Consider the following 112,837-nt stretch of genomic DNA (forward strand, 5'->3'; position numbering starts at 1 on the left):
CTGCATCGGCGATGGCAAGTGGACGCTCGCCTCGCGCTGAGCACCGCACCGTCGTTGATCCTTTCTTGGAGCCTGTGATGTCCCGTCTGCCTTCGCTGTACATCTCCCATGGTTCGCCGATGACCGCGCTGCATCCCGGTCTGGTCGGCGAACGCCTCGCGGCGCTGGCCGCGCAGTTGCCGCGCCCGCGCGCCATCGTGATGGCCTCGGCGCACTGGCTGACCCACCAGCCGGCAGTGGGCGCACACGCGCAACCGCCCACCATCCACGATTTCGGCGGCTTCCCGCAGGCGCTGTTCGACCTGCAGTACCCGGCCCCGGGCGACCCGGCCCTGGCCGACGAGATCGCCGCGCGGCTGGCGGCGGCCGGGCTGCCGACCGCGCTGGACCCCAAACGCGGCCTCGACCACGGCGCCTGGGTGCCGCTGCGCTTCCTGTACCCGCAGGCCGACATTCCGGTGGTGCCGCTGGCGATCCAGCCGCTGCTGGGGCCGGCCCACCAGTTCGCGCTGGGCCGTGCGCTGGCACCGCTGCGCGAGCAGGGCGTGCTGGTGATCGGCTCCGGCAGCATCACCCACAACCTGCACGACTGGGGCAATTACCAGGACGGCAAGGAAGCGCCTTACGTGCGGCCCTTCATCGGCTGGGTCGAACAGCGCCTGCAGGAGGACGACACCGCCGCGCTGCTCGACTACCGTGCCCGCGCGCCACACGCAGCGCAGGCGCACCCCACCGACGAGCACCTGCAGCCGCTGCATGTGGCCATGGGCGCTGCCGGGAGTGACACGCTGGGTGCGCAGCGCATCGATGCGGGTATCGATGCGGGGTTCCTGGCGATGGACATCTACCGCTTCGACGGGACTGCGGCATGAGCACGCTGCACGCCGTGGCGCGCCCCGCCACCGGCCCGGCGCACGGGCTGGTGGTGCTGCTGCATGGCGTGGGCAGCAACGAGCGTTCGCTGCAGGCACTGGCGCACGGGCTGGATAAGCGCCTGCAGGTGGTGCTGCCGCGCGCGCCGCTGGCGTTCGGGGCGGATGCGTTCGGCTGGTTCACCGTGCAGTTCGGCGCGCAGGGGCCGGTGATCGACCCGGCGCAGGCCGAAGCCAGCCGTCTGCTGCTTATCGACTACGTGCGCGCGCTGCAGGCACAGCACGGCGTGGATGCCGCGCACACGCTGGTGGCCGGCTTCAGCCAGGGCGGCATCCTGAGTGCCAGCGTGGCGCTCACCGCGCCGCAGGTGGCACGCCGGTTCGCGATCCTGTCCGGGCGCATCCTGCCGGAGATCGCACCGCACGTTCCCGCCGACATCGCCACGCGTGGCGTGCGCGGGTTGATCCTGCACGGTGAGCAGGACAGCAAGCTGCCGTTCGCGCTGGCCACCGCCGCCGCGGCGCGTCTGCAGGCGCTGGGTGTGGATCACGCACTGCACGGCTACCCGGCCGACCACACGCTGACGGCTGCGATGCAGGCCGATTTCAACGCGTGGACCGCGCGCGAGCTGCTGTCCCGCCACTGAGCCGCAGCAGGCCCGGCGTTCGCGCAGGTGGATGGGTGTGGTAGTTTTTTTGCAGTTTCCGGCGCCTGGCTGCCCGCAGCCTCCCCCTCGCGCCGTCCACTGGAAAATGCATGCATACCATTGAAGTCGTCCTGGCGATGCTGGTGGCCGTGGTCGCCAGCGGCTACCTGGTCCGGGTGTTGCCGCTGTCGTTGCCGCTGCCGTTGGTGCAGATCGGCCTGGGCGCGGTCATTGCCGGGGTGTTCAACCGTGGCCACGCGCTGGAACCGGAGATGTTCTTCCTGCTGTTCCTGCCGCCGCTGCTGTTCCTGGACGGCTGGCGCATTCCCAAGCAGGGCCTGTTCCGCGACAAGGGCGTGATTCTGGAGCTGGCGTTCGGCCTGGTGGTGTTCACCGTGATCGGCGCCGGCTTCCTGATCCACTGGATGATTCCGGTGATGCCGCTGGCGGTGGCCTTCGCCCTGGCGGCGATCATCTCGCCCACCGACCCGGTGGCGGTCGGGTCGATCGCCGCGCGCGCGCCCATTCCAAAGCGGCTGATGCACATCCTGGAAGGCGAGTCGTTGTTGAACGATGCGTCCGGCCTGGTCTGCTTCCGCTTTGCCGTGGCCGCGGTGATGACCGGCAGCTTCTCGCTGGCCACCGCTTCGCTCACCTTCCTGTGGGTGGCGCTGGCCGGCGTGGCGATCGGCGCGGCCGTCACCCTGGGCGTGTCGACCTTCCAGCGCTGGCTGTGGCGGCGCTTCGGCGAGGAGCCCGGTGCAGCGCTGCTGGTCAACCTGCTGATTCCGTTCGCCGCCTACCTGCTGGCCGAAGAGGCCAACGCGTCGGGCATTCTGGCCGCGGTGGCCGCGGGCATCACCATGAGCTACGTCGAGCTCACCGGCCGGGTGTCGGGCAGCATGCGCGTGCAACGCGCGGCCGTGTGGGGAATGCTGCAGTTCAGCTTCAACGGCATCATGTTCGTGCTGCTGGGCGAACAGCTGCCGGGCATCGTCGAACGTGCGATCAAGACAGTCAGCGAGAGCGGCCACCACAGCGCGTGGTGGCTGCTGGTGTACGTGGTGGTGATCAACCTGGCGCTGGTGCTGCTGCGCCTGGCCTGGGTGTGGCTGTCGCTGCGCTGGAGCGTGCTGCGGGCGCGCCACCGCGGTGAAGCGCGGCCGGGCACGTCGTGGCGGATCGTGGTGGCCACCTCGGTGGCCGGCGTGCGCGGTGCGATCACCCTGGCCGGCGTGCTCACCCTGCCACTGTTCCTGCCCGATGGCAGCGCCTTCCCGGCGCGCGATCTGGTGATCTTCCTGGCGGCGGCGGTGATCCTGGTGTCGCTGGTGGGCGCCAGCGTGGCATTGCCGCGGTTGCTCAAGGGGCTGGAGCTGCCGGCCGATTCGGGCGAGCGCAAGGCCGAGGATCTGGCCCGGCGGCTGGCGTCCAAGGCGGCGCTGGCCGGGGTGGAGCGCATGCGCCAGCAGCTGGTGCAGAACCAGACCACCGAGAACGTGCAGCTCTACAACGACGCCGCCTCACGGGTGAGCCTGCTGTACCAGCGCAATCTTGAGAAGGACGACGGCCCGGATGCGGACCCGGAAAAGGTGCAGCGCATGGAGCAGGGCTACCGCCAGCTGCGTGGCGCCGGGCTGACCGCCGAGCGCGAGGAGCTGTTCCGGTTGACCCGGCGCGGCACCATTTCCGACGAGGTCTCGCGCAAGCTGATCCGCAACCTGGACCTGCTGGAAACCCGCCAACGCGATTGAACCGTGGCCCGTTCGACCGGTAGGGCCACCCCATGGGTGGCTGTCGCGATGCCGGGTACATGAGGTACGCCTGACCCGGAACACAGCCACCCATGGGGTGGCTCTACCCGGCGACCGGCCGCGAGGGGCCGGCCATCAACGCGGATCACGCGTCGGTTTTCTGATCCAGGTAATACGCCACCACGGTGCCCTTGATCTTGATGGTCATCGGGTTGCCACGGCGGTCGCGGGCCTTGCCGGCCTGCACGCGGATCCAGCCTTCGCTGACCGAATACTCTTCAACGTTGTCGCGCTCGACCTCGTTGAAACGGATGCCCACCCCGCGCTCCAGGGCGGCGGCATCGTGGAAGGGGCTGGTCGGGTTGATCGCCAGGTGATCGGGAGGGGTATCGCTCATGGGCATTCAGTTGTGATGGCCACCACGGCCATCTTCCAGGCGCACAGGATAAACCGCGGCGCGGCCCACGCCGAATTTCGCTTCCTGCCAACGCCGCTGCACGGCAGAATGCCCGCCTGCCTCAAGGAAATACCGGTCATGCCTGACAACAGCGATTATTTCGACTTCGAAGAAGACGAGCGCGATTTCGACGAAGACGACTTCGAGGCGCGGATCTGGAACCTGTTCGTGCTGATCAACCCGGGCGATGACGAGCTGGCGCTGCAGCAGTTCAACCGCTGGCGCGAGGCGCTGCTGGAAAGCGGCGAGGAGATCGACGAGGAAGCCGACTGGCTGCCGCCGCTGATGGCCGCCATTGCCTGGCAGTCGGGGTTCGAGGTGGACCGTGAGGACCCCGATGCGCTGGTGTCGGCGATCAATGAGCTGGCGGCGCGCTGGAACCTGCAGCTGGACTGGGGTGGCGACCTGGACGATGAGGATTTCGCGGCCGCCACCGATGCACCGGCGCTGATGGCCACCGCGCACGACCGCCTGCGCGAGCACAACTACGCGCTGTGGAGCGTGGATACGGGCAATGGCGGCCTGGCCGGCTGGATGGCGCTCAACCGCGACGATGACGCCATGCTGGCGCTGTGCTCGCTGCTGGGCGTGGAAGTGCGGCCGGGGTCGGACCCGTTCTGAGGGGTGCTGGTGTGCCGACCAACGGTCGACACCTACCCCTGGTATTGGCTTCGGGCGTTGGCGATGACGGCTTTGACCAGCGCGCGGTCGGTGTGCCGCGAGATGGCCTGTGCGCCGCGTTCGATCGCCTGAAGGCGCAGCGGGGCGGGGACGTCGTAATGCGCGCCGCTGGGGCGGTTCTGGAATGCCCGCCGGGGAATCCCGAGCTGCGCCGCCATGGCGTGCAGCTCGGGCAGGGTGTCGGCCATCAGATGCGCCCAGCGCTCGCCGCGCCAGGGGTGGACCGCATCGTCGATATAGACCGTCACCGGGTTGCCGTGGCTCAGGCCTGCGGCTTGTCGTCGCTGGCGGCCGGGGTGGCGTCGGCGGCGGCATCGGTGCCGGCCTCGTCTGCCACCGGGGCGTCTTCGCTGGCGTCGGCAGCGGTTTCGGCGGTTTCGGCGTCTTCGCCTTCTTCGCCTTCTTCGCCTTCCACGCCTTCAAACTCGGACACCAGCTGGGTCAGGTACTCGTCGGCGGTCTTGCCTTCGTCGGCGGCCAGGTCGTCGATCAGCTGCTGCAGCTGGCTCGAGTATTCCAGGTTGACCTTGCGGCCTTCCTTTTCCTGCACGTTGGACAGGTGCTTGAGCATGGCCAGCATCGGGATCGGGTTGTCGGCGTTGCCCATGGTCTGGCCGCCGATGGCCAGCAGCCATTCGGTGCCCTGCAGGCCGATCGCGGCCACGACCTGGCCCTCTTCGTTGGTCAGCACGGCGTGGTTCTGCACCTGCTGCTGGGCGTTGAGGCGGTTGATCGGGCGCTTGGGCTGCAGCTTCTTGCGCTTGTCGCGCTTGGCCTTGGACTGCTTGGACATGGTGGGATCTATCTGTACGTGGAAAGACCCCATTGTAATGGGGGTTGGCCGCAGACGTCGGCCATTGCGGTCATGCCCCCATCGAATGCGGCCCACCGCGGTAGGGTCGGGTCCCAACCGACTGCCGGTAGCCTGTCCGCGCCCGGGGACGCATGGCCTCCAACGACATGGCGTCTGGAAGCGGTCATTCCGTTGAAGGTCATGCCCCTATCGAACGCTGCCCATGCGCGTGCAGTCGGCTGGGGCGCGACCCTACCAGTGCGCGAGGCGTGCATCGTCTGGGCGTGCAGGCATCAACCGAACGTGGCGCGCACCGACCGGCCGTGCGGCCCTCCGACCGGCCCGCACGACTGACCGACCCCCGACCGGCCCCCGGTCAGGGCGTCGCCGCCGGGGCCTGTGCGGCGTGGATGTCGGCGTCGCCGGTGGTGGGTGACAACGCGACTTCCTGTCCGGCACCGGCCAGGGCCGCCGCTTCGGCCGCCTTGGTCATCACCACGATGCTGATGCGGCGGTTGATCGGGTTGTCCGGCTGGGCCTTGTCGAACAGCACCGAGGAGGACAGGCCGACCACCCGGGTCACCTTCTCTTCGGTCATGCCACCGTCCAGCAACGCACGCCGGGCGGCGTTGGCGCGGTCGGCGCTGAGCTCCCAGTTGCTGTAGCCGTGCACCGCGTTGTAAGCGGTGGTGTCGGTGTGGCCGGTGATGCTGATCCGGTTCGGCACGTGGTTGATGAACTGCGACAGCTCGCGCAGGATTTCGCGGGTGTACGGCTTGAGCGCTGCGCTGCCCATGTCGAACATCGGGCGGTTCTGCTTGTCCACGATCTGGATGCGCAGGCCTTCCGGGGTCAGGTCCAGCAGCAGCTGGTCCTTGAACGGCTCCAGCGCCTGGCTCTTGCTGATGGCCTCTTCCAGCTCCCGTTTCAGCGCTTCCAGTTGCTGCTGCTCGCGCTCGCGTTCGGTCTGCGGGATCGGCTTGGCGGTCTGCTGGGACTGGAACGGGTCGTTGCTGTTGCCGCGCGAGATGTCGGTGGCGCCGCCCAGTTTGATCATCGAGGTACTGGCCCCGCCCGGACCGGCCATGCCGGGCGCCGGGGTGGAGCTCTGCCCAACCAGCGGACTGGGGTTGCGGAAGTACTCGGAAATGGCCGCGCGCTCGGGCTTGGTGGTGGCCGCCATCAGCCACAGCACCAGGAAGAACGCCATCATCGCGGTGACGAAGTCGGCGTAGGCCACTTTCCAGGCGCCGCCATGGTGGGCAGCGTGGCCGGCCTTCTTGACCCGGCGGACGATGACGGTGGGTTTGTTCTCGGCCATGGGGGTGCCTTACTTGACCGTCTTGAGGTGCTGCTCGAAGGCGCTGAAGCCCGGGCGCACGTTCGAGGGCAGGGTCTTGCGGGCGAACTCCAGCGCGATCTTCGGGTTGTAGCCGCGCAGGCAGGCCAGCAGCGCGGTCTTCACCGACTCATAGATGCGGCTGTCCTGCTCGGCGCGCGCTTCCACCGCCGCGGCCAGCGGGCTGACGAAACCGTAGGCCAGCAGGATGCCCAGGAAGGTACCGACCAGCGCGCCGGCGACGTGCGCGCCCACTTCGGTGATTTCCCCGCCGATCGAGCCCATGGTGATCACGATGCCCAGCACCGCGGCCACGATGCCGAAACCGGGCAGGCCGTCGGACACCTTGTTGAGCACCGCCGAGGGCTGCATCGCTTCGGCATGGTGCTTTTCCAGCTCCAGCTCCAGCAGCGGCTCCAGCTCGTGCGGCTCGATGTTGCTGCCGATCATCAGGCGCAGGCAGTCGGTGATGAAGTCCACCAGGTGGTGGTCGGCCTGCACCTTGGGGTAGTTGGCGAAGATGCTGCTTTCGGCCGGGCGCTCCACATGGTCTTCCAGCGCCATGAAGCCTTCGCGGCGGGCCTTGTTGAGCAGTTCGTAGAGCAGGCTCAGGACGTCGATATAGTCCTGCTGCTTGTAGGCCGGGCCCTTGAACACGCCCACGGTGGCTTTCAGGGTCTGCTTGACGGTCTTGAACGGGGTGCCGACCAGGAACGCGCCCAGTGCCGCGCCGCCGATGATGACCAGCTCATAGGGCTGCCATAAGGCAGCCAGCTTGCCGTGCGCGCCGATGTAGCCGCCGAGCACGCTGATGATGACGATGAGGAATCCAACGATGATGAGCATGGGGCCGGCGCGGAGTAGGGGATACCTCCATGTCGGCCCCGTTCCCGGTTTTCTGAAGGGGACCGTTCGCTCAATGTCACACTTTTGCAGATTCAGCCGGCCGGTTGCGCCTCGGCCCCGCCGCGCTGCAGCAGATCCGGATACGCCTGTCCGTTCGGGGTGAACGACAGCGAGACCGAGTTCAGGCAGTGCCGCTCGTGGGTCGGCGGCGGGCCATCGGGGAACACATGGCCGAGATGGCTGTCACACCGCGCGCAGACGATTTCCGTGCGGACCATGCCGTGGCTGATGTCGCGGATCTCGCGCACGTGGGCCGGGTCGAACGGGGCGAAGAAGCTGGGCCAGCCAGTGCCGGAGTCGAATTTGGTGCTGGACCGGAACAACGGCAGTCCACACAGGCGGCAGCCATAGACGCCGTCCTGCTTGTTGTCCAGGAACACGCCGCAGAACGGCGCTTCAGTGCCGTGCTGAAGCAGCACGCGGCGTTCGTCGGCGCTGAGGCCGGCCACCAGGGCGTCGCGCTGGGCGTCGCTGGGGGAGAGAGATCGAAGGCGGTCATCGGCGGTTCCTCGCGGGGGTGGGTTCAAGATTGGGCCGGGATGGCGGGCTTCAAGCCGACGCCCCGGCGATCCAGGCGCGTTCATGGTGCTGATACCTGCGTGGGTGCAAGGTGCAGTAACCCACCCCGCCGGAGCCTGCCATGTCCCGCCTCGTCCGCTTTGCCACCGCGCTGGGCCTGATGCTGCCGGCCATCGGCATGGCCCAGATCGGTCCGCCGCCCAATCCCACCGCGACCCGCCCGGTGGTGGTGGCGCCGCCGGCGCCGCTGCCCACTCCGGTGCGCCCGGCGCCGGTGGACAGCCTGTCCGGGCAGATGGCGCCGGTGAAATCCAACAGCCAGGTCCAGCAGCAACTGCGCAGCCATCCCATCGAGGCGCGGGGCACCGGCCCGACGCAACCGATCCAGGGCCCCACCCTGCAGCCCAAGGTGTATGACCGCCACGGGCGGATCATTCCCGGCGCCAAACAGGTGGGGCCGAACCGGGTGCTCGATACCCGCACCGGCAAGTACTACGACGCCATTCCCAGTGGCGATGGGCAGCAGATTCGACCGTAAGCGGCGTGCACTGGTGCAGCGCATGAACGGTGCACAAACCACGCCGCACAGTCAGCTGCATCAACGCGCCATCTCACCGCTTTTTCGCCTGTGTTTAACCGTTTTCGCGCGACCCTTTGCGTGCGCCGGAACGCGGCGTATTCCGAAGGGTTTTCCAGAAGAGTGCAATCATGACCAACCAGCAGAACCAGAAAGGCGGCAAGATGCCGCAGGAACAGCAGGGCAGTCAGCAACAGCACCAGAAGGCCGGACAGCAGAACCAGCAACAGTGGGACCAGCAGAGCCAGAAGGGCAAGCAGCCGGACCAGCGTCACCCCGATTCCAAACAACAGCGCTGACGCGCGGGATTGCATGACCACAGGCGGTGCGCGCAAGCGCGCCGCCTTCTGCATTCAATGCCCCGGTTCAATCCGGGATCGGCAGGGTCAGCGTTTCCTTCACCTCTTCCATCACGATGTAGCTCTTGGATTCGCGCACGTGCGGCAGGGTCAGCAGGGTGCTGCCGAGCAGCTTGCGGTACGACGCCATCTCGCTGATGCGCGCCTTGAGCAGGTAGTCGAAATCGCCCGACACCAGGTGGCACTCCAGCACATTGGGCAGCTTCAGGGCCGCGCGGCGGAATTCCTCGAAGATGTCGCCGGACTTGTAGGCCAGGCTGATCTCCACGAACACCAGCAGGCTGGCCTTTAGGTAGTGCGGGTCGAGCTTGGCGTAGTAGCCGGTGATGGCCCCATCGCGTTCCAGCCGCCGCACCCGTTCGGTGCAGGGCGTGGTCGACAGACCCACCCGTTCGCCCAGTTCGGTAAAGGAAATGCGGCCTTCGTCCTGCAGGATGCGCAGGATCTTGCGGTCGATCTTGTCCAGTTCGCGGGGGCGCACGGCCATCGGCGTCATCCAGGCATGGGGGTTGGCGCGACAATATCCTGTCATCGCTCCTAAAAACAGGGCAAAAGCTTGGTTTGGCCGGAATATACTTCCGCAATTATGGTCCCGGCACGCTCCAGTGCAGGGAATGATCGGGTCGGAGAAGCTACATGCGCGTTCTAGTCCTTGGCAGCGGCGTCATCGGCACCACCAGTGCCTGGTACCTGCGGCAGGCCGGGTTTGAAGTCACGGTCGTGGACCGCCAGCCCGGTCCGGCGCTGGAAACCAGTTTCGCCAACGCCGGCCAGCTGTCGTTCGGCTACACCTCGCCGTGGGCCGCGCCGGGCGTGCCGCTCAAGGCGGTCAAGTGGCTGTTCTCCGAACATGCGCCGCTGGCCATCCGCCCCGGCCTGGACTGGCGCCAGTACCTGTGGCTGGCGCAGATGCTGCGCAATTGCACCCATGAGCGTTATGCCATCAACAAGGCGCGCATGGTGCGCATGTCCGAGTACAGCCGCGACTGCCTGAACGAGCTGCGCCAGCAGACCGGTATCGAATTCGAAGGCCGCGACCTGGGCACCACCCAGTTGTTCCGCACCCAGCAGCAGCTGGACGCCTCGGCGCAGGACATCGAAGTGCTGGCCCAGTACGGGGTGCCCTACAAGGTGCTGGACCGCGACGGCATCATCGCCCACGAGCCGGCCCTGGCCGGGGTCGCCGACAAACTGGTCGGCGCGCTGTGGCTGCCGCGCGACCAGACCGGCGACTGCCAGCTGTTCACCCGGCGCCTGGCGCAGATGTGCGTGGACGCCGGCGTCGAGTTCCGCTTCGACCAGGACATCGCCGGCCTGCAGACCGACGGCGACCGCATCACCGGCGTGCGCATCGACGGCACGCTGGAAACCGCCGACCGCTACGTGGTCGCGCTGGGCAGCTATTCGCCGTCGCTGGTGGATCCGCTCGGCCTGCGCCTGCCGGTCTACCCGCTCAAGGGCTACTCGCTGACCCTGCCGATCACCAATCCGGCCATGGCTCCCACCTCGACCATCCTGGACGAGAGCTACAAGGTGGCGGTGACCCGGTTCGATGACCGCATCCGCGTGGGCGGGATGGCTGAAGTGGGCGGGTTCGACCTGTCGCTGTCGCCGCGCCGCCGCGCCACCCTGGAAAAAGTGGTGGGCGACCTGTACCCGGACGGCGGCGACCTGTCGCGTGCCGAGTTCTGGACCGGCCTGCGCCCGGCCACGCCCGATGGCACCCCGGTGATCGGCGCCACCCCGTACCGCAACCTGTTCCTCAACACCGGCCACGGCACGCTGGGGTGGACCATGGCCTGCGGTTCGGGCCGTTACCTGGCCGACCTGATGAGCGCGCGCCAGCCGCAGATCAGTACCGAAGGCCTGGATATTTTCCGCTACGGCCACACGGCCGCATCCGTTGTTCATAGTGAGCCCAAAGCATGCGCCCAGCCCGCGCGTTGATTGACCTGGACGCGTTGCGCGCCAATTTCCAGCTTGCCCGTGAACTGGGCGGCGGTCGCAAGACCCTGGCGGCCATCAAGGCCGATGCCTACGGCCACGGTGCGGTTGCCTGCGCACGCGCGCTGCAGGGCCAGGCCGACGCGTTCGGCGTGGCCTGCATCGAAGAGGCGCTGGAACTGCGCCAGGCCGGCATCAGCACGCCGATCGTGCTGCTGGAAGGCTTCTTCGACGCCGACGAGCTGCCGCTGATCGTGCAGCACGACCTGTGGTTCGCCGTGGGCGCGCCGTGGCAGGTGGAGGCGGTGCTGGCCTTCCAGACCACCGCCCTGCTGAAGATCTGGTTGAAGCTGGACAGCGGCATGCACCGCCTGGGGCTGTCGCCGGCCGACTTCCGCGCCGCGCACGCCCGCCTGAGCGCGCTGCCGCAGGTGGCGCCGATGGTGCTCATGAGCCACATGGCCCGCGCCGACGAGCTGGACAGCCTGCGCACCCGCGAGCAGGCCGACCTGTTCGCCGCCACCATCGACGGCCTGGCCGGTGAGACCAGCCTGTGCAATTCGCCGGCCCTGCTGGGCTGGCCGGACGTCCGCAGCGATTGGGTGCGCCCGGGGCTGATGCTGTACGGCGCCAACCCGCTGCCCACCCATTCGGTGCTCACCGAGCGGCTGCGCCCGGTCATGACCATGCAGTCGAAAGTCTTCGCCGTGCGTGAGATCGGCATCGGCGAACCCGTGGGTTATGGCGCGCGGTTCGTCGCGCAGCGGCCCACCCGGGTGGGCGTGGTCGCCCTGGGGTATGCCGATGGCTACCCGCAGTTCGCCCCGAATGGCACCCCGGTGCAGATCGACGGGCAGCCCGGCACGCTGATCGGCCGGGTTTCGATGGACATGCTGACGGTGGACCTGACCGACCTGCCCGACGCCGGAGTAGGCAGCACGGTGACCCTGTGGGGTGAGTCACCGCGGCTGGATGTGCTGGCGCCGCTGTGCGGGGTCAGCGCCTATCAGCTGCCGTGCGCGGTCAAGCGGGTACCGCACCAGCATCTGGGCGCCTGAGGGGGCGCCACGCTCGGCGTGGCCCCACCGTCAGCGGCTGGCGGTGGCGTCGCTGCGCAGGTCGCGGCGGACCCAGTCATCCACCAGCCGCTTCTCATAGCGCAGCGGGTCGGTATCGCGTTGCAGGCCGATGTTGTGCAGGTAGCCGCTGTCGGACAGCTTGCGCTCGCCCTGCGCCAGCACCTGCCCCTGGGCATCGGTGAGGGTGAAGGTCAGCGCGATGCGCGGCGGGTAGACGTCGCGCAGGATGCGGATATCGTTGCCGCGCGGCCCGTGCCACGGCTCGTAGTCACCGGCGCGTTTGATGTCGGTCAGGGTCACATCCAGCGTCTGCCCCGGCTGCAGCTGCTTGCCGGCGCTGGTCTGGACGTAGGTAGCCAGCTGCTGGACCCAGTTGCCGCGCTGGGCTTCGAAGCGGTTGGTGCTTTGCCGGATCTCGGTGAACTGGGCCGGGTCGGTCCACGACACCTTGACCGGGCCATCGCCGCTCAGGGCGCGGGGCGCCTGGGGGTCGGTCACGGTACGGGGCCCTGCGGCGTTCGCACTGCCGATCACCAACAGGCAGGTCAACAGACCGGCCACCAACGGTTTGCGGTTCATGACGACTCCTCGATCACGATCACAGACGGGATCAGGTTTTCAGTGTGATCCTGATCACCCGGTGGGACAATCGCCAATTGCGTCAGCCGCTGCGGCGGTTGCCGCCAATTCACCTACGTCGTCGGCCACGTCAATCCCACCCATGGCGCTTGACGCTACGAATACGCCCTCTGGAAGATGCTGTGTCCCTCTGTTTCGCCAGTTGCCCCCTTGACGCCCTTGCCCAGCCTGCCTACTTCCACTCTTGAACGCCCCTCTTTCATGACAGTTGCGTCCCACGCGGGGATGTACCGGAGCGTGCTGGAGCAGATGAACGCCGGCTTCTGCGTGATCGAAGTGCTGTTCGACGACAACAAGGCGGTGGATTACCGCTTCCTTGAGGTCAACGACGCCTTCGAGCGCAACACCGGGCTGGCCAACGCGCGCGGGCAGCGCATGACCGCGCTGCAGCCGGACCACGAGCCGGACTGGTTCCGCATCTACGGCCAGGTGGCCCTGACCGGCCAATCCCAGCAGTTCGAACTGGAAGCGCGTGCGCTGGGCCGCTGGTATTCGGTGGAAGCGGTGCGGGTGGGCGAGCCGGGCGACCACCAGGTGGCCGTGGTGTTCTTCGACGTCAGCAGCCGCAAGCAGATCGAAGTGGAACTGGCTGAAAGCGAGGCGCGCTTCAGTGCGCTTGCCGATGGCCTGCCCATGCCGGTGTGGGTGCTGGACGAAGCGGGCCATGCGCGCTTCGTCAACAGCGCTTTCAGCGAGTTCTTCGGCGGCGACGAACAGCGCGTGCCCGAGAACGTCTGGCGGGGCCTGGTCCATCCCGATGATGCGTCCGTATTCGATTACGAGCTGCAGGAAGCACTGAAGGCGCAGCGGTCGATGCATGCGCTGGTGCGTGGCCTGCGTGCCGATGGCCAATGGCGCTGGCTGGAAATGAATGCCCGCCCGCGGTTCTCGCGCATGGGCCACTTCATCGGCCTGGCCGGCAGCAGCCCGGACGTGACCGAACGCCGCGAAATCGAGATGGCGCGCGAAGAGCTGCTGCAGTCCGAGCGTGCTGCGCGCAGTGCCGCCGAAAACATGGCGCGGCTCAAGGACGAGTTCCTGGCCACGCTGTCGCACGAACTGCGCACCCCGCTGACCACCATCCTGGGCTGGAGCGAACTGCTGCTGCAGCGCGTGGACGCTACCAGCCCGCTGTACAAGGGCCTGGGCGTGATCGCCAACAGCGCGATGGCGCAGAAGCGCCTGATCTCGGACATGCTCGACCTGAGCAGCATGCTGCTGGGCAAGGTGCAGCTGGAAGTGGAAGTGCTGGACCTGCGCGCGCAGCTGACCGAAGCCATGCGGGCCCAGGAGCTGGTGGCCGAAGGCAAGGCACTGCACATGACCCTGGCGCTGCCTGACGAGCCCACGCTGGTGCTGGGCGACGCCACGCGGCTGCAGCAGGTGCTGTGGAACCTGTTGTCCAACGCGATCAAGTTCACCCCCGCCGAAGGCACCGTGGCCGTCACCCTGGCGAGCGATGGCGGCCACTGGTCGATCAGCGTGGCCGACACCGGCGACGGCATCGCCCCCGAATTCCTGCGCCACCTGTTCAGCCGTTTCCGCCAGGCCGATGGCACCACCACCCGCCGCCATGGCGGTCTCGGGCTGGGCCTGGCGATTGCGCAGCAGCTGGTGGAGCTGCATGGCGGCACCGTGGCGGCCACCAGCGAGGGTGCCGGCCACGGCGCCACGTTCACCGTGCGCCTGCCGCGCTACCAGCCGCAGGCCGACGGCCGCCCGCTGCGCGAGGTGTTCAGTGGCCCCATAGGGGAACAGGTGATCGAGCCGTTCCCGCTCAAGGGCCTGCACCTGCTGGCGGTGGAAGACCAGCCCGAAGTGCTCGAATACCTGCGCCGGCTGTTGGAGGAGCAGGGCGCCGAAGTCACCGCGGCCGCCTCGGCGGGCGAGGCACTGGCCCTGCTGGACCGGGGCGGGCATGAAGGCATCGACGTGCTGCTGACCGACATCGGCATGCCTGGCATGGACGGTTACGGCCTGGTACGGACGCTACGCGAGGACATCGGCGTGGAAGCGCAGGTGCTGCCGGCGGTGGCGGTCACCGCGCTGGCCCGTGCCGACGACCGCAAGCGGGCGCTCGCCTCCGGGTTCCAGGAGCATGTGGCCAAGCCGTATTCGGTGGCCCAGCTGGTCTCGGCCGTGCGCAGCGTACTGGCCGAGCAGCGCCGGTAACCCCGCACACGTACCCCACAGGAGTCCCCATGTCCCGTTACGCCCCGACCATCCATACCGATCCGGCCCGGATCGCGGCGCTGGAAGCCCTGCTGCCGCAGCTGCGCGGCCAGACCCACGTCGAGATCACCCTGGACGACGGCACCCGCCTGCTGGGCACCGTCGCGGTGCAGCCCACCCTGCAGCAGTATCGCGATGCCGAGGAGAACGAGGGCAGCAATGGCCAGCTGCGGCTCGACGACCTGGATACCCCGGTGCAGCAGCACCTGGTGTGGCTCGACCGGATCGCCAGCATCCGCCAGCTGCCCCCGGTCGAGTAACCCCGCGCCGGGCAGACCGGCGTGATTGGGCTGAACCAGTCGCCATGCGCGTCAGCGCCCGCACGGCGACGTAAAGCGCAGGGCCGGCACGAAGCGGCAGCGCCTGCGCTTATCCCCGCATCAGTGCACGAACACCTCGGGCTCGGCCTCGAAACGCCGTGCATACGCGCGTTCGTCGGCCACCCGCGAGACCTCGTCGTCGGCCATGTCCGGCGCGCCATACACCGCGTACGCCACCGTGCCGTCGGCCTGCTTGCCGACCTGGTGCAGGCGGTAGCGTGAGTGACCGCCGCCGGTGTCCTGGGGGTAGTGCACCGGGGGCTGGGCGCCCTCGATGTCCATCTCGCTGTTGTCGACCACGCCACCGACAAACAATGCACGCATGAGCCATCTCCATCGCAAATGAGCCTCCACCCTGACGGTTTGGATGTTGCCGGGGCATCAACATGGCGTTGAATAAACGCAAATCGGGCCCGGGCGGAGGCGATCGGGGCGAACCGGTAGAATGGCGGTCTCTTTTCAAGATGTGCCCCCTCTCGATGGCTGCCCAGCACGACGCTCCCCTGGAAACCCTGTTCCTGCCGTTCGCCAGTGGCGTGCTGTCCTGGCCCGCCGGCCCGGTGCTGTTCCTGCGCGCCCGCGACGGCTGGCCCCTGCGTGAGCATGCCCAGCCGACCCAGCTGGTCTGCGAGCAGAGCTTCCGGCCGTTCGCCGATGCGCTGGAAGCCAGCGGCTGGACCGTCCGCGACGAGCAGCAGCTGGCCGACGACAGCACCCGCTACGCAGTGGTGCTGGTGCTGCCGCCGCGCCAGCGTGAGGAAGCCAAGGCGCTGTTTGCCCGCGCCGTGGCGCTGGCCGCCCCGGGCGGGGTGGTGGTGGCCTGCCAGCACAACAACGAAGGCGCCCGCTCCGGCGAAGGCGACCTGCAGCAGCTGACCGGCCTGGGCGGCAAGCTCACCAAGAACCACTGCCGCGCCTACTGGACCGCGCCGCTCGATGGCCAGCACGACGCCGCGCTGGCCAAGCGCTGGGCCACCCTCGACGCGCCCCGCGCGATTCTGGGCGGCCGCTTCCAGAGCCGCCCGGGCATCTTCGCCTGGGACCGCATCGACCCGGCCTCGGCGCTGCTGGTGGAGCAGCTGCCGGCCGACCTGGCCGGGCGCGGTGCCGACCTGGGCGCCGGTTTTGGTTACCTGTCCGCCGAAGTGCTGGCCCGTTGCCCCGGCGTGACCGGGCTGGACCTGTATGAGGCCGAAGGCCGCGCGCTGGCGCTGGCCCGCACCAACCTGGACGCGCTCGGCGCGCCGGCCGCGCTGGCCTATCACTGGCAGGACGTGACCGCCGGGATCGAGGCGCAGTACGACTTCATCGTGACCAACCCGCCGTTCCACACGCCCTCGCGTGCCGATCGCCCCGACATCGGCCAGCGCTTCATCGCCGTGGCCGCGCAGGCGCTGCGCCCGGGCGGGCGGATGTGGCTGGTGGCCAACCGTCACCTGCCGTACGAGCAGATCCTCAACGAAAGCTTCGGCCAGGTCCGCGTGGCCGCCGAGCGCGACGGCTTCAAGCTGATCCAGGCCACCAAGGCCAGCAAGACCGCCACGCCGGTCCGGGCGCCGCGGGAACGTGAGCCGTCGTGGGGCCGCGGAGGCCGCGCGTGAAGCTGGTCAAGCTTCTGGCCAACCTGGGCTATGGCAGCCGCAAGCAGGTGCAGGGGATGTTCCGCGACGGCCTGGTCACCGATGCCGACGGCGAGGTGCTGTATACCGATGACGTGGTCGCGCACGAGGCGATCCGGGTCGAGGGCGAACCGCTGGACCCGCCGCAGGGCCTGACCCTGATGCTGCACAAGCCGCGCGACTACACCTGTTCGACCAAGGACAAGGGCCGCTTGATCTACGACCTGCTGCCGCCGCGTTTCCGCGAACGTTCGCCGCTGTTGTCGTCGGTGGGCCGGCTGGATCGTGACACCAGCGGCATGCTGCTGATGACCGACGACGGCGCGCTGCTGCACCGCATCGTCTCGCCCAAGTCGCGCCTGGACAAGGCCTATGAGGTCACCCTGGCCGAAGACCTGCGTGGCGATGAAACCGCGCGTTTTGCCAGCGGCACGCTGCTGCTGGAATCGGATGACAAGCCGCTGCTGCCGGCCGAACTGCACGTGCAGTCGCCGCGCCAGGCGCAGCTGGTGCTGCACGAAGGCCGTTACCACCAGGCGCGGCGCATGTTCGCGGCGGTGGGCAACCACGTCGCGGCGCTGCACCGCAGCCGCATCGGCGGGCTGACCCTGGGCGACCTTGGCGAAGGGCAGTGGCGCATCCTGGATGCCGCCGATCTTGAAACGCTCTTCAACGTGCCATGACCGCGATCGCCGCGCTGCCGTTCCTGCCGGACGCCGTCATCTTCGACATGGACGGCCTGATGATCGACAGCGAGCGGGTGTCGATCGCCTGCTGGGCGCAGGCGGCGCACGAGCTGGCGCTGCCGCTCGCCGATGACTTGTGGTTGCGCTTCGTCGGCCTGGGCGACCGCGACTGCGAGCGCCTGTTGCTGCAGCACATCGATGCGGGGCAGGTGGCGGCGTTGTTCGCGCGCTGCCATGACCTGTACGAAGCGCGCACGCAGGAAGGCCTGCCGCTGCGGCCGGGCATCCTGGACCTGCTGCAGCTGCTGCACGACCACGGCATCGCGCGCGCGGTGGCCACCTCGACCCGCCAGCCCCGCGCGTCGCGCAAGCTGGCCGCGGCTGGCCTGCTGCCGTTCTTCGAGGTGGTGGTGACCAGCAGCGACGTGGCCCACCCCAAGCCGGCCCCGGACATCTACCTGCTGGCCGCGCAGAAGCTGGGCAAGGACCCGGCGCGCTGCCTGGCACTGGAAGACTCGCCGGCCGGCATCCGTGCCGCGGTGGGCGCGGGCATGACCGCAATCCAGGTACCCGACCTGGTGCACCCCGACGACGACCTGCGCGCCCTGGGCCACCGCATCGTCGACTCGCTGGCAGACGCGCACACCCTGCTGCTGCCGCATCTGCAGTAGATCGGGGTTCCCACCGGCGAGCAGCGTCTCCGGCCAGGGTCCTGCCCACCATCGGCCGGGACACGGCACGTAGACCCGGTAGGGTCGGTTCCCAAACGACCGCCGAAACCGCTGATCGGCGCGACGAACGCATGACCGCCGCCGAAGACCGCCTCGGCCTCACGCTCGCAAACCTCCCTCTTCGGCCAAGGTCATGCCCACCATCGGTCGGGACACGGCACGTGCGGTCGTCTGGGGAGCGACCCTACCAGCGATGGCCCACCAGCACGTTGGTCGACGACGTTGGCGGCCCGCCACATCTGCCATCCGCACGTCGCGCGGACCCCGGTAGGGTCGGTTCCCAAACGACCGCCGACACCGCTGACCGGCGCGACGAACGCATGACCGCCGCCGAAGACCGCATCACCTGGCTGCCAGCAGCTCCGTCTCCCCACAAACACTCACCGCGCCCCATCCGGGCAAAAAAAAACCCGGCGCGCTGGCCGGGTTTTTCTGTCACTGCATCAACCAGGCATCACACCCGGCCGAACACCAGCGCTGCGTTGGTGCCGCCGAAGCCGAAGCTGTTGGACATCACCGTGTTCAACTGCGCATCCTGGCTTTCGCGCACGATCGGGAAGCCTTCCACCAGCGGGTCCAGCTCGCCGATGTTGGCCGAGCCGGCGATGAAGCCGTCGCGCATCATCAGCAGGCAGTAGATCGCTTCGTGCACGCTGGCTGCGCCCAGCGAATGGCCCGACAGCGCCTTGGTCGACGACAGCGGCGGCACGTCCTGGCCGAACACTTCGCGCACGGCCTTCAGCTCGGTCACATCGCCCAGCGGGGTGGAGGTGCCGTGCGTGTTGAGGTAGTCGATCGGACCACTCAGGTTGGCCATGGCCATGTTCATGCAGCGCACCGCGCCTTCACCGGACGGGGCGACCATGTCGGCACCGTCGGAGGTGACGCCGTAGCCCACCAGTTCGGCATAGATGCGCGCGCCACGTGCCACGGCGTGGTCGTAATCTTCCAGCACCAGCATGCCGCCGCCACCGGCGATGACGAAGCCGTCGCGGTCCTTGTCGTACGGGCGCGAGGCGCTGGCCGGGGTGTCGTTGAAGCGGGTGGACAGCGCGCCCATGGCGTCGAACATGACGCTCATCGACCAGTGCAGGTCTTCACCGCCGCCGGCGAACATCACGTCCTGTGCGCCATGGCGGATCAGGTCGGCCGCCGCGCCGATGCAGTGCGCCGAGGTGGCGCAGGCAGCCGACAGCGAGTAGCTCAGGCCCTTGATCTGGAAGGCGGTGGCCAGGCAGGCCGACACGGTGGAGCACATCGTGCGCGGCACCATGTACGGGCCCACCTTGCGCACGCCACGGGCGCGCAGGATGTCGGCCGATTCGACCTGCCACTGGCTGGAGCCGCCGCCGGAGCCGGCGATCAGGCCGGTACGCGGATTGGCGACCTGCGCCTCGTCCAGGCCGGCATCGGCGATCGCATCGCGCATGGCGATGTAGGCGTACGCCGAGGCATCGCTCATGAAGCGCTTGACCTTGCGGTCGATCTGCGCATCCAGGTCCAGTTCGATGTTGCCACCGACGTGGCTGCGCAGGCCGGCTTCGGCATGGTCGTGCAGGTGGCGGATGCCGGCGCGGCCTTCACGCAGTGCGCTGGAGACCGTGTCCAGATCGTTGCCCAGGCACGAGGTGATGCCCATTCCGGTAATGACGACGCGACGCATCAGAAGTTCTCGGTGGAAGTGAACAGACCTACGCGGAGGTCTTTGGCGGAGTAGATTTCACGGCCGTCCACCAGCATGCGGGCGTCGGCCTGGGCCATCACCAGCTTGCGGTTGATGACGCGGGTAATGTCGATTTCGTAGCTGACCAGCTTGGCCTCGGGCAGTACCTGGCCGGTGAACTTCACTTCACCGCAGCCCAGGGCGCGGCCACGGCCGGGCGCGCCCAGCCAGGTGAGGTAGAAGCCGGTGAGCTGCCACATGGCATCCAGGCCGAGGCAGCCGGGCATGACCGGGTCGCCGATGAAGTGGCAGCCGAAGAACCACAGGTCCGGGCGGATATCCAGTTCGGCGCGTACCAGTCCCTTGCCGTGGGGGCCGCCGTCGTCGCGGATGTCGGTGATGCGATCGAACATCAGCATCGGATCGTTGGGCAGGCGACCGCTGCCCGGGCCGAACAGTTCACCGCGGGCGCTGGCCAGCAGTTGTTCGCGCGAGAACGCGTGGAGACGAGTCATGGAAAGCGCAATCCTGAAGAAGCCATCGGGTAAAGCCGGCCATGGGCAGGCTGTGTTGCTGGAACCAAGTGCGCAAGAGTGCAGAGGAAAAGTGATTCAATCAAACGTTTTAACCGTACGCCGGCGTAGTGTTTTCAGCTTGAAAAACGCATGTTGTTGTTATGAAAAGACCATACTCAGGCGTGTGGCTGTAATCTTGTTCATCTACGCATCTGCTTCCAGGTCCGAGTCTTCCCGCCGTGTCTGTTCTGCGCAAAATCATCCATGTGGACATGGACGCGTTCTACGCGTCGGTGGAGCAGCGCGACGATCCGTCGCTGCGCGGCAAGCCGGTGGTGGTGGCGTGGAAGGGGGCACGCTCGGTGGTGTGCGCGGCGTCGTACGAGGCGCGGGTGTTCGGGATCCGCTCGGCGATGCCGGCGCTGCGTGCGGAGCGGTTGTGTCCGGATGCGGTGTTCGTGCCGCCGGATTTTGTGCGCTACAAGGCGGTGTCGCGGCAGGTGCGGGAGATTTTCCTGCGGCATACGGATCTGGTGGAGCCGTTGTCGTTGGATGAGGCGTATCTGGATGTGACGGTGCACAAGGGGGGGATGACGGTGGCGACGGAGATCGCGGCGATCATCCGTGGGGAGATCCGTGAGGAGACGTTGTTGACGGCGTCGGCGGGGATCGCGCCGAACAAGTTCCTGGCGAAAATCGCATCGGACTGGCGCAAGCCGGACGGTCAGTTCGTGGTGCCGCCGCATCGGGTGGAGCAGTTTCTGACGCCGCTGCCGGTGAACCGGGTGCCGGGGGTGGGGAAGGTGATGGCGGGGAAGCTGGCAGAGTTGGGGATCGTGACGGTGGGCGATCTGCGGTCATTGCCGCTGGAGGTGTTGGAGGGGCGCTTCGGGACGTTTGGTGCGCGGTTGTTCAATCGGGCGCGGGGGATCGATGAGCGGGCGGTGGAGCCGGACCAGCCGGTGCAGTCGATTTCGTCGGAAGATACGTTCGCGGAGGATCTGCCGTTGGAGGCGCTGGAGGCGGCGATCGTGGAGTTGGCGGGGAAGACGTGGCGGGCGACGCGGAAGACGGAGCGGGTGGGGCACACGGTGGTGCTGAAGTTGAAGACGTCGCAGTTCCGGATCATTACGCGGAGTTTTACGCCGGAGTCGCCGCCGGAATCGGGTGAGGAGTTGCGCGATATCGCGCTGGCGTTGCGGGCGCGGGTGGATCTGCCGGCAGAGACGCGGTATCGGTTGGTGGGGGTGGGGTTGGGCGGGTTCCGCGAGCGCGAGGCGGTGAGCCAGCCTGGGCTGTTTGATCATCTGGATGGCGAGTGATTTTCGCTTGTGGCGAAGAGCTAAAAGCTGAAGGCGAACAGCGATAAGCGAACAGCTGAGAGCCAGTGCGTTGGTGCGTGCTTGATGAGGGTCCGGGTGGCGCGGGTGGGTTGGCGGGACACGCCGTAAATCCATCCCTGGAGGCTCGTGGGCGCCATCCATGGCGCCCAACGGTCCCGCCAACCCACCCGCACCACCCCCTGATACTCGGTCGGCGCGTTGGGGCGGGCAACGGCGTCATCTGCGCAACGCGCGACGCTTATCGTGCACGTCATGCTTATCGTGCTTGGAAATTTCTGCTCGGTAGGGTCGCATCCCAATCGACTGCCGATACTCCGTCATCGTCCTGTTGTGGCATGACAATAATCAACGTTGCGCATTTTCTTTGATGCGTTACATCGCTTTTCTCTGTCGCGTGTCACACCATCACGGCCACTGCATTTCCCCCTTCGCGACCTTCGCACTGATCTCCAACGAACCCACACCTTGCAGGGTCGGGTAACGCTTTTTCATCGCGGCGATCAAGGCGTCCGCGTTCTTGCTGCGCGCGGTTTCTTCATCAAAGGCGCGGATGTAATCGGCGGTGAAGGTGAGGGCGGTGGCGTCGAGTGCGGCACCGCGGGCGTAGTGGCCGGGGATGACGCGGGCGGGCTTGAGGGCCGCGAGGGTGGTGAGGGTGGTCAGCCAGTCGGTGTGCGATTGGGGGCTTTGGGTGTCGGCCATCCAGACGTGTTCGCCGGCGACCACCGGGATGCCGCCGACGAGGGTGCGGAGGTTGGGTATCCAGAGCACGGTGCGGTCGGGGGTGGGGCCGTGGAGGCCGATGAGGGTCATCGGCTGGCCCTCGAGGGTGAGGGTGTCGCCCTGGAGGACGTCGGGGATGACGATGCGGCTGGGTTTGTCGGCGCCCATCTGCGGGCCCCAGTAGGCGAGTTTGCCGGCCTGGGTGGCGGTGATGTGGGCGACAGTGGGGGCGGTGGCGACGATGCGGGCGTGGGGGAAGGCGTCCTGCAGGGCTGGCCAGGCCGAAGTAATAATCGGGGTCGCCGTGGCTGATGTAGATGGTGGTCAGCTGCTTGCCGGACGCACGGATGCGCTGCACCAGCTGGGCGGCGTCGGACGCGGCGAACTGGGCGTCGACGAGGATCGCGTCGTGCTGGCCGGTGATCAGGGTGGAGGCTACGGAGAACAGGGCGGTGTCGCCGGGGTGGTATGGCTGCACCTGCAGCGCGTGGGCATCGGCGGTGGCCGCGGCGGCGTGGCTGATGGCCGGTGCGGTCACGCCGAGCGCGGTACCGAGCGTCAACGCCAGGGCCAAGGTGGTGCGGGAGAAGGTCGGCATATCAAGAATTCCTGTGCAGAACGGCCCCGGCATGACACCGGGGCCAGACGGCCCCGACATGACACTGGGACCGGTAGAGCCGACCGTTGGTCGGCTGCTCCAGATCGGCGGCTCGGTCAGTACGCAACCGTGGCGATCTGCCGCACGTACTGCGGGGTTTCAATCTCGCTGACGAAGGCGTCGGCGTAGTCGGGGTAGCTGATCCGGCTGTGGCCGTCATCGCCGACCAAGAAATTCGTCGCCTGGGTGCGGAAGCCACCGCGCTGCGGGCCGGGGCCGATCTCGGCGGCGGGCGAGTAGAAGGTCCAGTCCAGGTCGTCGACGGCCTGCAGCTGCTTGAGGGTGTCGCGCGCGGCCAGGGCGACCGGCTTGTAGGCATCCGGGAAGCCTTCGGTATCCACCAGCTGCACGCCGGGGGCGACTTCCAGGCTGCCGGCGCCGCCGACCATGATGAAGCGGGGCACGCCGGCCTGGCGCGCGGCCTTGACCAGCGCGGCGCTGGTGGTGGTCACGGTGCTGGGGGCATCACCCGGGCGCGGGCCGAAGGCGCTGGCCAGCACGTCGTGGCCGGCGATCACCGCAGCCAGGGCGTCGGTGTCGTCCAGCGCGGCGACGGCCAGCTGGGCGCCGTCCAGTTCGGCTGGCAGGTCGGTTTCACGGCGCACGATGGCGGTGACCTGGTGGCCGCGGGCGAGAGCCTGGCGGGCGATTTCACGGCCGATGTTGCCGGTGGCACCAACGAGGGCGATTTTCATGGGGGCAGGTCCGTTGAGGAAGGAAGGCCAGCGTATGCGCCTGGAATCGAACGAAAAACCGCGTATAACGGGCTAATTTGTTGCACGGATCGATCAAATGGACCGCATGACGGCGATGAACGTGTTCGTGGAGGTGGTCGAGCGCGGCAGCCTGACCGCGGCAGCCGACGCGTTGGACATGTCGCGGGCGATGGTGACCCGCTACCTGGCCGAGGTGGAGCGCTGGCTGGGCGCGCGGTTGCTGCACCGGACCACGCGCCGGATCAGCCTGACCGGCCCGGGCGAGGCGGCGCTGCTGCGGTTCCGGCAGATGCTGGCGATCGGCGATGAACTGCACGGCGAACTGGCCACCGACAACCCCGAGCCGCACGGGTTGATCCGGGTCACGGCGAGCGTGTCGTTCGGGCAGATCCACCTGGCCGCCGCGGTGGCCGACTTCGTCAAGCGGTATCCGCTGACGCGGGTGGAACTGCTGCTGGTGGACCGGGTGGTCAACCTGGTGGAAGAGCGCGTGGATATCGCGGTGCGCATTTCGCGCGCGATCGATCCGGCGCTGATCGCACGGCGGTTGGCACCGTGCCGCTCGGTGCTGTGCGCGGCGCCGTCGTACCTGGCCGAACGCGGTGCGCCAACCACGGCCGACGCGCTGGCCGCGCACAACTGCCTGACCCACCACTACGTGGGCAAGAGCGTGTGGCACCTGCAGCGCGATGGCCGCGCGATCGCGGTGGCGGTGGGCGGCAACATCAGCGCCAACGAAGCATCGCTGCTGCTGGAAGCGGTGCGCGCCGGCGCGGGCATCGCGATGCTGCCCACCTACCAGATCGCCCCGTTGCTGCGCAGTGGCGAGTTGATTGAAGTGCTGCCCGATTACCAGGTGGAAGGGCTGGGCATCCACGCGGTGTATGCCTCCCGCCGGCAGCTGCCAACGATCATGCGCAGCTTCCTGGATTTCCTGGTGGAACGCTTTGCCAGCCCGGAATTCCTGGCGCAGCTGTAAACGCGGCCCCGGTAGAGCCGACCGTTGGTCGGCTGCACTTGATCCGGCAACCGCGCATCAGCACGCCGCAACCGCAACCGCAGCGGGCGCGTGCAGCCGACCAACGGTCGGCTCTACCGGGGCGTGCATCGGCATCACACACGCACCTCCGTACAATGGCGCTTCCCTGCTGTGGAAGTGAGCATTGCCTTGTCGTATCCGTATCCGTTGGTGGTGTTCGATCTGGATGGCACGCTGGTGGACAGCGCGGCCGATATTGCCGAAGCGTTGAACCGCACGCTGCAGGACTGGCAGTTGCCCCGCGTGGCGGAGGCCACGGTACTGACCTGGATCGGCGATGGCGTGCGCCGGCTTGTCGAACAGGCATTCACCGCGGCCGGCAGTGATATCGATCTGGACACGGTCATGCCCGGTTTCATGCGGCACTACGAGGCCTGCCTGTTGCGCAGTCCGCGCCTGTTCGATGGTGTGGCCGAAACGGTTGCTGCCTTGCGCGAACGCGCGGTGACGCTGGCGATCTGCACGAACAAACCGTCCGCGCTGGTGGCGCCGTTGCTGCAGCACTTCGGGCTGCAGGATCAGTTTGCGCTGGTGCTGGGCGGCGATTCGCTGCCGGAACGCAAGCCCAGTGGTGCGCCGTTGCGGCATATCGCCGCTCAGTTCGAGGTGGCCGTCGAGGCCGCCTTGATGGTGGGCGATTCGATCACCGATTACCGCGCGGCGGTGGATGCAGGCATGCCGGTGGCGCTGGTGCGCTATGGCTATCCGCGCGGGCTCGACCTGGACAACGTCGAGGCGGTGGCCGTGGTGGATGATCTGCGGGAATTGCTGGTGCTGTAACCGGCGGCGGATAACGCGTGTGCCGACCAACGGTCGGCACCTACCAGGTTCAATGATTGTGCCGACCAACGGTCGGCACCTACCGAGGGTGGGACGGCGGCAGTGCCGCCGTCCAGATCCCTTATTTCGGCTGGTAGCGCACGCTCAGGCGGTACTCGCGGCCGGGCTGGTTGTACCAGGCCACCGTTTCGTAATCGCGGTCGAACACATTGCTGACCCGGCCGAGCACCGACCAGTCGCGGCTCAGTGCGTATTCCAGGCGCAGGTCGAGCGTGCCGTAACCGGCCAGGCGCACGGTGTTGGCGGCGTTGTCGTAGCGCTTGCCGGCACCGTTGGCGGTCACGCCGGCGCGGAAGCCACCGAAGCTGCGGTCAATGTCCAGGCGCGCGGTGTTCTGTGCGCGGCGGGCCAGCCAGTTGTCGAACTGCGCGCTGCCGTTGGTGCGGTTGCGCGGATCGGTGTGGCTGAGCTGGGCGTTCACGTCGAACCCGGCCAAGGTGATGCCACCGGTCAACTCGGCACCGCGGATGCGCGCCTTCTCCACCTGCGACATCATGAAGGTGGTGGAATCGTAGGTGATCAGGTCATCGATGCGGGTTTCGTACACGTCCAGGCCCCAGCGCCAGCCCTCGCCCTGCTGGGCGATGCCGACGTTGGCGCTCTTCGATTTTTCCGGGTCCAGGCCCGGCACGCCACTCCACGGGTCGTACAGGTCGCTGAAGGTCGGGGCCTTGAACGCGGTGCCGTAGCTGGCGTTGAGGCGGAACCCGCTGCCCAGCTCCAGGCCCCAGCCCAGGCTGCCGGTGGTGTGGTTGCCGAACTGCTCGTTGTCGTCGTTGCGCACGCTGGCCTGCAGGTGGTGCGCGCCGAAGCGGCCCTGGTACTGCACGAACACGCCGGTATTGTCGCGGCTGTCGACCAGGTAGCCGGCGCTGCTGCCGTCCAGGTTGTCCTGGCTCCAGTCCACGCCGGCGCTGAGCAGCTGGCCCTCGGCGATGCCCACGTCGGCCTGCACCGAGGCGCTGTTGCGGTGGGTCTGCGCCGCACCCAGCCAGGTGCTGCCGTTGTAGTTGTCCGATTCGTTGTCGGCACGCCCGACGTTGGCGGTCAGGGTGAAGCGCTCGCTGGGGGTGTAACGCACCTTGCCGCCCAGCACCTGCTGCAGCGTTTCCGAATAGTTGTAGTAACCGTCGTAGTGGTTCTCGCCTTCGGCGCGCAGCGCGGTCCCTTCCACGCTCAGCGCATCGGTCAGCGCGTAACCGCCGCGCAGGCTCATCGACAGGTTGCGGTAGCCGTCGCGGTCGGGCTCGTCGGCACCGCAGCCAGCGAAGGTCGCGGCATCGCCGCGGCACGAGTTGATACCGTCGGTGTGCTGGTAGGCGATGTCGGTGCCAAACCAGCCACGCGCGCCGCTGCCGCCGAAGCCACCGCTGGCTTCGCGCAGGCCGTTGCTGCCGCCGCCCACCTGGAAGTGCGGGGCGAAGGTGCCGGCGTTACGGCGGGTGAAGATCTGGATCACGCCACCGATCGCGTCGGCACCGTACAGGCTGGACTGCGGCCCGCGCACGATTTCGATGCGCTCGATCTGCGCCAGCGGCAGGTCCTGGATCATGGCCAGGCCCAGGTCGCCGGTGTTGATGCGCACGCCGTCCACCAGCACCAGGGTGTGGGCCGAGTTGGTGCCGCGCAGGAACAGCGAGCTCTGCTTGCCCAGCCCGCCACTGTTGTTGAGGTTGATGCCGGCGCGGCCACGCAGCAGGTCCTGCAGCGACGGCGCCTGGCTGCGCTCGATCTCGGCGCGGTCGATCACCTGCGCCGGGGAGATGCTGTCCTGCAGGGCGATCGGGGTGCGGGTGGCGGTGACCAGGACCTGGTCCAGCGCGGTCGCCTCGTCCTGGGCCGACGCCAGCAGGGGCAGGGCCGACAGCACGGCCAGGGAAAGGACTTGGATCTGCAGCTTCATCGATGACTCCATGCACCGCGCACGCCCGCGCGGCAAGGGGTGGGGATGATCGCGCTGCAGGGATGGATCGACGGTGGGCGGACACGCGCACGGCGCCGCTTGCCGCCGCCATGCCCGCCGCATCGCAACCAGTCGTCTTCCAGGCCGGTCTCCGGGCTTGCGGGCCGATGGCCAGGGCCATCGCACCCGGCGCCTTCCCATGCGCAAGCACAGTGGCGTAATGCCGGGTGTTTCCACGCTTACCGTTGCGGGGGCAGCGCCGGAGTGGCAGGCAAGGGTCTGCTGCGTCACCGGCTTCCCGTTTCAACCTGCCGGCATGCGCCGCAGGTCACCTGGAAGTGCGCGCAGTGTAGAGCAAAGGCCTGGCTGCGGCAGCCGGCGCGGCGGGGTGGCACGGAGCGAGCGGTTAGAATGCCCCTCGTTCCACGATGTGATGCCCATGACCCCTTCGAGGTTGCAGCACCGTTCCGCTCCATCCACCGCGCAGGCAGCGGCGTGATCCTGGACCTGATCCGCCACGCCAGCACCGGCCGTGACGGCCACCTGGACGGGCGCACCGACCCCGTGCTGGAAGACGGCAGTACCGACGCCCTGTGCGCACGCTATGCGGGGCTGCCCTGGCAACGCGTGGTGAGCTCGCCCCGCCAGCGTGCGCTGGCCACTGCCGATGCGCTCGCGTTGCCGCACGGGGTGGAAGTGGTGGCCGACGAGGAGTGGGCCGAACTCGACTTCGGCGACTGGGATGGGCAGGCGCTGCATGAGCTGCCGATGCAGGAGCTGTCGGCGTTCCACCTGGACCCGCACGCCAACCCGCCACCGCACGGCGAAAGCTGGGGCCACTTCGAGCGCCGCATTGCCCGTGGCCTGCACCGGTTGCTGGATGACCCCGACCCGCTGCCCACCCTGATCGTCAGCCATGGCGGCCCCTTGCGGATGGTGCTGTCGCAGGTGTGTGGCCTGCCGATGGCAATGTGCTGGGCACTGCGCATCGACCACGGCACCCGCCTGCAGCTGCGCGTGGAGCGCGAGGACGACCGCCTGTGGGGCGAACTGCTGGAACTGCAGCAGCCTTGATCGCGTGCGGTGCGCACCGGCTCTACGACAGCCGGTTGCGCGGTGAACAATGGGCGCATGGCGATGCGTTGTTCAAACCGGGGTCTCTGTACCCGGAGGCGCGGCAGAGCCCGGCTCTACGCGGTCTCGTCGTCCGGTTCGAACGGCGGCACGTCGTCGGCGTCGGCTTCATCATCGCGACGTTCGGCGGTGCGGTCGTAGACCGGGCCGGACGCCGGGGGTGCCTTTTTCAGCGGCTTGTCGGCAATGATGGCCTCGTACTCGGCCACCAGTTCGGTGCGGCGTGCTTCGGGCAGTTCCTGCCAATGGCAGTCCTGCAGCGCGCCTTCCAGCGAGTAGAGCAGGTTGAGGCTGGGCTTGAAGCCGGCGCGGCGCACCTTCACGAACGCGCCGACCGCGCCGATCGCGATCAGCTCCTCGGGCGTGCGCAACCCGACCTGGCGCAGCCAGGCTGCGCTCTTGGGACCGATGTTGCGCAGCTTGGTGCTCATCCCAGGGCCTCGACGAACACCGCGGCGATCGCCTCCAGGCCGGCCTGGTCGTCGGCGTCGAACCGCGCCAGCGAGGGGCTGTCCAGGTCGAACACGCCGATCAGGGTATCGCCGTGGACCAGTGGCACCACCAGTTCCGAGCGCGACGCCGAATCACAGGCGATGTGGCCGGGGAAGGCATCCACGTCTTCAATGCGCTGGGTCACGCGCTGGCTGGCCGCCGCGCCGCACACGCCCTTGTCCAGCGGGATGCGCACGCAGGCCGGCAGCCCCTGGAACGGGCCGACCACCAGCTCGGTGCCGTCGAAGAAGTAGAAGCCCACCCAGTTCAGGTGCGGCAGGGCGTGGTAGACCAGGGCCGACAGGTTGGCCGCATTGGCGATGCGGTCGCGCTCGCCGTGTACCAGTGCGCGGGCCTGGGCCAGCAGCTGGCCGTACTGTTCCGGCTTGCTGCCGGTGAGCGTGGAAGTATCGAACATGCCCGGAGTCTAGCAAGCAGCAGGCCGCGCCGGGACCGTCGATAATGCACCGCTCCTTCCCGATCCCGGCCGTGATGACCGCCTACCCGCTTCCCGCCCTGTATGTCACCGGTACCGATACCGGCATCGGCAAGACCTTCAGCAGCTGCGTGCTGCTGCACGCGCTGCGCCAGCGCGGTGGCACGGCGGTGGGGATGAAGCCGGTGGCCAGCGGCTGCGAGCGCACCGCGCACGGGTGGCGCAACGAGGATGCCACCGCGCTGCTGGCCGCCAGCCAGCCGGTGCCGGCCTACGCCGACCTCAACCCGTACGCGCTGCCCCTGCCGCTGGCGCCCGAGCTGGCCGCCGCCGACGCCGGCGTGCAGCTGGCGCTGGACCCGATCGAGGCGGCCTTCGGGCGGTTGCGCGCACAGGCCGACACGGTGGTGGTGGAGGGCGTGGGCGGCTGGCTGGCACCGCTGTCGGCCACGCTGGACCAGGCCCACCTGGTACACGCGCTGCAGCTGCCGGTGGTGATGGTGGTGGGCCTGCGGCTGGGTTGCCTGAACCATGCGCGCCTCACCGCGGCGGCGATCGCGGCCAGCGGGGCCACCTGCATCGGCTGGATCGGCAACGAGGTCGACCCGCAGATGGCGCGCATCGACGACAACATGACCATGCTGCACGACCGCCTTGCGATGCCGTGCCTGGGCCGCCTGCCCTTCGCGCCCGGGGCCGATCCGGCCGGGCTGGCCGGGTGCCTGCAGCTGTAACCGCGGGGCTTGGACTCAGGCATCGCGCAGGGCGCAGGCCAGCTGCCCCAGCGTGGCGATCGCGTCCACGTACGGCGCGTCCAGTTCCTGGCAGCACGACAACCGCAGGCAATGCCGGTAGCGCGCGCCGCGTGAGTACACCTGGCCGGGCATGAACACCACGCCGCGCGCCAAGGCCTGTTCGAACAGCGCGCCAGTGTCGATGCCGGCCGGCAACTCCACCCACAACAGGAAGCCGCCGGTGGGCTGGGTGGCCAACGTGCCGGCCGGGAAGTGCTGGGCGATCAACGCGCGCACGCGTCGCACCTGGTCGTTGTACAGGCGGCGCAGCGTGCGCAGGTGGTGCTCGTAGCTGCCCGCTTCCAGGAACGCGCCCACGGCCTCGCCGAGCAGGCGCGGCTCGGCCCCGGTGGACTGGAACTTGAGCAGCTGGATGTCGGCGGCGAACCGCCCTGCGTCCAGCCAACCGATGCGGTAGTCCGGCGCCAGTGTCTTGGAGAAGCTGCTGCACACCATTACCCAGCCGTCTTCATCGAAGGATTTCAGCAGCGGCGCCAGCGGCTCCTGGAACTGCAGTTCGGCATACACCGCGTCTTCGATGAGGGGAATGCGGTAGTGGTTGACCAGCGCGGCCAGGCGCTGCTTTTCGGCCACGGGCATGGTGCAACCGAGCGGGTTGTGCACGGTGGGCATGGCCACGATCGCACGCAGCGCACCGCGTTCCAGCTGCGCGGCCACGGCATCCACGTCCAGCCCACGGCGCGGATCGGTGGGCAGCTCGATGGCCTTCAGGCCCAGATTGCTGAGCAGCGGGTACAGGTTGAAGTAGGACGGCGCCTCGATCCCCACCGCATCCCCGGGCCGCGTCACCGCGCGCAGGGCCAGCTGCAGCGCTTCCATGGCGCCATGGGTGAGGACCAGGCGCTCGGTGCTGGTGTGCAGGCCCAGCCGTGGCCCGCGCCGCACGATCTGCTCCAGCAGCCGGGTGGCCGCATTCGGGCGGGCATAGGTTTCCACCATGCCGGCGCGGCGCAGCACCTGCGCGGTACTGCGCGCCAGTTTGTCGCCGGGATAGAAGCGACGCCCGCGCGGGCCGGCGAAAGCCAGGTCGACGATGCCCGGTTGCTGCTGCGCGGCCAGCACCCGCGCCATCATCAGCTGTTGGGCCTGGGTGGTGGCCAGCGACGGCGCCTGGCGCAGCGAGCGGGTCGGTTCGGCCAGGCGCGGGCTGACCACGAAGCCGGCCTTGGGCCGCGGTACCACCAGGCCGGCATCTTCGAGCTGGCGATAGGCAGCAATGACGGTGTTGAGGCTGAGCTGGCGCTGCGCCGCCAGGCCACGCAGCGAGGGCAGGCGGGTGCCCACCGGCAACCGACCGCTGTGGATGGCATCGGCCATTTCATCGGCCAGGGATTGGTAAAGGTTGGCTGCCATGGGGAGAGTCCGCCGCAATCTGTAACCGTGCGGATGGCCGGAAGCTGGCTCTGTATCCGCTGCTGCGCGCAGCCTAGCATGCTCCCTCCCGCGCAGTGCGTCCCGCCGCTGCGCGTCCCGGACTTCCCTCGTGCACGGCGGTGCCGTGTTGCGCCGTGCACTTTTTTCGACCCCGTCCGGGTAGAGCCGACCGTTGGTCGGCTGCACGTATCCCGGCACCCAAAGGCAGGCGAGCAACGGTCGGCTCTACCCCAAAGGCAGCCGACCAACGGTCGGCTCTACCCGGGGCATTTTTCAGCGCGCCGACAGTGTGGACACCAGCCGCGGCGTGTCGCGGTACAGGGCCGGGTACTGGCGCTTGAGCGCCTCCACCTTCGGCAGGTCGTTGATGCGGATGTACAGCGACTCCGGGTGCAGGGTGAGGTAGTTCTGGTGGTAGCCCTCGGCCGGATAGAAGCGCTTGCCGCCCTCAACCGTGGTCACCACCGGGACGCGGAACGCCTTGGCGCGCTGCAGCTGTGCGATATACGCCTGGGTGGCATCGCGCTGCCCGGCATCGTCGGCAAACACCGCCGAACGATACTGCGTGCCGCGATCAGGTCCCTGGCGGTTGAGCTGGGTGGGGTCGTGGGCCACCGAGAAGAACACCTGCATCAGCTGCCCGTAGCTCACCTTCGACGGGTCGTAGGTGACCTGCACCGCCTCGGCATGGCCGGTGCCGCCGCTGCCCACGCGCGTGTAGCTGGCATCGCCCGCGCTGCCGCCGATGTAGCCGGACACCGCGTTGTCCACGCCGTTGATGTGCTGGAACACGCCCTGCACGCCCCAGAAGCAGCCGCCGGCAAACACCACCTGCGCGCGCTTGATGCCGGGCGGCTTGAAGTCGGCCGTGCCGGTGGGCGCAGGCAGCGTCACCAGCGCCTGCGCCTGCGACGTGGCCGCCTGCGCCGGGCGGTCCAGGCTGACCACCGCGGTAATGGTCATCGCCGCGATCACCGCCGCGATGCTGCCGGCCACCAGTTTGTCCATTGCGATCTTCATCGAAGGCCTCCAGGGCTCAACCGAACGTAAAGGCATAGGCATGCACGCCCGGATCAAGGAACTCGATCTCGAAGGTGCGTTCACGAACATCGCCGCGCTGGCGGATCAACTGGTACAGCCGGTGCTCGCCGACCTGGCCGCTGCCATCGGCCGACACATCGCCCCCGGCGGCCGCGCCCGGCGGCTGGCCGTCGATGCGCACGCGGTAGCGCAGTGGTTTGCCATCCACGGCCGGGGCCAGCACCAGGTGCAGGTCGCGGGCATGGAAGCGGAAGGCGATCCGGCCACCGGCTGCGTCCAGGTGTGCGTCTTCCTCGCCCACCGTCCAGCGCCCACCCAGCGCCCACTGGTTCAAGCGCAAGGTGGCCGGCACGGTGTAGTCGGTGGCACGGTCCGGCTGCTGCCCGCCAGGCGAGGCGAAGCTCTGCGCGCGCGCGTGGCCAAGGTAGGTCTCCGGCGACTTCAGGTTGCGCATGTCGGCCTGCTGCTCGATGCCATCACGCGGCGCGGCGGCGGCCATCGCCATGGCCTGCGCCGGTTCGTCGGGCAGGGTGTTGCCGGCTTCGCGCAGCAGCTGGCGGATGATCTGCTCGGACGGCGCGTAATTGCCTTCGCCGAAGTGGTGCGCACGGATGCGGCCTTCCGCATCGATGAAGTAGTGCGCGGGCCAGTAGCGGTTGTTGAAGCCGCGCCAGATCGCAAAGTCGTTGTCGATCGCCACCGGGTAGGTGACCTTCAGGTCCTTCACCGCGCGCTGCACGTTGCCCAGGCTGCGCTCGAAGGCGAACTCCGGGGCGTGCACACCGATCACCACCAGGCCGTGGTCGCGGTAACGCTCGGCCCACTCGCGCACGTACGGCATGGCGCGCAGGCAGTTGATGCACGAGTAGGTCCAGAAATCGACCAGCACCACCTTGCCGCGCAATGCCTCGGCGCTCAGCGGCGGGCTGTTGAGCCAGCCGGTGGCGCCGGCCAGCGAGGGCAGGGTGCCTTCCACCGGCAAGGGCGCGCCGGCTGGCGCGTTGGCGGCCATCATCATCATCGAACCGCCCGCGGCCGGTTCCTGCCCCGGCAGCACGTCCAGCAGGCCCTGCTCGAGCTTGGCCGTGCTCACCGTGGACAGCCGGGTCAGCACGCCGGTGTCCCAGCCCATGCCGATCGCGACCACCGCCAACAGCGCGGCCACACCGAGCGCGCGGCGGATCCACTCGCCCACGCCCAGGCGCTGCTTGAGCGCGGCAAACACGCGCCCGCCGATCCAGATCGCCAGGGCCAGCGACGTGGCGGCGCCGAGCGCATAGGCCAGCAGCAACCCGCTGGTGCCGACGCTGGCGCCATTGAGCGCCGCGCCGGTGAGGATCAGCCCCAGGATCGGCCCGGCGCACGGTGCCCAGAGCAGGCCGGTGGCAATGCCGATCAGCAGCGAGGTGCCCACCCCGCCGCGCCCGGCATCACTGGCCGCATCGGCCGAGGCACTGAGCCGCGCGCCCAGCCGCTGGAACGGCGACAGCAGGCGGTTGGCCAGCGACGGCCACAGCAGCGCCAGCGCGAACACCGCCATCACCACCAGCGCGATCCAGCGCCCGATCTGGTTGGCCTGGGCCACCCACTGGCTGCCCACCGCGGCCAGGCTGGCCACCACCGCGAACATCAGCGTCATGCCCACCAGCAGCGGCAGGCCGCTGCGCAGGAAGGGGCGGTCCGAGCGGGCGAACACGAACGGCAGCACCGGCAGGATGCACGGGCTGAGGATGGTAAGTACGCCGCCAAGATAGGCCAGGACAAGCAGGAACATGGTCAGATCCTTCCAGGATGCAGGGGAAGCGGCGCTCAGGCCGCGGTGAAGCGCATCGCCACGCCGTTCATGCAGTAGCGCAGACCGGTGGGGCGTGGACCGTCGTCGAACACATGGCCCAGGTGGCCACCGCAGCGTCGGCAGTGGGCCTCGATGCGGATCATGCCCAAGGTGGTGTCGCGGTCTTCTTCTACGGCGCCGTGCAGGGGCGCCCAGAAGCTGGGCCAGCCGGTGCCGCTGTCGAATTTGGTGGACGAGGAAAACAGTGGCAGCGCGCAGCCGGCGCAGCTGAAGGTGCCGCGTCGGTGCTCCTTGTTGAGCGGGCTGCTGTAGGGCCGTTCGGTGCTCTGGCGGCGCAGCACGGCGTAGGCGGCCGGGCTGAGCTGTTCGCGCCACTGCGCGTCGGTGCGCATCACCTCGAAACGGCGCGTGGGGCCCGCCGGTGCGGCCGGTGCCGGGCCGCTGCATGCGGTCAGGCCGAACAGGCCGGCGGCGGCCGTCATGGCGCCCATGCCGAGCACATTGCGACGGGTGTAACGCATGGCCGATCTCCTGGGATGGAAACGATGCGGCCATGCTGCGCCCGGGCCGGTCAACGAATCCTCACGCAGGGTTAAATTTTCCGTGACACATCCGGGCCCGGATCGGCCGACAATGCAGCCTGTTCCCCCTACCGGCCCGCCCGCACCGATGAGCAGCGCCAAGCGTGTCCTGATCGTCGAAGACGATGTCCATATCGCCAACCTGCTGCGCATGCACCTGCGCGACGAAGGCTATGAGGTCACCCACGCCGCCACCGGCGACGAGGGCCTGGCCCTGCTCGAAGCGCAGCCCTGGAGCGCGCTGGTGCTGGACCTGATGCTGCCGGGCGTGGACGGGCTGGAGATCTGCAAGCGTGCCCGGGCGATGGCGCGCTATACGCCGATCATCATCACCAGTGCGCGGGCCAGCGAAGTGCATCGCATCCTGGGCCTGGAACTGGGCGCCGACGACTACCTGGCCAAACCCTTCTCGATGCTGGAACTGGTGGCGCGGGTGAAGGCGCTGCTGCGGCGCGTGGAGGCCATGGCGCAGAACGCCCGCATCGATGCCGGTGAAACCGAGGTGGCCGGGCTGCGCATCGACCCGGTTGCACGCACCGCGCAGGTGGAAGGCCGCCCCTTGGAACTGACCCCGCGCGAGTTCGACCTGCTGTATTTCTTTGCCCGGCATCCGGGCCAGGTGTATTCGCGCATGGACCTGCTCAACCAGGTCTGGGGCTACCAGCACGACGGCTACGAGCACACCGTGAACACCCACATCAACCGGCTGCGCAACAAGATCGAACGCGACCCGGCCGCGCCGCAGCGCATCCAGACGGTGTGGGGGCGAGGCTACAAGCTGGTCGACACCGACGGGGACGCCGCATGATCCGCCTGACCTTGTCCCAGCGCCTGTCGGTGGTGTTCTGCGCGCTGCTGCTGGCCTGCTGCGGCGCGCTGCTGTGGATCCAGATGCGCAGCACCGCCATGCACGAACAGGAAACCGTGCAGCGGCTGTCGCGCGGGCTGGCCGAGCACATCGCACGCAGCGGCGAACTGATGGACGCACGCGGCATGCGCGGCGGCGAAGTGCGCGCGCTGTTCGGCAAGCTGATGGCGGTCAACCCCAGCGTCGAGGTCTACCTGCTCGACGACGAAGGCCGCATCCTCGGCCACGACGCGCCCGACGGCCACCTCAAGCGCGACCGCGTGGACCTGGCCCCGGTGCAGGCGCTGCTGCACGACGAGCCCCTGCCTATCCTCGGCGACGACCCGCGCAGCGCGACCGGCCGCAAGGTGTTCAATGCCGCACCGTTGTGGGTGCAGGGCCGCCAGGCCGGCTATATCTACGTGGTGCTGGTGGGCGAGCAGCGCGAGGCGCTGGCGGCCAACATCGCCGCCAATGCGACCCTGCGCACCACGCTGTGGTCGCTGGCCATCGTGGCGGTGGTCGGGCTGCTGGCCGGCGTGGTCGCGTTCCGCTGGGTGACCCGCCCCCTGCGCCAGCTGACCCGGCGCATCCAGGCTTTCGACGTGGACGCCGCCGGTGCCGGCACGCCGCTGCCACCCACCCCGCTGCGGGCCGGGGAGCGCGACGAGCTGGCGATCCTGCAGCACAGCTTCGGGCACATGGGCCAGCGCCTGGGCGAACAGTGGCAGCAGCTGCGCGAACAGGATCTGCAGCGGCGCGAGCTGGTGGCCAACATTTCCCATGACCTGCGCACGCCGTTGTCGTCGCTGCATGGCTACCTGGAAACGCTGGCCTTGAAGGACGCCACGCTGGGCGCCGACGAACGCCAGCGCTACCTGGGCATCGCATTGGCGCAAAGCCGCAAGGTGGGCGCGCTGGCACAGGCGTTGTTCGAACTGGCACGGCTGGAGCACGGCGGGGTCAGCCTGGACCTGCAGGCGTTCTCGCTGCCCGACCTGGTCCAGGACGTGTTCCAGAAGTTCGAGCTGGCTGCGCAGGCACGCCGGCAGACGCTCACCGCCGACATTCCGCCGGGGCTGCCCGCGGTCGTGGCCGACCTGGGGCTGATCGAGCGCGTGCTGACCAACCTGCTGGACAACGCGATCCGGCACACGCCCGAAGGCGGCCGCATCGAAGTGGTGCTGCGCGCGCAGGACGGCGAGGTGCAGGTGGCCATCGCCGACACCGGCCCGGGCATCGCGCCCGAGCGTCGCGCGTCGTTGTTCAGTACGCCGCCGGCGCTGGGCAGTGCGCGCCCGGACAGCGGCGGGCTGGGGCTGCTGATCGTGCATCGCATCCTGCAACTGCATCACCGGCAGATCCGCCTGATGGACAGCCGCGAAGGCGCGTTGTTCGTGTTTACGCTGCCCACCACAGCCGGCAAGGCCACCCACCCGTAGAGCGGGGCTCTGCCCCGCTGCTCCCGATCCCGCGGTGAACCTGCCGGGCAGAGCCCGGCGCTACGGAAACGTGCGACCCGCCCACGCGTAGAGCGGGGCTCTGCCCCGCTGCTACCGGATCCCGCGGTGCACCCGCCGGGCAGAGCCCGGCGCTACGCGGCGCGCCATCCTGGCGATGGCACACCGGAACGCGCCCAAAAAAAGACCCGACAGAGGGAGGGTTCTGTCGGGTCTGGGATTGCGTGGGGGGAGGGACCCACGCAAATTCGATGCGGGTGTGGCTCAGCGCTTGGCAGCGCCCGCCTTGGCAGGGGCATCCGCGGACGGACCCCGGACCAGCTCGCTGAACGCCTCGGAGGCTTTCAGCCCCAGGTCAACCACGTCCTGGTGGGCACGGGTCCAACGGGCGAGGTTGTCACGGGCCAGCTGCGCGCCCTTGGGCAACAGCGTGCCGGGTTCCTGTGACTGCGCGATTTCACCGAAGAACCCGCTCGTGGCGGTGATGTTCTTTTCCAGCGTCTTCAACTGCACGCCGAACATGCTTTCGGCATTTTCCAGTGCGAGCCGATTGGCACGCGTGGCCGTGGCGGCCAGCTGGCGGGTGTAGTCGCTGAAGGAATCGGTGAACGCGGACGCCATGGGAGCGGCTCGAGAACGTTGATGCAATGCAGCATACGCCGAAAATATTGCATTGCAACATCTTGTTGCCAGTTATGGTCCGGTTTCAGTTAAACCGGTTTCCAATCAATGGGTTGCGCAGGCTTGCAGGCGATGATGATGGGTCGGGAGCCGACCAACGGTCGGCTCTACCGCGCGCTGCCGGGTCAGCCGCGGTAGCGGCAGCCGGAGGTGCAGGTTTCGTGGACGGTCACTTCGCTCAGCTGCGGCAGGGCCGGCTTGAGTTCGTTCCAGATCCAGATCGCCAGGCGCTCGCTGGTCGGATTCTCCAGGCCCGGGATGTCGTTGAGGTAGTGGTGGTCCAGGCGGTCGTAGATCGGCTGGAAGGCCGCCTTGACGTCGCCGAAGTCCATGATCCAGCCGGTCTGCTCGCCGGGTTCGCCTTCCACTTTCAGTTCCACCCGGAACGAGTGCCCGTGCAGGCGCGCGCACTTGTGGCCCGGCGGCACGTTGGGCAGGCGGTGGGCCGCTTCGAGGGTAAAGACTTTGAAGATTTCCATGCCGCCATTGTAGCGGGCGGCCCATGCCGGCGTGGGGGCGGGACATGGATGCAGGCGAAACAAAATCTATCCATCCGGATGAAGAGATGGTAGTTTCTCTTATATCCGTATGAAGAGATGTTATTGGCCGGTTCATGGCCAGGCATGGACTACTGCGGAACTTGTCGTCCACCACCCCACTGAAGTTCATGCCCAAGCACACCCTTCTTGTAGCAGCGTTGTCTGCTGCTCTGGCCACGCCTTTGCCTGCGTTTGCCGATACCGCCACCGATGCCACCGCTGCCGGCGACAGCAAGACCCTTGCCGCCGTGCGCGTCACCGGCTCCAACATCAAGCGCACCGACACCGAGTCGGCCAACCCGGTCCAGGTGATCGACCGCCAGCAGCTGGAGGAGACCGGCAAGGCCACCGTCGCCGACCTGCTGCGCTCGATCTCCGCCAACACCGGCAACGCCAACAACGAGACCACCAACAACGGCTGGGCGTCCGGCTCGGCCGGCATCGGCCTGCGCGGCCTGTCGCAGAAGAACACGCTGGTGCTGCTCAACGGCCGCCGCCTGGCCAACTACGGCTTCCCGGCTGGCGGCCTGTCGGACACCTTCGTCAACCTCAACGCGCTGCCGCTGGTGGCCGTGGAACGCATCGAGGTGCTCAAGGACGGCGCCTCGGCGGTGTACGGGTCGGACGCCGTGGCCGGCGTGGTCAACATCATTACCCGGCAGAATTTCCAGGGCGCCGAACTGGGCGGCAGCCTGGGCACCGCCGACCAGGGCGGACTGGACGAGCAGAACCTGAAGTTCATCGGCGGCATCGGTGACCTGGACGCCGACGGCTACAACATCCTGGTCAGCCTGGAAGGCTACAACCGCGAACGCCTGGACCAGGACCAGCGCGACCTCACCAAGTCGGGCATCTACACCGACAAGCCCGGTGGCCGCTGGAACGGCTGGTCGGCCAAGGGCGCGCGCTATCTGGTCAACGGCACCTCGGTGCCGATGCTCGACGCCAGCGGTAACTGCCCGCAGGGCACCACGCTGGTGGCCAGCGCGCCGATCGACGGCCTGGCCGGCAACACCTGCGGTTTCAACCAGGCGCCGTACACCACGCTGATCCCGTCGACCAAACGCTACCAGGCCTACGTCAACGGCACCTTCCGGGTGAACGACAACGTCGAAGCCTTCGGCGAGGTGCTCTACAGCGACATCAAGGGCGTGTCCTGGTTCGGCAGCAGCCCGTTCTTCACCCTGGAAAGCGGCCGCTTCGCGCTCAACGCCGATACCGGCCTGGCCGAGCCGGTGTCGTCCAACCTGCCGGCGAGCAGCCCGTACAACCCGTACGGCCGCGCGGTGCCGATCGAGTACACCTTCTTCAACCTCGGCCCGACCATCAAGACCAACCGTTCGCAGGCCTACCGCGGCCTGGTCGGGCTGCGCGGCAGCCTGCAGAACTGGGACTGGGAAGTGGGCGCGTTCGGCGCACGCAGCAGCGAGCGCGAGACCGTGTCCGGCGGCTTCGCCAACCGTTACGCGCTGGCCGATGCGCTGGCCAGCGGCAGCTACAACCTGCTCAACCCGTCGGCCACCGCGCCGGAGGTGCTCAACGCGATCAACATCAGCACGCTGCGCCCGGCCGAGTCGGTGCTGCAAGGCGTGGACGCGAAGATTTCCGGCGCGCTGGGCCACACCTGGGCCGGTGAGATCGGCTTCGCCGCCGGTGCCGAATGGCGCCGCGAGAAGCTCGACTCCAACAACCCGTGGCAGATCGATGCCGGCCTGCAGATCCGCCCGGCCATCGCCGAAGTGCACGGCGAGCGCAAGGTCACCGCCGCCTATGCCGAAGTGAACGTGCCGCTGGCCGAGCGCCTGGAGCTGCAGGCGGCCGCACGCGCCGACCACTACAGCGACTTCGGCGATGCGTTCTCGCCCAAGCTCAGCCTGCGCTGGCAGCCGTGGGACATCCTGCTGGTGCGTGCGGCCGCCTCCAAGGGCTTCCGCGCGCCGTCGCTGTCGGAGAACTCCAACAGCACCAGCATCGCCTACGGCAGCGTGATCGACCCGCGTGATCCGGACGTGCCGGGCTCGCGCCAGAACCCGACCTTCTTCACCGTGGGCAACAATGACCTCAAGCCCGAGCGCACCAAGAGCTTCAACGCCGGCATCGTGCTCTCGCCGTGGTCCAACACCAGCCTGAGCGTGGACTACTACCGCATCGAGCTGGAGAACCTGGTCGGGACCAACAACACCCAGACCCTGGTCACCGACGATGTACCCGGTGCGGTGCTGCGCGACGACCGCGGCAAGCTGCTGGCGGTCTACAACCGCTACCAGAACCTGAGCGAGCTGAAGACCTCCGGCTTCGACGTGGAATTGCGCCAGCGCTTCCCGACTGCGCGCGCCGGTGACTTCGCGCTCAGCAGCGCCTTCACCCACGTGCGCAATTACAGCCGCCCCACGGTGGTCGGTGGCCCGCTGGTGGACTACGCCGGCAGCAACCTCGGTGCGACCCTGCCCAAGAACAAGGCGACCACCACCTTGGACTGGAGCTACGGCGACTTCCGCACCGCGCTGACCTGGTACTACACCAGCGGCTATGACCAGAAAGCCAGCGCAGCGGCCACTGCCGTGCAGGACCGCGTGGATGCCTACAGCCAGTTCGATCTGTACCTGGCCTACACCGGCATCGAGAAGCTGACCGTGTACGCCAAGATCCAGAACCTGGCCGACGAGGAACCGCCGTACGACGCGTCCTTCCCGGGTATCCGCGCGCCGTACGACTTCAGCCAGTACGACCTGCGCGGCCGTTACTTCACGGTGGGCTTCGACTACCGCTTCTGAACCTGCGGGCCGGTCGCCTTCGGGCGCCGGCCCGGCACCTGGCTGCACCGGAGCGTGCGCATTCAACGGGGCCGGCGGAGAGGCCGGCCCGCTTCATGGGGAACTGCTGTGTCTTTGCATCGTGTCGTGTCACGTCCCATCACCTGGCTGGTGGGCGCGTTGTGGTTGCTGGCCGCGCCAGCGTTCGCGCAGAGCGCGTATTTCTTCCCGCAGGGCGGCGAGTTCGACCCGTCCATTCCCACCCCGCAGCAGTTCCTCGGCTACGAGATCGGCAGCCGCTACACGCGGCACGACCAGCTGGTGGCCTACTTCAACGAACTGGCCAGGCACTCGGACAAGATCAAGGTCGAGCAGATCGGCAGCAGTTACGAGGGCCGCCCGCTGGTGATCGCCATGGTGACCTCAGCGCAGAACCAGCAGCAGCTGGAAACGCTGCGCCGCCAGCACGTCACCCTGGCCGATCCGGCCCAGCCGCTGAGCGCGGCCGGCAGCAGCCCGGTGGTGGTGTGGCTGGGCTACAGCGTGCACGGCAATGAAACCTCCAGCGGCGAAGCCGCGCTGCTCACCGCCTACTACCTGGTGGCCAGCCGCAGCGCCGACACCGCGCAGTGGCTGCAGCAGGCAGTGGTGCTGTTCGACCCGGCGCAGAACCCGGACGGGCGCGACCGCGCGGCCAGCTGGCACAACGCCTATGCCTCTTCGCCGGCCTCGGCCGATCCGGCCGACAAGGAACATGTCGAACCGTTCCCGCAGGGCCGTACCAATCATTACTTCACCGACCTCAACCGCGACTGGCTGGCCCTGACCCAGCAGGACACGCGGCCGAAGATCGCTTACTTCCACCGCTGGTATCCCAACGTCCAGATCGATTTCCACGAGATGGGCAAGGACAGCACCTACTACTTCGAACCGTCGCCGGCGAGCATGCACAGCCCGCTGTTGCCGGCCTCGTCGTACGCCTTCAACAAGACGCTGGCCAAGTACCACGCGCAGGCGCTGGATGCGCTGGGTTCGCTGTATTACACGGGCGAGAACTTCGACAACTTCTCGCCGGTGTACGGCTCCACCTATCCGGACTTCCACGGCGCGGTCGGCGTCACTGTGGAACAGGCCAGTTCGCGCGGTCGCGTGCAGGAATCGGTCAACGGCCTGTTGACCTTCCCCTTCACCATCCGCAACCAGGTGGCCACCGGGCTGGGCACCATCCGCGGCGCGGTGACCGAGCGCGATGGCCTGCTCAAACTGCAGAAGGAGTTCTTCCAGTCGGCGCTGAAGCAGGCCGGCCAGCAGCCGGTGAAGGCGTTCGTGTTCGGCGACGCGCACGATCCGGGCCTGACCGCCAAGCTGTTGGACCTGCTGTTGCAGCACCAGATCACGGTGGAGGCCTTGAGCACCGCCGTGACCGTGGAGGGGCAGCGCTTCGAGCCGGGCAGCGCCTACGTGGTGCCCACCGCGCAGCCGCAGTTCCGGCTGGTCCATTCGATCTTCGCCGACACGCCGCCGATCAAGGGTGACGTGTTCTACGGCAGCACCTCCTATGCGATCGCACCGGCCTACGGCGTGGCGTTTGCCGGCAGCCGCAGCCGTATCGGCGGTGGCCAGCGCGTGGCAGCGGTAGCGCCGGCCCAGGGCGGCGTGGTGGGCGGGCAGGCCGGTTACGCCTATGTGCTGGACTGGCGCGACTACAACGCCAGCCGCGCGCTGTACGCACTGCAGGCACGGGGCCTGCTGACCCGGGCCGCGTTCCAGCCGTTCACCGTCGCCACCGCCGATGGCGAGCAGGCGTTCGCACGCGGCAGCGTGGTGATTCCGGTGGCCGGGCAACCGCTGGCCGGCGCGGCGCTGCTGGCGGCGGTCGACGAGGCCGCACGTGCTGCCGGCGTGCGCGTGCAGGCGCTGGCCGGTGGCCAGAGCCGCAGCGGCATCGACCTGGGCAGCGACAGCGTCAAGGCGCTGCGCAAACCGGCCGTGGCGCTGGTGATGGGCGAGGGTGTCAGTGCCACTGAGATCGGCTCGGCCTGGTTCGTGCTCGACCAGCAGGTGCAGCTGCCGGCCAGCAAGCTTGATCCGGCCCAGCTCGGCAAGGTGGAACTGGATCGCTACACCACGATCGTGCTGGCCGGTGGCACCTACACCGGCGTGGACGCGGCAGCGGTGGCCGCACTCAAGCGCTGGATCAACGCGGGCGGGTCGCTGGTGACCTACGGCACCGCCGCGCGCTGGGCGATCGAACAGAAGCTGGCCGATGAAGTGCTGGGCGAAGACGAGAAGGAACCCGACGCAGCGCGGCGTGCCTTCGGCGACCAGCGCGACATTGCAGCAATCGAGCGGGTGAGCGGCAACATCCTCAGTGCGCAGGTGGATACCAGCCATCCGCTGGGCTTCGGCCTGCCGCGCACGCAGCTGGCGATCAACAAGGAAAACGGCATCCGCTTCAAGCCCAGCCGCAATCCGTTCTCCACCGTGGTTCGCGTGGATGAAACGCCGCGCGTCAACGGCTACCTGTCCGAGACCAACCGCAACCGCGTGGCCGGTGCCGCCTGGCTGCTGGTATCGCCGCAGGGGCAGGGCAACGTGGTCCTGTTCGCCGACGACCCGGCACACCGCAAGTACTGGCACGGCACCGAGCGCCTGCTGTTGAACGCCATCTTCTTCGGCAACCAGCTCAACCCGACCAAACAACGCGGCTGACGGTAGAGCCGACCGTTGGTCGGCTGCGACAATGCTTCCCGGGTAGAGCCGACCGTTGGTCGGCTATCGCCATGCCCGAGCGGAGAGCAGCCGACCAACGGTCTCTCTACGCCGCACCCATTCGCTCGAGTCGGCCATCGCAATGCCCCCGAGGTAGAGCCGACCGTTGGTCGGCTATCGCCATGCCCGAACGGAACACAGCCGACCAACGGTCGGCTCTACGCCGCAGGCATCCGGTCGAGTCGGCTATCGCAATGCCCCCGAGGTAGAGCTGACCGTTGGTCGGCTATCGCCATGCCCGAGCGGAGAGCAGCCGACCAACGGTCGGCTCTACCCCGCAGCCATCCGCTCGAGTCGGCTATCGCAACCACCCCGGATTCAATCCAAAAAAAGGGCGACGCATGAAGCGTCGCCCTTTTCTGTCTCAGCGGTCCGCGAACGGATCAGCTGGCGCGAGCGCCACCGCCGCCCTGGCCGCGGCCACCACCGCCGCCATTGCCACCGCCACGGCGCTGGCCCTGCGGCTGGCCGCCACGCGGGGCGCCGCGACCGGCACCATCACGCTGGCCGCCACCGGTCTTCTTCGGACCGGCATGGGCGTGGCGCGGGGCCTCGGCATGCGGACGACGCGCGTGCTTGCGCGGCGAGCGATCGCCACCCGGCAGTTCGGCCTTGCCCGGCGCGCTGTTGCCCCAGCGGATCGGGGTCTGCGGCTCGAAGCCCGGCACGTCGCGGATGTCCATGTCCTTGTCGAGCAGGCGCACGATCTGGCGCAGCAGCTTGGCTTCGTCCTGGGCCACCAGCGAGATCGCCTGGCCGGTCGAGCCGTTACGGCCGGTACGGCCGATGCGATGCACGTAATCCTCGGCCACCATCGGCAGGTCATAGTTGATGACCTTCGGCAGCTCGTTGATGTCGATACCGCGCGCGGCGATGTCGGTGGCCACCAGCACGGTCACGCGGCCGGCCTTGAAGTCGCCCAGCGCACGCAGGCGCTGGCCCTGGCTCTTGTTGCCGTGGATCGCCGCGGTCTTGATGCCCGACTTGTCCAGGAACATGGCCAGCTTGTCGCAGCCGTGCTTGGTACGGCCGAACACCAGGGTCTGCTCACGGCTGTCCTGGGCCAGCAGGTGCAGCAACAACTCGCGCTTGCGCGGGCCATCGACCGGGTGCACGCGGTGGCTGATGTTCTCGGCAACGGTGTTCTTCGGCGTGACCTGGATCTGCTCCGGGTTGCGCATGAACTCCAGCGCCAGCTGCTTGATGCTCTCTTCGAAGGTCGCCGAGAACAGCAGGGTCTGGCGGTTCTGACGCGGCAGCTTGGCGAGGATCTTCTTGATCGACGGCAGGAAGCCCATGTCGAGCATGCGGTCGGCTTCGTCCAGCACCAGGATTTCGATGCCGGAGAGGTCGACGCTGCGACGCTCGATGTGATCGATCAGGCGGCCCGGGCAGGCGACCAGCAGGTCCACGCCACGGCGCAGCACGTCGAACTGGTTGCCCATGCCGACGCCGCCGTAGATGCAGGCGCTCGGAATGCGCAGGTACTTGCTGTAGCCGCGCAGACTGTCATGCACCTGGGTGGCCAGCTCGCGGGTCGGGGTCAGCACCAGTGCACGCGGACGACGCGGGCCATCGACGGCCTGCGGGTTGGTGCCCAGGTGCTGCAGCAGCGGCAGGCCGAACGCGGCGGTCTTGCCGGTACCGGTCTGTGCGCCGGCCAGCAGGTCGCGGCCTTCCAGGGCGAGCGGGATGGCCTGCTCCTGGATCGGGGTGGGGGTTTCGTAGCCCTGCTCGGCCAACGCGCGCAGCAGGAACGGGGCAAGGCCCAAGGATTCAAAAGACATCGGGTGGAAGCTCCAAAGACAAAGTAACGCCAGGCCGAATGGCCGGACGCGAGGCAGATCAAGGTGATCGGCTGACTCGGAGCGTTCCCGTAAACCGCGCTGCGAGAATTGGGTGCAGCCGGCGCGGTGCGCAGACTGGAATGCATGACGAATGGCGTCGGAGTGGGGGCGGGCGACGGATCGATGATCCATATCGCCGGCGATCCCGAAGGGAAACGGACGGCCGCTGCAGACCCGCATAGTCTAGCGGATGTTTGAGATCCATACCAAATTGGCCTGTTCAGGTTGGGAGGGGGGCGGGCTGCGCCCGGGGGCTGCAACGGCCACAGCCACAGCAACGGCAACGGCAACGGCAACGGCAACGGCGCGGGTGTGCGGGGGGAGGCGGGGTGGGTCCGGTTGCAGGGGACGCTGCAAGTACGTCCCTGTAAGCTCGGTCGCGCCATCCATGGCGCTCACGCCCCTGCAACCGGACCCACCCCGCCTCCTCCTGACATGGCGTGGGCGTTGCGTTTGGGGCCGAGGCAGAAGCAGACGCAAAGGCATAGGTAAAGGGATGGGGATGGGGATGGGGATAGGGATAGGGATAGGGATAGAGAGATTCGCGGGGAGAGGCAGGTGGGCGGAGGATGTTGGTTGGGTGGGCGCGTGACGTGCGGTAGGGTGGGATGTCGCGTTGCAGCTTGGTGGTGCGACAATTTTGGTTACACTCGAAACCTATTTTTCGCGATCCCGGATACCCACCCATGAAGCTTGGTTCTTTGAAGGAAGGCGGCCGCGACGGCACCCTGATCGTGGTCTCGCGCGACCTGCGCCACGGCGCGCGCGCCACCGGCATCGCCGCCACCCTGCAGCAGGCGCTGGAAGACTGGAGCCACCTGGCGCCGCGCCTGAACGCGTTGTACGAGTCGCTCAACGACGGCAGCGCCGACGGCGTCTTCGACATCGACCTGCAGGCACTGGCCGCGCCGCTGCCGCGGTCCTACGAGTTCGTGGACGGCAGCGCCTACCTGCCGCACGTCGAGCGCGTCCGCCGCGCCCGCGGTGCCGAGGTGCCGGAGAGCTTCTATACCGACCCGCTGATGTACCAGGCCACCAGCGCCGGCTTCCATGGCCCGCGTGATGCGGTGAAGGTGGTCAGCGAGGAATACGGCATCGACCTGGAAGCGGAGATCGTGGTGATCACCGACGACGTGCCGATGGCTGTCACCGCTGAACAGGCCGCCGGCCATATCCAGCTGGTGGGCCTGGTCAACGATGTGTCGCTGCGCAACCTGATCCCGGGCGAGCTGGCCAAGGGCTTCGGCTTCCTGCAGTCCAAGCCGCGTTCGGCGCTGTCGCCGGTGTTCGTCACCCCCGACGAGCTGGGCGACGCCTGGCAGGACAGCAAGGTGCACCTGCCGCTGCTGACCCACATCAATGGCGCCTGGTTCGGCGCCCCCGAAGCGGGCGTGGACATGCAGTTCAACTTTGCCCAGCTGGTCGCGCACGCCGCCAAGACCCGCCCGCTGGGCGCCGGTGCGATCGTCGGCTCGGGCACCATCGCCAACGAGGACACCAGCAAGGGCGCCTCCTGCTTTGCCGAGCTGCGCACGGTGGAAACCCTGCGCGATGGCAAGCCGAGCACGCCGTTCATGTCCTTCGGCGACGTGGTCCGCATCGAGATGCTGGACGCGGCCGGTGAAAGCATCTTCGGTGCCATCGAGCAGCGCATCGAACAGGCCGCCAAGCCCTGAACGCCACCGCCGCCACCGACGAGAGTGCGATCGAGCTGTTCAGCTACTGGCGGTCCAGCGCGGCCTACCGCGTGCGGATCGGGCTGAACCTCAAGCAGCTGGCGCACCGGATCACCCCGGTGCACCTGGTCCGCGATGGCGGCCAGCAGCACAGCGAGGCCTATGCGGCGCTGAACCCGCAGGAGCTGGTGCCCACGCTGCGTCATGACGGGCAGGTGCTGCACCAGTCGATGGCGATCCTGGAATACCTGGACGAGGTGTTCCCGCTGCCGGCGCTGCTGCCTGACGATGCGCCCGGGCGGGCGCGGGTGCGCGCGCTGGCGCAGCTGGTGGCCTGCGACATCCACCCGCTCAACAACCTGCGGGTGATGCAGTTCTTCAGCGATACCTGGAGCGTGCCGCAGCCCGAGCGCGACGACTGGACCCGGCACTGGATGCGGGTGGGGTTCGAGGCGATGGAGCGGCTGCTGGTCGAATCGGTGGAAACCGGCCGGTTCTGCCACGGCGACAGCCCGACCCTGGCCGACTGCTGCCTGGTGCCGCAGCTCTACAACGCGCGCCGCTTCAACCTGGACCTGGCCGCGTACCCGACCCTGGTCCGGATCGACGCGGCCTGCCTGGCGCTGCCGGCCTTCGACGCGGCCCGCCCGGAAAACCAGATCGACGCAGGGTGAACCGGTCCGCATCGACCGATGGTCGATGCGCCGTATCACCCGCGCATCAGAACCCGTGGGTGATCGCTGCCGGGGCGCTGTTGGCCGAGAAATCCGCGTACGGATCGTGCTCGCCGCTGCCGCCTTCGGACAGGCGGAACTTCAGCGCCAGGCCATCGCGCGAGTCGGCCGCGCGCAGCGCTTCCTCCTGCTCGATGATGCCGTTCTTGGCCATCCGGAACAGGCACTGGTCGAAGCTCTCCATGCCTTCTTCCAGCGAGGCCTCCATCGCCGCCTTGATCTCGTGCACCTGGCCGCGGCGCAGCAGGTCGCGGATCATCGGGGTGTTGATCAACACCTCGGTGGCCGGCAGGCGGCGCCCGTCCTTGCCCTTCACCAGGCGCTGGGACACCACCGCGCGCAGGTTCAGCGACAGGTTCATCAGCACGTTGCGGTGCGCGCTTTCCGGGAAGAAGTTGAGGATGCGCTCGATGGTCTGGTCGGCGTTGTTGGAGTGCAGCGTGGCCAGGCACAGGTGCCCGGTCTCGGCGAAGGCGATGGCCGCCTCCATCGTTTCGGCATCCAGGATTTCGCCGATCAGGATCACGTCCGGCGCTTCACGCATCGCGTTCTTCAGTGCGTTGTGGAAGGCGTGCGTATCCAGCCCCACCTCGCGCTGGTTGACGATGGACATCTTGTGCTTGTGCAGGTACTCGATCGGGTCCTCGATGGTGAGGATGTGACCGGTGGTGGTGCTGTTGCGGTGGTCGATCATCGACGCCAGCGAGGTGGACTTGCCCGAACCGGTCGAGCCCACCACCAGCACCAGCCCGCGCGGGGTCATGATGACGTCCTTGAGCACCTGCGGCAGGTTGAGCTCTTCGATGCTGGGGATCTTGCTGCGGATCGCACGGATCACCATGCCGACCTCGCCGCGCTGCTTGAACACGTTGACGCGGAAACGCCCGGCCTCGGCCAGGGCGATGGCCATGTTCAGCTCCAGCTCGCGCTCGAACTCGGGCACCTGGCCTTCGTCCATCAGCGAGTAGGCGATTTTCTTGACCATGCCCGGGGGCAAGCCGGTGTTCCCCAACGGGTACAGCTTGCCCTCGATCTTGATGTAGACCGGGGCGCCGGTGGTCAAGAACATGTCCGACGCGTTCTTTTCGGTCATCAGCTTCAGGAAATAGCCGATATCCATGCGAAATGTTTCCCCAACAATCGGCCGCGTGCCATTGCAAGCACGCCGCAGGCTTCCGACAATGGCCGCGCTCCTACTTCTGGCGACGGCACCCCCAATGAATAGCTTCGCACAAATACGACGTATCCCGTCGGTGGTCATGATTGTTTGCGTGATGGCGTGCACATTCGCGCTGGCAGGCGCCGCCCAGGCCCAGGACGGCGCCCTGGAACTGATGCAGGCCCGGCAGGCGGTGGACAAGGCCACCCAGGCCGATGCCGACCAGTACGCCCCGGATCTGATCGCCGTGGCCCGCCAAGGCCTGGAACAGGCCCAGCGCGCCGCCGGCGACCGCCGCGAGCGCAAGAACGCCCCGGCCTTGGCCGTGCGCGCCACCGTGGATGCCGACCTGGCCCGCGCCCGCAGCGAAGAAGCCACCGCCACCGCCCAGCTGCAGCTGCGTCGCAATGAAGTGACCCAGCTGCAACGCCAGCTCGCCACCGGAGAGAACCGTTGATGACCGTCGCGCCGAAGAAGTCCCGCACGCTGCGCGCGTCCACCCTGGTGCTGGCCGCCGGCCTGGCCCTGCCGCTGCTGGCCCAGGCCGCCGAAGACCCGGCCGTGGCCCAGCTGACCCAGCGCCTGATGGCCATGCAGGCCAATCCCGACGCCTCGCAGCTGGCCGCCTTCGAACGCCTGCAGGCCCAGCAGGCCGTGGCCGACCTGGCCAAGGCCAAGCGCCGCGACCTGGACCAGGCCCGTTACCTGGCCGAACGCCGGGTCGAGATCGCCGAAACCAGCGTGCGCGCCGCACTGGCCCAGCGCGAGGTGGACCAGCTGGAACGTACCCGCAGCGAACTGCTGATCGAAGCCAGCCGCCGCGACGCCCAGCGCGCCCGGCAGGAAACCGAACGCCTGCGCGTGCAGGCGCAGATCCAGGCCGAGGAAACCGAGCGCCTGCGTCAGTCGGCCGAGCAGGAGGCCCTGGCCCGCCAGGACGCCGAAACGGCGCTGACCAGCGTGGCCGGCAAGCAGACCGCCCGCCTGAGCGCGGCCCAGCAGAGCGCGGCCAAGCTGGCCCGTGAGGAAGCCGAACTGGTCTCGGGCAACAAGCTGCCGGGGTCGAAGTTCGACAGCCGCGGCGAAGTGTTCACCTTCAATGGCGATGCCTTCGCGGCCGGCAAGGGCGGTCTGTCCGGCGGCGCCAAGGGGCAGGCCAAGGCACTGGCCGAGTACCTGAACATCGGCAAGAAGGGCCGGGTCCGGATCGAGGCCTATGACGCTGCGGCCGGGGTGGGCGACCAGCGCGCCCAGGCCCTGCGTGACGCCCTGGTGGCCGCCGGCGTCAGCGCCAGCCGCCTGCAGGTGGCGGGCAAGAAGGCCGCGGCCACCAAGGCGCGTTCGGCCGAGGTCATCATCGCCCCCTGAGCCGGGTCTGCGGGGTCACCGCAGGTCGCCGGCAACGGTCGGTCATGACCGTTGGTCATGACGCAACCTGCTGTTTTTGTTTAATTTTCGTTGAAGTGCGCGTTCAGCCTGAACCCCGGCTGGAGCGGATCGAAAATTTCAGATGAAACGCTTGAAGACCCCATCGGGCAGGCGTAGGGTCAGTTGTCCGGGGCGCCTTCCGCGACCCGGACGATTGGAGGGCCGGGCCGATGAACCGAGGGCACGAACCACAGCAGTCTGCAGTCCGGGCAGTCCCGGTTGCGCATGCGGGTTCGGCCGCGGTCATCGCCAGGTGCTCCACCCAAAAGCAACGCCCCGTGCCGTCAGGCCGGGGCGTTCTTGTTTCTGCCGTACAGCGATAGGAGGTTCATCATGTTTGAAGGTCAGCCCCAGAGCGAGATCGACGCACGCCGCAAGCGTGATCCGGAATTCAAGGCACTTTACGAACGGCACCAGAAGTTGAACAAAAAGTGCATGGATGCCCAACTCGGTGTACTGCCGATAGACGATCTCACCTTGGGCCAGATGAAGCGTGAGAAGCTGCTGGCCAAGCAGAAGCTGGAACGGATGTACGACTCCCCCATGCATTGATGTAAGGTTTTGACCCAACGCCGCGGGCGGCGTCCGTCACCTCGTCGACGGGCGCCGTTCGCGTCGCTCCGCTGTCGCGGCCGGCATCACCCCGCCGCCTACAGCCCGGCATCGGCCTTTGATCGCCACAACCTGACTTTCCGCGTCAACCGTCGGATAATCACCGGTCCGGCCGCATTGCGGCGCGAACGATGTGATCCGATGGCAATCCACTCCTCCGTACTCGACCTCATTGGGCACACCCCGATCGTCAAGGCCCAGCGCCTGGACACCGGTGTCTGCGAGCTCTACCTGAAGCTGGAGAGCGCCAATCCCGGAGGATCGATCAAGGACCGCATCGGCCTGTCGATGATCGAGGCCGCTGAAAAGCGCGGCGAGCTCACCCCGGGCGCGACCCTGGTCGAGGGCACCGCCGGCAACACCGGCCTGGGCCTGGCCCTGGTAGCCCAGCAGAAGGGCTACAAGCTGATCCTGGTCGTGCCCGACAAGATGAGCCGCGAGAAGATCTTCAACCTGAAGGCGATGGGCGCCGAAGTGCGCCTGACCCGTTCGGACGTGGCCAAGGGCCACCCGGAGTACTACCAGGACATGGCCAAGCGCGTGGCCGAGGAAACCCCCGGCGCGTACTTCATCAACCAGTTCGGCAACCCGGACAACCCGGCCGCCCATGAGTTCGGCACCGGCCCGGAGATCCTGGAACAGATGGACGGCGACCTGGACGCGATCGTGTTCGGCTGCGGCAGCTCGGGCACCATGACCGGCCTGTCCCGCGCCTTCGCCAGCGCCTCGCCGAAGACCGAGCTGGTCCTGGCCGACCCGGTCGGCTCGATCCTGGCCGAGTACATCAACGACGGCGTGCTCAACGACAAGTCGGGCAGCTGGCTGGTGGAAGGCATCGGCGAAGACTTCCTGCCCTCCATTGCCGATTTCAGCCGCGTCACCAAGGCCTATGCCATCACCGACGCGGAAAGCTTCCACACCGCGCGCGAGCTGCTGGGCAAGGAAGGCATCCTCGGCGGGTCCTCCACCGGCACCCTGCTGGCGGCGGCGCTGAAGTACTGCAAGGAGCAGACCACCCCGAAGAAGGTGCTGGTGCTGGTCTGCGACACCGGCAACAAATACCTGTCCAAGATGTACAACGACTACTGGATGCTGGACAACGGCTTCCTGGAGCGCCCGCAGAGCGGCGACCTGCGCGACCTGATCCTGCGCCCGTACGGCCAGCGCGACACTGTCGTGATCGGCCCGAACGACCTGCTCACCACCGCCTACCAGCGCATGAAGCTGTACGACGTGTCGCAGCTGCCGGTGATGGACGGCGACCAGCTGGTCGGCATCGTCGACGAAAGCGACGTGCTGCTGCATGTGTATGGCGACGAAGCGCGCTTCCGCGACCCGGTGGCCACGGCCATGGTCAGCAAGCTGGACCGGCTGGATGTGAAGTCCCCGATCGAGGCGCTGCTGCCGGTGTTCGACCGGGGCCAGGTGGCCATCGTCATGGACGGCGGCACCTTCCTGGGCCTGATCACCCGCATCGACCTGCTGAACTACCTGCGCCGCCGCGTTCAGTAAGCGCCTGGCCCCGGCCGCCGCTGCTCTGAATCTGCGTTTATCCGCGTCAACGGCCGATTAAGCCGCCGCTGATAGACTTCCGCTCCTTTTGCGGGAGCCCCCACCGGGGCTCTCCTTGCTGGGAAACAACATGTCCGACCACGCTTCCTCCGGGCACGGCAACCGTGCGCTTGCCCTGGCTACCCTGGCCATCCACGGCGGACAGTCGCCGGATCCGAGCACCGGCGCAGTGATGCCGCCGATCTACGCGACCTCCACCTACGCCCAGTCCAGCCCCGGTGAACACCAGGGCTTCGAGTACTCGCGTACCCACAACCCGACCCGCTTCGCCTACGAGCGCTGCGTGGCCTCCCTGGAAGGCGGCAGCCGCGGCTTCGCGTTCGCCTCGGGCATGGCCGCCAGCTCCACCGTGATGGAGCTGCTGGACGCCGGCAGCCACGTCGTGGCGATGGATGACATCTACGGCGGCACCTTCCGCCTGTTCGAGCGCGTGCGGAAGCGCACCGCCAACCTGCAGTTCAGCTTCGTCGACCTGACCGACCTGGCCGCGTTCGAAGCCTCGATCACCCCGCAGACCAAGATGGTGTGGATCGAAACCCCGACCAACCCGATGCTGAAGATCGTGGACATCGCCGCGGTGAGTGCCATCGCCAAGCGCCACGGCCTGGTCGTGGTGGTGGACAACACCTTCGCCTCGCCGATGCTGCAGCGCCCGCTGGAACTGGGCGCGGACCTGGTCCTGCACTCGGCCACCAAGTACCTCAACGGGCACTCGGACATGGTCGGCGGCATGGTGGTGGTGGGCGACAACGCCGAGCTGGCCGAACAGATGGCCTTCCTGCAGAACTCCATCGGGGGCGTGCAGGGCCCGTTCGACAGCTTCCTGGCCCTGCGTGGCCTGAAGACGCTGCCGCTGCGCATGAAGGCCCATTGCGCCAACGCGCTGGCCCTGGCCCAGTGGCTGGAGACCCACCCGGCGGTAGAGAAAGTGATCTACCCCGGCCTGACCTCGCACCCGCAGCATGAACTGGCCACGCGCCAGATGAACGGCTACGGCGGCATTGTCTCGATCGTCCTCAAGGGCGGTTTCGAGGCGGCAAAGCGCTTCTGCGAGAAGACCGAGCTGTTCACCCTGGCCGAGTCGCTCGGCGGCGTGGAAAGCCTGGTCAACCACCCGGCGGTGATGACCCATGCCTCGATCCCGGTGGAACGCCGCGCCCAGCTGGGCATCAGCGATGCGCTGGTGCGGCTGAGCGTGGGCGTGGAAGAGCTGGGGGATCTGCAGGTGGATCTGGAAGGTGCGCTTTCGTGAGCACGCCGCGCCCCTGGCCTGCCTCCGGATCGCCGTGATGGCGGCACCTGTGCCGACAGGCAGTCGCTGGTTGCGGCTGTCGGCATGGCTGCGCAGCCAGGGTCTGGTGCGGGCCTTGTATCGCCCGCTGCCGCGGGCGTGGCGCGAAAAGGTGTCCTCGGCGATGGCCGGCAGCGTGGTGGAGCAATTGCGCTTCGTCCGCACGCCGGCCTGGTCGCAGCCCATCCAGCGGCCGGCCGCGCCGACGGTTCGTCCATCGGAACCCGGTGCGCCCGGGTTGAACGTGTTCGGCCATTTTTCGGGCGAGTTCGGTCTGGCCGAAGTGGCGCGTGCGTATGCGCGCGCCCTGGCAGGCAGCGGCGTGCCCGTCGCACTGGTGGACATCGGTGCCCCGGGCAACGGCGCCGATCCACATTTGGCCCGCTACCACGACGCGTCTGCCCCGCACGCCGTCAACCTGGTCTGTACCAATCCGGATGATTTTTCCGAGGTGCTCGACCGCATCGGTCCCGCGCGCCTGCAGGGCAAGCCGCTGCTGGCCAGCTGGTTCTGGGAGCTGGAGGCGATTCCCGAGGCATGGCAGCCGGATATCGCGCGCGTGGATGGCATCGTCGTGGCGACGCAGTTCATCCAGGATGCCTTTGCCCGCGCGTGCAGTACGCCGTTGTTCCACGTACCGGTACCGATGCACGCAGCGGTGGATAGCGGCCTGCAACGCAGCGATTTTGGACTGGAAGAGGCGTCTTTCCTGTTCCTGTACAGTTTCGACTTCAATTCGTGGATGCAGCGCAAGAATCCCGGTGCGGTGATTGCGGCCTTCCGCGCGGCGTTTCCGCCCGCCGATCGTTCGGTGCGCCTGCTGCTCAAGACCAGCCACGGGCACCGCCATCCGGAGCACCTGCAGACGCTGCTGTCCCTTGCCGGCGCCGACGACCGCGTGCAGGTGCGTGACGACCTGATCGCCCCTGCGCATGTGGCCGCGCTGCAGCGGTGCTGCGACGCCTTTGTGTCCCTGCATCGCAGCGAAGGACTGGGGCTGGGGATGGCCGAATGCATGGCCATCGGCAAGCCGGTGATCGCCACGGCGTGGTCGGGCAACCTGGACTTCATGACGGCGCATAACAGCCTGCTGGTTGATGCGCAGCTGGTGCCGGTGCAGCCTGGCGACTACCCGGGTGATCCCCGTGCGCGCTGGGCCGACGCCGATATCGACCAGGCCGCCCTTGCCATGCGCCGCGTGCGCGGTGAGCCGGCCCTGGCCGGGGCGCTGGGCGCGCAGGCACGTACGGATATCCATCAGACCTTGTCATCGGCTGCGTGCGCATCGGGCCTGCGCAGCGCCATCACCCACCTGCTTGAACGCATTTCCTTGCCGGGCGACCGGCATTCCCAACAAAGGGTGTCATGAAAGAACTTCTACGTGCGGTGTGGGCTTACCGCCACTTCATCCTCTCATCGATCAAGAACGACCTGCGGTCGCGCTTCATCCGAAGCAAACTGGGCGGGTTGTGGATGATCATCCATCCACTGGCCCAGGTGCTTATTTTTGCGCTGATCCTGTCCGAAGTGCTGGCTGCCAAGCTGCCCGGCATCGACAACAAGTATGCGTACGCGATCTTCCTGATGGCCGGGCAGCTGTGCTGGACGCTGTTCTCTGAAACGCTGCAGAAGTGCACCAATCTATTCATCGATAATGGCAACCTGATGAAGAAGATGGCGTTCCCGCGGCTGTGCCTGCCGTTGATCGCGGCCGGCCAGATGCTGGTCACCAACGTGCTGCTGATGGTGGCCATCTTCGGGGTCTTCGCCGCGTTGGGCCATCTGCCGGACGCGCAGGCCCTGTGGCTGCCGCCGCTGATGCTGCTGACGCTGCTGCTGTCCATGTCGGTGGGCATCCTGCTTGGCTCGCTCAATGTGTTCATGCGCGACATCGGGCAGGTGGTGCCGGTGGTCCTGCAGGCGCTGTTCTGGCTCACCCCGGTGGTCTACAGCATCAACATCCTGCCCGAGCGCGTGCAGCAGTTCTTCAAGCTCAATCCGTTGTACCCGCTGGTGGCCAGCTATCAGAACGTGCTTGTGTTCGGCAAGCCGCCAATGCTGCGCGAGCTGGCGGTGCTGACCGTCTTTACCCTGGCCGCTGCGTTGGTGGCGATGATCGTGTTCCGGCGGGCCTCGCCTGAAATGGTGGATGCACTATGAGCGGCGAACTGACACTTTCCGGCGTTGGCAAGTCCTACCGGACCTGGGGCAGCGAATGGAAGCGGGTGGCCTCCTGGTTTGGCATTCCCGCCCGTCCCACCGATGAGCACTGGGTGCTCCAGGACATCGACCTGCACGTCGGGCCGGGCGAGGCCATTGGCCTCATCGGTCAGAACGGCGCAGGAAAGAGCACCCTGCTCAAGATCGTGACAGGCACCGTGCGGCCCACCGTCGGCCAGGTGGGCCGGCGCGGGCGCATTGCCGCCATCCTTGAACTGGGCATGGGCTTCAACCCCGAGCTGACCGGTCGCCAGAACGCCACCCATGCCGCTGGCTTGATGGGCTACGAGATAAGCCAGGTGCTGGAGGCGATGCCGGCGATCGAAGCGTTTGCCGAGATCGGCGACTACTTCGACCAGCCCGTCCGCACCTACTCCAGCGGCATGCAGATGCGCGTGGCCTTCAGCGTCGCCACCGCCTTCAAGCCGGACATCCTCATCGTCGACGAAGCGTTGTCGGTGGGCGACTCCTATTTCCAGCACAAGAGCTTCGACCGCATCCGGGCCTTCCGCGAGCAGGGCACGTCGATCCTGTTCGTCTCCCACGGCATGTCCGAAGTGAAGACGCTGTGCGATCGCGTGATCCTGCTCGACGCTGGCCGCGTGCTCAAGGATGGGTCGCCGGACGAAGTGGTGGACTACTACAACGCGCTGGTGGCGAAGAAGGAAAATGCCTCGCTCAACATCGAGCAGCATCGCGAAGCGGATGGCTGGATGCTGACGCGCAGTGGCACGCGCGAAGTGACCTGCAATTCACTGGCACTGCTGGATGCGCAGGGCAACCCGATCCAGGTCGCCACGGTGGGGCAGAAGGTGGAGCTTCGCCTGGTTGCCGGCGTGCACGCGCCGGTGGACCGGCTGGTGCTGGGCTACATGGTCCGCGACAAGTATGGGCACGTGGTCTGGGGCACCAATACCTGGCATACCAAACAGGTGGAGCATGGGCTGGCTGCCGGCGAGACGGTGGTGTTCTCGCTTCCGTTCACCTGCACGCTCGGCCCGGGGTCCTATTCGGTCTCGCCGGCGCTGGTGAGCGGGGACAACCATCTTGAGAACAATTACGAATGGGTCGACAACCTGCTGGTTTTCGACGTGGTGAATGTGGATCGGGACGTGTTCATCGGTACGACGTGGCTTGATGGCGATTTCGTCATCGAACGGGGTACCGCCCAGCATGTGCCTGCGAAGGGGGGCATCGCATGAAGGACGGCATCATTTCCTATGCGCAGAATTTCGAGGATGTGATCCTCTGGCGCGCACTGGGTCACGTGCCGGCAGGCAACTACGTGGACGTCGGTGCGCAGAGCGCCTACGAGGACTCGGTCAGCCGCGCCTTCCATGAGCAGGGCTGGAAGGGCGTGCACGTGGAGCCCATGCCGTTCTATGCGGACCAGCTTCGCAAGGAGCGGCCGGGTGACGTGGTGATGCAGGTGATGGTCGGTGCCGAAGAAGGGATCGGTGCCCTGTTTGCGATGTCCGGCACCGGCTTGAGCACCTCGCGCGAAGACCTTGCCGAGGGCTACGAGCGCGACGGCCGGGACGTCACCCGCGTCGTGGTGCCGGTGGTCACGCTCGATCAGGTCCTGGCGATCGTCGAAGGCGATGTCCACTGGTTGAAGATCGACGTCGAAGGTGCCGAAAAGCAGGTCCTGGAGGGCTGGCATGGCCCCTTGCGCCCGTGGGTGCTGGTGATCGAAAGCACGCGCCCCATGAGCCAGGAACAGAACTACGAGGAGTGGGACGCGCTGGTGGTCGAGAAGGGCTACCTGTTCGTGTATTTCGACGGCCTCAACCGCTTCTACGTCAGTGACGCCCACCCGGAGCTGGCCGATGCCTTCCACGTCGGGCCGAACGTATTCGACCGCTTCCAACTGGCCGGCACCGCCACATCCACCTTCGCCGCCAAGTTGAACCTCGATGCCGCCGTCGCCCACGGCGAAGCGGCACGCAGGGGAGAAGACCTGGCGCGGATATCCGCCGAGCTGGCGCAGACCAAGGACGTGTTGTCGAGCACCCAACAGGCCAATACGGAGTTCGAGCTGCGCATGCTGCAGCAGCGGCTGGACGCCAGCGAGCGGCAGAAGGCGCTGCTGGCAGACCAGGCATGGGCCATGAGCCATGCGGGTCGCCTGCAGGACGAGTTGATGCAGACCAAGGCCGCCGCGGCCGAGGCAGTGGCGGCGGCCATCGCACAGGTCTCCGACGAGCGCGACCTCGCGCTGTCCCAGGTGGCCAAGCTGCATGGCGATCTCACGATCATCCATAACAGCACCTCGTGGATCGTCACGGCGCCCCTGCGGGTGTTGTCGCGCGTGCTGCGCGCCGTCGCCAAGGCGCCGGTCAGCCTGGCGCGGCACGGGGTGCAGGCGTTCAAGCCGGCAGTGAAGCGGGTCGTCTTCGGCGTCCTTCGCCGTGCGTCGCGCTCGCCGAGGCTCCGGCGTACGGCGGGCAACGTCCTGGCGTCGATGCCGGCGCTGGATGCGCGCCTTCGCGCCTGGCATGGTGCCGCCCTGGGCAGACCGACGGTGATTCACCCGGGCCCGCAGGCGATCACGGCGGTGGATTCAACGGCCCTCCGGCAACTGCTCGCTGAGCCGTTGCCGGCGGATGTTTCGGCCCAGGCAAGGCAGCGTTTGCTGCGCCTGCGCCATGCAGTGGTAGGAGCGAAGGCCTAAGTGCGCATCGTAATCGACCTTCAGGGGGCGCAGTCCGGCAGCCGCTTCCGTGGTATCGGCCGCTATTCGTTGTCGCTGGCGCTGGCCATGGTGCGCAATGCGGGCAGCCATGAGATCCATGTCGTGCTCAATGGCCGCTTCGAGGACAGCATCGAGCCCATCATCAAGGCGTTCGGTGACACGCTTCCGGCGGACCGCTTCCACATCTGGCTGCCTGTGCGCACGGCCGGACTGGTCGGTGACGATGGGGTGGATGATCGCCTGCGTGAAGCCTTCCTGCAGGCGTTGAAGCCGGACATCGTGCATGTGTCCAGTCTGTTTGAAGGGCTGGGCGAGCCTGCCATCACCAGCATCGGCGTTGGCAGTACCCCGATGCGCACCGCGGTGACCCTGTTCGATCTGATTCCGCTGATCTACCGCAAGCGTTACCTGGACAACCCGGTGATGGCGCGCTGGTATCACGGCAAGATCGCGCAGATGCGGCGGGCCGACCTGCTGCTGGGCATCTCCGCATCGGCCGCGCAGGAGGCAGTGGACCATCTCGGCTTCGATGCCGACGGCGTGGTCAATATTTCTTCCGCCATCGACGAGGGCTTCCAGCGCCTGGGTGCCGATGCCCTGGACGAGGCGGCTGTCCGTGGCAGGTACGCGCTGACGCGTCCCTTTGTGATGTACACCGGCGGCATCGACCATCGCAAGAACATTGAAGGGCTGATCCGCGCTTATGCGAAGTTGCCCAAGAACGTGCGATCGGCGCATCAGCTGGCCATCGTGTGCTCCGTGCACGAAGAGCCGCGACGCCTGCTGACCGCCCTCATGCGCGACTGTGGATTGCGCGAGGACGAAGTGGTGCTCACCGGATTCGTGCCGGAAGAGGACCTGGTGGCGCTGTACAACATCGCGCGGCTGTTCGTGTTCCCGTCCTGGCATGAAGGATTCGGCCTGCCCGCGCTGGAGGCGATGCAGTGTGGTGCGCCGGTGATCGGTGCGGCCACGTCCAGCCTGCCGGAGGTCATCGGCCTGGAAGAGGCCCTGTTCGACCCCTATGACGATCTGGCCATCATGCAGAAGATGGCGCAGGGCCTGACCGACGAGGCCTTCCGCGCGCGGCTGCTTGCGCACGCGCCGGTGCAGGCGCTGAAGTTCTCCTGGGATGCCAGCGCCATCAAGGCCATCGCGGCCATGGAGGCATGCTGTGAGCGTCCGCTTGCGGCCCCGCGCCCGCGCCTGGCCTACGTTTCGCCGATGCCGCCGGAGCGCAGCGGGATCGCCGACTACAGTGCCGAGCTGGTGCCCGAGCTGGCGCGCTTCTATGAGATCGATGTGATCCTCACCCAGCCCGGCATCGACGACCATGCCGTGGAGGGCACGGCGCGGGTGCGTGATCTGGCGTGGTTCCAGGCGCACGGCGCCGGCTACGACCGGGTGATCTACCATTTCGGCAACTCGATGTATCACGCCCACATGGTGGAAATGCTGGAGCGGGTGCCGGGCGTGGTGGTGTTGCACGATTTCTTCCTCAGTGGCCTGTTCGCCTACCGCGAACTGGCCATGGGGATGCGTGGCACGTGGAACGAGGCGTTGTACCGCTCGCATGGTTACGTGCCCATGCCGGCCAAGGCCGACCGCCAGCACGAACAGCTCATGCAGGACTATCCGTGCAATTTCACGGTGCTGTCTGCTGCGCAGGGCGTGGTTGTCCATTCCGCCGTTTCGCGGCGGATGGCCCAGCAGTACTACCCGTGCGGCGATACGGCGTCGTGGCGTGAGGTTCCCCTCATGCGTGCGCCGGCGTTCCCCGGGACGGCCGAGCGCCGTGCTGCACGCGCAGCGCTGGGCCTGCCTGAGAACGCCTTCGTGGTCTGCAGCTTCGGCTTCATGGCGCCATCCAAGCAGAACGCACGCCTTGTCGACGCGTGGCTGGCGTCACCGTTGGCCAAGGACGAGCGGTGCCACCTGGTCTTCGTCGGCCAGGCCGATCCGAACGACTACGGCCATGCGCTCGAGCGCAGCATCCAGTCCAGTCCGGCAGGCAAGCGTATCCACATCACCGGGTTCGCCGAGCGGGACGATTTCCGCCGCTACCTGATGGCCGGCGACGTTGCCGTGCAGCTGCGGACCTTCTCGCGCGGCGAGACGTCGGCTGCGGTCCTGGACGCGATGAACCATGGGCTGGCCACGGTGGTGAATGCCAACGGCGCCATGGCCGACCTGCCGGACCATGTCGTCATCAAGTTGCCCGATGCGTTCGACGATGCGTCGCTGCAGGATGCACTGGTCACGCTCTACCGCGATGACGCGCTGCGCGCGCGCCTGTCCGCCGACGCCCGGGCGTTCATGCTCGACGTCCACGGGCCGCGTCGATGCGCAGAGGCGTACCACCAGGCCATCGAAGCGTTCCATGCCGCTGCCGAGGCGTCACCGCAGGCGTTGGTTACCTCGCTCGGTCGTTACCTGGCCCACGGCGGCGGGATGGTGGATGAAGCCGCGCTTGGCCAGGCCATGGCCTGGAGTTTCCCGGCGGCGTCGACCTGCCCCCAGGCATTGGTGGATATCGATGCGCTGAGTGCGGCCGGCAACGAGAACGCGCTGGAGCGACTGCGCGTGCTGCTGCTGGCGCCGCCGCCAGGCTGGCGGATCGAGCCGGTGACCTGCCGCGGTGACGGCGTCTACCACTACGCGCGCAAGGCAACGCTGGCGTTGCTGGGCTGTCCTGACGACATGCTGGCCGATGATCCCGTGGATGCAGCACCGGGTGACCTGCTGCTCGGCATGCCCGGCGCGCAGGCGGTGGACAGCGTGGCGCGCCGGCATCTGCGCTGGACCGGCGTGCAGGAGGCGAACTGGGATGACTGGGCACCGAGGATGCACGCTGGATAACGTGCTCGACCACCGTATCGCGACGGCAACCGGGCCGGCGCTGCTACAGCGGACACTGGCAGGGCGGGCCGGTGCTGCAGGCTGTGATGGGCGTGTCGCGGGGAATGTGAAGACCCGTGGCAGAATATCCCGCTTCAGCCTACTGCCAGGCTCGCTGGGGGTCCGGGCGCGCGGCTTCGCTGCGCAGCCACCCGGCGCGTAGAGAACGTCGCTCCCGTTTGCTGCCGGATCTGCAGCAGGGACCGACCTGCCAAAACCGTATCAATCATTGAAGAAGAAAACACATCATGAAGAAGGCAATCATCACGGGTATCACGGGTCAGGACGGTGCTTACCTGACCGAACTGCTGCTTGAGAAGGGCTACGAGGTCCATGGCACGTACCGTCGCACCAGCTCGGTGAACTTCTGGCGCCTGGACGAAGTGGGCGTGCTCAACCACCCGAACCTGCATCTGGTCGAGTACGACCTCACCGACCTGGGCACCACCATCTCGATGGTGCAGAAGATCCAGCCGGACGAGATCTACAACCTGGCCGCGCAGAGCTTCGTGGGCGTGAGCTTCGAACAGCCCACCACCACCGCACAGATCACCGGCGTGGGCGCGCTCCACCTGCTGGAAGCGATCCGCCTGATCAATCCGAAGATCCGCTTCTACCAGGCGTCGACCTCGGAAATGTTCGGCAAGGTGCAGGCCATCCCGCAGATCGAAGAGACGCCGTTCTACCCGCGCAGCCCGTATGGCGTGGCCAAGCTCTACGCGCACTGGATCACGGTGAACTACCGCGAAAGCTACGACATCTTCGGTTCCAGCGGCATCCTGTTCAACCACGAAAGCCCGCTGCGCGGCCGTGAGTTCGTGACCCGCAAGATCACCGACTCGGTGGCCAAGATCAAGCTCGGCCAGCTGGACTGCCTGGAGCTGGGCAACCTGGATGCCAAGCGCGACTGGGGCTTTGCCAAGGAATACGTGGAAGGCATGTGGCGCATGCTGCAGGTCGACCAGCCCGATACCTTCGTGCTGGCAACCAACCGCACCGAGACCGTGCGCGACTTCGTGCAGATGGCCTTCAAGGGCGCGGGCATCGACGTCGAGTTCCGTGGCAAGGACCAGGACGAAACCGCGGTCGATACGGCCACCGGAAAGACGGTGATGCGCATCAATGCGAAGTTCCACCGCCCGGCCGAAGTCGACCTGCTGATCGGCAACCCGGAGAAGGCCGCGCGCGTGCTGGGCTGGAAGCCGACGACCACCCTGGAACAGCTGTGCCAGATGATGGTTGAGGCGGACCTGAAGAGGAACGAACGTGGTTTCTCCTTCTGAGATCCCCGGTAAGCGTGTCCTGATCACAGGGGCGTCCGGCTTCACCGGACGCTACGTGATCGAGCGGCTGCAGGCCGATGGGTACGAGGTGGTGACCCTGGGGTCGCACGCGGGCCCGTCGGGCACCGCGTCGGTGGACCTGCTCGATCGCGCAGCGCTGCAGGCCGCCCTTGAGGCGCTGCAGCCGGCCTATGTCATCCACCTGGCGGCGATCTCATTTGTCGCCCATGGGGATGCCGATGAAATCTACCGGGTCAACATCGTAGGCACGCGCAACCTGCTCGAGGCCCTTGCCGGGTTGTCGACGCTGCCGGCGCATGTACTGCTGGCCAGCAGCGCGAACGTGTATGGCAACGTGGGCGGTGTGCTCGGCGAAGACGCGCCGTTGTCGCCGCAGAATGACTATGCCGTCAGCAAGATGGCCATGGAGGCGATGGCGTCGCTGTGGAAGGACCGGTTGCCGATCACCGTGGTCAGGCCGTTCAACTACACCGGGGTAGGGCAGTCCGAACGGTTCCTGATTCCCAAGATCGTGGGGCATTTCAAGCGTCGCGCGCCGGTGATCGAGCTGGGCAACATCGACGTGTCGCGCGATTTCTACGATGTGCGCTGGGTTGCCGAGTTGTACGCGCGGTTGCTCGCCACGCCGGGCGTTGGCGAGGTGTACAACATCTGCTCCGGCGTGGAGTGGTCGCTGCAGCAGGTGATCGACACGCTCAACGCACTCGCCGGCTACACCATCGAGGTGCGGGTGAACCCCGCCTTTGTGCGCGGCAACGAAGTCAAATCGCTGCGCGGCTCCAACGACAAGGTGTTGGCCAAGGTCGGTGAGATGCCCGCGTTCGACTTCGCCTCCACCCTGTCCTGGATGTACGGAAGCACCCCGTGAGCCAATCTCCATTGAACGTTGCCCCCGCCCAACAACGCGGTTGGCCGGACGCCCTCCTGCGGGCTGGGCAGTTCCTGTGCGATGACCGCCGCCGCACCCTGCTGGCGGCCTTCCTGCTGGCGATCAATTTCGTCCTGCTGGTGGTGTTTCTCTTCGTCAGCTACAAGGGCATCTTCCACTCCGATTCGGCGGTCCGCGTACTGCTGGCGCAGGAGATGCACGACACCGGCCGGTTCTTCCCGGCGGGCTGGAACTACGTCAACAAGGATCTGATGATCCTGTTCGCCCAGCTCGGCGTGTGGCCGCTTCAGTTCTTCTACGAAGGCAGTTACACGCTTTATGCGGTGACCGGCGTTGCAGTGGCCGTGCTGATCCTGGGCAGTGTCTGGTGGTTTACCGGGCTGCTCGGGGGCAGTACCTGGCAACGTGTGCTGGCGTTGGCCGTGCTGGCCGGCGGCGTCTCGGCGGGCATCGAGGAAGACATCTTCGGCCAGGCGGCATACGGCATCCTGCTGATGCTCAGCTGTCTGATCACGGTGCTGACCTGGAAGTCGATGACGGCCCTGCCGCAGCGACGTCCGGTGTGGTGGGCGCTGTTGTTCGTCCTGGTTGCCCTGTGCACGTGGAGCAATCCGCAACGCGCCGCGGCCACCTATCTGCTGCCGTTGTACTGCGGCCTGGCCGCCTACCTGTGGGGCGGGGACTGGAAGCCGCGCCTGCGGGCATCTGTGCCGGTGGTGGCTGCCACCGTGCTCGGGTTCGTCATCGGCGCCGGTCTCAGCGTATGGACGCTGACGCAGGTCAACAACAATGCGGGCGTGGGCGCAGCCCATTGGCTCGATTTCAACGCGATGGCCACCAACATCGTGCATACCGCCCACGGCCTGGTGGCCCTGCTGGGCGGCGTGCCGGCCGGTGGCGGCAATGTCATCAGCGCGCCGGGCATCTACGCGGCGCTGCGGCTGCTTGCCGCGGTGATCCTGCTGGTGCTGATGGGGCGCAAGGTCGTTGCGCTGTGCCGAAGTGCCAGCCCGCAGGCACGCTTCGTGGGCGGGACGGTGGCAGGTCTGGCCGCGTGCTTCCTGTTCCTGCACGTCACCACCACCGTGGCCGACATGAACGACCCGGTCAGCGTGGCCCGCTATCTGGCCCCGGCGACCACGCTGGCGCTGCTGCTGGTGATCTGCTCGCCGCTCCAGAGCGCGTCCCGCCTGGGGGCACTGCTCGTGGTGGGACTCAGCCTGCTGTTGGCCACCAACAGCGTGGTCCGTTTCAACCCGGGCTCGATGATCCACCCCGCCTGGCAGAACCCGCAGCGTGATGCGCTGGTGGCCGAGCTGAAGGCCATGGGGCTGAAGTATGGGTATGCCACCTATTGGAATGCCGGTGCGCTCACCGTCCTGAGCGGCGGCGACGTCAAGATCCGGCAGGTCGAGGTGTTCAACGGTCTGCCGGTTCCGATGCGCCACCTTTCGTCAGACCATTGGTACGAGCCGGAAGCCTGGCAGGGCGAGACGTTCCTGCTGCTGACCGACACCGAAGCGGCGTCGATCAACTGGGGCACGCTGACCCACTATGCCGGCCAGCCGATCCGGCAGGCCAGGATCGGTGACAAGCAGGTGTTCGTGTTCAAGCAGAACCTGGCCCTGGATGTTCCCGGCTGGAGTGCGGTGCTGCGCAAGCCGCTGCGGATCAACGCCGGGCCGGACGGGTCGAAAACGGTCGGGCGCTGGGTCGACTCGACCCAGTCGCTGAAGGCCATGCCCGGCGAGTCCGGCTACCTTCAGTTCGGGCCCTACGTGTTGCTTGGCCGCGGACGCTACAGCGTCACGTTCGATGTCGCCGGCCAGGCCGATCCTGCACAGCAGGTGGTGGCGGTCGTGGATGTGGTCGCCGAAGGCGGGGCGCAGGTGATGGGCGTGGCGGAGGTGCGCGGCGACGGCACTGCCCAGCACACCATCGAGTTCACCCTGGACAAGCCCGTGGCCACCCTGGAGATGCGCGTGGTTGCCAACGGCACCGGCGAGGTCACCTACAAGGGCGTGACACTGTCCGCGCGTTGATCGCGCCCCTCGCCAGCGCCCATCGGGGCGCTGGCGCAGGGTGTTTCACCGGGCCGAGAGCGTGAGTCCTCTGTACGCCACCTCGCCGCTGCCCGTTGCCATGACCCGTAGTTCAAGGTCGGTGACCGGCTGATCCAGGCGGAACTGGACCGTATGCGTGGTCTGGCCGTCTGCGCGAACCTCCGCGGACCCCAGAATGCCGGTGCCGCCGGCAACCGATACATCCACAACGGCCACCACCTGTCCCGTCGGCTCGCTGCTGCCGGTGACGTCATAGGTCACCTGATAGGTGCCGCGACGCAGCGGCCGGTACGGGCCGTACTGAAGGAAGCCGGACTCGCCCACCCGTGTTCGCAGCGCGCCTTCCGCATCGACCCAGCGGCCGACCATCTTCGCGCTGTCAGGTGCGGCCGACAGGCGGTACGGCGCGTTCAGTGCATTGCTCCAGTTGGGCAGGTCCCGCGCGATGTTGTGCTTGAAGACGTACAGGTGCAGGTTGCCGACCCGCGATTCTCGGATCGGCGCCCCGGCATGCCGGGTCATGGCACTCCAGTCCATCGCGGCCATGTCGGTGTCATTGAGCAGCAGGAAGGTCTCGCCCTGCCACGCCTCCGGTTCGTACCAGCGATCGGATGACAGATGGCGCATGGGCAGGGGCAGGCCACTGGAAATGATGATCTGGCGGATCCGGATCTCGCTGCCGCTCAGCACGGTCAGCGACCCGGCGTTCCAGTAGTTGGCATAGCCGTAGCGCAGCCCCAGGGTCTTCAGCTCGGCGACCAGCGCGTCGCGTTGCGGATTCTGCCAGCCCGGATTGATCATCGACCCGGGATTGAAGGACACCACACTGCTGGTGGCCAGCAGCAGGCTCATGCCCACCACCAGCAGCGACCGCAGCGGCGCGGCGGCATCCAGCGGCGAGCAGACCACCGCCAGCACCCCGAGGACGACCATCGGCGTCAGGTAACGTGCCGCGCTGACCGGGTCGTTGATGTCGGGAATGGTGGTGGTGGCCTGCAGGAACAGGAAGCACAGTGAGAGTCCCGCCAGCAGCCCGCCCACGAAACGCGCGCGATCGCCGGGCCCCGCACACATCACCACGATCCTCCGGCCGATCATCACCAGCAGCACCAGGGCCGCCAGAAGCCTCACCGCGGCATACAGTCCGGCCGCGGTGGTCACGCTGCCACCGCCGACCGGCACGCCGCCCAGCAGGCCCATCAGCGCATGCCCGGTGTGCACCACGTTCGCGGCCATCCCGTCAAAGCTCAGCCAGCGTGCGGCCCCCGCACCGGCGTTGTTGTTGACCCGGGTCAGCGTGAGCGCGCTCAGAACCGCGCCTGCGGCAAAGCCACCCAGGGCCGCCAGGACAACCGGCACGCAGCGCTGCAGGCGTTGCTTCCACTCCCCGCCCCAGGCGTAGGCGGCCAGCCCACAGAACAGCGGCAGCAGGTAGGACGCGGCCGACCGCTGCGGATTGCTCCAGGTGATCAGGGTCACCAGCCCGAAGAGCAGGGCGCACCACAGAACGCGCCGCGCCATCGCGGTGCTCATGACCTTCCAGGCCAGCACCGTGACCAGGCAGGTGAACATCACCACCGCACCGTAGGCGGCCTGTCCGAACACATCCTCCGCGACGCCGCCCGAGATGCCGCCGGCCAGCACGGCCACGGCCAGCACCCGCTGCCAGGGTCTGCCGTCCAGCAGCCCGGTGAACCAGCCGGCGCTGGCCAGAATGAGCAGGGCCACCACGCTGCTGGAGATCGCATAGAGCGTGTAGCTGTTGTCGAAGAACAACAGCAGGGGAAAGATGCCCAGCTGGCCGAACAGGACCATCAGGTCCTTGTTGACGTAGTTCCAGCCCGGCGGGAAGAAACGCGCCGTATCGTGCATTTCCTGCGCGAGCAGGTTCTTGACGGCCGAATCGGAGTGGAAGATCCCCTTGTAGCTGACGAACAGGTAGGTGATCAGCAGGACCACATTGATCACCAGCAGCACCGACGCCACTGCGGTGCGCCCGCGCTCACGGGTCAGGAAGCCGGTCACACCGGCGCGCCAGCGCTTTTCCCCGCGCACGTGCGGTACCGCAGTCGAATGCATCGATGCTCTGCTCACAGGTCGATTCCGCAGGAAGAACCACGTTTGGTCTCTACCGGGTCTCACCCAACCCGGGCATCATCTGGCAGTGCTGTTCTTGCTCAGGTTGCTCTGTGTCGCCGCGCTTCCCCGCGCGGCGCTGTTGCACGATGCCGCCGTCAGCCCCCCGTGGCTGACGCGCGCTCAGGCATCGTTCGCCCTCAGGCGCGGCACTCCATTACGCAATGGGTGTAGGGAACGTAGATCATGTCGTGGCGAACGGTGACTTTGACGTCCTGGAATGCCTTCTCCGCCAAGGCGCGGTAGGCGTCCGGCGTGCGGATGTTCTGGCCGCGGTCGCGCAGGATCAGGTTGCGTGCCAGGGACGACTGGTCGTCCACCAGGGTGCCATCCATGGTGACCAGGTGCCCACCGGGCTTGAGCTTGCTGCGCGCCGACTGCATCAACTTCACCACGATGTCGTCGTCCAGGTGGTGCAGGATGCCGACGGCCAGGACCACGTCGGCCAGTTCGTCGCCGTCCTGTGGCTGGTAGTCGGCAATGTCCATGCAGTGGAACGTGGCGCGGTTGCCGAAGCGGCGGTTGGCCGATTCGATGTAAAGCGGGGACAGGTCGAAGCCGTGGTAGCCAGCTCCCTTTGGCAGGTGGGGGACGATCTCGCCGGTCCCGCACCCGATATCCAGGATGGTCGCGTTGGGCCCCGGCCGCGCATGGTCGTTGAGCAGGCGCTTGCGTGCCTTCTGTGCGCCCAGGATGTTCTGCAGCAGGTCGTAGGCCCACGGGGCCGAGAGAATTGCGTGAAGGCCGGTCGTCTTCTGGGCCATGGCTAACCTCTCGAGGTACGGGGTGGCGGGAGGCCGGAATGACCATCCTGACTGCTGATAGTCCTGCACTTGCAGCTGGCCACGCAAGTGCGACTGCGGCATGCCAGACCGATGCACGCCCACCAGATGCAGAAAACCCCGCCGAAGCGGGGTCTTGAGGGACTGCCAACTACCCGCGCGCGTGCTCAGGCCCGGCCGTAGCTGTCCTCGAAGCGCACGATGTCGTCTTCGCCCAGATAGCTGCCCGACTGCACTTCGATCAGCTCCAACGGCAGCTTGCCCGGGTTCTTCAGGCGATGGGTAACGCCCAGCGGGATGTAGGTGCTCTGGTTTTCGGTCAGCAGGATGACCTCCTCGCCACGGGTCACCTCGGCAGTGCCGCTGACCACGATCCAGTGTTCAGCCCGGTGGTGGTGCATCTGCAGGCTGAGTGTGGCGCCCGGCTTGACGGTGATGCGCTTGACCTGGAACCGGGCGCCGTTGTCGATCGAGTCGTAGGCGCCCCACGGGCGGTAGACCTTGCGGTGCGCGGCTGCTTCGCTGCGGCCGTCGCGCTTGATCCGGGCCACGATTTCCTTGACGTCCTGCACGCGGTCCTTGTGGCCCACGAACACCGCATCATCGGTTTCCACCACCACCACGTCATCCAGCCCGACCATGGCGATCAGGCGGCTGCCGTAGGCATAGCTGTTGCGGCAATCGACCGCGATCACGTCGCCGTGGCAGGCATTGCCCGAGGCATCCTTGTCCGACACTTCCCACAGTGCCGACCAGGAGCCCACGTCGTTCCAGCCGGCATCCAGCGGCACCACGGCCGCATCGGCGGTCTTTTCCATCACCGCGTAATCGATCGAATCGTTCGGGCTGGCGGCGAAGGCGTCGGCATCCAGGCGGATGAAGTCGCTGTCGCGCGACGCCTTGTCCAGCGCGGCACGGCTGGCGGCCAGGATCGCCGGCTGCAGGGCTTCAAGCTCAGCCAGGTAACGCGAGGCCTTGAACAGGAACATGCCGCTGTTCCAGAAGTACTCGCCGGACCGCACGTACTGTTCGGCGGTTTCCAGGTTCGGCTTCTCGACGAAGCGCTCGACCGCGCGCACGCCCTGGCCGGCCGCGGCCTTGATGTAGCCGTAGCCGGTTTCCGGTGCGGTCGGCACGATGCCGAAGGTGACCAGTTTGCCGGTCTGCGCGGCGGCCGCGGCCTGCTTGACCGCCTCGTGGAACGCCTTTTCATCGCGCACCACGTGGTCCGACGGCAACACCAGCAGCAGCGCGTCATCGCCGTTGGCCATTGCCTGCAGCGCGGCAATGGCGATCGCCGGGGCGGTGTTGCGGCCGATCGGTTCGAGGATCAGCGCCTGCGGGGTGACATTGCACTCGCGCAGCTGCTCGGCGGCCATGAAACGGTGTTCCTGGTTGGCCACCACGATCGGCGCGGCACCGGCGACCTGCGCAACGCGCTTCCACGTGGCCTGGAGCATGGTGTCCTCCCCGACCAGCGGCAGGAACTGCTTCGGATAGGCCTCGCGCGAGACGGGCCACAGGCGGGTGCCGGAACCACCGGAGAGGATGACGGGAACGATGGGCAACATGGATGCGTCCTGGATCAGTGTTGGGCCGCGCTGCCGCCGATCAGGGCGGTCAGCTCGTCGGTACGGGTGCGCAGCAGGGCGGCGTCACCACGGGTCTCCACGTTCAAGCGGAGCAGGGGTTCGGTGTTGGAGCTGCGCAGGTTGAAGCGCCAGTCCTTGAATTCGGCGCTGACCCCGTCGGTGTTGTCCAGGGTCGGCTGCTCGCTGGCGTAATGGGCCATCACGCGGGCAACGGTGGCCTTGGCATCGTCGACGCGGAAATTGATCTCGCCGCTGCACGGGAATGCCTGCATGCGGTCGGCGACCAGATCGCCCAGCGACGTGCCGGTCTGCGACACCAGCTCGGCGATCAGCAGCCACGGAATCATGCCCGAATCGCAGTAGGCGAACTCCCGGAAGTAATGGTGTGCGCTCATCTCGCCGCCGTAGATGGCGTCTTCGGCGCGCATGCGCTCCTTGATGAACGCATGGCCGGTCTTGCTCATGATCGGCACGCCACCGGCCTGCTGCACCATTTCCACGGTATTCCAGGTCAGGCGCGGGTCGTGGATGATCTTGCCGCCCGGGTGGCGCTTGAGCAGCGCGGTGGCCAGCAGGCCCACCAGGTAGTAGCCCTCGATGAAGTCGCCCTGCGCGTCGAAGAAGAAGCAGCGGTCGAAATCGCCGTCCCAGGCAATGCCGAAATCGGCGCCATGCTCGCGCACGGCGGTGGCGGTGGCGGCGCGGTTTTCCGGCAGCAGAGGGTTGGGGATGCCGTTGGGGAAACTGCCATCGGGCTCATGCTGGATGCGGATGAACTCGAAGGGCAGGTGCGGCGCAAGCTGGTCGATCACCAGGCCGGCGCCCCCGTTGCCGGCGTTGACCACGATCTTCAGCGGCTTCAGGACGCTGCGGTCCACATAGCCCAGCAGGTGCTCGATGTAGGCGCTCTTTTCGGTGTCCCGGCGCAACTGACCGTTGCCGTCGGTCGGCAGTGGGGTGTCGGCGGCGGCGTAGTCACGCACGTCGAACAGCCCGGTGTCGCCGCTGATCGGGCGCGATTGCTCGCGCACCAGCTTCATGCCGTTGTAGTCCATCGGGTTGTGGCTGGCGGTCACCATCACGCCGCCGGCGGCCTGCCGGTGGAAGGTCTGGAAATAGACTTCCTCGGTGCCGCACAGCCCGATGTCGATGATGTCGCGGCCCGAGGCACGGAAGCCCTCGGCCAGCGCCTGGTGCAGCTCGGGGCTGCTCAGGCGGATGTCGTAGCCCAACACCACCGGGCCCGGGCCCAGCAGCGTGGCGGTTCCTGCACCAATGCGCTTGGCCAGCGGCGGGTTGAGTTCTTCGGGCACCCGGCCACGGATGTCATAGGCCTTGAAGCAGGGAAGCGTCATCAAAGAAGTCCTTTTTGGGGTGACCGTCGATTATAGCGACAGGCCCCGTAAGGGCGCGTCAGCCTGCCCGGCCCGCGTACTCGCCTGTATTCAGCTTGCGTGATGCCTGCGCCCCGGCCCCGGAAGGGTGGGCGCAGGCAGGCCGTTCCACCCGCCGCTGACCGGGGTCAGGCCAGGGCGGCGCGCAGCGCCTCGTCGGCGTGCTGCAGGACCGTGTCCATCTGCTGTTCCACGCCCACCCACAGCGGCAGGCGCACCAGACGCGCGCTGATGTCGTCGGTAACCGGCATCGCCGAACCGCAGCGGCCATGTTCCAGCCCGGCCGGCGACGAATGCAGCGGGATGTAATGGAAAACGCTCTGCACACCGCGCTGCTTCAGCTCGGCGATGAAGCGGGTACGCACCTCCAGCGAGGGAAGTAGCAGGTAGTACATGTGCGCGTTGTGCGTGCAGTCGGCCGGTACGCTGGGACGCTGCACGGTGCCTGCGCGCTCATGGGCTTCGGCCCAGGCGTGGTATCGGTCCCAGATGGCCAGGCGCTGGTCGGTGATCTGCCGGGCCGCATCCATCTGCGCGGTCAGGAACGCCGCGGTGATCTCACCGGGCAGGAACGAGGAGCCCACGTCCACCCAGGTGTACTTGTCGACCTGGCCGCGGAAGAAGCGGCTGCGGTTGGTGCCCTTCTCACGGATGATTTCGGCGCGTTCGGCGTAGGTGCTGTCGCGGCAGAGCAGGGCGCCGCCTTCGCCGGAAATGATGTTCTTGGTTTCATGGAAGCTGAGCGCGCCCAGCTCGCCGATGGTGCCCAGCGGGCGCCCCTTGTAGGTGGACATGATGGCCTGCGCCGCGTCTTCCACCACCACCAGCCCATGCCGCGCGGCGATGTCCATGATCGTGTCCATCTCACAGGCCACGCCCGCGTAATGCACCACGCAGATGGCCTTGGTGCGCGGGGTGATCGCTGCCTCGACCAGCTGTTCGTCGAGGTTCAACGTGTCGGCCCGGACGTCGACGAACACCGGAATGGCGCCACGCAGCGCGAACGCATTGGCCGTGGAAACGAAGGTATACGACGGCATGATGACCTCGTCGCCTTCCTCCAGATCCAGCAGCAGTGCCGCCATTTCCAGGGCCGAAGTGCAACTGTGGGTCAGCAGGGCGCGGGCCGCGCCGGTGTTCTGCTCAAGCCACGCGTGGCAGCGTTTGGTGAACGGGCCGTCGCCGGACAGATGGCCGTTGGCATGTGCCTGGGCGATGTGCTCCAGTTCGCTACCCGTCATGAATGGTTTGTTGAATGGAATCACGATGGCTCTCAGGGTAGGTGTCGGGGCGGGTCAGGCGACGGATCGGGACAGGACGACCACGCCCAGCATGATAATCAGCGTGCCGGCGATCTTGTAGGCGTCCAGCTGTTCGCGGAAGAGCACCGCGGCGAACAGGGCGACAATGAAGAAATTGATCGCCATGTACGGATAGGCACGGCTGAGCGGCATGCGGCTCAACGCGGCCATCCAGCACAGCGATGCGCCGAAGGCGGCCACGAAGGCCGAGATCACCCACGGCTTCAGCAGCAGCTGCAGCAGGTTGAGGGGCTGGATCGGGCTGGCCAGAAGATGGCCGTGCAGTCCCACCTGCCACTTCAGGACAAGTTGTCCGTAAGCAGTCAGCAGGATGGTCATGCCGATGAATACATAGCTCATGCAGAAAGGCGCCTGGAAAAAAAGGGCGGCAGGCAGGCCCCGGTGACGGGACGTGCCTGCGGAAAGAGGGGCATCATGGTCGGCGCAACGCGCTCGATCGCGCCAACCTGCGGTCCAGATGGTAGGTGTCCAGTGCAGCGTACAGCCGGAGGCCGGCCTTGGCCCATTGCCGCTGTACGCCGTAGTTCCAGACCTGCGTCGAGATGATCAGGCGCTGCAGCGACTGTTGCGCGTAGTGATGCGCCAGGTGGCCGAGCAGGCGCCCATAGTGGCCGCGGCGCTCGAAATCGGGGTGGACCGCATTGAGCACGATGTCGACGGTGTCGCCATGCCGGTCACAGGTGGCGAACCCGGCAATGGCACCGCCGTCGGTGACCACCCAGGTGGCGGCGCGGTCGGGGGTGTCGTCGAGCCGGCTCTGGGCCCACTCGATGTAGCCGGCGTGCACCTTGTCCTGGGGCAACAGGGGGTTGGCGGCGTAGTGGGCGCGGTAGCCCTGGAAACTGGCTGCGGCGATCAGGGCGATCGCGTCACGGTCGGCGGCCGTGGCGACACGGACATTGGGGGCCAACGCACCCGATCCGGCGGCCAATGGCATGCCGTGGTAGACCAGCGTGTCGGCATGGATGACGAATTCACCCTGCTGCTGCAGCGCGGTGGCGATGTCCGAGCGTCCTGCGGCGGTGCGCAGGATGATCAGGTCGGCCGCCGAGCGTGCGACAGCCGCCACGATGGTGGACAGGGCGGTGTCCTCGTCGAACGCAGCGCGCTCGACCAGGATGCCGAAACGGGCCGAATCCAGGGCGGCCGGTACAAGGCCGGAGACGGCATTCATGCCGCGTCCTTCCAGGTGTCCTGCCAGACAATGAAGGCCGGCCGCTGCTTGGTCTCGTAATGGATGCGGCCCAGATAAAGCCCGACCACGCCTAGGCTGGCCATGATGAAGCTGCCCACCAGCCAGACCGAGGCAAGGATGCTGGTGAAGCCGGCCACCTGGATGTCACCGGCCAGGTAGCGGAGCATCGCGAACAGCGCGATGCACACGCCCACTGTGGCCAGTGCGAACGCGAGGGACATGACCAGCCGCAGCGGCTTGTCCGAGAAGGACAGCACGATCCGGGTGGCCATCTGGATCAGCTTGCGCAGGCTGTAGCCGCTCTGGCCTTCGGTACGCCGTCCGTGCGACACCGGGATGGCGCGCGTACGGAACCCGGTCCAACGTGCCATCAGTGGCAGGAACCGGTCCATCTCGGGCATGCCGTTCATCGCATCCACGACTTTCCGGCTGTACGCCCCGAAGTTGGCCGTCGAGGCGTCATAGCGGGTATCGGTGAGCCAGCCGAGCGTGCGGTAGAACAGGCGCGAACCAGAGCGCTTGAGCCAACTGTCCTGGCGTTCGATGCGCTGGCCGAGCACGATCTCGTGTTCGCCATCCAGGCCCGCCAGCAGCGCGGGAATCTCTTCCGGAACGTCCTGCAGATCGCAGTCCATGACCACCACCGTCGCCCCGCGCGCGCGGGACAACCCGGCGCTGATGGCGGCGTGCTGGCCGAAATTGCGCGACAGCCTGAGCCCCCGCACGGCGGCCGATCGCGAACTGATCTCGCAGATGCGGCGCCACGCGTTGTCCGGGCTGTCATCGTCCACCAGAATCAGCTCGTGGGTCAGGCCCGCACCGGACAGGCTGGCGCCTACCCGGTCGGCAAGATCTTCCAGACAACTGGCGCACCCGTACACAGGCACGACCACCGACACGTCGGGGGGCGTGCCTGGAAGGCCACTCACCGCGGTTTCATCGCAGCCGATCACGGCAGGCACCTATCTGGAGGGAGCGGACAGTGTGGATCAAAGCGCCGCTTCCAGCTCCGGCAGCAGGGTGAACAGGTCGCCCACCAGACCAATGTCGGCGATCTCGAAGATCGGCGAATCCGGGTCCTTGTTGATGGCCACGATGGTGCCGGCATCCTTGATACCGGTCAGGTGCTGGATGGCGCCGCTGATGCCGACGGCCACGTACAGCTCCGGGGAGATGATCTTGCCGGTCTGGCCCACCTGCAGGTCGCTGGGCACGTAGCCGGCGTCCACGGCGGCGCGCGAGGCACCCACGGCGGCACCGAGCTTGTCGGCCAGCTGGAAGATCACCTTGAAGTTCTCTTCCGAACCCACGCCACGGCCGCCGGAGACCACGCGCTTGGCGCTCTGCAGGTCCGGACGGTCGGTGGCACCGGCGGCCAGGCCGATGAAGCGAGTGTGCGACGGCAGGGTCGCCTCCACGCTGGCCGCTTCAACCGCAGCGCTGCCACCCTTGGCCGCTTCCGGCCAGGACGCGGCACGCACGGTGGCCACGACGATCTGGTCGGCCGGGACCTCCACGGTGATGATCGCGTTGCCGGCGTAGATCGGGCGCTTGAAGCTGTGGCTGCCTTCGACGGTCATCAGGTCGGACACCTGGTTGACGCCCAGCAGGGCGGCCACGCACGGCATCAGGTCCTTGCCGAAGGTGGTCGACGGGCCGAACACGTGGGTGTAGCCGGTGGCCAGCGCGGCGATCTGCGGCGCCAGTACCTGGGCCAGCGCCTGCGCGTTGGCCGGGTTGGCCACGGTCAGCACCTTGGCCACGCCCGCCAGTTGCGCGGCCTCGGCGGCCACGGCGGCCGGGTCGGCGGCCAGCACCAGCACGTCGATGCTGGCGCCGCTGATCGCGGCGGCCGCGCTGACGGTCTTGGCGGTGGCGGCGTTGAGCTTGCCGTCATGGTGTTCGGCAACAACGAGGATCTTGGTCATTACAGCAACCCCTTCTGCTTGAGTGCGGCGACCAGTTCGGCCGCGTCCTTGACCATCACGCCCTTGCTGCGCTTGACCGGCGCGGCGTACTGGGTGGTCTTGAAGGTATCGGCGGCGTCCACGCCGAGGTCGGCCAGCTGCAGGGTCTCCATCGGCTTGGCCTTGGCCTTCATGATGTCGGGCAGCTTGATGAAGCGCGGCTCGTTCAGGCGCAGGTCGGTGGTGACCACGGCCGGCAGATCCACTTCCAGGGTTTCCAGGCCGGCGTCGACTTCACGGGTGACCGTGGCCTTGCCGTCGGCAATGTCCAGCTTGCTGGCGAAGGTCGCCTGCGGGCGGCCCCACAGCGTGGCCAGCATCTGCCCGGTCTGGTTGGCATCGTCATCGATGGCCTGCTTGCCCAGGATCACCAGGTCCGGCTGTTCCTTCTCGACCAGCTTGAGCAGGGTGCGCGCGGCGGTGAGCGGCTGGATGGCCTGGTCGGTGACCACGTGGATGGCGCGGTTGGCGCCCATGGCCAGGCCGTTGCGCAGGTGGGCCTGGGCGTCGGCGGGGGCGATGGTGGCGACCACGACTTCGGTGGCGATGCCCTTGTCACGCAGGCGCAGGGCTTCTTCCAGCGCGATTTCGTCAAAGGGGTTGGGCGACAGCTTGACGCCGTCGGTGACCACGCCGGAACCGTCCGGCTTGACCTGAATGCGGACGTTGTAGTCCACCACGCGCTTGTACGCGACGAGGATTTTCATCTGCTGCTCGATCCTTGTAGTGCCGGCCGCTGGCCGGCTCACAGTAACGGGGAACGTCCGGTCCTGGACTGCAACCGGTTCGGGGGGTGGGACCCGGATTCTAACTGGCGAAGGTCGACCATGCGAATGCGTATGGTTATGCTGCATTGCCGCACGCCTGCGCGGGTGGCACCGCCGCGTTCACCTGCGGCAGGCAGTCGTGAAGACAGGCGCGATGTATCCTGTTCCGCTGTGTCAGAGGTTCGTGAATGCGACGCCCAGACCAATATCGAACAGGAGAACAGGTAGTGCCCACATGGCTTGTCACCGGCGGTGCCGGATTCATTGGCGGTAACTTTGTCCTCGAAGCCGTCGCCAAGGGCGTGCGGGTGATCAACCTGGATGCGCTGACCTACGCGGGCAACCTGAAGACCCTGGCCCCGCTGGAGGGCAACCCGGACCACGTGTTCGTGCACGGCGACATCGGTGACCATTCGCTGGTGGCGCGCCTGCTGGCCGAACACCAGCCCGATGCGGTGCTGAACTTTGCTGCCGAAAGCCATGTCGACCGTTCCATCGACGGTCCTGGCGCGTTCATCCAGACCAACGTGGTCGGCACCCTGGCCCTGCTGGAAGCGGTGCGCGACTACTGGAAGGCGCTGCCGGCCGACAAGAGCGCCGCGTTCCGCTTCCTGCACGTGTCCACCGACGAGGTGTACGGCACGCTGGGCGAGACCGGCAAGTTCACCGAAACCACCCCGTTCGCGCCCAACTCGCCGTACTCGGCATCCAAGGCCGCCTCGGACCACCTGGTGCGTGCGTTCCACCACACCTACGGCTTGCCGGTGCTGACCACCAACTGCTCCAACAACTACGGTCCGTACCACTTCCCCGAAAAGCTGATCCCGCTGGTGATCGCCAAGGCGCTGGCCGGCGAGCCGCTGCCGGTGTACGGCGATGGCAAGCAGGTGCGCGACTGGCTGTTCGTGTCCGACCACTGCGAGGCGATCCGCACGGTGCTGGCCAAGGGCCTGGTCGGCGAGACCTACAACGTCGGCGGCAACGCGGAGAAGGAAAACATCGAAGTGGTGCATGCAATCTGCGCGCTGCTCGATGCCCGCCGCCCGCGTGAGGATGGCCAGCCGCGCAGCAGCCAGATCACCCACGTGGCCGACCGCCCGGGGCATGACCGCCGCTATGCGATCGACGCCAGCAAGTTGAAGAACCAGCTGGGCTGGGAGCCGACGTACACCTTCGACCAGGGCATTGCCTTCACCGTCGACTGGTACCTGGACAACCAGGCCTGGGTGAACGGCGTGCTTGACGGCAGCTACCGCCTGCAGCGCATCGGCACCGCCGCTTGAGTGGCACTGCCCCACAGACTGAGGAACACCGCATGACTCAACGCAAGGGCATCATCCTGGCGGGCGGCTCGGGCACGCGCCTGTACCCGATCACCAAAGGCGTCAGCAAGCAGCTGCTGCCGGTGTACGACAAGCCGATGATCTACTACCCGCTCAGCGTGCTGATGCTGGCGGGCATCCGCGATGTACTGATCATCAACACGCCGCACGAGCAGGCGCTGTTCCAGGCGCTGCTGGGCGATGGTTCGCAGTGGGGCATGAACATCCAGTACGCCGTGCAGCCGAGCCCGGATGGGCTGGCGCAGGCCTACCTGATCGGCCGCGACTTCGTCGACGGCAAGCCGAGCTGCCTGGTGCTGGGCGACAACATCTTCCACGGCCATGGGCTGAGCCAGCTGCTGCGCAGCGCGGACGAGCGCGCGTCGGGGGCCACCGTGTTCGGCTACTGGGTGAACGATCCCGAGCGCTACGGCGTGGCCGAGTTCGATGCGGCCGGCAAGGTCATCGATCTCGTCGAGAAGCCTGCGCAACCGCGCTCCAACTATGCGGTGACCGGCCTGTATTTCTACGATGGCCATGCCAGCGATTACGCCGCCGAACTGAAGCCGTCGCCCCGCGGCGAGCTGGAAATCACCGACCTCAACCAGCGCTACCTGCGTGAGGGCAGCCTGCATCTGGAAGCCCTGGGGCGCGGGTACGCATGGCTGGATACCGGCACCCACCAGTCGCTGCTGGAAGCCTCCAATTTCATCGAAACCATCCAGACGCGCCAGGGCCTGCAGGTGTGCTGTCCGGAGGAAATCGCCTTCGGTCGGGGCTGGATCGATGCCGCGCAGCTTGAGGCACTCGCTGCGCCGCTGATCAAGAACGGTTACGGCCAGTACCTGCACAAGCTGGTGCAGCGCGGTGTTGTGCCGTGAAGGTGATCCAGACTTCGCTGCCGGGCCTGGTCCTGCTTGAACCGGTGGTGTTCGGCGATGCCCGTGGGTTCTTCTTCGAAACCTGGAACGCCGAGCACTACGCGGCGCAGGGCCTGCCCAGCAGCTTCGTGCAGAGCAACGTGTCCTCGTCCAGCAAGGGCGTGCTGCGCGGCCTGCATTACCAGTGGCCGCGGCCACAGGGAAAACTGGTGACGGTTCTGCAGGGCGAGGTGTATGACGTCGCCGTGGACATCCGCCGTGGGTCGCCCACGTTCGGTCGATGGGAGGCATTCATCCTGAGCGGGGAAAACCGCCGCCAGCTGTGGATTCCCCCGGGTTTCGCGCACGGATTCGCGGTCCTGTCCGACGACGCGCTGTTCAATTACCTGTGCACCGATGTGTACGTCAAGGAAGCCGACGCCAGCGTGCGCTGGAACGATGCCGACATCGCGGTGGACTGGCCGATCAGTGCGCCGACGCTTTCATCCAAGGATGAGCAGGCGCCGTTCCTGCAGGACATCCCCGCCGAGCGGCTGCCGGTCTACCTGCCGTGAACGTGCTGCTGTTCGGTGGCAATGGCCAGGTTGGCCAGGCGTTGCTGCGGACACTGGCGCCGCTGGGCACGCTGGTGGCGACCACCCGCAGCGGTGCATTGCCCGATGGCAGCCCCTGCGAGGTAGCCGACTTCGACGATCCAGCATCGTTGCCTGCTTTGCTGGACCGGATCGCGCCGGACGTGGTGGTCAACGCCGCGGCGTATACCGCAGTGGACCGCGCGGAAGCGGATCCTGATGCGGCCTGGCGTGCGAACGCCGAGGCGCCCGGCGTGATCGCCCGCTGGTGCGCGGCAGCCGGCGTGCCGCTGCTGCACTATTCCACCGACTACGTGTTCGACGGCACCGCCACGCGCCCGTACCGCGAAGACGATCCCACCGCGCCGCTGGGCGTCTACGGCACCAGCAAGCTTGCCGGCGAGCAGGCGATCCGCGCGGCCGGTGGCCGCCACCTGATCTTCCGAACGGCATGGGTGTATGCCGCGCACGGTGCCAACTTCCTGCGCACGATGCTGCGCGTTGGCGCCGAGCGCGATGTGCTGCGCGTGGTGGCCGATCAGATCGGCACGCCCACGCCGGCCACGCTCATTGCCGATGTCAGCGCGCACATCCTGCAGCAGCGTCTTACGCTGTCGGGGACGTACCACCTGACCGCGACAGGTGCCACCAGTTGGCACGGGTTCGCCGAGGCCATTTTTGCCGAGGCCGTGGCGCGGGGCATCCTGCCGCGTGCACCGCGGGTAGAGGCGATCACCACGGCCGAGTATCCAACCGCCGCCCGCCGGCCTGCGTACTCGTGCCTGGACGTGCGCCGGCTGCAGTCCGACGCCGGGTTGCAGCTGCCTGCCTGGCAGGACGGTCTGGCCAGCGTGATGGACGCCGTTCGCGGTCACTGAACGTGCCGCGGCGCGGCAGGGGAATGGTAGGCCCACCCGCTACAATGCGCGCTTACATCAACGAGGTGAGGGCGTAGATGAGCAAGTCCCCAGATACGGCCGGCCGGCGCAGCAAGCGCTACGCCAGCGCCGCCGAGGCGCTGCAGGGCGTGGTTGCCGACGGCCAGACGCTGGCGGTGGGCGGTTTCGGCCTGTGCGGCATCCCCGAGGCGCTGATCGCCGCGCTGCGCGACAGCGCGGTCAAGGGCCTGACCGTGATTTCCAACAATGCCGGCGTGGATGGCTTCGGCCTGGGCCAGCTGCTGGAAACCCGCCAGATCCAGAAGATGATTTCGTCCTACGTGGGCGAGAACAAGGAATTCGAACGGCAGTTCCTGGCCGGTGAGCTGGAGCTGGAGTTCAACCCGCAGGGCACCCTGGCCGAGCGCCTGCGCGCCGGCGGTGCCGGCATCCCGGCCTTCTTCACCGCCACCGGCTACGGCACGGTGGTGGCCGAAGGCAAGGAAACCCGCGAATTCGACGGCAAGCACTTCGTGCTGGAAACCGCGCTGCGCGCCGACGTGGCCCTGGTCAAGGCGTGGAAGGCCGACGAGGCCGGCAACCTGGTGTTCCGCAAGACCGCGCGCAACTTCAACCCGGCCTGCGCGATGGCCGGCAAGGTCTGCATCGTCGAGGTTGAAGAAGTGGTGCCGTTGGGCAGCATCGACCCCGACCAGGTGCACCTGCCGGGCATCTACGTACACCGCATCGTGCACAACCCCACGCCTGAAAAGCGTATCGAACAGCGCACCGTCCGCGCGGAGGGCAACTGAGATGGCTTGGACCCGCGATGAAATGGCCGCGCGCGCAGCGCGTGAGCTCACCGATGGCGCCTACGTCAACCTGGGCATCGGCCTGCCGACCCTGGTGGCCAACCACATTCCCGAGGGCGTGGATGTGTGGCTGCAGTCGGAGAATGGCCTGCTCGGGATCGGCCCGTTCCCGACCGATGCCGAGGTCGATGCCGACCTGATCAATGCCGGCAAGCAGACCGTTACCGCGCGCGCCGGTGCCAGCTATTTCGGCAGCCACGACAGCTTCGCGATGATCCGCGGTGGCCACATCAACCTGGCCATCCTGGGCGCGATGCAGGTGACCGCCAGCGGCGATCTCGCCAACTGGATGGTGCCGGGCAAGATGGTCAAGGGCATGGGCGGGGCGATGGACCTGGTGGCCGGCGTGCAGCGCGTGGTGGTGCTGATGGAGCACACCGCCAAGAACGGCGAGCACAAGATCCTGCCCGAGTGCACGCTGCCGCTGACCGGCGTGGGCGTGGTCGACCGCATCATCACCGACCTGGCCGTGTTCGACGTGACCGACACCGGCCTGGTGCTGGTTGAAGCCGCACCGGGCGTGGGCATCGACGAGCTGAAGGAAAAGACCGGCGTGGCCTTCGGCCAGGCCTGACCCGGCGTGCCGGGGTGCCCGTGCAAGCGGGCGCTCCGGCCACCCACGAGGACCGCATGGACCTGCATCTGCGCGACGCCGACGTACGCTGGCACCGCCACTGGCTGGCGGCTGCCGACGCCGATGCCCTGCAGCGCACGCTGCGCGAGCAGGTGCCGTGGGAGGTGCACCGCATCCGCATGTTCGGCCGCCAGGTGGACTCGCCGCGGCTGAGCTGCTGGATGGGCGACCCGGCGGCGCGTTACCGCTATTCGGGCACCGACTTCATCCCCGCACCGTGGGACCCGGCGCTGCTGCCGTTGCGCGAGCGACTGACAGCGTTCTGCGGGGCGTCCTTCAACAGCGTGCTGCTCAATCGCTACCGCGACGGTGACGACGGCATGGGCTGGCACAGCGACAACGAACCCGAGCTGGGTCCGGCGCCGCTGATCGCCTCACTGAGCCTGGGCGCCGAACGCCGCTTCGCGCTGCGTCGTCGCGACGACCATGCGAAGAAGGCCGAAGTGGTGCTCGGCCATGGCGACCTGCTGCTGATGGGCGGCGCCACCCAGCGCCATTACCAGCACGCACTGCCGAAAAGCACCCGGCCGCTGGCCGAGCGCATCAATCTTACTTTCCGCTGGATTGACGCAGCCGGGTCGGCGTGACCTGCGCCTGCTGGTAATCGGCCTGGCCGCGCACCAGCGTCCAGCCCACCACCTCGGACGTCGTGGCCTGCAGGCCCTGCTCGAACGCGCGGGCGACATCGGCAGTGGCAGTGCTGGGCACCGGCTGCTCCTGGCGGAAGGTGCGGTCGGCGACCACGCGCTGGTCCACCACGTGGATCAGCTTGGCGTTCACTTCGATCAGCGCGGTGGGCGTGGCCTGGCCGCGGTAGTCGGCTTCGAAGCGGCGCACATCCAGGGCCAGCTTGTAGTCGGCGCGGATGCCGGTGGTGGCGCGGGCCACCCCTTGGATGCGGCCGGAATCCTCGAAGCCGCGCACCAGGGCATCATCCAGCATGTCGGTGGCCGGCTGCGCCCAGCTCACGCCCTTGTACACCTCCAGCTCGGAGGGGGAGGGGCGCACGTTGATGCGCGGGCTGTCGACCACGCGTGCGGCGCTGGGCTTGACCAGCACCAGCTGCCAGTCGACCTTGGGCCAGCTGGGGTCGGCCTGGATGCGCACGACCGGGGAATAGATGGTGACTGCGCTGCGTTCGTTGCTGCCCAGCAGCGAGCAGCCGCCCAGCAGGGCGAGCATCGCCGCCGGCAACAGGATCCGGGTGAGAGTCGGGCGGCTCATTTGGGTTCGAACTCCTTGGGCGCGTCACGGCCCAGCAGATAGCGTGCCGGGTTGTTGTCGAGGCGGTCGCTGACCCGGCGCAGGTCGCGGATCAGCCCGCGCAGCTCGGTCAGGGTCGGGCCAAGCTGGGCCAGGCCATCGTTGGCGAAGCTGTTGATCGCCGCACGGTTCTCGCCGAGGATCGAATCGGCATTGCCGGCGGCCGAATCCAGCTTGCTCAGGGTGGTTTCCAGCTTGTCCAGGATCGGCGGCAACTGCTGCACCAGGTTCTTGTCCAGGCGCTGGATGGTGCCGTTGGTGCTCTTGAGGGTGACATCCAGGCTGCGCGCGGCGTCGCGCGCGCTGAGCAGCAGCGCCTGGGTGCCCTGGTCGCGGTCGGCCAGGCCCCCGCTGATGGTTTCCAGGTTGGCCAGGGTGGCGTTGATGCTGGCTACGTTGCGGTCGCTCAGCACCTGGTCCATGCGCTCGACGATGCGGTTGGCCACGTCGGTGATGTTCTGCAGCGCCGAGGGCGTGGTCGGAATGATCGGCGCCGGGTCCTTGTTGACCGCGGTCAGCGCAGCGGCCTGCGGGGTGCCACCGCTGAGCTGGATGATCGACGGGCCGGTCAGGCTGGTGATGGCCAGCTTGGCGCGGGTGTCGGTCTTGATCGGGGTGTTGGAGTTCAGGCGGATGCGGGCCACCACCTGGCGCGGGTCGTCCGGCACCAGGTTCAGCTCGGTGATCGAGCCGACCGCGATGCCGTTGTACTGCACCGGGCTGCCCACCGTCAGGCCGGTGACGGCTTCGCGGAAGACCACCCGGTACTCGGTCCAGGTGCGGTCGGAGGAGTACTTGGCTGCCCACAGGCCGAAGGCCAGCAGCGCCAGTCCCACCACCAGGGTGAAGGCGCCGATCAGGACGTAATTGGCTTTGGTTTCCATGGCTTACTCGATCTCGTTCTTTGCGCTTCGCGCCGCGCGGGCGCGTGGTCCGTGGAAATACTCCTGGATCCACGGGTGGTCCAGCTGTTCGATCTCGTGCAGCGGTGCGTTGGCGATGACCTTCTTGTCGGCCAGCACCGCCACCCGGTCACAGATGGCATACAGCGTGTCCAGATCGTGTGTGATCAGGAAGACGGTCAGGCCCAGCGCTTCCTGCAGGGTCTTGATGAGCCGGTCGAAGGCGGCCGCGCCGATCGGGTCCAGCCCGGCGGTGGGTTCGTCCAGGAACAGCAGCGGCGGATCCAGCGCCAGCGCACGGGCCAGGCCGGCGCGCTTGCGCATGCCGCCGGACAACTGCGAGGGCAGCTTGTTGATCGCATCGGCCGGCAGCCCGGCCAGCTTCACCTTGAGCAGGGCCAGTTCGTAGTGCCAGCGCTCGGGCAGTTCGCGGTGGTGTTCCTTCAGCGGCACCTGCACGTTCTCGCCCACGGTCAGCGACGAGAACAGCGCACCGTCCTGGAACAGCACGCCGGTATTGCGTTCGATGTGCAGGCGGCTGGCCGGGTCGCTGGAGCGCGCATCCACGCCCAGTACTTCGATCTGGCCATCGTCGGGCTCGCGCAGGCCGAGGATGCTGCGCATCAGCACCGACTTGCCGGTACCCGAGCCGCCCACCACGCCCAGGATTTCACCGCGACGCACGTCCAGGTCGACGCCGTCGTGCACCAGCTGCGCACCGAAGCGATTGACCAGCCCACGCACGCGGATCACCAGGTCGGGATCGGCGCTGGCGGGCGCGCTATGGTCGGCGGCAGGGGCGGTGTCGAGGGTCATCCGGTTACCAGCCCATCTTCATGAACCACAGCGCGGCGAACGCGTCGAGGATGATCACCAGCGAAATGGCCTGCACCACGCTGGAGGTGGTGCGCTCACCGACCGACTGCGCGGTGCCTTCCACCTTGAGGCCTTCCAGGCAGCCGATCAGGCCGATCACCAGCGCGAACACCGGGGCCTTGGACAGGCCCACCAGCATGTTGCGCACTTCCATGGTCTCGTACATGCGCGCGATATACATCTGCGGCGGAATGCCGAGATCGAACGCGCCCACGGTGACGCCACCGGCGAGGCCGGCCATCATCGCGATGAAGGTCAGCAGCGGCAGGGTGATCAGCAGTGCGACCAGCCGCGGCAGCACCAGCAGGTCGATCGGGTCCAGGCCGAGGGTTTTCATCGCATCGATTTCTTCGCGCGCCTTCATCGCGCCGATCTGCGCGGTGAAGGCACTGGCGGTGCGGCCGGCCAGCACGATGGCGGTGAGCAGCACGGCGAATTCGCGCAGGAAGGCGATGCTGACCAGCTCGACCACGTAAATCTCCGCGCCGAAGTCGCGCAGGATGGTCGAGCCGAGGAAGGCGATCACCGCGCCCACGAGATAGGACAGCAGGGCCACCAGCGGTACGGCATCGAGCCCGACCTGTTCCATCTGGGCCACGGTGGCGGTGAGCCGGAAACGGCGCGGTTCCTTGACCAGGCGCGCGCCCTTGACCAGGTTCTCGCCGAGGAAGCTGGCCAGGGCCACGATGTTGTGGCCCATGCCGTGCACGCTGACGCCCAGGCGTTCGAGCGCGGCCAGGACGCCGAAATCTCGCTTGGGCCGGGGGCGGTCGTCGGCCACTTCTTCGATGGTGCACACCAAAGCGCGGTGTTCTTCGCGGAAGGCCAGGGCGTCTTCGCCCAGGTCGGCACGCCGCGCCACGCGCAGGACCTGCAGCACGCCGGCCGAGTCGAGCACGGTGATGCCGCTGGCGTCGATGCCGGTGAGCGTGTCGGGAATGCCGCGCAGCACTTCGGCCGCGGCCAGCGCGGTATGCAGGGTCCAGTGGCCGGACAACCGGACCAGGCCGGGGTCCTGCGCATCCTGTTCGAGATGGGGGGCGTGTGTGTGCGTCATGGGCGTCCTGCCGCGCAGCATACCTTGTCCGTGTAGACGGCAAGTGTGTGGCAGGCAACATGAATGTTCAGCCGGGCAGGCTTCGGGTAATACTACGAAACATGTCCGCCGATACCGCCACCATCGTTACCCCCCAGGCCACCTACGCGCAGCGCGTGGCATTCGTATCGGAAATGGCCGGGCGCCTGCACAGCTATGGCACCACGGCGCAGCGGCTGGAGGCGGCAGTGGTCGCGCTGGCGCAGCGGCTGGACCTGGATTGCGAGCCGTGGTCGAACCCGACCGGGCTGATCCTGAGTTTCAGCGATCCGACCAAGGCGATCGGTTCGTCGGACATCACGCGGGTGATCCGGCTGGCGCCGGGCGAGAACGACCTGCATAAACTGAGCATCGCCGACCAGATCACCGATGCGGTGGCCAACGGCACGATGAGCATCGCGCAGGGTCACACGGCGCTGCGGCAGTTGGACAAGGATCCGGGCCGGCGCGGCAAAATCCGGATGATCCTGTCCTACAGCCTGGGTGCGGCGGGCGTGGCCGGTTTGTGGAAGCTGCCGTGGCTGGATATCGCGACGGCGGGGATGATCGGGTTGTTGATCGGGCTGATGACGCTGTACACCGACCGCCGGCCGGCCAGCCGGGAGGCAAGCGAGGCGTTGGCGGCGCTGCTGGCCGGTACGGTGGCGGCGCTGGTGGCGTCGTTCCTGGGGCCGTTGAATCTCAATACGGTGATCATCGCGTCGCTGGTGGTGATGCTGCCCGGGATGTCGTTGACCAATGCGGTGAACGAGCTGGCGAGTCAGCACTGGGTTTCGGGGACGGCGCGGTTTGCCGGTGCGATCACGACGATTCTGAAACTGACGGTAGGCGCGGTGATCGCGGTGACGCTGTCGGGGATCATCGGGCTGGACCCACAGGTGCGGGCATCGCGGCCGCAGGCTGACTGGGTGGAATGGAGCGCGCTGCTGGTGGCGGCGTTTGCGTTCGCGATGTTGTTCAAGGCCAATCGGCGCGATTATCCGTGGGTGATGGCGGCCTCTGTGGCTGGTTATGCGATTTCGAAATTCGCCGGGCAGGCATGGGGGTTGCCGGCGGGTATTTTCATGTCGGCGATGGTGATGACGGCGGCGGGCAATCTGTTCGGTCGGTGGGTGCAGCGGCCGGGCGCGATCATCCGGTTGCCGGGGATCATCATGCTGGTGCCGGGCAGTACGAGTCTGCGCGGGGTGCTGACGCTGGTGCAGCAGCAGGACATGAGCGCGGGCCAGACGGTGCTGATGACGGTGCTCAATGTGGTGATGGCGCTGGTGGCCGGGCTGCTGTTTGGCAACTTGCTGGTGCCGGCGCGGAAGAATCTCTGACCGTTTGGGTCAAGATCCAAATCCAGGTCCAAGTCCAAGTCCAAGTCCAAGGCCTTTGGTCCTCCTGCAGCGTGCTGGGCCGGGCTGTGTGGGTGCGCGGGACACGCCGCAAGTACGTCCGTGTAGCAACTGTGTTGCTGGAGGAGGCTTCGGCCCCTCCAGCAGACGGGCACGGTAGTGCCGGCCGCTGGCCGGCAGCCGTTGGAGATGTGCCCGGGCGCGCTTCAGGCGGGGATCGGTCCGCTTTGAGCGTCGCGCACGCGGGCGTTGAGGATCACCAGCATCTTTCGCATTACCGCCACGATGGCTACTTTGGCCTCCTTGCCGCGGGCCCGTAGCGACCGGTAAAAGTCCCGTATGCGCGGTTCGTGCTGCAGGGCTGACATGCCGGCCATGTAAAGCACCTGACGGATCTCGGCTCGACCGCCGTGGATGCTTCGTTTTCCACGCATCGTCCCGCTGTCGTGGGACATCGGCGCCACGCCCACCAGGCTGGCGATGGCCTTTCCACTGATATGGCCCAGCTCAGGCAGGTAGCTGGCCAGCACCGCCTGTACCACCGGCCCCACGCCCTTCATCGACTTCAGAACCGTGAGCTGGGGCTGTTGAGCGAGCTGCTCGGCAATCTGCTTTCCCAGGCGTTTGACCAGTGTCTTCAGGTGGGTGATGTTGGCCTGCAAAAGCCGGCGCAGTTCACGATCACCCACCATTTCCTGCTGCTGTCGCGCGACGGCCAAGGCCTGGATCATCTGTCGACGTGCCCGCACAAACTCCCGCAGTTTCTGCTGCCAAGGCTCCAACGGCTGATAGGCCGGCAGCTTCACCAGCGTGGCCATCTGTGCCAATGCATAGGCATCCAAGCGGTCGGTCTTGGCCCTCTGGCCCAGCCCCTGAGCAAGCTTCCGCGCCCGCAAGGCATTGGCCCGAACCACCGGATGACCGGCCTTGTGCAGAAAATCCAGCACAGGCTGTTCGTAGCCACCGGTGGCCTCCAGCACGATCTGGTTACTCGGGCGCTGCCTCAGCCAGAGGTCCAATTCAGCGAAACCGGAGGGGTCATTGCTGACCTGCAGGGTTTGGCCGTCGGAGGTTCCAACATCCAGCCGGCGCTTGCTTACATCAATCCCGATCCCGTTCATCGCCCGACTCCGTATAGTCTGGAAGGGTCGAGAGCTCCCCCGCTTGCCCAGTCTTATCGCTTCGAGTGACAGCTCCAGCAACTGTTCGGGCGGATCAAGGGAGATTCCGGCGTGGGCGCCAAGCTACACGGCGATCGTCGAGATCCAGGCTCACACGGCGGCCCACGCCGGCTCTCGACACCTAAACTGCCAGATTCCGATCAGATAAGGCTCCGCCACCGCATCCATGCGGTGGAGGGTCCCGCGAACCCACACACCCCGACCCTCGACAGTTTGCTGGTGGCCATGGCCAGGCAAAGGCAAAGGCAAAGGCGGAAGCCCGCTTCGGCCGGCCAGCCGCTTCTCGCTTTTTCGGTGGGTACCGACCCACTGTCAGAGGGCGGGTACGGGTGGGTTGGCGGGACCGTTGGGCGCCATGGGTCCGGCGCATGCGCCGGACGGGTTGGGCAGGACGCCCAACCCCGGTCTTGCCGTTTGTGCAGGACTGCACAAACGAGCAAGGCGCTCACGAGCCTACACGGACGTACTTGCGGCGTGTCCCGCCAACCCACCCGTACCCGACCCAGCCAGCGGAAGCGCGCACTCGCACGCGCATTTGCGGCTGTTGATTTAGCGTCTGGCGTTGCACGCAGAACGTCCATCAGCGTGAGAGAAAACTCATAAAAAACGCCGGCTTTCGCCGGCGTTTTGAGATTCGGTTTCTGATGACACCAGAATCGATTACTTCTTGATCAGGAACTCTTCGACCTTCTTGCCCTTGGTCGTCAGCGCCGCCAGCCAGCGCGGCTGCTTGCCGCGGCCGGTCCAGGTTTCCTTCGGGTTGGCCGGGTTGCGGTACTTCGGGGCAACCTTGCCCAGCTTGCGCACGGCCTTCTTGGCCGGGGCCTTGGTGGCCTTCGCTGCACGGCCGCGGGCCGGGGCCACGCCGCCGAACACCTCTTCGATCGAATATCCGTGCGCCTTCGCCAGCTTGGTCAGCTGCGCGCGCACCTTGGTTACCGCCGGGCGCTTGGCCACGATGGTCTGCTGCTTCTTCGCGTTCTTGATCAGGGCGCCCAGCTCTTTGGCGGACAGGCCACTCAGGTCAATGCTCATCAACTACTCCGGAATCTATTTAAGGACGGGGTGGGCCAGTCCTTGGCGTCGGCGACAGCATACATATCCCATCGGGTGCTGCACAGAGTTAACCGGGATATTCAATCGGAAGGCGCAAAAGAAAAGCCGGGATATTCCACCCGGCTTTCTTCGATCCCCTGTTTCGGTCAACCCGCCAGGCGGGCCAGCAGCGTCTCGCGGTCCAGGCTCTCGGCCTCGCTCGCGCTGCGCGACCGGTACTCGTAGGTCCCGGCGGCCAGCCCGCGCTCGGACACCACCACCCGGTGCGGCACGCCGATCAACTCCATATCGGCAAACATCTGGCCCGGGCGCAGACCCCGGTCGTCCAGCGCCGCGTCCAGCCCGGCCGCCTGCAGCTGCGCCAGCAGCTCGGCCGCCGCGGTGGCCACCGCCTCGTCCTGCTTCGGGTTGATCACGCAGACCACCACCTGCCACGGGGCCATCGCCGCCGGCCAGATAATCCCGGCCTCGTCGTGGTTCTGCTCGATTGCCGCCGCCACGATGCGCGAAATGCCGATGCCGTAGCAGCCCATCGCCATCACCGCCGCCTTGCCGTTCTCATCCAGCACCGTGGCCTTCAGCGCCTGCGCATACTGGCGGCCCAGCTGGAACACGTGGCCCACTTCGATACCGCGCGCGATCTTCAGCTCGCCACCGTCGCTGGCGCGGTCGCCGGCCTTCGCATTGCGGATGTCGGCCACGTCCGGCTCGGGCAGGTCGCGACCCCAGTTGACCCCGGCAAAATGGAAACCGGCCGCGTTGGCGCCAATCACGAAGTCGGCCATCGCCGCCACGTCGCGGTCGGCCACGATGCGGATCGGCTTGACCGGGTTCAGCGGGCCCAGGAAGCCCGGCTCGCTGCCCAGGTGCGCGGCGATCTCCGCTTCGCCGGCCATGCGGTGACCCTGCAGGCCCTCCACCTTGCCCAGCTTGATCTCGTTGACCTCGTGGTCGCCACGGACCAGCGCCAGCACGAACCCGGCTTCGGTCATCAGCGCGATCGACTTCACAGTGCGCTCCAGGCCCAGCCCGAGCAGCTCGGCTACCGCTTCGCAGGTCTTCTGGGTCGGCGTTTCCACCTTGCGCATCGCCTCGCTGGCCGCACCGCGGGCGCCCGGGGCGGCGGCCACGGCCGCTTCCATGTTGGCCGCGTAGTCCGAGCCGGTGGAGAACACCAGCGCGTCTTCGCCGGAATCGGCGATCACGTGGAATTCCTGCGAGGCGTCGCCGCCGATCGCGCCGGAATCGGCCTGCACCATGCGGAAATCCAGGCCCAGGCGGGTGAAGATGCGGCTGTAGGCCGCCTTCATGTTCTCGTACTCGCGCACCAGGCAGTCATCGTGCAGGTGGAAGGAGTAGGCGTCCTTCATCAGGAACTCGCGCGAACGCATCACGCCGAAGCGCGGGCGGATCTCGTCGCGGAACTTGGTCTGGATCTGGAAGAAGTTGACCGGCAGCTGCTTGTAGCTGGACAGCTCCTGGCGCGCGAAGTCGGCCGCGGCCTCTTCGGCGGTGGGGCTGTAGCAGAACACCTGGTCCTTGCGGTCCTTGATCTTCAACAGCTGCGGGCCGAACTTTTCCCAGCGCCCGGTGGTTTCCCACAGTTCCTTGGGCTGGATGGTCGGAATCTGGAATTCCACGGCGCCGGCGCGCTCCATTTCCTCGCGCACGATGCGCTCGACCTTGCGCAGCACGCGCAGGCCCAGCGGCGACCAGGTGTACAACCCCGAGGCCAGCTTGCGGATCATGCCCGCGCGCAGCATCAAGCGGTGGCTGGTGAGCTCCGCGTCACTGGGGGTTTCCTTGGTGGTGTGCAGGTGGAACTGGGAGAGGCGCATCGTCGGCTTCGCTGAACGGCAGAAGCCGATATTCTGCCAGCCCGGCCGCCGCCCTGCCCATCACGACCGCCACACACCTGGCAGCCATGCCCCGGGGCTTACTCAGGCGCCGGGCTTGCAGTAGGCCTTGATCGCCGCCTCGGCCAGGTTGCGCTGCGCGCCGCGCTGCTCGTCGCTGAGGGCGGTTTCGGCCTTGCCGTCGCCATCGGTGTCCTGCATGACCGCGCCCTTGCCGTCCAGCAGGGTCAGGTTGCTGCGCGCGGTGGTGCAGTCGGCCGACTGCGCCGGTACCGCGGCGGCCGTGGCCGGGCGGGCGACCGGGTCGCGCCCTTCCACCTTGCGCGCTTCGTACTTCTGGCCGGTCGGGGCCTTCTCCGAATACTGGGTCACGCCGTTGGCGTCCTTCCACTTGTAGACGGTACCGGCCTGGGCCGAGGCGCTGGCGAGCAGCAGCAGGCAGCACAGCGAGGGCAGGGCACGCATGGCAACTCCGGGCATCAGGGCAAGGCGCCGATTGCAGCACCCCGGCCCGGCGCTGGCAAGCCGCCGGCGACCGGCGGGCCGGTGGGCACCGGCAACGGTCACCCGGCCCCGGAAGCACCGGGCTGCCCCAAAGGCCACCACACCCACTAAACTGGCCGGCATGGATCAGATGAAACCCCCGCCGCGCTCCCGCAGCATCTACCTGCTGCCCAACCTGTTCACCACCGCAGGCCTGTTCGCCGGCTTCTACGCGATCATCGCCGCGGCCAATGGCGACTTCGTCAATGCGGCCATCGCCGTGTTCGTGGCGGCGGTCATGGACGGCCTGGACGGCCGCGTGGCCCGGCTGACCGGGACCAGCAGCGAATTCGGCGTGCAGTACGACTCGCTGGCCGACCTGGTCAGCTTCGGCATGGCCCCGGCGCTGGTGATGTACCACTGGTCGCTGTCGTGGCTGAAATTCGATGACCCGGTCTGGGGCCGGGTCGGCTGGGCGGTGGCCTTCCTGTATGCGGCCTGCGCCGCGCTGCGCCTGGCCCGCTTCAACACCCAGGTCACCGTGGTCGACAAGCGCTGGTTCGTCGGCCTGGCCAGCCCGGCCGCCGCCGGGCTGATGATGTCCTTCGTGTGGGCCTTCGCCGATGGCAACCTGGGCTGGGATGGCAATCAGCTGCGCTATGTGTCGTTGGGCGTGACCCTGGTGGCGGCGTTGCTGATGGTCAGCCGGATCCGCTTCTGGAGCTTCAAGGGCAGCGGCGAACGTGGTCCGCGCGCCGATCGCGTGCCGTTCCTGGCGCTGGCGCTGGTGCCCATCGCCATTGCCATCATGGTCATCGACCTGCCGCGGGTGCTGTTTGCCGTCGGCATCGTGTACGCCCTGTCCGGCCCGTTCTACTGGCTGTGGCAGCGCGCCCGCAAGACGGCCGAGCCCCGCGCGTGAGCGAGGCCGGCCTGCCGCCGCTGTGGTCGCCGGCGCAGCAGTCGTGGCTGCAGGCGATGGGCTACACGGTGTTCGTGGACGGGCAGATCGACGAGGTCGCCCCGGCACCGATCACGCTGAGCGTGGCCGCCCATGCCGCGCCGGCCGAGCGCGCCGTGGCGCCGCCCGCGCCCGCATCGGCAGCCGATACTCCGGCGCGGGCCGCGCCACCGCAGCGGCGCAGTGCGCCGACCAGCATCGATGCGCCGGCCGCTGCGGGCAGCGGCAGTGCCGGGGAGGCCCCGGCAGCGACGCGCGAACGCAGCCCCGGCCGCCGCCCGGCCGTGCGCATGCCCGACCGCCTGCAGATCGCCCTGCTGCGGGCGTCCGGCTGCAATCCCGCCGAGCCGGAGACGCAGGCGTTGATGGCCGGGTGGAACCTGGACGACCTGCGCGGCAATGCCGCCGCCAAGCGCGCGCTGTGGCCGCAACTGCGGGCCCTGCGCAAGCGGGGCCGGCCGTGAGCGCGGTCAGCTCGCCCCGCCCACTGGCGTTGCGCGCGCTGCGCGAAAGCGATATCGACACCCTGATGCCGATCGAACTGCGCGGTTACCCGTTCCCGTGGACGCGCGGCATTTTCGTGGACTGCCTGCGTGCGGGCTACCCGGCGCTGGCGCTGGAGGACGACGGCGTACTGGTCGGCTACGGCGTGCTCAGCATCGCGGCCGACGAAGCCCACGTATTGAATGTGTGTGTGGATCCCCAGACCCAGTCGCGCGGCCTGGGCCGGTTTCTGTTCCGCGCGCTGGTCCAGCTGGCACGCGACCATGGCGCCCAGCGCGTGTTCCTGGAAGTACGCCCGTCCAACACGCCGGCGGTGGCGCTGTACCACAGCGAAGGCTTCAACGAGATTGGCCGCCGCCCGCGCTACTACCCGGCCCGCGAGGGGCGTGAGGATGCCCTGGTGATGGCGATGGAGCTGGTGGACGACGACATCCAGACCATGCCGCCGCTGTAACGGCGCAAGGCAGCCGACCAACGGTCGGCTCTACCAACCGTCGTAGAGCCGACCGTTGGTCGGCTGCACGCAACGCCAGACCGGGGCCACACACGCCCGGCGCACCCTCACGCGACCCGCAACACCGCCGCGCCCGCAACGATCAACCCCGCCGCGATCCAGCGCATCCGCGTCACCCGCTCGTGCAGGACGAATGCGGAGATCAGGATGCCGAACAGGATCGAGGTCTCGCGCAGCGCCGAAATCATCGCCACCGGCGCGATGGTCATGGCCCACAGCGCCAGCCCATACGAGGTCAGCGTGCCGATCCCGCCGACCACGCCAAAGCCCGCGTTTTCCCGCGCGTAGGCCCACAGCCGGGGCGCACGCGTGCAGACCGCCCATAGCGGCAGCGGCAGCCCGGACAACAGAAACAGCCACAGCGTGTAGCTGAGCGCGGCGCCGGACTGGCGCGCGCCCCATGCATCAACCAGCGTGTAGGTGGCGATCACCCCGGCATTGAGCAACGGCAGCCACAGGTGCTGGCGTGCGCCGCCGCGTGCCATGCCCAGGATGCCCGCACAGATCAGTGCGATGCCGCACCACGCCACCGCATGCAGGCGTTCCCCCAGGAACACGGTGCCCACCAGCGCCACCAGGATCGGTGCGCAGCCGCGCATCAGCGGGTAGGACGCGCTCATGTCGGTCACCCGGTAGGTGCGCGCGACCAGAACGTAATAGAGGACCTGCAACACCGTGGAGGCGGCCAGCCATGGCCAGCTGCGTGGCAGCGGCGCGGGCACGAAGGGCAGCAGGAGGGCCGCGATCAGCGCGGCCGACCCGGTGACCAGGATCGTGGTCAGCAGCGTATCGCTGCCGCGTTTGACGATCGCATTCCAGCTGGCATGCAGCAGGGCAGCGAACAGCACGGTACAGAAAATGGAGAGTGACATCGTGTCGGCAGGCACGCATTCCATGGACGAATACGCATCATGCCCCGGTAGAGCCACCCCATGGGTGGCTGCATCCATCGTCCCACCCGGCAGGTACCGACCGGTGGTCGGTACCCCCAGGCAAACACCGCCGCGTTACAACTTCGCGCGCTGCTCGACCAGGCCGGCCAGCTGCGCGGTCCATTCCACCAGACGCACGCGTTCCTGCTCGACCACCGCGGCCGGCACCTTGTCGGTGAACTTGCCCAGCTTGGTCTGGCTCTTCTCCTTCTCCGACTCCACCCGGGCAATTTCCTTGTCCAGGCGGGCGCGCTCGGCGCCCAGGTCGACCAGGCCTTCCAGCGGTACCAGCAGCTTCAACTCACCCACGATGGCCGCCGCCGACGGCGGGGTATCGGCCGCGTCGGCCAGCCAATCGATGCGCGCCAGCTTCAGCAGGAACGACAGCGAGGCCGTGAAGCGCGCCACGCGGGTGCGGTCGTCTGCGGTGCCACCCTGCAGCAGCAACGTGACCTGCTTGGCCGGCGGCACGTTCAGTTCGCTGCGCACGCGGCGCAGCGCGTTGACCATGCCCTTGAGCCATTCGACGTCGGCCTCGGCACGGGCGAAATCGCCCGCGAATTCTTCCGCTGTCGGGTATGGACGCAGCGACAGGGTGTCTTCGCCCAGGCCCAGGCGCGGGGCCACCTGGCGCCACAGCTGCTCGGTGACGAACGGAATCAGCGGGTGCAGCAGGCGCAGCAGCGCTTCCAGCACGAACAGCAGGGTGTGGCGGGTGCTGGCCGCGTCGTCGGCGTTGTCGCCGTTGAGCGCCGGCTTGGTCAGTTCCAGGAACCAGTCGCAGAACTCGTTCCAGGCAAACTCGTACAGGCACTGGGCCAGCAGGTCGAACCGGTAGTTGGCGTAGTGCGTCTGTGCCTCGGCCGACACCGCCGCCAGGCGCGCCAGGATCCAGCGCTCGGCATCGGTGCGCGGCTGCGGCACGCCGGTGAAGCTGCTGCCCTCGGTGTTCATCAGGGTGAAGCGGCTGGCGTTCCACAGTTTGTTGCAGAAGTTCTTGTAGCCCTCGGCGCGGCTCATGTCGAACTTGATGTCGCGGCCGTGCGTGGCCAGCGCGGCAATGGTGAAGCGCAGCGCGTCGGCACCGTGGGCAATGATGCCGTCGGGGAATTCCTTGCGCGTGGCCTTCTCGATCTTCGGCGCATCCTTGGGCTTCATCAGCCCGGTGGTGCGCTTGGCAACCAGGTCTTCCAGCGAGATGCCGTCGATGATGTCCAGCGGGTCGAGCACGTTGCCCTTGGACTTGGACATCTTCTGACCCTGCGCATCGCGGATCAGGCCGGTCATGTAGATGTCCTTGAACGGAATCTTCCCGGTGAAGCTGTCGGTGGCCATGATCATGCGGGCCACCCAGAAGAAGATGATGTCGAAGCCGGTGACCAGCACCGCCGACGGCAGGTAGCGCTCGAAACCGCGGTCGGCCATCGCCTGTTCGTTCGGCCAGCCCAGGGTGGAGAACGGCCACAGCTGCGAAGAGAACCAGGTTTCCAGCACGTCGCTGTCCTGGTGCAGGGCGACGTCGGCGCCGACGTTGTTGCGCGCGCGCGCATCGGCCTCGTCGCGCCCGACGTAGCAGTTGCCCGCGTCATCGAACCACGCCGGAATGCGGTGGCCCCACCACAGCTGGCGGCTGATGCACCAGTCCTGGATGTTCTCCATCCAGTGGCGGTAGGTGTTGATCCAGTTGGCCGGAACGAACTGGATGCTGCCGTTCTCGACCAGCTCCAGGCCGCGCTTGGCCAGCACGTCCATCTTCACGAACCACTGGTCGGTGAGGTAGGGCTCGATCACCTGCTGGGTGCGGTCGCCGCGCGGCACCTGCAGCTTGTGCGGCTTGGTTTCAACCAGGATGCCCAGGTCTTCCAGCTCGGCCAGGATCACCTTGCGCGCTTCGTAACGGTCCAGCCCGCGGTATTTCTCCGGGGCGTTGTCGTTGATGGCGGCCACCGGGGTGAACAGGTTGATCATCGGCAGGTTGTGGCGCACACCCACCTGGTAATCGTTGAAGTCATGCGCGGGGGTCACCTTGACCACGCCGGTGCCGAACTCGCGGTCCACGTAGTCATCGGCGATCACCGGAATTTCGCGGTCGGTCAGCGGCAGCTTGACCATCTTGCCGATCAGGTGCGCGTAGCGCTCGTCCTCGGGATGCACCATCACCGCGGTGTCGCCCAGCATGGTTTCCGGGCGGGTGGTGGCCACGGTCAGCGTGCCGCTGCCATCGGCCAGCGGGTAGCTGATCGACCACAGGAAGCCGTCTTCTTCCACGCTCTCCACTTCCAGGTCGGAAATGGCGGTCTTCAGCACCGGGTCCCAGTTGACCAGGCGCTGGCCGCGGTAGATCAGGCCCTGCTCGTGCCAGCGCAGGAAGGCCTCGATCACCGCTTCGGAGGGCTGCGGGTCCATGGTGAAGGTGCTGCGCGACCAGTCGGCCGACGTGCCCAGGCGGCGCATCTGGCGTTCGATGGTGTCACCGGAGAAGGCCTTCCACTCCCAGACCTTCTCGATGAAGCCCTCGCGGCCCAGCGAATCGCGGGTCTCGCCCTTGCCTTCCAGCGCCAGGTTGCGGCTGACCACCATTTCGGTGGCGATGCCGGCGTGGTCGGTACCCACCTGCCACAGCGTGTCGTAGCCGCGCATGCGGTGGTAGCGCACCAGCGCGTCCATCAGGGTCTGCTGGAAGGCATGGCCCATGTGCAGCGTGCCGGTCACGTTCGGCGGCGGCAGCAGGATGGTGTACGGCTCGCCCTTGCCGGACGGCTTGAAATGGCCGGCCTTCTCCCACGCGTCGTACAGCGCGGTTTCGAAGGTTTTGGGGTCGTAGCTGGAGGCGAGTTGGGTCATGCGGGAACCAGGATCGAAGACGGGAGGTGGGGGTGCCGGAACATCAGCGCCCGAGGGCGCGCTGGATCTTCTGGTCGGTATGGAACTGCGAAACCGCGTAGGCGGCCCAGATCGCGGCCGGAAGCCAGCCAATCAGGGTGATCTGCAGGATCAGGCAGAGGATGCCTGCGAACGGGCGGCCAATGGTGAAGAAGGCGAACCAGGGAAAGATCAGGGCGATCAACAGGCGCATCAAGGGTCTCCGGGCTCGGTGGCGGCGCCACGGCAGGCGCCGCGCGGGTTACATGTCGTACTTGTTCAGGTCAAAGCCCAGCGCCTTGTACTGGCGCCAGCGCTCGCGCAGCGGTTCGCGCGCTTCCGGGTCGGCCGGCACCACTTCCAGCACCCGGTCGCACTCGGCCAGGTACGGGTCGTCGCGCAGGTTGATCACCAGCGGGCGCGCCGGGGCCGGCGTGCCGGGCACGGCGATCAGCACCAGCGCCTCCTCCTCGTCCATGTCCTCACCGGCGATCTGGTGCGGGATGTAGGCCTCGTCGTCGAACGACCACAGCAGTTCGTCCAGCTCCTCGGCCTGGGCCTGGTCGCGTGCCAGCACCAGGGTGAACAGCCCGGCGTCGTTGGCCTTGCGGGCCAGCTCACAGACCAGGCGCAGCGGCTCGGTCAGGAAGCGGGGCTTGGCGATCAGGTAGAAATCAGCACGGGACATGGGCAGGCCAGGAGCGAAAGGGAAGGCCCGGCAGCAGGCCGGGCGGGATCGGGGCGGCGCTCAGGCCCCCCGATCGGGCACGGCATCAGGCGCGGGCGACCTGGTCCAGCAGCCACTGGCTGAGCAGGCCAACCGGGCGGCCAGTGGCCATGCCACGCTTGCCTTCGTCGCTGGCAACGCCGGCGATGTCCAGGTGGGCCCAGCGCTGGCCTTCGGCGAAGCGCGACAGGAAGCAGCCGGCGGTGATCGCGCCGGCCCAGCGGCCGCCGATGTTGTAGACGTCGGCGAAGCTGGAATCCAGCATCGGCTGGTACTCGTCCCACAGCGGCAGGCGCCAGGCGCGGTCGAACACGTGCTCGCCGGCGGCCAGCAGTTCGTTGGCCAGGTCGTCGTGCTTGGTCATCAGGCCGGCGGTCTGGTGGCCCAGGGCAACCAGGCAGGCACCGGTCAGGGTGGCCACGTCGACCAGCGCGGCCGGCTCGAAGCGCTGCGCGTAGGTGAGCGCGTCGCACAGGATCAGGCGGCCTTCGGCGTCGGTGTTGCCCACTTCGATGGTCTTGCCCGACATCGAGGTGATCACGTCCGACGGGCGGTAGGCATTGCCGTCGATGGCGTTTTCCACCGCCGGCACCACCACCACCAGGTTCAGCGGCAGCTTGGCGGTGACCGCCGCGACGAAGGTGCCGATGACGTTGGCGCCACCGCACATGTCGTACTTCATCTCCTCGATGCCGCCCTGGGTCTTCAGGTTGACGCCGCCGGTGTCGAAGGTGATGCCCTTGCCGACCAGTACGTAGGGCTTGGCGTCGCCGCCGTTGCTCCACTTCAGTACCACCAGGCGCGGGCGGTTGGCCGAGCCGCGGGCCACGGCCAGCAGCGAGCCCATGCCCAGCGCTTCCATCTGGTGCTCGTCCAGGATCTCCGCCTCGGCACCGGCATGGGCCTGGGCGAAGGCGACCGAGGACTCGGCCAGGTAGGCCGGGGTGCACAGGTTCGGCGGCAGGTTGCCCAGCTCGCGGGCGTACTGCACGCCAGCGGCGATGGCCTGGCCCTGGGCCAGGGCCTGGGCGTCGGTACCGGCGATGGCCAGCTGGGTCAGGCCGGGTTCGTCGGCCTTCTTCTTGCCCAGGGTGGCGCTGTAGCGGTAGGCGGCGTGGTCGGCGGTGATGATGGCCTGGCGGATGTTCCAGGCGGCATCGCGGCCCTTGACCTCGAGTTCGGTCAGGGTGAACAGCGCGTGGTGGTTGACCCCGCTCTTCAGGGCGCGGCTGGCATCGCCCACCGCCTTGAGGTACTGCGGGACGCCGAACTTGGCCGGTTCGCCCAGCCCCACCACCAGCACGCGCGGGGCGGTGACGCCCGGCAGGTCGTGCAGCAGCGTGGTGTTGCCGGTCTTGCCGCCGACGTCGCCGCGGGCCACCAGGGCCGTCAGGCGACCGCCCGAAGCGGTGTCCAGGGCCTGTGCCGCCGGGCTCAGGGTCTGGTCGGCATAGGCGCCGACGATGACGCAATCGAACGCGGCCGAGGCCGGCGTTGCGTGGTTCAGGGTGAATTCCAGGGCCATTGATCAGATTCCGTTGGCAAATCCGTACAATCGCGAGCTGTTTACGTCCCGTCAGTAGACTGGGCAGCACCGCGAACGAATCCGAGAGTTTAAACCACCGCCCCATGTCGAAGCTCGATCGCTATCTCCTGCGTGATTTCGTCCAGAGTTTCCTGGCCACTTTGATCGTGCTGCTGGTGGTAAGCGTCGGTGGTGTCCTGGTGGACATCCTCGGCAATATCGCCGACGGCCGCGTACCGGCCCGCCTGCTGTTCTCGCAGCTGGGCCTGCAGTTCATCGTCTACATGCCGCTGATCCTGCCGCTGGCGCTGATGCTGGGCCTGCTGCTGGCCACCGCCCGGCTCTACCGGGACTCGGAAATGGCGGTGCTGACCGCCATCGGGGTGGGGCCAAAGCGGCTGCTGCGCCCGGTGCTGATGCTGGTGCTGCCGGTGGTGGGCCTGATCGGCCTGTGCTCGCTGTGGCTGGGCCCCTGGGCCGACCGCACCAGCGAGACCATGATCGTGGAAGCCAACCGCAGCGTGGCCATGGCCGGGCTGGAGTCGGGCAAGTTCACCAACCTGCCCAACAACGGCGGGGTGGTCTACCTGTCCTCGCTGTCGCCGGACGGTACCCGGCTGGGCAAGGTGTTCCTGCAGCGGCAGAAGGACGACCGCATCGAGGTGGTGTCGGCCGACCACGGCCGCATGTTCTTCGAGGGCGAGCGCCAGCGCTACCTGGAGCTGGACGACGGCCACCAGGTGGAAGGGCCGGCCAACGGCGCGCTGGACTACAAGCTGATGACCTTCGCGCGCAACGACGTGGCCATGCCCGACGGCGCCGACACCCGCCAGAAGGATGACCCCGAGCTGCTGCCCACCACCCAGCTGCTGGGTGACGCGCGCCCGGCGGCGCAGGCGCAGCTGCATTCGCGCATCACCCCGCCGCTGATCGCGCTGGCGTTCGCGCTGATGACGCTGCCGCTGGCGCGCAGTTCGCCGCGCCAGCAGCGCTACGGCCGGATGATGCTGGCGTTCCTGGCCTACCTGGTGGGCATGAACCTGATGTTCATCGGCACGCGCTGGATCGCCGATGGCAAATTGTCCGGCAGTGTCGGTCTGTGGTGGCTGAGCCTGCCACTGCTGGCGCTGGCGATCTGGATGTACCTGCGTGACGGCAAGCTGTCGCGCCCGCGGAGGACCGCATGAAGCTTCGCCCGATGCGGTTTGATCTTTATCTTGGCCGGTCGGTGTTCGGCACGGTGCTGCTGACCTGGGCCGTCCTGTTGGGGCTGGACGTGGTGATGGCCTTCTCCGGCGAATTCAAGGACGTGGGCAAGGGCGGCTACACGATCGGCCATGCGGCCGCGTGGGTGCTGTACACGGTGCCGCGCCGGGCCTACACGTTCTTCCCGACGGCAGCGGTGATCGGCTCGCTGATGGGGCTGGGGCAGTTGGCGGCGACCTCCGAGCTGACCGCGCTGCGCGCGCTGGGCCTGTCGCGCAAGCGCCTGAGCGCGTCGGTGGCGATCGCGCTGTCGCTGTTGACGGCGGTGATGGTGTTGACGGGCGAGACGCTGGCACCGTGGGCGCAGAGCCGGGCCGACGACATCCGGATGAGCGCCAAGTGGGGCAACGACATGGCGGTGGCCCGCTATTCGGGCGTGTGGGCACGCGAGGGCGATACGTTCCTCAACGCGGGCGCAGGCGACGAGCAGCTGCTGCCGGGCGGTGGGACCAAGCTGGTGCTGCGCGATGTGCGGCTGTACAAGATCGGCGACGACGGCAAGCTGGCGTCGTTGACTTACGCGGGCACGGCCGAGCACGGCGATACGGGCTGGGTGTTGAACAAGGTGCGCCGGGATACGTTCGGGGAGCGCTCGGCGACGCGTGAGACGGTGGAATCGGAGCCGTGGAATTCGAAGCTGGATGCGGCGGCGCTGGCCAGCGGCATGTCCAAGCCGCGCAACCTGCGCGCGGCGGACCTGCGCACGAGCATCGAGTACCGCAAGCGCAACGGGCTGGACGCGCGTGATTACGAGGACATCTACTGGAGCCGGTGGTTCTACCCGGTGAACGTGTTGGCGTTGTGCCTGGCGGCGGTGCCGTTCGCGTTCGGCTCGCTGCGCAGCGGCGGGATGGGCAAGCGGTTGTTCCTGGGCATCCTGTTCGCGCTGGGCTTCTGGCTGCTGCAGTTGTTCTTCGGGCGCATGGCCGGTGCGTTGAAGTTCGATTACCGCATTGCCTACGCACTGCCGCCGATCGTGATGCTGGTGGTGTCGGGGATGCTGTTCCGGCGCAAGTCGGGGTAACGCGGCGTCCATCGTTGTGCGGTGACCCGCTCTGAAAGGTGGGTCGTGTGCGGCCGGAATGGCGCCGCCCGGACCGGTTCCCTGCAGGATCTCCACCGCCCAGGTAGTGCCGGCCGTTGGCCGGCTCCCCGGAATCTGTCCGGCGGTATCGGGGGCCGGTCAGCGGCCGGCACTACGCTGATGCGTCCGGCGGTATCGGGAGCCGGCCAGCGGCCGGCACTACGCTGATGCGTCCGGCGGTATCGGGAGCCGGCCAGCGGCCGGCACTACGCTGATGCGTCCGGCGGTATCGGGAGCCGGCCAGCGGCCGGCACTACGCTGATGCGTCCGGCGGTATCGGGGGCCGGCCAGCGGCCGGCGCCACCGTGGTCAACGCTTGGGCAGGCGTCGCATGCGCGTGCCGCTGGCGCGGTCGTGCCAGGTCAGGCGCTGGCGGTCGATCAGCGACCACCACAGGCCCAGCCCGCCGAGCAGAACCGAGACGGTGCCGACGGCGTAGCGCAGCCACAACTGTCGGCGGGTGGGGGCGGTGCCGTCGGTGCTAGTGACCTGCAGGCGCCAGGGACGCATGCCCAGGGTCTGGCCGCCACGGCGCCAGCTCAAGGTGGCGTACAGGCCGGTGACGATCCAGCAGCACAGCCAGAGCAACCATTGCAGCGCGCTGAAGGGGGCGATGTTGTCGCGCTCGGCGTGGCCGGACAGCGTGTAGCCCACGGTGAACAGCGTGCCGGCCAGCATCCACAGCGCCAGCGCGGGGAACAGGTCGTAGAGCAGCGCCAGCAGGCGCCACAGCAGCAGGCTGGCGGGGCGATCGGTGGCGGCAGCGGGAGCGGTGGTGGTGGCCATGGGCCGAGCATACCTGCGCCATGGCGCCGGTTCGATGGCCGCCCCGTGTTCGGCTCCGTATGCTGGTCGCATGTCCGATGCCTCTACCCCCGCGCTGCGCCGCCAGCTGGTGCAGCAACTGCCGCCCCTGCGCGATGCCGACAACGTGCTGATCCAGCGTTTCCTCGATGCGATCTGGGCCGAACAGGGCCTGGCACAGGCCAGCCTGGACAGCTATCGACGCGACCTGGAGGGCGTGGCGCGCTGGCGCGATGGCGCTGCGGGCGGGTTGGCAGCGATCGACCGGGCCGGCCTGTTCGACTACCTGGCCTGGCGTGCACGGCACGGCTGGTCGCCGCGCAGCAACGCGCGCCTGCTGTCGGCGCTGCGCGCGTTTTTCGCCGATGCCCTGCGCCGCGGGCAGCGCAGCGAGGACCCCAGCGTGCTGCTGGATCCCCCGCGGTTGCCGCGGTTGCTGCCCAAGGCGCTGGCCGAAAGCCAGATCGAGGCACTGCTGGATGCGCCGGACATCGACACGCCCCTCGGCCTGCGCGACCGGGCGATGCTGGAGCTGATGTACGCCGCCGGCCTGCGCGTAAGCGAACTGGTGCAGCTGCCGGCCAATGCGGTCAACCTGCGCCAGGGCGTGCTGCGGGTGACCGGCAAGGGCAGCAAGGAACGGCTGGTGCCGTTGGGCGAGGAATCCCAGCATTGGCTGGAGCGCTACTTGGCCGAGTCGCGGCCGTTGCTGGCCGGCAAGCGCGCGGTGCCGGCCGGGGCCGACGGCTCGGTGCCGATGTTCCTGGAACCGTCGCTGCACCCGCTCAGCCGCCAGCAGTTCTGGGCGCTGGTGAAGAAGTACGCGGCGCTGGCCGGGATCGATCCGGTGCGGATCAGCCCGCATGGGCTGCGCCACAGCTTCGCCACCCACCTGCTCAACCACGGCGCGGACCTGCGGGCGCTGCAGATGCTGCTGGGCCACAGCTCGCTGTCCACCACCCAGATCTACACGCTGGTGGCGCGTGAGCACCTGCAGAAGCTGCACGCCCGGCATCACCCGCGCGGCTGACCTCGCGGGCGGGCCGGCGGGGCGCGCTGTTTCGCTGCGGTCCAGCTGTGCGCCGGGGCGGCTGTGCGAGAATCGCGCTTACCTTCTTTCCTGACGGACTGCTCGATGCTCCGTGTTGCCATTGCCGCCCTCTTCGGCGCGCTCAGCCTGACTGCCTGCGCGCAGCAACCGTCCGCGCCTGCCGCCAGCAAGGGCGCCAGCCCCGCCGCGGCCGCCACGCCTGCGGCACCTGCCGCCGGCAGTGCCGATGAGCGGGTGCGCAGCGCACTGCAGAAACTGGATCCCAAGTTCGCGCCGGATTACATCGGCGCCGCGCCGTTCCCGGGGTTCCGCGAAGTGCTGGTGGGCGGGCAGGTGCTGTACGTCACCGATGACGGCCGCTACCTGATGCAATCCCAGCCCTACGACATTCAGAACAAGGCGCCGGTCAGCAGTGCCGGTCTGCTGGCATACCGGCAGAAGCTGCTGGCGAAGGTGCCGCAGGCCGAACGCATCGTGTTTGCCGCGCCCAATGCCAAGTACACCGTCAGCGTGTTCACCGATATCGAGTGCGGGTACTGCCGCAAGCTGCACCAGGACATCGCCGAGCTCAACCGCAACGGCATCACCGTGGAATACCTCGCGTTCCCGCGCATGGGCCTGGGCAGCCAGGACTACACCGACATGATTTCGGTGTGGTGCGCGGCCGATCGCAAGCAGGCGCTCACCGCGGCCAAGACCGGCAAGCCGGTGACGCCGAAGAACTGCACCAACCCGGTGGCCATGCAGTACACGCTGGGCCAGCAGATGGGCGTGAACGGCACCCCGGCGATCTTCGCCGCCGATGGCACCCAGCTGGGCGGCTACCTGCCGCCGGCACAGCTGAAGGCCGCGCTGGAGCGCACCACGGCCGGCGGCAGCCGCTGAAACCAGAACGCCCCGGCAATGCCGGGGCGTTTTTTTTGCCGGGTAGAGCCGGACTCTGCCCGGCTGCACGTTTGCAATGACGTGGTCATCGATCAGCGGGGCAGAGCCCCGCTCTACGTGGTTGCGATCAGCGGGGCAGAGCCCCGCTCTACGGGTCAGTTCAACCCGTCGCTGATGGCCTTGGTCAGGGTGCCCTGCGGGTCATCGCCGCTGAACTCCCAGAAGAACGCGCCGCCCAGTCCCTGGGCTTTCACGTAGCCCATCTTCTCGGTGACCATCGCCGGGGTATCCACGCTCCAGAAGGTGGTGCCGTTGGAGATCCACGTGGCCTTGGCAACGCTGTCGGTGTAGACCGGCCAGGTCAGGTTCTTGAGCACCTTCCAGTCTTCGATGCCGGCTTCATACGTGCCCGGCGCCGCGCCGCTGGCGCTCTTGTACAGGCCGTTGTTGCCGCTGGCCACGCCGGTCCAGCCACGCCCGTAGTAGCCGATGCCCAGGTTCAACTTGGACGCCGGCACGCCACGGCTCAGGAACGCCTCCATCGCATCGTTGCTGTTGTAGAGCTTCTGGTCACCGGTGGACGGGTCGGCCGGGGAGTCGAACAGCGCCGAGTGATGGTTGGTCTGCGGATCCCACGCACCGTGGAAGTCGTAGGTCATCACGTTGATGAAGTCCAAGTACGGGTGGTACGCCGCCGGGTCGGTAACACGGATCTTGTCGATCCCCGCGCCCACCGCCACGGTCAGCAGCAGCCCGGGCCGCACCGCATCGAGCTGGCGGCGGAACTCGGCCAGCAGCGCGGTGTAGTTGGCGTTGTCGGCCGGGGTACCGCAGCTCAGCCCGCACGCCACCGGGTATTCCCAGTCGATGTCGATGCCGTCGAACACGCCTGCCGCCGCGCCCACGCCACCGGCGCCGTCGGTCACCGGCAGGTTGCCCTTGATGTAGGCATCCACGCACGAGGCCACGAAGGCCTGGCGGTTGGCCGGCTGTGCCGCGCTGGAGAAGCCGCGCGACCAGGTCCAGCCACCCAGCGAGATCAGCACCTTCACGTTCGGGTGCTTGGCCTTGAGCTGCTTGAGCTGGTTCCAGTTGCCGCGCAGCGGCTGGTCCCAGGTATCGGCCCCGCCACTGACGCTCTCGCCGGCACCGAAGGCCTTGGTGTAGTCGGCGAACGCATCCCCGCCCACGCCGGTGTTCGGGTCGGAGGCCTGGGTCACGCCCACTTCGCAGCGGTTGTTGCGCACGTTGCCGAAGGCGTAGTTGATGTGGGTCAGCTTGGCCGCCGAACCGCTGGTGTCGATGTTCTTGACCCGGTAGTTGCGCCCGTAGATGCCCCACTGGGTGAAGTAGCCGATCACCCGCTTGGTGCCGCCGCCCCCGCCGCCGGCCGCGGTGGTCACACTGATGGAGCCGCTCTGCGCCGAGGCATTGCCGGCGTTGTCGCGGGCACGCACGGTGTAGGTGTAGGCGGTGCTGGCGGTGAGCCCGCCGTCGGTGTACTGGGTGGCGCTGGGCGAGCCGACCAGGCTGCCGTTGCGGTACACGTCGTAGCCGGCCACGCCGCTGCCGCCGCTGTTGTCGGTGGCTGCGCTCCAGGCCAGGTTGACCGTGGTGGCGGTTTTGGACGGCGAGGCCAGGCCGCCAGGCACGCTGGGCGGGGTGGTGTCGTTGCTGGCGGCGGTGACGGTCACGCTGACCGTGGCCGAGGACGTCACCGCGTTGTTGTTGTCGGTGGCCACCGCCTTGAAGGTGTGGCTGCCGGCCGATGCATTGGCCCAGGTCACGCTGTAGGGCGCGCTGGTGTCGATGCCCAGCGAGGTGCCGCCGCGGAAGAATTCGACCTTGCTGACGCTGCCGTCGCTGTCGGCGGCGTTGGCGCTGACGGTGATGCTGCTGCCGGCGGTGAAGCTGGCTCCGGCGCTGGGCGAGGTCAGGCTGACGGTGGGCGGCTGGTTGCTGCCGCTGCCATCGCAGGCGCCCAGGTTGGTGTAGTAGGGCGCGCCGGCCGGGTGGTCGGGCGGGGCATTCCAGATGTCCTGGTTGGCCCGGTACAGCACGCCCCCTTTCTGCAGGGTGGTGCCGGCGAGGTAGATCACCGCGCCGTTCCATTCCGGCGCGCCGGTACAGTTGGCGGCCAGCGCCAGGCTCGGCGTGGCGGCCGCCGCCAGGGCCAAGGCAAGCAGCCAGCGTTTGTGGCGGGCCGCTGGCTGGGAGGATATCGATGTCACCGCACTGCGCATCATCGGGTCAGGCATGGTCTTACTCCGATCTAGTGATGGGCGCGGGCCGCCGGGTGGGGCGGCCCGCGTGCAGCAGGTCCGGGCGCCGGTGAGAGAGGCCGGCAACAGCAGTGGGGGCGGACGAGGGCCTGACCGGCAGGGGTGCCAGGCAGGCGAGGACAACGTTGTCATGCATTCGTCCGCCAATCCGTGAGCCAGCGCAAGGTTCGGCCGTGAAGACGGCGCGGCCGTGCTGACCGCCCGCCAAGCCCCGGCGGCCGACTTCGGTACAATGGTGGGCCCCGTTCCCAACCACGGTTCCCCGGACATGATGGTCCTCGAGGGCGCATCCGCCCTTTCGCCGTTCCGCCGCGAACGTCTTGAATCCCGCCTGCAGTCCCTGGCCGCCGATCTGCGCATCACCGGTGCCTGGCATGTCTACTTCATCCAGACCGAGGGCGATGCGGCCCCGGACCCGGCGATCCTGAGCCGGATCCTGGAAGCCCAGCCGGCACTGGCCGGGCAGGAAGCGGGGGCGGTATCGCGCTTCGTGGTCCCGCGCCTGGGCACCTTGTCGCCGTGGTCGAGCAAGGCCACCGAGCTGGTGCGCGGTGCCGGGCAGCCGATCCGCCGGGTGGAGCGCGGCCTGCGCATCGACCTGGCCGGGTGGCCGGCCGATGCCGCCGCCCAGGCGGCGGTGGTGCGCGCGCTGCACGACCCGATGACCCAGTCGGTGCTGGACCAGGCAGACCAGGCCCAGGCGCTGTTCAGCGCACCGGCCCGGGGTGAACTGGAACGCATCGCGCTGGAGGACCTGGAAGCGGCCAACCGCCGCCTCGGCCTGGCCATGGCCCAGGACGAGATCGACTACCTGCGCCAGCGCTTCGGCGAACTGGGCCGCAAGCCGTCGGACGTGGAACTGATGATGTTCGCGCAGGCCAATTCCGAGCACTGCCGCCACAAGATATTCAACGCCAGCTGGACCATCGACGGCGCCGACCAGCCGCATTCGCTGTTCCGCATGATCAAGAACACCCACCAGCAGACCCCGCAGCACACGTTGAGCGCGTACAGCGACAACGCCGCGGTGGTTGCCGGCCTGCCTGCGTCGCGCTACCGCCCCGATCCGGCCAGTGGCCAGTACCGCAGCGAAGCGGTGGTCGATTCGGCGTTCTGCATCAAGGTGGAAACCCACAACCATCCCACCGCGATCGCCCCGTTCCCGGGCGCGTCGACCGGTGCCGGCGGTGAAATCCGCGACGAAGGCGCCACCGGCCGCGGCGGCAAGCCGAAGGCCGGCCTGACCGGCTTCTCGGTCTCGCACCTGCGCATCCCGACGCTGCCGCAGCCGTGGGAAGCGCCGCGCGCGCTGAACCCGCGCATGGCTCCGGCGCTGGACATCATGCTGGACGGCCCGCTGGGCGGCGCCGCCTTCAACAACGAGTTCGGCCGCCCCAATCTGCTGGGTTACTTCCGCAGCTTCGAGCTGCCCGAGGGGCAGGGTCTGACCCGCGCCTACGACAAGCCGATCATGCTCGCCGGCGGCCTGGGCGCCATCGACCAGAACCAGGTCGAGAAGCTGACCCTGCAGCCGGGCGATGCGGTGATCGTGCTGGGTGGCCCGGCCATGCTGATCGGCCTGGGCGGCGGTGCCGCCAGTTCGGTGGCCTCCGGTGAAAGCGCCGAAGACCTCGACTTTGCCAGCGTGCAGCGCGACAACCCGGAAATGGAGCGTCGCTGCCAGGAAGTGATCGACCGGTGCGTGGCGCTTGGCCTGGACAACCCGATCCGCTGGTTCCATGACGTCGGCGCGGGCGGCCTGTCCAACGCGATTCCCGAGCTGCTGCACGACTCCGGCGTGGGCGGTGTGATCGACCTGGGCAAGGTGCCCGCCGATGACCCGTCGTTGTCGCCGATGCAGTTGTGGTGCAACGAATCGCAGGAACGCTACGTGCTCGGCGTGCCGCAGGCGCGGCTGGCCGAGTTCGCCGCGATCTGTGCGCGCGAGCGCTGCCCGTTCGCCGCCGTTGGCGCTGGCCACCGCCGAGGAACGCCTGGTGGTGGCCTACGGCGCCACCGTGGGCAACATCCCGGCCGATGCGCCGATCGACCTGCCGATGGACGTGCTGTTCGGCAAGGCGCCGAAGATGCACCGCGACACCGCGCACCCGCCCGCACCGCGCTGGCCGGCGCTGAAAACCGCCGGGCTGGACCTGCATGAAGCGGGCCTGCGCGTGCTGGCACATCCTTCGGTCGCCTCGAAAAACTTCCTGGTCACCATCGGTGACCGCAGCGTGGGCGGGTTGACCGCACGCGAGCAGATGATCGGCCCGTGGCAGTTGCCGCTGGCCAACGTCGCCATCACCCTGGCCGGGTTCGACACCGTGGCCGGTGAAGCGATGGCCATTGGCGAACGCACCCCGCTGGCCCTGCTCGATGCCGCCGCCTCGGCCCGCATGGCCGTGGGCGAGGCGATCACCAACCTGTGCGCCGCCCCGGTGGATGCACTGGAGACGGTGAAGCTGTCGGCCAACTGGATGGCCGCGGCCGGCCACAACGGCGAAGACGCGCTGCTGTACGACGCGGTGCGTGCGGTGGGCATGGAACTGTGCCCGCAGCTGGACCTGAGCATCCCGGTCGGCAAGGACTCGCTGTCCATGCAGGCGCAGTGGCACGCCGATGGCCAGGCGCACAAGTCGGTGTCGCCGGTATCGCTGGTGATCTCCGCATTCGCGCCGGTGGCCGATGCCAACGCGCAGCTCACCCCGCTGCTGGACCGCGACACCGACAGCGAGTTGTGGCTGATCGGCCTGGGCGCCGGCAAGCAGCGCCTGGGTGGCTCGATCCTGGCCCAGGTGCATGCCGACCACAGCGACCTGCCCGCGTTTGCCGGCGCCGTGCCGGACCTGGACGATGCGCAGCGGCTGCGCGCGTTCTTTGAACTCATCCGCGATGCGCGCCAGGCCGGCCTGCTGCTGGCCTACCACGACCGCAGCGATGGCGGTGCCTTCGCCGCGCTCTGCGAAATGGCGTTCGCCTCGCGCCTGGGCCTGGACATCACCCTGGATGCCTGGGGCGATGATCCGTTCCGCAGCCTGTTCAATGAAGAACTGGGTGCGGTGGTGCAGATCGCCAAGGAAGACCGTGCTGCGTTCGCTGATCTGGTCGAGCGCCATGCACTGACCGAATGCGCGCAGCGCATCGCGCGTCCGACCACCGCTCCGGTGGTGCGTGTCTCGCTGCAGGGCGAAAGCCTGGTCGAGTGGCGCTGGGAAGCGCTGTTCGATGCCTGGTGGTCGGTCACCCACGCCATGCAGAAGCTGCGCGACAACCCCGACAACGCCGACCAGGAGCGTGCGATCGCGCGCAACTTCAACGCGCCGGGCCTGAAGCCGAAGCTGACCTTCGATATCAATGAAGACGTGGCGGCGCCGTACATGGATGTACCAGTGTCGCGGGCGCAGGATGCGCAGGAGCGACCCCCGTTCATCAACACCGGCGCGCGCCCGCGCGTGGCGGTGCTGCGCGAGCAGGGCGTCAACGGCCAGATTGAAATGGCCAACGTCTTCGAACGTGCCGGCTTCAGTTCGTTCGATGTGCACATGAGCGACCTGATCGAAGGCCGCGTCGCGCTGTCCGATTTCACCGGTCTGGTCGCCTGCGGTGGCTTCAGCTACGGCGACGTGCTGGGGGCCGGCCGCGGTTGGGCCACCTCGGTGCTGGAACGCAGCGCACTGCGCGATGCCTTCGCCGCGTTCTTTGCGCGTGACGACAGCTTCGCCTTGGGCGTGTGCAACGGCTGCCAGATGATGAGCCAGCTCAAGGACATCATCCCCGGTGCCGAGCACTGGCCGCAGTTCCGCCGCAACCGCAGCGAGCAGTTCGAAGCGCGTACCGCGCTGCTGGAAGTGGTGGAGTCGCCGTCGATCCTGCTGCGTGGCATGGCCGGCTCGCGCCTCCCGGTCGCGGTGGCGCATGGCGAAGGCCAGGCGGTGTTCGCCACGGCCGTGGACCAGGCCGCCGCACGCGTCTCGCTGCGCTACGTGGATGGCGATGGCAACGTGGCCACCCAGTACCCGCTCAACCCGAACGGTTCGCCGGACGGCATCACCGGCCTGACCACCAGCGACGGCCGCGTCACCATCATGATGCCGCACCCCGAGCGCACCCCGCGCGCGCTCAATCTGAGCTGGCGTCCGAGTGAGTGGCAGGGTGACTCGCCGTGGCTGCGGATGTTCCGCAACGCACGCGTATGGTGCGGCTGATACTGCGCACGTCACTGTTGTCGATGCGGTGAAAATCGCGTGAAGAAACCGCCGGCACTGCCGGCGGTTTTCTTTTATGCGGAATGGAAAATGATCGGCAGCAAGGAGTTACAGCGCGTTACAACGTGAAAATGCGTTATAGCCATTACTCACATGAAACTAACGTAATCAGCATGTTTATCGTCGGTTTTGTGACGCAGATCGCT

The 112,837-nt window shown here is 67.6% G+C and carries 100 protein-coding genes, 4 pseudogenes and 1 riboswitch (1 of these 105 only partly in view); of the genes and pseudogenes, 55 read left to right on the top strand and 49 right to left on the bottom strand.

The window, feature by feature from the left end; translation table 11 throughout:
• The 4 genes from ACZ0AE_RS02265 to ACZ0AE_RS02280 all read left to right on the top strand — a co-directional run.
• Positions 1-40 carry the end of a DoxX family protein gene (locus ACZ0AE_RS02265; RefSeq protein ID WP_137191163.1) on the top strand. It extends 371 nt beyond the left edge of the window, so only the last 40 of its 411 coding nucleotides appear in the window; the start codon falls outside the window, past its left edge; the stop codon is at positions 38-40.
• A gap of 37 nt (positions 41-77) precedes the next feature.
• Positions 78-872, top strand: coding sequence for a dioxygenase family protein (locus tag ACZ0AE_RS02270; RefSeq protein ID WP_463600296.1), 795 nt, complete (start codon positions 78-80; stop codon positions 870-872).
• Positions 869-1,519, top strand: a complete 651-nt coding sequence (locus tag ACZ0AE_RS02275) for an alpha/beta hydrolase (protein ID WP_463600297.1) — start codon at positions 869-871, stop codon at positions 1,517-1,519. Before ACZ0AE_RS02270 ends, ACZ0AE_RS02275 begins: the two co-directional genes overlap by 4 nt.
• Positions 1,520-1,629: 110 nt before the next feature.
• Entirely contained in the window at positions 1,630-3,273 is a 1,644-nt protein-coding gene (locus ACZ0AE_RS02280) for a Na+/H+ antiporter (RefSeq protein ID WP_038690730.1), read from the top strand.
• A 145-nt stretch (positions 3,274-3,418) separates the two neighbouring features.
• On the opposite strand, the gene ACZ0AE_RS02285 is transcribed toward ACZ0AE_RS02280, so the two are convergent.
• Positions 3,419-3,670: a DUF3297 family protein gene (locus ACZ0AE_RS02285; protein ID WP_038690728.1), complete on the bottom strand. Its 252-nt coding sequence runs from the start codon at positions 3,668-3,670 to the stop codon at positions 3,419-3,421.
• A gap of 138 nt (positions 3,671-3,808) precedes the next feature.
• Between ACZ0AE_RS02285 and ACZ0AE_RS02290 the strand changes: the two genes are divergently transcribed.
• Complete coding sequence (locus ACZ0AE_RS02290; RefSeq protein WP_038692549.1) at positions 3,809-4,351, top strand: DUF6630 family protein; 543 nt, start codon at positions 3,809-3,811, stop codon at positions 4,349-4,351.
• A 32-nt stretch (positions 4,352-4,383) separates the two neighbouring features.
• Here ACZ0AE_RS02290 and ACZ0AE_RS02295 read toward each other — a convergent pair whose 3' ends face one another.
• From ACZ0AE_RS02295 to msrB (ACZ0AE_RS02315), 5 genes and pseudogenes are all read right to left on the bottom strand, one after another.
• A complete protein-coding gene (locus tag ACZ0AE_RS02295; RefSeq protein ID WP_038690726.1) occupies positions 4,384-4,659 on the bottom strand; it encodes a DUF4031 domain-containing protein in 276 nt (91 codons plus the stop codon).
• A gap of 14 nt (positions 4,660-4,673) precedes the next feature.
• Positions 4,674-5,204 (bottom strand): hypothetical protein, encoded by a 531-nt coding sequence (locus ACZ0AE_RS02300; protein WP_463600298.1) that lies wholly within the window; start codon positions 5,202-5,204, stop codon positions 4,674-4,676.
• A 376-nt stretch (positions 5,205-5,580) separates the two neighbouring features.
• On the bottom strand, positions 5,581-6,525 hold the full coding sequence (motB, locus tag ACZ0AE_RS02305) for a flagellar motor protein MotB (RefSeq protein ID WP_038690722.1): 945 nt from the start codon (positions 6,523-6,525) through the stop codon (positions 5,581-5,583).
• Between the two features lie 9 nt (positions 6,526-6,534).
• Positions 6,535-7,389 (bottom strand): flagellar motor stator protein MotA, encoded by an 855-nt coding sequence (gene motA / locus ACZ0AE_RS02310; protein ID WP_038690720.1) that lies wholly within the window; start codon positions 7,387-7,389, stop codon positions 6,535-6,537.
• Positions 7,390-7,481: 92 nt separating this feature from the next.
• Positions 7,482-7,948: pseudogene (msrB, locus tag ACZ0AE_RS02315) on the bottom strand (peptide-methionine (R)-S-oxide reductase MsrB).
• Between the two features lie 141 nt (positions 7,949-8,089).
• On the opposite strand from msrB (ACZ0AE_RS02315), the gene ACZ0AE_RS02320 reads away from it, so the two are divergent.
• Both ACZ0AE_RS02320 and ACZ0AE_RS02325 read left to right on the top strand, forming a co-directional pair.
• The gene (locus tag ACZ0AE_RS02320; protein ID WP_141058518.1) at positions 8,090-8,506 is read left to right on the top strand and encodes a classical arabinogalactan protein 4; all 417 of its coding nucleotides are present in this window, start codon (positions 8,090-8,092) and stop codon (positions 8,504-8,506) included.
• Positions 8,507-8,676: 170 nt separating this feature from the next.
• On the top strand, positions 8,677-8,844 hold the full coding sequence (locus ACZ0AE_RS02325; RefSeq protein ID WP_038690716.1) for a hypothetical protein: 168 nt from the start codon (positions 8,677-8,679) through the stop codon (positions 8,842-8,844).
• 67 nt (positions 8,845-8,911) lie between these two features.
• Here ACZ0AE_RS02325 and ACZ0AE_RS02330 read toward each other — a convergent pair whose 3' ends face one another.
• Positions 8,912-9,391, bottom strand: coding sequence for an Lrp/AsnC ligand binding domain-containing protein (locus ACZ0AE_RS02330; protein ID WP_038690714.1), 480 nt, complete (start codon positions 9,389-9,391; stop codon positions 8,912-8,914).
• A 149-nt stretch (positions 9,392-9,540) separates the two neighbouring features.
• Here ACZ0AE_RS02330 and ACZ0AE_RS02335 point away from each other — a divergent pair, with 149 nt between their 5' ends.
• Positions 9,541-10,851 carry a D-amino acid dehydrogenase gene (locus ACZ0AE_RS02335; protein WP_141058517.1) on the top strand — a complete coding sequence of 437 codons (1,311 nt, stop codon included), beginning with the start codon at positions 9,541-9,543 and terminating at the stop codon, positions 10,849-10,851.
• The gene (gene alr / locus ACZ0AE_RS02340; protein ID WP_463600299.1) at positions 10,830-11,906 is read left to right on the top strand and encodes an alanine racemase; all 1,077 of its coding nucleotides are present in this window, start codon (positions 10,830-10,832) and stop codon (positions 11,904-11,906) included. The genes ACZ0AE_RS02335 and alr overlap by 22 nt, the downstream gene beginning before the upstream one ends.
• A gap of 30 nt (positions 11,907-11,936) precedes the next feature.
• On the opposite strand, the gene ACZ0AE_RS02345 is transcribed toward alr, so the two are convergent.
• Positions 11,937-12,506 carry a DUF3016 domain-containing protein gene (locus ACZ0AE_RS02345; RefSeq protein WP_038690710.1) on the bottom strand — a complete coding sequence of 190 codons (570 nt, stop codon included), beginning with the start codon at positions 12,504-12,506 and terminating at the stop codon, positions 11,937-11,939.
• Between the two features lie 261 nt (positions 12,507-12,767).
• On the opposite strand from ACZ0AE_RS02345, the gene ACZ0AE_RS02350 reads away from it, so the two are divergent.
• A complete protein-coding gene (locus ACZ0AE_RS02350) occupies positions 12,768-14,738 on the top strand; it encodes a hybrid sensor histidine kinase/response regulator (protein ID WP_463600300.1) in 1,971 nt (656 codons plus the stop codon).
• A gap of 29 nt (positions 14,739-14,767) precedes the next feature.
• Entirely contained in the window at positions 14,768-15,058 is a 291-nt protein-coding gene (locus ACZ0AE_RS02355) for a DUF3247 family protein (protein ID WP_137191148.1), read from the top strand.
• A gap of 120 nt (positions 15,059-15,178) precedes the next feature.
• On the opposite strand, the gene ACZ0AE_RS02360 is transcribed toward ACZ0AE_RS02355, so the two are convergent.
• On the bottom strand, positions 15,179-15,442 hold the full coding sequence (locus ACZ0AE_RS02360; protein WP_038690707.1) for a hypothetical protein: 264 nt from the start codon (positions 15,440-15,442) through the stop codon (positions 15,179-15,181).
• 155 nt (positions 15,443-15,597) lie between these two features.
• Between ACZ0AE_RS02360 and ACZ0AE_RS02365 the strand changes: the two genes are divergently transcribed.
• From ACZ0AE_RS02365 to ACZ0AE_RS02375, 3 genes are read left to right on the top strand one after another with little or no spacing between them, the layout of a single operon-like run.
• A complete protein-coding gene (locus ACZ0AE_RS02365; RefSeq protein ID WP_313246008.1) occupies positions 15,598-16,719 on the top strand; it encodes a class I SAM-dependent methyltransferase in 1,122 nt (373 codons plus the stop codon).
• Positions 16,716-17,420 carry a pseudouridine synthase gene (locus tag ACZ0AE_RS02370; RefSeq protein WP_038690702.1) on the top strand — a complete coding sequence of 235 codons (705 nt, stop codon included), beginning with the start codon at positions 16,716-16,718 and terminating at the stop codon, positions 17,418-17,420. The genes ACZ0AE_RS02365 and ACZ0AE_RS02370 overlap by 4 nt, the downstream gene beginning before the upstream one ends.
• Positions 17,417-18,094 carry an HAD family hydrolase gene (locus ACZ0AE_RS02375; RefSeq protein ID WP_463600301.1) on the top strand — a complete coding sequence of 226 codons (678 nt, stop codon included), beginning with the start codon at positions 17,417-17,419 and terminating at the stop codon, positions 18,092-18,094. Before ACZ0AE_RS02370 ends, ACZ0AE_RS02375 begins: the two co-directional genes overlap by 4 nt.
• 514 nt (positions 18,095-18,608) lie before the next feature.
• On the opposite strand, the gene fabB is transcribed toward ACZ0AE_RS02375, so the two are convergent.
• Entirely contained in the window at positions 18,609-19,817 is a 1,209-nt protein-coding gene (gene fabB / locus ACZ0AE_RS02380) for a beta-ketoacyl-ACP synthase I (protein WP_463600302.1), read from the bottom strand.
• Entirely contained in the window at positions 19,817-20,332 is a 516-nt protein-coding gene (gene fabA, locus ACZ0AE_RS02385) for a 3-hydroxyacyl-[acyl-carrier-protein] dehydratase FabA (RefSeq protein ID WP_038690696.1), read from the bottom strand. Before fabA ends, fabB begins: the two co-directional genes overlap by 1 nt.
• A gap of 239 nt (positions 20,333-20,571) precedes the next feature.
• Between fabA and dinB the strand changes: the two genes are divergently transcribed.
• The gene (dinB, locus tag ACZ0AE_RS02390; protein WP_463600303.1) at positions 20,572-21,654 is read left to right on the top strand and encodes a DNA polymerase IV; all 1,083 of its coding nucleotides are present in this window, start codon (positions 20,572-20,574) and stop codon (positions 21,652-21,654) included.
• A gap of 426 nt (positions 21,655-22,080) precedes the next feature.
• Here dinB and ACZ0AE_RS02395 read toward each other — a convergent pair.
• Positions 22,081-22,996 (bottom strand): annotated as a pseudogene (locus tag ACZ0AE_RS02395) (MBL fold metallo-hydrolase).
• 116 nt (positions 22,997-23,112) lie between these two features.
• Positions 23,113-23,751 (bottom strand): NAD(P)-dependent oxidoreductase, encoded by a 639-nt coding sequence (locus ACZ0AE_RS02400; protein ID WP_038690689.1) that lies wholly within the window; start codon positions 23,749-23,751, stop codon positions 23,113-23,115.
• A 97-nt stretch (positions 23,752-23,848) separates the two neighbouring features.
• Here ACZ0AE_RS02400 and ACZ0AE_RS02405 point away from each other — a divergent pair, with 97 nt between their 5' ends.
• Positions 23,849-24,751 (top strand): LysR family transcriptional regulator, encoded by a 903-nt coding sequence (locus ACZ0AE_RS02405; RefSeq protein ID WP_463600304.1) that lies wholly within the window; start codon positions 23,849-23,851, stop codon positions 24,749-24,751.
• Between the two features lie 189 nt (positions 24,752-24,940).
• Complete coding sequence (gene gph / locus ACZ0AE_RS02410) at positions 24,941-25,591, top strand: phosphoglycolate phosphatase (protein WP_463600305.1); 651 nt, start codon at positions 24,941-24,943, stop codon at positions 25,589-25,591.
• Between the two features lie 121 nt (positions 25,592-25,712).
• Here gph and btuB read toward each other — a convergent pair whose 3' ends face one another.
• Positions 25,713-27,554, bottom strand: a complete 1,842-nt coding sequence (btuB, locus tag ACZ0AE_RS02415; RefSeq protein ID WP_463600306.1) for a TonB-dependent vitamin B12 receptor — start codon at positions 27,552-27,554, stop codon at positions 25,713-25,715.
• Positions 27,555-27,679: 125 nt separating this feature from the next.
• Positions 27,680-27,905: riboswitch (cobalamin riboswitch) on the bottom strand.
• A gap of 60 nt (positions 27,906-27,965) precedes the next feature.
• On the opposite strand from btuB, the gene ACZ0AE_RS02420 reads away from it, so the two are divergent.
• Positions 27,966-28,628 carry a histidine phosphatase family protein gene (locus ACZ0AE_RS02420; RefSeq protein ID WP_244880140.1) on the top strand — a complete coding sequence of 221 codons (663 nt, stop codon included), beginning with the start codon at positions 27,966-27,968 and terminating at the stop codon, positions 28,626-28,628.
• A 116-nt stretch (positions 28,629-28,744) separates the two neighbouring features.
• On the opposite strand, the gene ACZ0AE_RS02425 is transcribed toward ACZ0AE_RS02420, so the two are convergent.
• Together ACZ0AE_RS02425 and ACZ0AE_RS02430 are read right to left on the bottom strand one after the other, a co-directional pair.
• Positions 28,745-29,119, bottom strand: a complete 375-nt coding sequence (locus tag ACZ0AE_RS02425; RefSeq protein WP_463600307.1) for a TfoX/Sxy family protein — start codon at positions 29,117-29,119, stop codon at positions 28,745-28,747.
• On the bottom strand, positions 29,116-29,598 hold the full coding sequence (locus ACZ0AE_RS02430) for a GAF domain-containing protein (RefSeq protein ID WP_038690679.1): 483 nt from the start codon (positions 29,596-29,598) through the stop codon (positions 29,116-29,118). The genes ACZ0AE_RS02425 and ACZ0AE_RS02430 overlap by 4 nt, the downstream gene beginning before the upstream one ends.
• Positions 29,599-29,672: 74 nt before the next feature.
• Here ACZ0AE_RS02430 and bioD point away from each other — a divergent pair, with 74 nt between their 5' ends.
• Positions 29,673-30,350, top strand: coding sequence for a dethiobiotin synthase (gene bioD / locus ACZ0AE_RS02435; protein WP_463602050.1), 678 nt, complete (start codon positions 29,673-29,675; stop codon positions 30,348-30,350).
• Positions 30,351-30,365: 15 nt separating this feature from the next.
• Here bioD and ACZ0AE_RS02440 read toward each other — a convergent pair whose 3' ends face one another.
• From ACZ0AE_RS02440 to msrB (ACZ0AE_RS02455), 4 genes are all read right to left on the bottom strand, one after another.
• Entirely contained in the window at positions 30,366-31,784 is a 1,419-nt protein-coding gene (locus tag ACZ0AE_RS02440) for an aminotransferase-like domain-containing protein (RefSeq protein ID WP_463600308.1), read from the bottom strand.
• Positions 31,785-32,078: 294 nt separating this feature from the next.
• On the bottom strand, positions 32,079-32,825 hold the full coding sequence (gene msrA / locus ACZ0AE_RS02445) for a peptide-methionine (S)-S-oxide reductase MsrA (protein ID WP_463600309.1): 747 nt from the start codon (positions 32,823-32,825) through the stop codon (positions 32,079-32,081).
• A 16-nt stretch (positions 32,826-32,841) separates the two neighbouring features.
• A complete protein-coding gene (locus ACZ0AE_RS02450; RefSeq protein ID WP_463600310.1) occupies positions 32,842-34,620 on the bottom strand; it encodes a cytochrome c biogenesis protein DipZ in 1,779 nt (592 codons plus the stop codon).
• Between the two features lie 35 nt (positions 34,621-34,655).
• Entirely contained in the window at positions 34,656-35,162 is a 507-nt protein-coding gene (gene msrB / locus ACZ0AE_RS02455) for a peptide-methionine (R)-S-oxide reductase MsrB (protein WP_463600311.1), read from the bottom strand.
• Positions 35,163-35,310: 148 nt separating this feature from the next.
• On the opposite strand from msrB (ACZ0AE_RS02455), the gene ACZ0AE_RS02460 reads away from it, so the two are divergent.
• A complete protein-coding gene (locus tag ACZ0AE_RS02460) occupies positions 35,311-36,030 on the top strand; it encodes a response regulator transcription factor (RefSeq protein WP_038690669.1) in 720 nt (239 codons plus the stop codon).
• The gene (locus ACZ0AE_RS02465) at positions 36,027-37,511 is read left to right on the top strand and encodes a sensor histidine kinase (RefSeq protein WP_463600312.1); all 1,485 of its coding nucleotides are present in this window, start codon (positions 36,027-36,029) and stop codon (positions 37,509-37,511) included. Before ACZ0AE_RS02460 ends, ACZ0AE_RS02465 begins: the two co-directional genes overlap by 4 nt.
• A gap of 282 nt (positions 37,512-37,793) precedes the next feature.
• On the opposite strand, the gene ACZ0AE_RS02470 is transcribed toward ACZ0AE_RS02465, so the two are convergent.
• Both ACZ0AE_RS02470 and queD read right to left on the bottom strand, forming a co-directional pair.
• Complete coding sequence (locus ACZ0AE_RS02470) at positions 37,794-38,150, bottom strand: phasin family protein (protein WP_038690664.1); 357 nt, start codon at positions 38,148-38,150, stop codon at positions 37,794-37,796.
• A 185-nt stretch (positions 38,151-38,335) separates the two neighbouring features.
• Positions 38,336-38,689, bottom strand: coding sequence for a 6-carboxytetrahydropterin synthase QueD (gene queD, locus ACZ0AE_RS02475; protein ID WP_038690662.1), 354 nt, complete (start codon positions 38,687-38,689; stop codon positions 38,336-38,338).
• 188 nt (positions 38,690-38,877) lie between these two features.
• On the opposite strand from queD, the gene ACZ0AE_RS02480 reads away from it, so the two are divergent.
• Together ACZ0AE_RS02480 and ACZ0AE_RS02485 are read left to right on the top strand one after the other, a co-directional pair.
• Entirely contained in the window at positions 38,878-41,523 is a 2,646-nt protein-coding gene (locus tag ACZ0AE_RS02480; RefSeq protein WP_463602051.1) for a TonB-dependent receptor, read from the top strand.
• 108 nt (positions 41,524-41,631) lie between these two features.
• Positions 41,632-44,214, top strand: a complete 2,583-nt coding sequence (locus ACZ0AE_RS02485; protein ID WP_463600313.1) for a M14 family zinc carboxypeptidase — start codon at positions 41,632-41,634, stop codon at positions 44,212-44,214.
• 443 nt (positions 44,215-44,657) lie between these two features.
• Here the strand turns inward: ACZ0AE_RS02485 and ACZ0AE_RS02490 are convergent, their stop codons facing one another.
• On the bottom strand, positions 44,658-46,061 hold the full coding sequence (locus ACZ0AE_RS02490; protein WP_447591737.1) for a DEAD/DEAH box helicase: 1,404 nt from the start codon (positions 46,059-46,061) through the stop codon (positions 44,658-44,660).
• Between the two features lie 746 nt (positions 46,062-46,807).
• On the opposite strand from ACZ0AE_RS02490, the gene ACZ0AE_RS02495 reads away from it, so the two are divergent.
• Positions 46,808-47,797: a fumarylacetoacetate hydrolase family protein gene (locus tag ACZ0AE_RS02495; RefSeq protein WP_038690660.1), complete on the top strand. Its 990-nt coding sequence runs from the start codon at positions 46,808-46,810 to the stop codon at positions 47,795-47,797.
• Positions 47,798-47,826: 29 nt separating this feature from the next.
• Positions 47,827-48,471: a maleylacetoacetate isomerase gene (gene maiA / locus ACZ0AE_RS02500; protein WP_128095530.1), complete on the top strand. Its 645-nt coding sequence runs from the start codon at positions 47,827-47,829 to the stop codon at positions 48,469-48,471.
• Between the two features lie 46 nt (positions 48,472-48,517).
• Here maiA and ACZ0AE_RS02505 read toward each other — a convergent pair whose 3' ends face one another.
• A complete protein-coding gene (locus tag ACZ0AE_RS02505) occupies positions 48,518-49,651 on the bottom strand; it encodes a PilT/PilU family type 4a pilus ATPase (RefSeq protein WP_038690656.1) in 1,134 nt (377 codons plus the stop codon).
• 154 nt (positions 49,652-49,805) lie between these two features.
• On the opposite strand from ACZ0AE_RS02505, the gene ACZ0AE_RS02510 reads away from it, so the two are divergent.
• From ACZ0AE_RS02510 to ACZ0AE_RS02570, 13 genes are all read left to right on the top strand, one after another.
• Positions 49,806-50,147 carry a DUF4398 domain-containing protein gene (locus tag ACZ0AE_RS02510; RefSeq protein WP_051598900.1) on the top strand — a complete coding sequence of 114 codons (342 nt, stop codon included), beginning with the start codon at positions 49,806-49,808 and terminating at the stop codon, positions 50,145-50,147.
• Positions 50,147-51,058, top strand: a complete 912-nt coding sequence (locus ACZ0AE_RS02515) for a hypothetical protein (RefSeq protein ID WP_463600314.1) — start codon at positions 50,147-50,149, stop codon at positions 51,056-51,058. Before ACZ0AE_RS02510 ends, ACZ0AE_RS02515 begins: the two co-directional genes overlap by 1 nt.
• Positions 51,059-51,451: 393 nt before the next feature.
• Positions 51,452-51,670 (top strand): YdcH family protein, encoded by a 219-nt coding sequence (locus ACZ0AE_RS02520; protein ID WP_038690653.1) that lies wholly within the window; start codon positions 51,452-51,454, stop codon positions 51,668-51,670.
• A 201-nt stretch (positions 51,671-51,871) separates the two neighbouring features.
• The gene (locus tag ACZ0AE_RS02525) at positions 51,872-53,242 is read left to right on the top strand and encodes a pyridoxal-phosphate dependent enzyme (protein WP_038690651.1); all 1,371 of its coding nucleotides are present in this window, start codon (positions 51,872-51,874) and stop codon (positions 53,240-53,242) included.
• A 130-nt stretch (positions 53,243-53,372) separates the two neighbouring features.
• Positions 53,373-54,554, top strand: coding sequence for a cystathionine gamma-synthase (locus ACZ0AE_RS02530; RefSeq protein WP_463600315.1), 1,182 nt, complete (start codon positions 53,373-53,375; stop codon positions 54,552-54,554).
• A 37-nt stretch (positions 54,555-54,591) separates the two neighbouring features.
• Positions 54,592-55,962, top strand: coding sequence for a glycosyltransferase (locus ACZ0AE_RS02535; protein ID WP_463600316.1), 1,371 nt, complete (start codon positions 54,592-54,594; stop codon positions 55,960-55,962).
• The gene (locus ACZ0AE_RS02540) at positions 55,959-56,753 is read left to right on the top strand and encodes an ABC transporter permease (protein WP_354285168.1); all 795 of its coding nucleotides are present in this window, start codon (positions 55,959-55,961) and stop codon (positions 56,751-56,753) included. The genes ACZ0AE_RS02535 and ACZ0AE_RS02540 overlap by 4 nt, the downstream gene beginning before the upstream one ends.
• The gene (locus ACZ0AE_RS02545; RefSeq protein WP_463600317.1) at positions 56,750-58,015 is read left to right on the top strand and encodes an ABC transporter ATP-binding protein; all 1,266 of its coding nucleotides are present in this window, start codon (positions 56,750-56,752) and stop codon (positions 58,013-58,015) included. Before ACZ0AE_RS02540 ends, ACZ0AE_RS02545 begins: the two co-directional genes overlap by 4 nt.
• Positions 58,012-59,487: an FkbM family methyltransferase gene (locus tag ACZ0AE_RS02550; RefSeq protein ID WP_463600318.1), complete on the top strand. Its 1,476-nt coding sequence runs from the start codon at positions 58,012-58,014 to the stop codon at positions 59,485-59,487. The genes ACZ0AE_RS02545 and ACZ0AE_RS02550 overlap by 4 nt, the downstream gene beginning before the upstream one ends.
• Positions 59,488-62,367, top strand: a complete 2,880-nt coding sequence (locus ACZ0AE_RS02555) for a glycosyltransferase (protein WP_463600319.1) — start codon at positions 59,488-59,490, stop codon at positions 62,365-62,367.
• Positions 62,368-62,654: 287 nt separating this feature from the next.
• Positions 62,655-63,689, top strand: coding sequence for a GDP-mannose 4,6-dehydratase (gmd, locus tag ACZ0AE_RS02560; RefSeq protein WP_159495660.1), 1,035 nt, complete (start codon positions 62,655-62,657; stop codon positions 63,687-63,689).
• The gene (locus ACZ0AE_RS02565) at positions 63,673-64,578 is read left to right on the top strand and encodes an NAD-dependent epimerase/dehydratase family protein (protein WP_463600320.1); all 906 of its coding nucleotides are present in this window, start codon (positions 63,673-63,675) and stop codon (positions 64,576-64,578) included. Before gmd ends, ACZ0AE_RS02565 begins: the two co-directional genes overlap by 17 nt.
• Complete coding sequence (locus ACZ0AE_RS02570) at positions 64,575-66,641, top strand: hypothetical protein (RefSeq protein WP_463600321.1); 2,067 nt, start codon at positions 64,575-64,577, stop codon at positions 66,639-66,641. The genes ACZ0AE_RS02565 and ACZ0AE_RS02570 overlap by 4 nt, the downstream gene beginning before the upstream one ends.
• Before the next feature lie 45 nt (positions 66,642-66,686).
• Here ACZ0AE_RS02570 and ACZ0AE_RS02575 read toward each other — a convergent pair whose 3' ends face one another.
• The 10 genes from ACZ0AE_RS02575 to ACZ0AE_RS02620 all read right to left on the bottom strand — a co-directional run bounded on the left by ACZ0AE_RS02575 (position 66,687) and on the right by ACZ0AE_RS02620 (position 77,757).
• The gene (locus ACZ0AE_RS02575) at positions 66,687-68,741 is read right to left on the bottom strand and encodes a hypothetical protein (protein WP_463600322.1); all 2,055 of its coding nucleotides are present in this window, start codon (positions 68,739-68,741) and stop codon (positions 66,687-66,689) included.
• Positions 68,742-68,938: 197 nt separating this feature from the next.
• Positions 68,939-69,562 (bottom strand): class I SAM-dependent methyltransferase, encoded by a 624-nt coding sequence (locus tag ACZ0AE_RS02580; protein ID WP_159495664.1) that lies wholly within the window; start codon positions 69,560-69,562, stop codon positions 68,939-68,941.
• A 185-nt stretch (positions 69,563-69,747) separates the two neighbouring features.
• Positions 69,748-71,151, bottom strand: coding sequence for a mannose-1-phosphate guanylyltransferase/mannose-6-phosphate isomerase (locus tag ACZ0AE_RS02585; protein ID WP_463600323.1), 1,404 nt, complete (start codon positions 71,149-71,151; stop codon positions 69,748-69,750).
• Between the two features lie 14 nt (positions 71,152-71,165).
• On the bottom strand, positions 71,166-72,527 hold the full coding sequence (locus ACZ0AE_RS02590; protein ID WP_463600324.1) for a phosphohexomutase domain-containing protein: 1,362 nt from the start codon (positions 72,525-72,527) through the stop codon (positions 71,166-71,168).
• Between the two features lie 167 nt (positions 72,528-72,694).
• The gene (gene rffA, locus ACZ0AE_RS02595) at positions 72,695-73,831 is read right to left on the bottom strand and encodes a dTDP-4-amino-4,6-dideoxygalactose transaminase (RefSeq protein WP_463600325.1); all 1,137 of its coding nucleotides are present in this window, start codon (positions 73,829-73,831) and stop codon (positions 72,695-72,697) included.
• Positions 73,832-73,861: 30 nt separating this feature from the next.
• Positions 73,862-74,365: an EamA family transporter gene (locus ACZ0AE_RS02600; protein ID WP_463602052.1), complete on the bottom strand. Its 504-nt coding sequence runs from the start codon at positions 74,363-74,365 to the stop codon at positions 73,862-73,864.
• A complete protein-coding gene (locus tag ACZ0AE_RS02605; protein ID WP_463600326.1) occupies positions 74,301-75,062 on the bottom strand; it encodes a GNAT family N-acetyltransferase in 762 nt (253 codons plus the stop codon). The genes ACZ0AE_RS02600 and ACZ0AE_RS02605 overlap by 65 nt, the downstream gene beginning before the upstream one ends.
• On the bottom strand, positions 75,059-76,012 hold the full coding sequence (locus tag ACZ0AE_RS02610; RefSeq protein ID WP_463600327.1) for a glycosyltransferase family 2 protein: 954 nt from the start codon (positions 76,010-76,012) through the stop codon (positions 75,059-75,061). The genes ACZ0AE_RS02605 and ACZ0AE_RS02610 overlap by 4 nt, the downstream gene beginning before the upstream one ends.
• Before the next feature lie 60 nt (positions 76,013-76,072).
• Positions 76,073-77,011, bottom strand: a complete 939-nt coding sequence (locus ACZ0AE_RS02615) for an electron transfer flavoprotein subunit alpha/FixB family protein (RefSeq protein WP_038690631.1) — start codon at positions 77,009-77,011, stop codon at positions 76,073-76,075.
• Positions 77,011-77,757, bottom strand: a complete 747-nt coding sequence (locus ACZ0AE_RS02620) for an electron transfer flavoprotein subunit beta/FixA family protein (RefSeq protein ID WP_038690629.1) — start codon at positions 77,755-77,757, stop codon at positions 77,011-77,013. Before ACZ0AE_RS02620 ends, ACZ0AE_RS02615 begins: the two co-directional genes overlap by 1 nt.
• 287 nt (positions 77,758-78,044) lie before the next feature.
• Here ACZ0AE_RS02620 and rfbB point away from each other — a divergent pair, with 287 nt between their 5' ends.
• The 7 genes from rfbB to ACZ0AE_RS02655 all read left to right on the top strand — a co-directional run bounded on the left by rfbB (position 78,045) and on the right by ACZ0AE_RS02655 (position 83,563).
• Complete coding sequence (gene rfbB / locus ACZ0AE_RS02625) at positions 78,045-79,100, top strand: dTDP-glucose 4,6-dehydratase (protein WP_463600328.1); 1,056 nt, start codon at positions 78,045-78,047, stop codon at positions 79,098-79,100.
• A gap of 32 nt (positions 79,101-79,132) precedes the next feature.
• Positions 79,133-80,020, top strand: a complete 888-nt coding sequence (gene rfbA / locus ACZ0AE_RS02630) for a glucose-1-phosphate thymidylyltransferase RfbA (protein WP_159495671.1) — start codon at positions 79,133-79,135, stop codon at positions 80,018-80,020.
• Positions 80,017-80,574, top strand: coding sequence for a dTDP-4-dehydrorhamnose 3,5-epimerase (gene rfbC / locus ACZ0AE_RS02635; RefSeq protein ID WP_463600329.1), 558 nt, complete (start codon positions 80,017-80,019; stop codon positions 80,572-80,574). The genes rfbA and rfbC overlap by 4 nt, the downstream gene beginning before the upstream one ends.
• The gene (gene rfbD / locus ACZ0AE_RS02640) at positions 80,571-81,470 is read left to right on the top strand and encodes a dTDP-4-dehydrorhamnose reductase (protein WP_463600330.1); all 900 of its coding nucleotides are present in this window, start codon (positions 80,571-80,573) and stop codon (positions 81,468-81,470) included. Before rfbC ends, rfbD begins: the two co-directional genes overlap by 4 nt.
• Before the next feature lie 77 nt (positions 81,471-81,547).
• Complete coding sequence (locus ACZ0AE_RS02645; RefSeq protein ID WP_038690614.1) at positions 81,548-82,282, top strand: CoA transferase subunit A; 735 nt, start codon at positions 81,548-81,550, stop codon at positions 82,280-82,282.
• A 1-nt stretch (position 82,283) separates the two neighbouring features.
• Positions 82,284-82,916: a CoA transferase subunit B gene (locus ACZ0AE_RS02650; RefSeq protein WP_313246192.1), complete on the top strand. Its 633-nt coding sequence runs from the start codon at positions 82,284-82,286 to the stop codon at positions 82,914-82,916.
• A gap of 56 nt (positions 82,917-82,972) precedes the next feature.
• Positions 82,973-83,563 carry an alpha-ketoglutarate-dependent dioxygenase AlkB family protein gene (locus ACZ0AE_RS02655; protein WP_463600331.1) on the top strand — a complete coding sequence of 197 codons (591 nt, stop codon included), beginning with the start codon at positions 82,973-82,975 and terminating at the stop codon, positions 83,561-83,563.
• Here ACZ0AE_RS02655 and ACZ0AE_RS02660 read toward each other — a convergent pair.
• From ACZ0AE_RS02660 to ACZ0AE_RS02675, 4 genes are read right to left on the bottom strand one after another with little or no spacing between them, the layout of a single operon-like run.
• On the bottom strand, positions 83,526-84,200 hold the full coding sequence (locus ACZ0AE_RS02660) for an ABC-type transport auxiliary lipoprotein family protein (RefSeq protein ID WP_463600332.1): 675 nt from the start codon (positions 84,198-84,200) through the stop codon (positions 83,526-83,528). The genes ACZ0AE_RS02655 and ACZ0AE_RS02660 overlap by 38 nt on opposite strands.
• Positions 84,197-85,123 carry an MlaD family protein gene (locus ACZ0AE_RS02665; protein ID WP_038690607.1) on the bottom strand — a complete coding sequence of 309 codons (927 nt, stop codon included), beginning with the start codon at positions 85,121-85,123 and terminating at the stop codon, positions 84,197-84,199. Before ACZ0AE_RS02665 ends, ACZ0AE_RS02660 begins: the two co-directional genes overlap by 4 nt.
• A gap of 3 nt (positions 85,124-85,126) precedes the next feature.
• Complete coding sequence (locus ACZ0AE_RS02670; RefSeq protein ID WP_038690605.1) at positions 85,127-85,957, bottom strand: ABC transporter ATP-binding protein; 831 nt, start codon at positions 85,955-85,957, stop codon at positions 85,127-85,129.
• A 4-nt stretch (positions 85,958-85,961) separates the two neighbouring features.
• Positions 85,962-87,074 carry an ABC transporter permease gene (locus tag ACZ0AE_RS02675; RefSeq protein ID WP_428712664.1) on the bottom strand — a complete coding sequence of 371 codons (1,113 nt, stop codon included), beginning with the start codon at positions 87,072-87,074 and terminating at the stop codon, positions 85,962-85,964.
• Between the two features lie 101 nt (positions 87,075-87,175).
• On the opposite strand from ACZ0AE_RS02675, the gene ACZ0AE_RS02680 reads away from it, so the two are divergent.
• Positions 87,176-88,435 (top strand): threonine/serine exporter family protein, encoded by a 1,260-nt coding sequence (locus ACZ0AE_RS02680; RefSeq protein WP_038690601.1) that lies wholly within the window; start codon positions 87,176-87,178, stop codon positions 88,433-88,435.
• 224 nt (positions 88,436-88,659) lie between these two features.
• On the opposite strand, the gene ACZ0AE_RS02685 is transcribed toward ACZ0AE_RS02680, so the two are convergent.
• The 4 genes and pseudogenes from ACZ0AE_RS02685 to ACZ0AE_RS02700 all read right to left on the bottom strand — a co-directional run bounded on the left by ACZ0AE_RS02685 (position 88,660) and on the right by ACZ0AE_RS02700 (position 93,011).
• A complete protein-coding gene (locus tag ACZ0AE_RS02685) occupies positions 88,660-89,574 on the bottom strand; it encodes an IS110 family RNA-guided transposase (RefSeq protein WP_463600333.1) in 915 nt (304 codons plus the stop codon).
• Between the two features lie 723 nt (positions 89,575-90,297).
• Positions 90,298-90,669, bottom strand: a pseudogene (locus ACZ0AE_RS02690) (H-NS histone family protein); the annotation flags it as partial.
• 167 nt (positions 90,670-90,836) lie between these two features.
• Positions 90,837-92,528, bottom strand: coding sequence for a proline--tRNA ligase (locus ACZ0AE_RS02695; protein ID WP_463600334.1), 1,692 nt, complete (start codon positions 92,526-92,528; stop codon positions 90,837-90,839).
• A 102-nt stretch (positions 92,529-92,630) separates the two neighbouring features.
• Positions 92,631-93,011, bottom strand: coding sequence for a DUF4124 domain-containing protein (locus ACZ0AE_RS02700; protein WP_038690596.1), 381 nt, complete (start codon positions 93,009-93,011; stop codon positions 92,631-92,633).
• 160 nt (positions 93,012-93,171) lie between these two features.
• On the opposite strand from ACZ0AE_RS02700, the gene pssA reads away from it, so the two are divergent.
• The 3 genes from pssA to rimI are packed head-to-tail and all read left to right on the top strand — an operon-like array spanning position 93,172 to position 94,948.
• Entirely contained in the window at positions 93,172-93,951 is a 780-nt protein-coding gene (pssA, locus tag ACZ0AE_RS02705) for a CDP-diacylglycerol--serine O-phosphatidyltransferase (protein ID WP_038690594.1), read from the top strand.
• Positions 93,948-94,454, top strand: coding sequence for a hypothetical protein (locus ACZ0AE_RS02710; protein ID WP_463600335.1), 507 nt, complete (start codon positions 93,948-93,950; stop codon positions 94,452-94,454). The genes pssA and ACZ0AE_RS02710 overlap by 4 nt, the downstream gene beginning before the upstream one ends.
• Positions 94,451-94,948, top strand: coding sequence for a ribosomal protein S18-alanine N-acetyltransferase (gene rimI, locus ACZ0AE_RS02715; protein ID WP_038690590.1), 498 nt, complete (start codon positions 94,451-94,453; stop codon positions 94,946-94,948). The genes ACZ0AE_RS02710 and rimI overlap by 4 nt, the downstream gene beginning before the upstream one ends.
• A gap of 107 nt (positions 94,949-95,055) precedes the next feature.
• Here the strand turns inward: rimI and ACZ0AE_RS02720 are convergent, their stop codons facing one another.
• From ACZ0AE_RS02720 to ACZ0AE_RS02740, 5 genes are all read right to left on the bottom strand, one after another.
• Positions 95,056-95,880 carry an EamA family transporter gene (locus tag ACZ0AE_RS02720; RefSeq protein WP_463600336.1) on the bottom strand — a complete coding sequence of 275 codons (825 nt, stop codon included), beginning with the start codon at positions 95,878-95,880 and terminating at the stop codon, positions 95,056-95,058.
• Between the two features lie 135 nt (positions 95,881-96,015).
• Positions 96,016-98,784 (bottom strand): valine--tRNA ligase, encoded by a 2,769-nt coding sequence (locus tag ACZ0AE_RS02725; RefSeq protein ID WP_463600337.1) that lies wholly within the window; start codon positions 98,782-98,784, stop codon positions 96,016-96,018.
• Between the two features lie 43 nt (positions 98,785-98,827).
• Positions 98,828-99,016, bottom strand: a complete 189-nt coding sequence (locus ACZ0AE_RS02730) for a YqaE/Pmp3 family membrane protein (protein ID WP_038690586.1) — start codon at positions 99,014-99,016, stop codon at positions 98,828-98,830.
• A gap of 48 nt (positions 99,017-99,064) precedes the next feature.
• Positions 99,065-99,490 carry a DNA polymerase III subunit chi gene (locus ACZ0AE_RS02735; protein ID WP_038690584.1) on the bottom strand — a complete coding sequence of 142 codons (426 nt, stop codon included), beginning with the start codon at positions 99,488-99,490 and terminating at the stop codon, positions 99,065-99,067.
• A gap of 85 nt (positions 99,491-99,575) precedes the next feature.
• The gene (locus ACZ0AE_RS02740) at positions 99,576-101,054 is read right to left on the bottom strand and encodes a leucyl aminopeptidase (protein WP_038690582.1); all 1,479 of its coding nucleotides are present in this window, start codon (positions 101,052-101,054) and stop codon (positions 99,576-99,578) included.
• Between the two features lie 104 nt (positions 101,055-101,158).
• Between ACZ0AE_RS02740 and lptF the strand changes: the two genes are divergently transcribed.
• Positions 101,159-102,241, top strand: coding sequence for an LPS export ABC transporter permease LptF (gene lptF / locus ACZ0AE_RS02745; protein ID WP_038690580.1), 1,083 nt, complete (start codon positions 101,159-101,161; stop codon positions 102,239-102,241).
• The gene (gene lptG, locus ACZ0AE_RS02750; protein ID WP_038690578.1) at positions 102,238-103,344 is read left to right on the top strand and encodes an LPS export ABC transporter permease LptG; all 1,107 of its coding nucleotides are present in this window, start codon (positions 102,238-102,240) and stop codon (positions 103,342-103,344) included. Before lptF ends, lptG begins: the two co-directional genes overlap by 4 nt.
• A gap of 369 nt (positions 103,345-103,713) precedes the next feature.
• Here the strand turns inward: lptG and ACZ0AE_RS02755 are convergent, their stop codons facing one another.
• Complete coding sequence (locus tag ACZ0AE_RS02755) at positions 103,714-104,190, bottom strand: RDD family protein (RefSeq protein WP_447591819.1); 477 nt, start codon at positions 104,188-104,190, stop codon at positions 103,714-103,716.
• Between the two features lie 70 nt (positions 104,191-104,260).
• Between ACZ0AE_RS02755 and xerD the strand changes: the two genes are divergently transcribed.
• Positions 104,261-105,238, top strand: a complete 978-nt coding sequence (gene xerD / locus ACZ0AE_RS02760) for a site-specific tyrosine recombinase XerD (RefSeq protein WP_137191094.1) — start codon at positions 104,261-104,263, stop codon at positions 105,236-105,238.
• Positions 105,239-105,343: 105 nt separating this feature from the next.
• Positions 105,344-106,144 (top strand): thioredoxin fold domain-containing protein, encoded by an 801-nt coding sequence (locus tag ACZ0AE_RS02765; protein WP_038690571.1) that lies wholly within the window; start codon positions 105,344-105,346, stop codon positions 106,142-106,144.
• Between the two features lie 155 nt (positions 106,145-106,299).
• Here ACZ0AE_RS02765 and ACZ0AE_RS02770 read toward each other — a convergent pair whose 3' ends face one another.
• On the bottom strand, positions 106,300-108,402 hold the full coding sequence (locus ACZ0AE_RS02770; protein ID WP_447591824.1) for a glycosyl hydrolase family 18 protein: 2,103 nt from the start codon (positions 108,400-108,402) through the stop codon (positions 106,300-106,302).
• Between the two features lie 295 nt (positions 108,403-108,697).
• Between ACZ0AE_RS02770 and purL (ACZ0AE_RS02775) the strand changes: the two are divergent.
• Both purL (ACZ0AE_RS02775) and purL (ACZ0AE_RS02780) read left to right on the top strand, forming a co-directional pair.
• Positions 108,698-110,341 (top strand): annotated as a pseudogene (purL, locus tag ACZ0AE_RS02775) (phosphoribosylformylglycinamidine synthase); the annotation flags it as partial.
• A complete protein-coding gene (gene purL / locus ACZ0AE_RS02780; RefSeq protein ID WP_463600338.1) occupies positions 110,262-112,631 on the top strand; it encodes a phosphoribosylformylglycinamidine synthase in 2,370 nt (789 codons plus the stop codon). The pseudogene purL (ACZ0AE_RS02775) and the gene purL (ACZ0AE_RS02780), both read left to right, overlap by 80 nt.
• Positions 112,632-112,837: the final 206 nt, after the last annotated feature.

The sequence above is a fragment of the Stenotrophomonas sp. AC248 genome (genome assembly GCF_979258185.1).

Excerpts from the sequence above, each read along its gene's own strand:
- ACZ0AE_RS02270 (WP_463600296.1), top strand. The coding sequence starts at position 78 with ATGTCCCGTCTGCCTTCGCTGTACATCTCCCATGGTTCGCCGATGACC.
- ACZ0AE_RS02275 (WP_463600297.1), top strand. The coding sequence starts at position 869 with ATGAGCACGCTGCACGCCGTGGCGCGCCCCGCCACCGGCCCGGCGCAC.
- ACZ0AE_RS02280 (WP_038690730.1), top strand. The coding sequence starts at position 1,630 with ATGCATACCATTGAAGTCGTCCTGGCGATGCTGGTGGCCGTGGTCGCC.
- ACZ0AE_RS02285 (WP_038690728.1), bottom strand. The coding sequence starts at position 3,670 with ATGAGCGATACCCCTCCCGATCACCTGGCGATCAACCCGACCAGCCCC.
- ACZ0AE_RS02290 (WP_038692549.1), top strand. The coding sequence starts at position 3,809 with ATGCCTGACAACAGCGATTATTTCGACTTCGAAGAAGACGAGCGCGAT.
- ACZ0AE_RS02300 (WP_463600298.1), bottom strand. The coding sequence starts at position 5,204 with ATGTCCAAGCAGTCCAAGGCCAAGCGCGACAAGCGCAAGAAGCTGCAG.
- motB (WP_038690722.1), bottom strand. The coding sequence starts at position 6,525 with ATGGCCGAGAACAAACCCACCGTCATCGTCCGCCGGGTCAAGAAGGCC.
- motA (WP_038690720.1), bottom strand. The coding sequence starts at position 7,389 with ATGCTCATCATCGTTGGATTCCTCATCGTCATCATCAGCGTGCTCGGC.
- ACZ0AE_RS02320 (WP_141058518.1), top strand. The coding sequence starts at position 8,090 with ATGTCCCGCCTCGTCCGCTTTGCCACCGCGCTGGGCCTGATGCTGCCG.
- ACZ0AE_RS02325 (WP_038690716.1), top strand. The coding sequence starts at position 8,677 with ATGACCAACCAGCAGAACCAGAAAGGCGGCAAGATGCCGCAGGAACAG.
- ACZ0AE_RS02330 (WP_038690714.1), bottom strand. The coding sequence starts at position 9,391 with ATGGCCGTGCGCCCCCGCGAACTGGACAAGATCGACCGCAAGATCCTG.
- ACZ0AE_RS02335 (WP_141058517.1), top strand. The coding sequence starts at position 9,541 with ATGCGCGTTCTAGTCCTTGGCAGCGGCGTCATCGGCACCACCAGTGCC.
- alr (WP_463600299.1), top strand. The coding sequence starts at position 10,830 with ATGCGCCCAGCCCGCGCGTTGATTGACCTGGACGCGTTGCGCGCCAAT.
- ACZ0AE_RS02345 (WP_038690710.1), bottom strand. The coding sequence starts at position 12,506 with ATGAACCGCAAACCGTTGGTGGCCGGTCTGTTGACCTGCCTGTTGGTG.
- ACZ0AE_RS02350 (WP_463600300.1), top strand. The coding sequence starts at position 12,768 with ATGACAGTTGCGTCCCACGCGGGGATGTACCGGAGCGTGCTGGAGCAG.
- ACZ0AE_RS02355 (WP_137191148.1), top strand. The coding sequence starts at position 14,768 with ATGTCCCGTTACGCCCCGACCATCCATACCGATCCGGCCCGGATCGCG.
- ACZ0AE_RS02360 (WP_038690707.1), bottom strand. The coding sequence starts at position 15,442 with ATGCGTGCATTGTTTGTCGGTGGCGTGGTCGACAACAGCGAGATGGAC.
- ACZ0AE_RS02365 (WP_313246008.1), top strand. The coding sequence starts at position 15,598 with ATGGCTGCCCAGCACGACGCTCCCCTGGAAACCCTGTTCCTGCCGTTC.
- ACZ0AE_RS02375 (WP_463600301.1), top strand. The coding sequence starts at position 17,417 with ATGACCGCGATCGCCGCGCTGCCGTTCCTGCCGGACGCCGTCATCTTC.
- fabB (WP_463600302.1), bottom strand. The coding sequence starts at position 19,817 with ATGCGTCGCGTCGTCATTACCGGAATGGGCATCACCTCGTGCCTGGGC.
- fabA (WP_038690696.1), bottom strand. The coding sequence starts at position 20,332 with ATGACTCGTCTCCACGCGTTCTCGCGCGAACAACTGCTGGCCAGCGCC.
- ACZ0AE_RS02400 (WP_038690689.1), bottom strand. The coding sequence starts at position 23,751 with ATGAAAATCGCCCTCGTTGGTGCCACCGGCAACATCGGCCGTGAAATC.
- ACZ0AE_RS02405 (WP_463600304.1), top strand. The coding sequence starts at position 23,849 with ATGGACCGCATGACGGCGATGAACGTGTTCGTGGAGGTGGTCGAGCGC.
- btuB (WP_463600306.1), bottom strand. The coding sequence starts at position 27,554 with ATGAAGCTGCAGATCCAAGTCCTTTCCCTGGCCGTGCTGTCGGCCCTG.
- ACZ0AE_RS02420 (WP_244880140.1), top strand. The coding sequence starts at position 27,966 with ATGCCCCTCGTTCCACGATGTGATGCCCATGACCCCTTCGAGGTTGCA.
- ACZ0AE_RS02425 (WP_463600307.1), bottom strand. The coding sequence starts at position 29,119 with ATGAGCACCAAGCTGCGCAACATCGGTCCCAAGAGCGCAGCCTGGCTG.
- ACZ0AE_RS02430 (WP_038690679.1), bottom strand. The coding sequence starts at position 29,598 with ATGTTCGATACTTCCACGCTCACCGGCAGCAAGCCGGAACAGTACGGC.
- bioD (WP_463602050.1), top strand. The coding sequence starts at position 29,673 with ATGACCGCCTACCCGCTTCCCGCCCTGTATGTCACCGGTACCGATACC.
- ACZ0AE_RS02440 (WP_463600308.1), bottom strand. The coding sequence starts at position 31,784 with ATGGCAGCCAACCTTTACCAATCCCTGGCCGATGAAATGGCCGATGCC.
- msrA (WP_463600309.1), bottom strand. The coding sequence starts at position 32,825 with ATGAAGATCGCAATGGACAAACTGGTGGCCGGCAGCATCGCGGCGGTG.
- ACZ0AE_RS02450 (WP_463600310.1), bottom strand. The coding sequence starts at position 34,620 with ATGTTCCTGCTTGTCCTGGCCTATCTTGGCGGCGTACTTACCATCCTC.
- msrB (WP_463600311.1), bottom strand. The coding sequence starts at position 35,162 with ATGCGTTACACCCGTCGCAATGTGCTCGGCATGGGCGCCATGACGGCC.
- ACZ0AE_RS02460 (WP_038690669.1), top strand. The coding sequence starts at position 35,311 with ATGAGCAGCGCCAAGCGTGTCCTGATCGTCGAAGACGATGTCCATATC.
- ACZ0AE_RS02465 (WP_463600312.1), top strand. The coding sequence starts at position 36,027 with ATGATCCGCCTGACCTTGTCCCAGCGCCTGTCGGTGGTGTTCTGCGCG.
- ACZ0AE_RS02470 (WP_038690664.1), bottom strand. The coding sequence starts at position 38,150 with ATGGCGTCCGCGTTCACCGATTCCTTCAGCGACTACACCCGCCAGCTG.
- queD (WP_038690662.1), bottom strand. The coding sequence starts at position 38,689 with ATGGAAATCTTCAAAGTCTTTACCCTCGAAGCGGCCCACCGCCTGCCC.
- ACZ0AE_RS02480 (WP_463602051.1), top strand. The coding sequence starts at position 38,878 with ATGCCCAAGCACACCCTTCTTGTAGCAGCGTTGTCTGCTGCTCTGGCC.
- ACZ0AE_RS02490 (WP_447591737.1), bottom strand. The coding sequence starts at position 46,061 with ATGTCTTTTGAATCCTTGGGCCTTGCCCCGTTCCTGCTGCGCGCGTTG.
- ACZ0AE_RS02495 (WP_038690660.1), top strand. The coding sequence starts at position 46,808 with ATGAAGCTTGGTTCTTTGAAGGAAGGCGGCCGCGACGGCACCCTGATC.
- ACZ0AE_RS02505 (WP_038690656.1), bottom strand. The coding sequence starts at position 49,651 with ATGGATATCGGCTATTTCCTGAAGCTGATGACCGAAAAGAACGCGTCG.
- ACZ0AE_RS02510 (WP_051598900.1), top strand. The coding sequence starts at position 49,806 with ATGGCGTGCACATTCGCGCTGGCAGGCGCCGCCCAGGCCCAGGACGGC.
- ACZ0AE_RS02515 (WP_463600314.1), top strand. The coding sequence starts at position 50,147 with ATGACCGTCGCGCCGAAGAAGTCCCGCACGCTGCGCGCGTCCACCCTG.
- ACZ0AE_RS02520 (WP_038690653.1), top strand. The coding sequence starts at position 51,452 with ATGTTTGAAGGTCAGCCCCAGAGCGAGATCGACGCACGCCGCAAGCGT.
- ACZ0AE_RS02525 (WP_038690651.1), top strand. The coding sequence starts at position 51,872 with ATGGCAATCCACTCCTCCGTACTCGACCTCATTGGGCACACCCCGATC.
- ACZ0AE_RS02530 (WP_463600315.1), top strand. The coding sequence starts at position 53,373 with ATGTCCGACCACGCTTCCTCCGGGCACGGCAACCGTGCGCTTGCCCTG.
- ACZ0AE_RS02535 (WP_463600316.1), top strand. The coding sequence starts at position 54,592 with ATGGCGGCACCTGTGCCGACAGGCAGTCGCTGGTTGCGGCTGTCGGCA.
- ACZ0AE_RS02540 (WP_354285168.1), top strand. The coding sequence starts at position 55,959 with ATGAAAGAACTTCTACGTGCGGTGTGGGCTTACCGCCACTTCATCCTC.
- ACZ0AE_RS02545 (WP_463600317.1), top strand. The coding sequence starts at position 56,750 with ATGAGCGGCGAACTGACACTTTCCGGCGTTGGCAAGTCCTACCGGACC.
- ACZ0AE_RS02550 (WP_463600318.1), top strand. The coding sequence starts at position 58,012 with ATGAAGGACGGCATCATTTCCTATGCGCAGAATTTCGAGGATGTGATC.
- gmd (WP_159495660.1), top strand. The coding sequence starts at position 62,655 with ATGAAGAAGGCAATCATCACGGGTATCACGGGTCAGGACGGTGCTTAC.
- ACZ0AE_RS02575 (WP_463600322.1), bottom strand. The coding sequence starts at position 68,741 with ATGCATTCGACTGCGGTACCGCACGTGCGCGGGGAAAAGCGCTGGCGC.
- ACZ0AE_RS02580 (WP_159495664.1), bottom strand. The coding sequence starts at position 69,562 with ATGGCCCAGAAGACGACCGGCCTTCACGCAATTCTCTCGGCCCCGTGG.
- ACZ0AE_RS02585 (WP_463600323.1), bottom strand. The coding sequence starts at position 71,151 with ATGTTGCCCATCGTTCCCGTCATCCTCTCCGGTGGTTCCGGCACCCGC.
- ACZ0AE_RS02590 (WP_463600324.1), bottom strand. The coding sequence starts at position 72,527 with ATGACGCTTCCCTGCTTCAAGGCCTATGACATCCGTGGCCGGGTGCCC.
- ACZ0AE_RS02605 (WP_463600326.1), bottom strand. The coding sequence starts at position 75,062 with ATGAATGCCGTCTCCGGCCTTGTACCGGCCGCCCTGGATTCGGCCCGT.
- ACZ0AE_RS02615 (WP_038690631.1), bottom strand. The coding sequence starts at position 77,011 with ATGACCAAGATCCTCGTTGTTGCCGAACACCATGACGGCAAGCTCAAC.
- ACZ0AE_RS02620 (WP_038690629.1), bottom strand. The coding sequence starts at position 77,757 with ATGAAAATCCTCGTCGCGTACAAGCGCGTGGTGGACTACAACGTCCGC.
- rfbA (WP_159495671.1), top strand. The coding sequence starts at position 79,133 with ATGACTCAACGCAAGGGCATCATCCTGGCGGGCGGCTCGGGCACGCGC.
- ACZ0AE_RS02645 (WP_038690614.1), top strand. The coding sequence starts at position 81,548 with ATGAGCAAGTCCCCAGATACGGCCGGCCGGCGCAGCAAGCGCTACGCC.
- ACZ0AE_RS02650 (WP_313246192.1), top strand. The coding sequence starts at position 82,284 with ATGGCTTGGACCCGCGATGAAATGGCCGCGCGCGCAGCGCGTGAGCTC.
- ACZ0AE_RS02655 (WP_463600331.1), top strand. The coding sequence starts at position 82,973 with ATGGACCTGCATCTGCGCGACGCCGACGTACGCTGGCACCGCCACTGG.
- ACZ0AE_RS02660 (WP_463600332.1), bottom strand. The coding sequence starts at position 84,200 with ATGAGCCGCCCGACTCTCACCCGGATCCTGTTGCCGGCGGCGATGCTC.
- ACZ0AE_RS02665 (WP_038690607.1), bottom strand. The coding sequence starts at position 85,123 with ATGGAAACCAAAGCCAATTACGTCCTGATCGGCGCCTTCACCCTGGTG.
- ACZ0AE_RS02670 (WP_038690605.1), bottom strand. The coding sequence starts at position 85,957 with ATGACCCTCGACACCGCCCCTGCCGCCGACCATAGCGCGCCCGCCAGC.
- ACZ0AE_RS02675 (WP_428712664.1), bottom strand. The coding sequence starts at position 87,074 with ATGACGCACACACACGCCCCCCATCTCGAACAGGATGCGCAGGACCCC.
- ACZ0AE_RS02680 (WP_038690601.1), top strand. The coding sequence starts at position 87,176 with ATGTCCGCCGATACCGCCACCATCGTTACCCCCCAGGCCACCTACGCG.
- ACZ0AE_RS02685 (WP_463600333.1), bottom strand. The coding sequence starts at position 89,574 with ATGAACGGGATCGGGATTGATGTAAGCAAGCGCCGGCTGGATGTTGGA.
- ACZ0AE_RS02695 (WP_463600334.1), bottom strand. The coding sequence starts at position 92,528 with ATGCGCCTCTCCCAGTTCCACCTGCACACCACCAAGGAAACCCCCAGT.
- ACZ0AE_RS02700 (WP_038690596.1), bottom strand. The coding sequence starts at position 93,011 with ATGCGTGCCCTGCCCTCGCTGTGCTGCCTGCTGCTGCTCGCCAGCGCC.
- pssA (WP_038690594.1), top strand. The coding sequence starts at position 93,172 with ATGGATCAGATGAAACCCCCGCCGCGCTCCCGCAGCATCTACCTGCTG.
- ACZ0AE_RS02720 (WP_463600336.1), bottom strand. The coding sequence starts at position 95,880 with ATGTCACTCTCCATTTTCTGTACCGTGCTGTTCGCTGCCCTGCTGCAT.
- ACZ0AE_RS02725 (WP_463600337.1), bottom strand. The coding sequence starts at position 98,784 with ATGACCCAACTCGCCTCCAGCTACGACCCCAAAACCTTCGAAACCGCG.
- ACZ0AE_RS02730 (WP_038690586.1), bottom strand. The coding sequence starts at position 99,016 with ATGCGCCTGTTGATCGCCCTGATCTTTCCCTGGTTCGCCTTCTTCACC.
- ACZ0AE_RS02735 (WP_038690584.1), bottom strand. The coding sequence starts at position 99,490 with ATGTCCCGTGCTGATTTCTACCTGATCGCCAAGCCCCGCTTCCTGACC.
- ACZ0AE_RS02740 (WP_038690582.1), bottom strand. The coding sequence starts at position 101,054 with ATGGCCCTGGAATTCACCCTGAACCACGCAACGCCGGCCTCGGCCGCG.
- lptF (WP_038690580.1), top strand. The coding sequence starts at position 101,159 with ATGTCGAAGCTCGATCGCTATCTCCTGCGTGATTTCGTCCAGAGTTTC.
- lptG (WP_038690578.1), top strand. The coding sequence starts at position 102,238 with ATGAAGCTTCGCCCGATGCGGTTTGATCTTTATCTTGGCCGGTCGGTG.
- ACZ0AE_RS02755 (WP_447591819.1), bottom strand. The coding sequence starts at position 104,190 with ATGGCCACCACCACCGCTCCCGCTGCCGCCACCGATCGCCCCGCCAGC.
- xerD (WP_137191094.1), top strand. The coding sequence starts at position 104,261 with ATGTCCGATGCCTCTACCCCCGCGCTGCGCCGCCAGCTGGTGCAGCAA.
- ACZ0AE_RS02765 (WP_038690571.1), top strand. The coding sequence starts at position 105,344 with ATGCTCCGTGTTGCCATTGCCGCCCTCTTCGGCGCGCTCAGCCTGACT.
- ACZ0AE_RS02770 (WP_447591824.1), bottom strand. The coding sequence starts at position 108,402 with ATGCCTGACCCGATGATGCGCAGTGCGGTGACATCGATATCCTCCCAG.
- purL (WP_463600338.1), top strand. The coding sequence starts at position 110,262 with ATGACCCGTCGTTGTCGCCGATGCAGTTGTGGTGCAACGAATCGCAGG.